The sequence below is a fragment of the Pseudomonas oryzicola genome (assembly GCF_014269185.2).
Classification (GTDB): domain Bacteria; phylum Pseudomonadota; class Gammaproteobacteria; order Pseudomonadales; family Pseudomonadaceae; genus Aquipseudomonas; species Aquipseudomonas oryzicola.
The window spans coordinates 933,892-1,049,234 of sequence record NZ_JABWRZ020000001.1 but is presented as its reverse complement, the minus strand read 5'-3'; the positions used below and the strand labels follow the sequence as shown (position 1 = coordinate 1,049,234).

Annotated in this window: 96 protein-coding genes, 4 tRNA genes, 3 rRNA genes and 1 pseudogene (1 of these 104 running past the window's edge); 41 read left to right on the top strand and 63 right to left on the bottom strand. The window is 62.2% G+C overall.

Features of this window, described 5'->3' with window-relative positions:
* Positions 1–291 precede the first annotated feature (291 nt).
* Entirely contained in the window at positions 292–1,779 is a 1,488-nt protein-coding gene (locus tag HU760_RS04720) for a methylenetetrahydrofolate reductase C-terminal domain-containing protein (protein WP_186675241.1), read from the top strand.
* On the opposite strand, the gene yjiA is transcribed toward HU760_RS04720, so the two are convergent.
* The 3 genes from yjiA to HU760_RS04705 all read right to left on the bottom strand — a co-directional run bounded on the left by yjiA (position 1,739) and on the right by HU760_RS04705 (position 5,140).
* Positions 1,739–2,716 carry a GTPase gene (gene yjiA, locus HU760_RS04715; protein ID WP_186675243.1) on the bottom strand — a complete coding sequence of 326 codons (978 nt, stop codon included), beginning with the start codon at positions 2,714–2,716 and terminating at the stop codon, positions 1,739–1,741. The two genes, HU760_RS04720 and yjiA, sit on opposite strands and share 41 nt — an antisense overlap.
* A 146-nt stretch (positions 2,717–2,862) precedes the next feature.
* Positions 2,863–3,060 carry a YbdD/YjiX family protein gene (locus HU760_RS04710; protein ID WP_085674977.1) on the bottom strand — a complete coding sequence of 66 codons (198 nt, stop codon included), beginning with the start codon at positions 3,058–3,060 and terminating at the stop codon, positions 2,863–2,865.
* Between the two features lie 13 nt (positions 3,061–3,073).
* Positions 3,074–5,140 (bottom strand): carbon starvation CstA family protein, encoded by a 2,067-nt coding sequence (locus tag HU760_RS04705; protein ID WP_170032614.1) that lies wholly within the window; start codon positions 5,138–5,140, stop codon positions 3,074–3,076.
* A 165-nt stretch (positions 5,141–5,305) separates the two neighbouring features.
* On the opposite strand from HU760_RS04705, the gene HU760_RS04700 reads away from it, so the two are divergent.
* Positions 5,306–5,668 carry a PilZ domain-containing protein gene (locus HU760_RS04700; protein WP_186675244.1) on the top strand — a complete coding sequence of 121 codons (363 nt, stop codon included), beginning with the start codon at positions 5,306–5,308 and terminating at the stop codon, positions 5,666–5,668.
* A 263-nt stretch (positions 5,669–5,931) separates the two neighbouring features.
* Positions 5,932–7,449 (top strand): nucleobase:cation symporter-2 family protein, encoded by a 1,518-nt coding sequence (locus HU760_RS04695; protein ID WP_186675247.1) that lies wholly within the window; start codon positions 5,932–5,934, stop codon positions 7,447–7,449.
* A gap of 94 nt (positions 7,450–7,543) precedes the next feature.
* Here HU760_RS04695 and radA read toward each other — a convergent pair whose 3' ends face one another.
* On the bottom strand, positions 7,544–8,914 hold the full coding sequence (gene radA / locus HU760_RS04690; RefSeq protein ID WP_186675249.1) for a DNA repair protein RadA: 1,371 nt from the start codon (positions 8,912–8,914) through the stop codon (positions 7,544–7,546).
* Between the two features lie 176 nt (positions 8,915–9,090).
* On the opposite strand from radA, the gene mscL reads away from it, so the two are divergent.
* Positions 9,091–9,510 (top strand): large-conductance mechanosensitive channel protein MscL, encoded by a 420-nt coding sequence (gene mscL / locus HU760_RS04685; protein WP_186675251.1) that lies wholly within the window; start codon positions 9,091–9,093, stop codon positions 9,508–9,510.
* A gap of 34 nt (positions 9,511–9,544) precedes the next feature.
* Here the strand turns inward: mscL and HU760_RS04680 are convergent, their stop codons facing one another.
* Entirely contained in the window at positions 9,545–10,321 is a 777-nt protein-coding gene (locus HU760_RS04680; protein WP_186675253.1) for a ferredoxin--NADP reductase, read from the bottom strand.
* A gap of 216 nt (positions 10,322–10,537) precedes the next feature.
* On the opposite strand from HU760_RS04680, the gene HU760_RS04675 reads away from it, so the two are divergent.
* Together HU760_RS04675 and HU760_RS04670 are read left to right on the top strand one after the other, a co-directional pair.
* Positions 10,538–11,245, top strand: coding sequence for an autoinducer binding domain-containing protein (locus tag HU760_RS04675; RefSeq protein ID WP_186675255.1), 708 nt, complete (start codon positions 10,538–10,540; stop codon positions 11,243–11,245).
* Positions 11,246–11,340: 95 nt separating this feature from the next.
* A complete protein-coding gene (locus HU760_RS04670; protein ID WP_186675257.1) occupies positions 11,341–12,465 on the top strand; it encodes a methyltransferase in 1,125 nt (374 codons plus the stop codon).
* 114 nt (positions 12,466–12,579) lie between these two features.
* Here the strand turns inward: HU760_RS04670 and HU760_RS04665 are convergent, their stop codons facing one another.
* From HU760_RS04665 to HU760_RS04655, 3 genes are read right to left on the bottom strand one after another with little or no spacing between them, the layout of a single operon-like run.
* Positions 12,580–12,735, bottom strand: coding sequence for a DUF2474 domain-containing protein (locus tag HU760_RS04665; protein ID WP_016713451.1), 156 nt, complete (start codon positions 12,733–12,735; stop codon positions 12,580–12,582).
* Between the two features lie 9 nt (positions 12,736–12,744).
* Positions 12,745–13,752 carry a cytochrome d ubiquinol oxidase subunit II gene (cydB, locus tag HU760_RS04660; RefSeq protein ID WP_186675259.1) on the bottom strand — a complete coding sequence of 336 codons (1,008 nt, stop codon included), beginning with the start codon at positions 13,750–13,752 and terminating at the stop codon, positions 12,745–12,747.
* A 3-nt stretch (positions 13,753–13,755) separates the two neighbouring features.
* A complete protein-coding gene (locus HU760_RS04655) occupies positions 13,756–15,192 on the bottom strand; it encodes a cytochrome ubiquinol oxidase subunit I (protein WP_186675261.1) in 1,437 nt (478 codons plus the stop codon).
* Between the two features lie 356 nt (positions 15,193–15,548).
* On the opposite strand from HU760_RS04655, the gene HU760_RS04650 reads away from it, so the two are divergent.
* The 3 genes from HU760_RS04650 (at position 15,549) to trmA (ending at position 19,328) form a co-directional block, all read left to right on the top strand.
* Entirely contained in the window at positions 15,549–16,769 is a 1,221-nt protein-coding gene (locus HU760_RS04650; protein ID WP_186675263.1) for an MFS transporter, read from the top strand.
* A 181-nt stretch (positions 16,770–16,950) separates the two neighbouring features.
* Entirely contained in the window at positions 16,951–18,246 is a 1,296-nt protein-coding gene (locus HU760_RS04645; RefSeq protein ID WP_186675265.1) for an NCS2 family permease, read from the top strand.
* Positions 18,243–19,328, top strand: a complete 1,086-nt coding sequence (trmA, locus tag HU760_RS04640) for a tRNA (uridine(54)-C5)-methyltransferase TrmA (RefSeq protein WP_186675268.1) — start codon at positions 18,243–18,245, stop codon at positions 19,326–19,328. The genes HU760_RS04645 and trmA overlap by 4 nt, the downstream gene beginning before the upstream one ends.
* Positions 19,329–19,370: 42 nt before the next feature.
* Here trmA and pcaG read toward each other — a convergent pair whose 3' ends face one another.
* Together pcaG and pcaH are read right to left on the bottom strand one after the other, a co-directional pair.
* Positions 19,371–19,976, bottom strand: a complete 606-nt coding sequence (gene pcaG, locus HU760_RS04635) for a protocatechuate 3,4-dioxygenase subunit alpha (protein ID WP_186675270.1) — start codon at positions 19,974–19,976, stop codon at positions 19,371–19,373.
* A gap of 10 nt (positions 19,977–19,986) precedes the next feature.
* Positions 19,987–20,706 (bottom strand): protocatechuate 3,4-dioxygenase subunit beta, encoded by a 720-nt coding sequence (gene pcaH / locus HU760_RS04630; protein ID WP_186675272.1) that lies wholly within the window; start codon positions 20,704–20,706, stop codon positions 19,987–19,989.
* A gap of 202 nt (positions 20,707–20,908) precedes the next feature.
* Between pcaH and ypfJ the strand changes: the two genes are divergently transcribed.
* The 3 genes and pseudogenes from ypfJ (at position 20,909) to HU760_RS24650 (ending at position 23,932) form a co-directional block, all read left to right on the top strand.
* The gene (gene ypfJ / locus HU760_RS04625) at positions 20,909–21,796 is read left to right on the top strand and encodes a KPN_02809 family neutral zinc metallopeptidase (protein ID WP_186675274.1); all 888 of its coding nucleotides are present in this window, start codon (positions 20,909–20,911) and stop codon (positions 21,794–21,796) included.
* A 216-nt stretch (positions 21,797–22,012) separates the two neighbouring features.
* Positions 22,013–23,029: pseudogene (locus tag HU760_RS24655) on the top strand (methyl-accepting chemotaxis protein); the annotation flags it as partial.
* Between the two features lie 39 nt (positions 23,030–23,068).
* Positions 23,069–23,932, top strand: coding sequence for a methyl-accepting chemotaxis protein (locus tag HU760_RS24650; RefSeq protein WP_437179852.1), 864 nt, complete (start codon positions 23,069–23,071; stop codon positions 23,930–23,932).
* A 136-nt stretch (positions 23,933–24,068) separates the two neighbouring features.
* Here HU760_RS24650 and ggt read toward each other — a convergent pair whose 3' ends face one another.
* The 3 genes from ggt to mdaB all read right to left on the bottom strand — a co-directional run bounded on the left by ggt (position 24,069) and on the right by mdaB (position 27,459).
* Positions 24,069–25,736, bottom strand: coding sequence for a gamma-glutamyltransferase (ggt, locus tag HU760_RS04615; RefSeq protein ID WP_186675283.1), 1,668 nt, complete (start codon positions 25,734–25,736; stop codon positions 24,069–24,071).
* Positions 25,737–25,853: 117 nt separating this feature from the next.
* Positions 25,854–26,750, bottom strand: coding sequence for a LysR family transcriptional regulator (locus HU760_RS04610; protein WP_170032648.1), 897 nt, complete (start codon positions 26,748–26,750; stop codon positions 25,854–25,856).
* Between the two features lie 118 nt (positions 26,751–26,868).
* Positions 26,869–27,459, bottom strand: coding sequence for an NADPH:quinone oxidoreductase MdaB (mdaB, locus tag HU760_RS04605; protein WP_186675285.1), 591 nt, complete (start codon positions 27,457–27,459; stop codon positions 26,869–26,871).
* 154 nt (positions 27,460–27,613) lie between these two features.
* On the opposite strand from mdaB, the gene HU760_RS04600 reads away from it, so the two are divergent.
* A complete protein-coding gene (locus HU760_RS04600) occupies positions 27,614–27,928 on the top strand; it encodes a putative quinol monooxygenase (protein WP_186675287.1) in 315 nt (104 codons plus the stop codon).
* Here the strand turns inward: HU760_RS04600 and HU760_RS04595 are convergent.
* Positions 27,918–28,682 carry a sulfite exporter TauE/SafE family protein gene (locus HU760_RS04595; protein ID WP_186675289.1) on the bottom strand — a complete coding sequence of 255 codons (765 nt, stop codon included), beginning with the start codon at positions 28,680–28,682 and terminating at the stop codon, positions 27,918–27,920. The two genes, HU760_RS04600 and HU760_RS04595, sit on opposite strands and share 11 nt — an antisense overlap.
* Positions 28,683–28,759: 77 nt before the next feature.
* Between HU760_RS04595 and HU760_RS04590 the strand changes: the two genes are divergently transcribed.
* Positions 28,760–29,653, top strand: a complete 894-nt coding sequence (locus HU760_RS04590) for a LysR family transcriptional regulator (RefSeq protein WP_186675291.1) — start codon at positions 28,760–28,762, stop codon at positions 29,651–29,653.
* Between the two features lie 28 nt (positions 29,654–29,681).
* Here the strand turns inward: HU760_RS04590 and HU760_RS04585 are convergent, their stop codons facing one another.
* The 3 genes from HU760_RS04585 to HU760_RS04575 form a co-directional block, all read right to left on the bottom strand.
* Positions 29,682–30,083 carry a hypothetical protein gene (locus HU760_RS04585; protein WP_186675293.1) on the bottom strand — a complete coding sequence of 134 codons (402 nt, stop codon included), beginning with the start codon at positions 30,081–30,083 and terminating at the stop codon, positions 29,682–29,684.
* A gap of 138 nt (positions 30,084–30,221) precedes the next feature.
* Positions 30,222–30,623, bottom strand: a complete 402-nt coding sequence (locus HU760_RS04580) for a hypothetical protein (RefSeq protein ID WP_186675295.1) — start codon at positions 30,621–30,623, stop codon at positions 30,222–30,224.
* Positions 30,610–32,016, bottom strand: coding sequence for a PAAR domain-containing protein (locus HU760_RS04575; protein WP_186675297.1), 1,407 nt, complete (start codon positions 32,014–32,016; stop codon positions 30,610–30,612). Before HU760_RS04575 ends, HU760_RS04580 begins: the two co-directional genes overlap by 14 nt.
* 194 nt (positions 32,017–32,210) lie before the next feature.
* On the opposite strand from HU760_RS04575, the gene HU760_RS04570 reads away from it, so the two are divergent.
* The 6 genes from HU760_RS04570 to HU760_RS04545 are packed head-to-tail and all read left to right on the top strand — an operon-like array spanning position 32,211 to position 37,929.
* Positions 32,211–32,816: a CDP-alcohol phosphatidyltransferase family protein gene (locus HU760_RS04570; protein WP_186675350.1), complete on the top strand. Its 606-nt coding sequence runs from the start codon at positions 32,211–32,213 to the stop codon at positions 32,814–32,816.
* A gap of 30 nt (positions 32,817–32,846) precedes the next feature.
* Positions 32,847–34,601 (top strand): bifunctional alpha/beta hydrolase/class I SAM-dependent methyltransferase, encoded by a 1,755-nt coding sequence (locus tag HU760_RS04565; RefSeq protein ID WP_186675299.1) that lies wholly within the window; start codon positions 32,847–32,849, stop codon positions 34,599–34,601.
* On the top strand, positions 34,602–35,933 hold the full coding sequence (locus HU760_RS04560; RefSeq protein WP_186675301.1) for a phosphatase PAP2/dual specificity phosphatase family protein: 1,332 nt from the start codon (positions 34,602–34,604) through the stop codon (positions 35,931–35,933). It abuts the gene before it with no gap.
* A complete protein-coding gene (locus HU760_RS04555; RefSeq protein WP_186675303.1) occupies positions 35,930–36,361 on the top strand; it encodes a hypothetical protein in 432 nt (143 codons plus the stop codon). The genes HU760_RS04560 and HU760_RS04555 overlap by 4 nt, the downstream gene beginning before the upstream one ends.
* A gap of 10 nt (positions 36,362–36,371) precedes the next feature.
* Positions 36,372–36,995 carry a lysophospholipid acyltransferase family protein gene (locus tag HU760_RS04550; RefSeq protein ID WP_186675305.1) on the top strand — a complete coding sequence of 208 codons (624 nt, stop codon included), beginning with the start codon at positions 36,372–36,374 and terminating at the stop codon, positions 36,993–36,995.
* Position 36,996: 1 nt separating this feature from the next.
* Entirely contained in the window at positions 36,997–37,929 is a 933-nt protein-coding gene (locus HU760_RS04545) for a phosphatidate cytidylyltransferase (protein ID WP_186675306.1), read from the top strand.
* A gap of 137 nt (positions 37,930–38,066) precedes the next feature.
* Here HU760_RS04545 and HU760_RS04540 read toward each other — a convergent pair whose 3' ends face one another.
* On the bottom strand, positions 38,067–38,342 hold the full coding sequence (locus tag HU760_RS04540) for a metal/formaldehyde-sensitive transcriptional repressor (RefSeq protein WP_186675308.1): 276 nt from the start codon (positions 38,340–38,342) through the stop codon (positions 38,067–38,069).
* Positions 38,343–38,411: 69 nt separating this feature from the next.
* On the opposite strand from HU760_RS04540, the gene dmeF reads away from it, so the two are divergent.
* On the top strand, positions 38,412–39,353 hold the full coding sequence (dmeF, locus tag HU760_RS04535) for a CDF family Co(II)/Ni(II) efflux transporter DmeF (protein WP_186675315.1): 942 nt from the start codon (positions 38,412–38,414) through the stop codon (positions 39,351–39,353).
* A 96-nt stretch (positions 39,354–39,449) separates the two neighbouring features.
* The gene (locus HU760_RS04530) at positions 39,450–39,794 is read left to right on the top strand and encodes a cupin domain-containing protein (RefSeq protein ID WP_003258412.1); all 345 of its coding nucleotides are present in this window, start codon (positions 39,450–39,452) and stop codon (positions 39,792–39,794) included.
* Positions 39,795–39,919: 125 nt separating this feature from the next.
* Here HU760_RS04530 and mmsB read toward each other — a convergent pair whose 3' ends face one another.
* Both mmsB and HU760_RS04520 read right to left on the bottom strand, forming a co-directional pair.
* The gene (gene mmsB / locus HU760_RS04525; protein ID WP_186675316.1) at positions 39,920–40,807 is read right to left on the bottom strand and encodes a 3-hydroxyisobutyrate dehydrogenase; all 888 of its coding nucleotides are present in this window, start codon (positions 40,805–40,807) and stop codon (positions 39,920–39,922) included.
* A gap of 23 nt (positions 40,808–40,830) precedes the next feature.
* Positions 40,831–42,357: a CoA-acylating methylmalonate-semialdehyde dehydrogenase gene (locus HU760_RS04520; protein ID WP_186675317.1), complete on the bottom strand. Its 1,527-nt coding sequence runs from the start codon at positions 42,355–42,357 to the stop codon at positions 40,831–40,833.
* Positions 42,358–42,489: 132 nt separating this feature from the next.
* On the opposite strand from HU760_RS04520, the gene HU760_RS04515 reads away from it, so the two are divergent.
* Entirely contained in the window at positions 42,490–43,440 is a 951-nt protein-coding gene (locus HU760_RS04515; protein ID WP_186675318.1) for a LysR family transcriptional regulator, read from the top strand.
* A gap of 81 nt (positions 43,441–43,521) precedes the next feature.
* Here the strand turns inward: HU760_RS04515 and yfiB are convergent, their stop codons facing one another.
* The 20 genes from yfiB to mrcB all read right to left on the bottom strand — a co-directional run bounded on the left by yfiB (position 43,522) and on the right by mrcB (position 71,208).
* Positions 43,522–44,013, bottom strand: coding sequence for an outer membrane lipoprotein YfiB (yfiB, locus tag HU760_RS04510; protein WP_186675320.1), 492 nt, complete (start codon positions 44,011–44,013; stop codon positions 43,522–43,524).
* Between the two features lie 4 nt (positions 44,014–44,017).
* On the bottom strand, positions 44,018–45,274 hold the full coding sequence (dgcN, locus tag HU760_RS04505; RefSeq protein ID WP_186675328.1) for a diguanylate cyclase DgcN/YfiN: 1,257 nt from the start codon (positions 45,272–45,274) through the stop codon (positions 44,018–44,020).
* Complete coding sequence (gene yfiR / locus HU760_RS04500; protein ID WP_186675330.1) at positions 45,271–45,837, bottom strand: regulatory sequestration protein YfiR; 567 nt, start codon at positions 45,835–45,837, stop codon at positions 45,271–45,273. Before yfiR ends, dgcN begins: the two co-directional genes overlap by 4 nt.
* A gap of 100 nt (positions 45,838–45,937) precedes the next feature.
* The gene (gene recD, locus HU760_RS04495; protein WP_186675332.1) at positions 45,938–48,013 is read right to left on the bottom strand and encodes an exodeoxyribonuclease V subunit alpha; all 2,076 of its coding nucleotides are present in this window, start codon (positions 48,011–48,013) and stop codon (positions 45,938–45,940) included.
* Complete coding sequence (recB, locus tag HU760_RS04490) at positions 48,010–51,687, bottom strand: exodeoxyribonuclease V subunit beta (RefSeq protein ID WP_186675334.1); 3,678 nt, start codon at positions 51,685–51,687, stop codon at positions 48,010–48,012. Before recB ends, recD begins: the two co-directional genes overlap by 4 nt.
* The gene (gene recC, locus HU760_RS04485) at positions 51,684–55,166 is read right to left on the bottom strand and encodes an exodeoxyribonuclease V subunit gamma (RefSeq protein ID WP_186675336.1); all 3,483 of its coding nucleotides are present in this window, start codon (positions 55,164–55,166) and stop codon (positions 51,684–51,686) included. Before recC ends, recB begins: the two co-directional genes overlap by 4 nt.
* Positions 55,167–55,343: 177 nt before the next feature.
* Positions 55,344–55,459: ribosomal RNA gene (gene rrf / locus HU760_RS04480) — 5S ribosomal RNA — on the bottom strand.
* 134 nt (positions 55,460–55,593) lie between these two features.
* A 23S ribosomal RNA gene (locus HU760_RS04475) occupies positions 55,594–58,485 on the bottom strand.
* Positions 58,486–58,718: 233 nt separating this feature from the next.
* Positions 58,719–58,794 (bottom strand) — tRNA-Ala (locus tag HU760_RS04470).
* A gap of 6 nt (positions 58,795–58,800) precedes the next feature.
* A tRNA-Ile gene (locus tag HU760_RS04465) sits at positions 58,801–58,877 on the bottom strand.
* Positions 58,878–58,954: 77 nt separating this feature from the next.
* Positions 58,955–60,491: ribosomal RNA gene (locus HU760_RS04460) — 16S ribosomal RNA — on the bottom strand.
* Together the 16S, 23S and 5S rRNA genes with 2 tRNA genes alongside form the textbook arrangement of a ribosomal RNA operon.
* Before the next feature lie 840 nt (positions 60,492–61,331).
* Positions 61,332–61,943 (bottom strand): protein-methionine-sulfoxide reductase heme-binding subunit MsrQ, encoded by a 612-nt coding sequence (gene msrQ / locus HU760_RS04455; protein WP_186672943.1) that lies wholly within the window; start codon positions 61,941–61,943, stop codon positions 61,332–61,334.
* Entirely contained in the window at positions 61,943–62,956 is a 1,014-nt protein-coding gene (gene msrP, locus HU760_RS04450; RefSeq protein ID WP_186672940.1) for a protein-methionine-sulfoxide reductase catalytic subunit MsrP, read from the bottom strand. The genes msrQ and msrP overlap by 1 nt, the downstream gene beginning before the upstream one ends.
* A gap of 79 nt (positions 62,957–63,035) precedes the next feature.
* Complete coding sequence (pssA, locus tag HU760_RS04445; RefSeq protein WP_170032690.1) at positions 63,036–63,887, bottom strand: CDP-diacylglycerol--serine O-phosphatidyltransferase; 852 nt, start codon at positions 63,885–63,887, stop codon at positions 63,036–63,038.
* 149 nt (positions 63,888–64,036) lie between these two features.
* A complete protein-coding gene (gene ilvC, locus HU760_RS04440; protein WP_013974255.1) occupies positions 64,037–65,053 on the bottom strand; it encodes a ketol-acid reductoisomerase in 1,017 nt (338 codons plus the stop codon).
* A gap of 56 nt (positions 65,054–65,109) precedes the next feature.
* Complete coding sequence (ilvN, locus tag HU760_RS04435) at positions 65,110–65,601, bottom strand: acetolactate synthase small subunit (RefSeq protein ID WP_003250040.1); 492 nt, start codon at positions 65,599–65,601, stop codon at positions 65,110–65,112.
* 1 nt (position 65,602) lies between these two features.
* Positions 65,603–67,327 (bottom strand): acetolactate synthase 3 large subunit, encoded by a 1,725-nt coding sequence (locus HU760_RS04430; RefSeq protein ID WP_170032692.1) that lies wholly within the window; start codon positions 67,325–67,327, stop codon positions 65,603–65,605.
* Positions 67,328–67,735: 408 nt separating this feature from the next.
* Positions 67,736–68,068, bottom strand: a complete 333-nt coding sequence (locus HU760_RS04425; protein ID WP_186672938.1) for a YqcC family protein — start codon at positions 68,066–68,068, stop codon at positions 67,736–67,738.
* Complete coding sequence (locus HU760_RS04420) at positions 68,068–68,871, bottom strand: tetratricopeptide repeat protein (RefSeq protein ID WP_186672936.1); 804 nt, start codon at positions 68,869–68,871, stop codon at positions 68,068–68,070. Before HU760_RS04420 ends, HU760_RS04425 begins: the two co-directional genes overlap by 1 nt.
* A 15-nt stretch (positions 68,872–68,886) precedes the next feature.
* Complete coding sequence (gene mrcB / locus HU760_RS04415) at positions 68,887–71,208, bottom strand: penicillin-binding protein 1B (RefSeq protein WP_170032698.1); 2,322 nt, start codon at positions 71,206–71,208, stop codon at positions 68,887–68,889.
* 114 nt (positions 71,209–71,322) lie between these two features.
* On the opposite strand from mrcB, the gene HU760_RS04410 reads away from it, so the two are divergent.
* Together HU760_RS04410 and HU760_RS04405 are read left to right on the top strand one after the other, a co-directional pair.
* A complete protein-coding gene (locus HU760_RS04410; protein WP_186672935.1) occupies positions 71,323–72,885 on the top strand; it encodes a bifunctional aminoglycoside phosphotransferase/ATP-binding protein in 1,563 nt (520 codons plus the stop codon).
* A 193-nt stretch (positions 72,886–73,078) separates the two neighbouring features.
* Entirely contained in the window at positions 73,079–73,357 is a 279-nt protein-coding gene (locus HU760_RS04405; RefSeq protein WP_186672933.1) for a TfoX/Sxy family protein, read from the top strand.
* A gap of 182 nt (positions 73,358–73,539) precedes the next feature.
* Here the strand turns inward: HU760_RS04405 and HU760_RS04400 are convergent, their stop codons facing one another.
* Entirely contained in the window at positions 73,540–74,424 is an 885-nt protein-coding gene (locus HU760_RS04400) for a ChaN family lipoprotein (protein ID WP_186672931.1), read from the bottom strand.
* A 229-nt stretch (positions 74,425–74,653) separates the two neighbouring features.
* Here HU760_RS04400 and HU760_RS04395 point away from each other — a divergent pair, with 229 nt between their 5' ends.
* On the top strand, positions 74,654–74,998 hold the full coding sequence (locus HU760_RS04395; protein ID WP_186672929.1) for a Rieske (2Fe-2S) protein: 345 nt from the start codon (positions 74,654–74,656) through the stop codon (positions 74,996–74,998).
* Here HU760_RS04395 and sfsA read toward each other — a convergent pair.
* Together sfsA and HU760_RS04385 are read right to left on the bottom strand one after the other, a co-directional pair.
* A complete protein-coding gene (gene sfsA, locus HU760_RS04390; RefSeq protein ID WP_186672927.1) occupies positions 74,961–75,674 on the bottom strand; it encodes a DNA/RNA nuclease SfsA in 714 nt (237 codons plus the stop codon). The two genes, HU760_RS04395 and sfsA, sit on opposite strands and share 38 nt — an antisense overlap.
* Positions 75,674–76,846 carry a pyridoxal phosphate-dependent aminotransferase gene (locus HU760_RS04385; RefSeq protein ID WP_186672925.1) on the bottom strand — a complete coding sequence of 391 codons (1,173 nt, stop codon included), beginning with the start codon at positions 76,844–76,846 and terminating at the stop codon, positions 75,674–75,676. Before HU760_RS04385 ends, sfsA begins: the two co-directional genes overlap by 1 nt.
* A gap of 210 nt (positions 76,847–77,056) precedes the next feature.
* On the opposite strand from HU760_RS04385, the gene dksA reads away from it, so the two are divergent.
* The 13 genes from dksA to HU760_RS04320 all read left to right on the top strand — a co-directional run bounded on the left by dksA (position 77,057) and on the right by HU760_RS04320 (position 95,693).
* Positions 77,057–77,500, top strand: a complete 444-nt coding sequence (dksA, locus tag HU760_RS04380; protein ID WP_003259209.1) for an RNA polymerase-binding protein DksA — start codon at positions 77,057–77,059, stop codon at positions 77,498–77,500.
* Between the two features lie 64 nt (positions 77,501–77,564).
* The gene (gene gluQRS / locus HU760_RS04375) at positions 77,565–78,452 is read left to right on the top strand and encodes a tRNA glutamyl-Q(34) synthetase GluQRS (protein ID WP_186672922.1); all 888 of its coding nucleotides are present in this window, start codon (positions 77,565–77,567) and stop codon (positions 78,450–78,452) included.
* Between the two features lie 245 nt (positions 78,453–78,697).
* On the top strand, positions 78,698–78,874 hold the full coding sequence (locus tag HU760_RS04370) for a hypothetical protein (protein WP_003250005.1): 177 nt from the start codon (positions 78,698–78,700) through the stop codon (positions 78,872–78,874).
* The gene (locus HU760_RS04365) at positions 78,858–81,833 is read left to right on the top strand and encodes a sensor histidine kinase (RefSeq protein ID WP_170032713.1); all 2,976 of its coding nucleotides are present in this window, start codon (positions 78,858–78,860) and stop codon (positions 81,831–81,833) included. The genes HU760_RS04370 and HU760_RS04365 overlap by 17 nt, the downstream gene beginning before the upstream one ends.
* 4 nt (positions 81,834–81,837) lie before the next feature.
* A complete protein-coding gene (locus tag HU760_RS04360) occupies positions 81,838–83,277 on the top strand; it encodes a sigma-54-dependent transcriptional regulator (RefSeq protein ID WP_186672921.1) in 1,440 nt (479 codons plus the stop codon).
* Positions 83,278–84,054: 777 nt separating this feature from the next.
* Positions 84,055–85,443: a polynucleotide adenylyltransferase PcnB gene (locus tag HU760_RS04355; protein WP_186672919.1), complete on the top strand. Its 1,389-nt coding sequence runs from the start codon at positions 84,055–84,057 to the stop codon at positions 85,441–85,443.
* A complete protein-coding gene (folK, locus tag HU760_RS04350; protein WP_186672917.1) occupies positions 85,440–85,919 on the top strand; it encodes a 2-amino-4-hydroxy-6-hydroxymethyldihydropteridine diphosphokinase in 480 nt (159 codons plus the stop codon). Before HU760_RS04355 ends, folK begins: the two co-directional genes overlap by 4 nt.
* A 259-nt stretch (positions 85,920–86,178) precedes the next feature.
* Positions 86,179–86,979, top strand: a complete 801-nt coding sequence (panB, locus tag HU760_RS04345; RefSeq protein ID WP_186672915.1) for a 3-methyl-2-oxobutanoate hydroxymethyltransferase — start codon at positions 86,179–86,181, stop codon at positions 86,977–86,979.
* A complete protein-coding gene (gene panC / locus HU760_RS04340; RefSeq protein ID WP_186672913.1) occupies positions 86,976–87,839 on the top strand; it encodes a pantoate--beta-alanine ligase in 864 nt (287 codons plus the stop codon). The genes panB and panC overlap by 4 nt, the downstream gene beginning before the upstream one ends.
* 185 nt (positions 87,840–88,024) lie before the next feature.
* Complete coding sequence (gene pgi, locus HU760_RS04335; protein ID WP_186672911.1) at positions 88,025–89,689, top strand: glucose-6-phosphate isomerase; 1,665 nt, start codon at positions 88,025–88,027, stop codon at positions 89,687–89,689.
* 136 nt (positions 89,690–89,825) lie between these two features.
* A complete protein-coding gene (gene acs, locus HU760_RS04330) occupies positions 89,826–91,760 on the top strand; it encodes an acetate--CoA ligase (RefSeq protein ID WP_186672909.1) in 1,935 nt (644 codons plus the stop codon).
* Positions 91,761–91,802: 42 nt separating this feature from the next.
* Positions 91,803–92,672 (top strand): oxygenase MpaB family protein, encoded by an 870-nt coding sequence (locus HU760_RS04325; RefSeq protein ID WP_186672907.1) that lies wholly within the window; start codon positions 91,803–91,805, stop codon positions 92,670–92,672.
* Between the two features lie 78 nt (positions 92,673–92,750).
* Positions 92,751–95,693, top strand: a complete 2,943-nt coding sequence (locus HU760_RS04320; RefSeq protein WP_186672905.1) for a DUF748 domain-containing protein — start codon at positions 92,751–92,753, stop codon at positions 95,691–95,693.
* A 97-nt stretch (positions 95,694–95,790) separates the two neighbouring features.
* On the opposite strand, the gene HU760_RS04315 is transcribed toward HU760_RS04320, so the two are convergent.
* Positions 95,791–96,204, bottom strand: a complete 414-nt coding sequence (locus tag HU760_RS04315; RefSeq protein ID WP_186672903.1) for a VOC family protein — start codon at positions 96,202–96,204, stop codon at positions 95,791–95,793.
* Positions 96,205–96,264: 60 nt separating this feature from the next.
* On the opposite strand from HU760_RS04315, the gene HU760_RS04310 reads away from it, so the two are divergent.
* Positions 96,265–96,567, top strand: a complete 303-nt coding sequence (locus tag HU760_RS04310) for a heme-binding protein (protein WP_186672901.1) — start codon at positions 96,265–96,267, stop codon at positions 96,565–96,567.
* A gap of 70 nt (positions 96,568–96,637) precedes the next feature.
* Here HU760_RS04310 and HU760_RS04305 read toward each other — a convergent pair whose 3' ends face one another.
* From HU760_RS04305 to rlmE, 16 genes are all read right to left on the bottom strand, one after another.
* On the bottom strand, positions 96,638–96,988 hold the full coding sequence (locus HU760_RS04305) for a BON domain-containing protein (RefSeq protein ID WP_170032736.1): 351 nt from the start codon (positions 96,986–96,988) through the stop codon (positions 96,638–96,640).
* 262 nt (positions 96,989–97,250) lie between these two features.
* Positions 97,251–99,356 carry a polyribonucleotide nucleotidyltransferase gene (pnp, locus tag HU760_RS04300; protein ID WP_170032738.1) on the bottom strand — a complete coding sequence of 702 codons (2,106 nt, stop codon included), beginning with the start codon at positions 99,354–99,356 and terminating at the stop codon, positions 97,251–97,253.
* Between the two features lie 250 nt (positions 99,357–99,606).
* Positions 99,607–99,876: a 30S ribosomal protein S15 gene (rpsO, locus tag HU760_RS04295; RefSeq protein ID WP_003249971.1), complete on the bottom strand. Its 270-nt coding sequence runs from the start codon at positions 99,874–99,876 to the stop codon at positions 99,607–99,609.
* Positions 99,877–100,023: 147 nt separating this feature from the next.
* Complete coding sequence (gene truB / locus HU760_RS04290; RefSeq protein WP_170032740.1) at positions 100,024–100,941, bottom strand: tRNA pseudouridine(55) synthase TruB; 918 nt, start codon at positions 100,939–100,941, stop codon at positions 100,024–100,026.
* A 3-nt stretch (positions 100,942–100,944) separates the two neighbouring features.
* The gene (gene rbfA / locus HU760_RS04285) at positions 100,945–101,343 is read right to left on the bottom strand and encodes a 30S ribosome-binding factor RbfA (protein WP_186672899.1); all 399 of its coding nucleotides are present in this window, start codon (positions 101,341–101,343) and stop codon (positions 100,945–100,947) included.
* A gap of 116 nt (positions 101,344–101,459) precedes the next feature.
* The gene (infB, locus tag HU760_RS04280) at positions 101,460–104,000 is read right to left on the bottom strand and encodes a translation initiation factor IF-2 (RefSeq protein WP_170032744.1); all 2,541 of its coding nucleotides are present in this window, start codon (positions 103,998–104,000) and stop codon (positions 101,460–101,462) included.
* 27 nt (positions 104,001–104,027) lie between these two features.
* The gene (gene nusA, locus HU760_RS04275; RefSeq protein ID WP_009685349.1) at positions 104,028–105,509 is read right to left on the bottom strand and encodes a transcription termination factor NusA; all 1,482 of its coding nucleotides are present in this window, start codon (positions 105,507–105,509) and stop codon (positions 104,028–104,030) included.
* A 59-nt stretch (positions 105,510–105,568) separates the two neighbouring features.
* Positions 105,569–106,027, bottom strand: a complete 459-nt coding sequence (gene rimP, locus HU760_RS04270; protein WP_003249960.1) for a ribosome maturation factor RimP — start codon at positions 106,025–106,027, stop codon at positions 105,569–105,571.
* A gap of 130 nt (positions 106,028–106,157) precedes the next feature.
* Positions 106,158–106,234, bottom strand: a tRNA-Met gene (locus HU760_RS04265).
* A gap of 100 nt (positions 106,235–106,334) precedes the next feature.
* Positions 106,335–106,420, bottom strand: a tRNA-Leu gene (locus tag HU760_RS04260).
* A gap of 21 nt (positions 106,421–106,441) precedes the next feature.
* Entirely contained in the window at positions 106,442–106,840 is a 399-nt protein-coding gene (secG, locus tag HU760_RS04255) for a preprotein translocase subunit SecG (RefSeq protein ID WP_170032748.1), read from the bottom strand.
* Between the two features lie 4 nt (positions 106,841–106,844).
* Positions 106,845–107,600, bottom strand: a complete 756-nt coding sequence (gene tpiA / locus HU760_RS04250; RefSeq protein WP_186672897.1) for a triose-phosphate isomerase — start codon at positions 107,598–107,600, stop codon at positions 106,845–106,847.
* 65 nt (positions 107,601–107,665) lie between these two features.
* Positions 107,666–109,006: a phosphoglucosamine mutase gene (glmM, locus tag HU760_RS04245; protein ID WP_186672895.1), complete on the bottom strand. Its 1,341-nt coding sequence runs from the start codon at positions 109,004–109,006 to the stop codon at positions 107,666–107,668.
* Between the two features lie 16 nt (positions 109,007–109,022).
* Entirely contained in the window at positions 109,023–109,874 is an 852-nt protein-coding gene (gene folP, locus HU760_RS04240; RefSeq protein ID WP_186672893.1) for a dihydropteroate synthase, read from the bottom strand.
* A gap of 8 nt (positions 109,875–109,882) precedes the next feature.
* Positions 109,883–111,787, bottom strand: coding sequence for an ATP-dependent zinc metalloprotease FtsH (gene ftsH, locus HU760_RS04235; protein WP_015271861.1), 1,905 nt, complete (start codon positions 111,785–111,787; stop codon positions 109,883–109,885).
* A 203-nt stretch (positions 111,788–111,990) separates the two neighbouring features.
* Complete coding sequence (rlmE, locus tag HU760_RS04230; RefSeq protein WP_025340705.1) at positions 111,991–112,617, bottom strand: 23S rRNA (uridine(2552)-2'-O)-methyltransferase RlmE; 627 nt, start codon at positions 112,615–112,617, stop codon at positions 111,991–111,993.
* A 102-nt stretch (positions 112,618–112,719) separates the two neighbouring features.
* Here rlmE and yhbY point away from each other — a divergent pair, with 102 nt between their 5' ends.
* Positions 112,720–113,028 carry a ribosome assembly RNA-binding protein YhbY gene (gene yhbY, locus HU760_RS04225; RefSeq protein WP_003249945.1) on the top strand — a complete coding sequence of 103 codons (309 nt, stop codon included), beginning with the start codon at positions 112,720–112,722 and terminating at the stop codon, positions 113,026–113,028.
* A gap of 42 nt (positions 113,029–113,070) precedes the next feature.
* Here yhbY and HU760_RS04220 read toward each other — a convergent pair whose 3' ends face one another.
* The 3 genes in view from HU760_RS04220 to carB are tightly spaced (each overlapping or abutting the next) and all read right to left on the bottom strand, a layout consistent with a single transcriptional unit that may run on beyond the window.
* The gene (locus HU760_RS04220; RefSeq protein ID WP_170032758.1) at positions 113,071–113,511 is read right to left on the bottom strand and encodes an MFS transporter; all 441 of its coding nucleotides are present in this window, start codon (positions 113,509–113,511) and stop codon (positions 113,071–113,073) included.
* Positions 113,489–113,971, bottom strand: a complete 483-nt coding sequence (gene greA, locus HU760_RS04215) for a transcription elongation factor GreA (RefSeq protein ID WP_046613135.1) — start codon at positions 113,969–113,971, stop codon at positions 113,489–113,491. Before greA ends, HU760_RS04220 begins: the two co-directional genes overlap by 23 nt.
* Positions 113,968–115,343, bottom strand: partial view of a carbamoyl-phosphate synthase large subunit gene (gene carB / locus HU760_RS04210; protein ID WP_186672891.1) — the final stretch only. The gene runs 1,846 nt beyond the window's last position; the window shows 1,376 of its 3,222 coding nt (coding positions 1,847–3,222); the start codon falls outside the window, past its right edge — the gene reads right to left on this strand; the stop codon is at positions 113,968–113,970. The genes greA and carB overlap by 4 nt, the downstream gene beginning before the upstream one ends.

Here is a 115,343-nt window from a genome sequence, read left to right as displayed (position 1 = left end):
TGAATGAGGGGATTTTCCGGGCACCGGCATCTTGAGACAAACTCATTAAATTTAAGATGAACTCAAGATTTTCTCATGTTTGTGAATTTGTACTGCCTGTACTGGCCCTTTCGCGGCTAAAGCCGCTCCTACAGGTACCGCGCCACCCTGTGGGAGCGGCTTTAGCCGCGAAAGGGCCGGCACAGGCAAACCCGGATGTCTCATTCAGAGCACCACCCTGCGCATCCGGACATGACCGCACCCGCCTTCTGCCGCACAATGCCACCCTGACCAAACCAGGTACCCGGCCCCATGAGCCTGCTGAAAACCGCGCTGCGCGAAAACACCTTCGTCTGCGTCATGGAGTTCGTCCCCAAGCCCTCCACAGAACGCTTCGCCGCCATGGACGCGATCCTGGCCCGCGCGCATCTGTGCGGCTGGCCAATGACCGTGGCCATCGGCGACCGCGTCGGCAGCCCGCTGGACATGTCACCGCTGGACGCTCTCGCCTCCTTCAGCAACCCGGTACCGGCCCTGCCGCATTTCTCCGGCAAGGACCGTGAACGTCATCACCTGCTCGCCCAACTGCAACGCATGGATGCAGCCGGCCTCGACCAGCTGCTGCTGTTGACCGGCGACCGCCTGCCCGGCCATCAGCCTGGGCAACGCCCGGTGCGCTACCTGGAGTCGGTCGCCGCCCTCCAGATTGCCCGCCAGGCCTGCCCGCACTGGCTGCTCGGCGCAGCCCTCAACCCGTTCAAGTACTGCGAGGAGGAAGGCGGCGCCCAGTACTTCAAGGCCGAGAAAAAGCTGGCGGCCGGCGCCGATTTTTTCACCCTGCAACTGGGCTTCGATGCCGGCAAACACCAGGAAGCCATGCACTGGATGAGTCGCCAGGCCACACCGAGGCCGATGCTGGCCTGCCTCATGAGCCTTACCCATGGGCGGGCGGCGATGCTCGACCATGTCGCCGGGGTGACCGTCACGCCGTCCATGCGCGACCTGCTCGAAGCTGAAGCAGGCCAGTCCAAGGCCTTTGCCCAGGCACGCAGCATTGACCGCCTGGCCTTGCAGATCATCGGTGTCAAGCTGATGGGCTATGCCGGTGTGCACCTGTCAGGTATCCACGAACTGAAGCAGTTGCTCGCGCTGGAAGCACGCGTCGAGCACTGGCAAGCGCACATCCAGACGCTGGAACAATGGGCACCGGCCTGGCAAGCCTGTTGGCAGATGCCTGGCCTGCCGGCGGTGAGTTTCCACCCGCCACAGGCAGGCTGGCGCCAGGGCGAATCACGGGTCGATGCCTCGTTCGCGGAAAAGGCGCACTATCACTTGATGCATGGCATGCATGCGCTGCTGTTCAGCCGCCGCAACGGCCTGAGCAAGGCATTTGGCTGGGCCGTGCGTCACCCGGTGTGGGCCACGCGCCTTGGCGCGCAGTTGCTGCACACGGTGGAACGCGCGGTGAAGCGTCCGCTGGTAGGCTGTGACACCTGCGGCCGTTGCCGCCTGGAAGACACCTTGTACATCTGCCCGGAAACCTGCCCCAAGGGCCTGGCCAACGGCCCATGCGGCGGTACCGCGCTGAACCGCTGCGAGTTCGGCGATCGCGAGTGCATACACAGCGTCAAGTACCGCACGGCCAAAGCGGTACGGCAGACGGCGGTGCTGAGCGAGCGCCTGATCCCGTGCATCGAGGCCGGGACACGCCATCGCAGCTCATGGCCGCAATGGTTTCAGGCGCAGACGCCGCGCCAGCTCAGTCCGCAGCCAGCGCCTCGAACCCAGCCCGAATCGTAGCTTCGGGCAGTTCGTCGGCGATAAACACCATCACGCTTTCGCGGGTTTCACCTTCGGCCCATTCGACATCCCAATCGAAGCCGTAGAGCTTGAGCACGCCCTGGAACACCAGCTTGCGCGCCTCACCGGCAATGTTCAGCACGCCCTTGTAGCGCAACAGCTGCTTGCCGTGGGTTTCCAGCAACTCGTTCATGAAGTCGCTGAGGCGGTCGATGTCCAAAGCGGTTTGCGTGCGCAGCACCAACGTCGAGATGCGGTCCGGGGTAGCGGGCTTGAGCAGCGGGCGTAACGCTGGCTTCAGGTTCGTGCCCAGATCGGGGTTGAGGTTGAAGCCACGCACATCCAGCAGTTCCGCCAGGTCGATGCGGCCATGCTCGACCACGCGGATCGCCGCACGGCCATTGATGCGTGCCAGGCGCTCGCCCAGGGCCTCGACCACAGCCGGCTCGACCAGGTCGGTCTTGCTCAGCAGCAGGCGATCGGCAAAGCCGACCTGGGCCTGGGCAATGGCCTGGGTCAGGTGTAGCTCGGCATGGGCGGCATCGACCAGGGTGATGATACCGTCGAGGATATAGCGCTCACGCAGCTCTTCATCGATGAAGAAGGTTTGTGCCACCGGCGCCGGGTCGGCCAGGCCGGTACATTCGATCACCAGGCGGTCGAAGGCGATCTCACCTGCATCCAGGCGTTCGAGCAGCAGGTACAGGGCACGGGTCAGGTCGCCATGGATGCTGCAGCACACGCAGCCGTTGGCCAGCGTCATCACCTGCACCGGCTCGTCGCCGAGCAGCTGGCTGTCGATGCCGGCCTCGCTGAATTCGTTCTCGATCACGGCGATCTTCAGGCCATGCTCGGCCTTGAGCATGAACTTGAGCAGAGTGGTCTTGCCAGCGCCGAGGAAGCCGGTGAGTACGGTTACGGGAATAGGCGTCTGCACGCAGAACATCTCCTGAGCGGAAAAAACAATGGCCCCATCGCCAGCAAACCGGCTCCCACCGCGGCCCACCGGCGCTTGAAGGCGGTGGGGTAGCGGTGGGAGCCGGTTTGCCGGCGATGAGGCCGGGACAGGTCAATGCTTGAGGATCAACAGCACTTGGGCCCGGACTTGCCACCATAACGCGCTTCCTGACGTTCACGGAAGAACGCCTCGTACGTCATGACCGGCTTGTCCGGGTGCTTGGTCTGCATGTGCTCGACATAGTTGTCGTAGTCGGGCATGCCGACCATCAGGCGGGCTGCCTGCCCCAGGTATTTACCCAGTCGACCCAGGTCGTTGAACATCGCAGCAGTCCTCTCAAGCGTCAGGCAGGGCCTGGAACGGGGTTTCCTTGTCGGTACGCTCCTTGCGGCCAAGGGCGGCGAAACCGACCTTGACGGCGAAGAACAGCACACTGAACACCACCACCAGGAACAACACAGTCAGGCCGGCATTGGTGTAGGCGTTGAAGATCACGTGCTGCATCTGCCCGATGTCCTTGGCCGGGGCCAGTACCTGGCCGGCTTCCAGTGCGGTGCTGTACTTCTTGGCCAGGGCCAGGAAGCCCACCGCCGGGTTCGGGTCGAACAGCTTGATCAGGCCTGCAGTGGTGGTACAGATCAGCAGCCACACGGCCGGCAGCAGCGTGACCCAGACATAGCGCTGGCGCTTCATCTTGATCAGCACCACGGTGCCGAGCATCAGGGCGATACCGGCCAGCATCTGGTTGGAGATGCCGAACAGCGGCCACAGCGTGTTGATGCCGCCCAGCGGGTCGATCACGCCCTGGTACAGCAGATAGCCCCACAGGGCCACGCAGCCGGCGGTGCCGATCAGGTTGGCAGTCCACGACTCGGTACGCTTGAGTGCCGGCACGAAGCTGCCCAGCAGGTCCTGCAGCATGAAGCGCCCGGCGCGGGTGCCGGCGTCGACCGCGGTGAGGATGAACAGCGCCTCGAACAGGATCGCGAAGTGGTACCAGAAGGCCATGGTGTTCTCACCCGGCAGCACCTGGTGCAGGATCTGCGCGATGCCCACCGCCAGCGTCGGCGCACCACCGGCACGTGCCAGGACGGTGTGCTCGCCGATGTCGCGGGCCGTGGCCTCGAGCTGTTCCGGGGTGATCAGGAAGCCCCAGCTGCTGACCGTTTGCGCCACCGATGCCACGTCGGCACCGACCACGGCGGCCGGGCTGTTCATGGCAAAGTACACGCCTGGCTCGATCACCGAGGCGGCGACCATGGCCATGATGGCGACGAACGATTCCATCAGCATGCCGCCGTAGCCGATGTAGCGCGCGTTGGTTTCGTTGTCCAGCAGCTTGGGCGTGGTCCCCGAAGAGATCAGCGCGTGGAAGCCGGACACCGCACCGCAGGCGATGGTGATGAACAGGAACGGGAACAGGGTACCCTTCCATACCGGGCCGGTACCGTCGGTGAACTGGGTCAGCGCCGGCATTTTCAGCTCGGGCGCAATGATCAGGATGCCGATGGCCAGGCCGACGATGGTGCCGATCTTGAGGAAGGTCGACAGGTAGTCACGCGGTGCCAGCACCAGCCATACCGGCAGCACTGCGGCGACGAAGCCGTAGCCCACCAGCATCCAGGTGATCTGCACGCCAGTGAAGGTGAACGCCGGGCCCCACACCGGATCTGCGGCAATCTGGCCCCCAAGCCAGATCGAGGCCAGCAGCAGGACCACGCCTACGACCGAGATTTCGCCGATGCGGCCCGGGCGGATGTAGCGCATGTAGACGCCCATGAACATCGCGATCGGGATGGTCGCCATCACCGTGAACATGCCCCATGGGCTTTCGGCCAGGGCCTTGACCACGATCAGCGCCAGCACCGCAAGGATGATGATCATGATCAGGAAGCAGCCGAACAGGGCGATGGTGCCGGGGATGCGGCCCATCTCCTCGCGCACCATGTCACCCAGCGAGCGGCCGTTGCGGCGGGTAGACAGGAACAGGACCATGAAGTCCTGTACCGCACCGGCCAGTACCACGCCGGCGATCAGCCACAGCGTGCCGGGCAGGTAGCCCATCTGCGCGGCGAGTACCGGGCCGACCAATGGGCCTGCACCGGCGATGGCGGCGAAGTGGTGGCCGAAAAGAATGTGTTTGTTGGTCGGGACGTAGTCCAGGCCGTCATTGTTGAGCACCGCCGGGGTGGCGCGGCGCGGGTCGAGTTGCATCACCTTGGTGGCGATGAACAGGCTGTAGTAGCGATAGGCGACCAGGTAGATGGCCACTGCCGCGACCACGATCCACAAGGCATTGATCGCCTCGCCGCGACGCAGGGCAACCACACCCAGCGCGCAGGCTCCTATGACTGCCAGCGCCAGCCACGGAATGTGGCGTAGCAGGCTATTATTGTTGTTCATGGTTTGCTTCCAGCTGGTGGATTGGAAAAGACCGCCCATCGAGTCTAGGGCGTGTCATCGCGCATTGCCACACTTGCTTTGGCCTAGAGCCTCTGCGGCCAGATTGCGGTACCTGATGCACAGATCAAACTAACTATAGTCAGGATGTCATCCGAGGGCCTTCCCATGAGCGATCACGACGAGCGCCGCCGCTTCCGGCGCATCGACTTCGATGCCCCCACCGAACTGCGCCAGGGCGACCGCCGCTGGCCGGTAAAACTGCTGGATGTGTCGCTGAAAGGCCTGCTGGTCAAGCGCCCCGAGCCGTGGGACGCCGACCTGACCCAGGACTTCGATGCGGTCATCCACCTTGACCGCGATGTGCGGGTGCAGATGCAGGTAGAGCTGCGCCATGAGGAACCCTCTCGCCTGGGCTTTATCTGCCTGTACATCGACGTCGAGTCGATGTCCCATTTGCACCGTCTTGTGGAACTGAACCTGGCCGACAGCACCGAAATGATGCGCGAACTGCGTGAATTGATCGAATAATGGGATCTCTTAGCTAGCTAAGAAATTCTTCATTTTGTGTTTCCTGTCTACCCAGACAGCTTTAAGCCTGGGTCGCGGCGGTTTGTACACACCCTTCTAGTCCAGCCTTTTTCAACCTGGTACGCCTCCTGCATTGGGTTCTGGTGCTTCGCGCCAGCACCCTTGTGCGCGCTCGGATCAAAAAATTGTATACAATTCTTGTGGCAATCAATTGTAGGAAATGTCTACAGTAGCGACACAACAATAAACAGAGAGCCTGCTCCATGACTACGTCCCCTAGCACGTCTCCCGCCAAGCGCCCCGAGGACGAAAACCTCGGCCTGGGGGCCAACCTGGCTTATGGTCTGCAGCATGTGCTGACCATGTACGGGGGGATCGTTGCGGTACCCCTGATCCTGGGGCAGGCCGCGGGCCTGAACGGCGCCGAAATCGGCATGCTGATCGCCGCTTCGCTGTTTGCCGGTGGCCTGGCCACCCTGCTGCAGACACTGGGCCTGCCATTCTTCGGTTGCCAGCTACCGCTGGTGCAGGGCGTGTCGTTCGCTGGCGTGGCAACCATGGGGGCGATCCTCAGCAGCGAAGGCGGTGGTGGCCTGCCGGGCGTGCTGGGCGCGGTCATGGCCGCGTCGCTGATCGGCTTTCTCATTACCCCGGTGTTTTCGCGCATTACCAAGTTCTTCCCGCCACTGGTGACCGGTATCGTCATCACCACCATCGGCCTGACCCTGATGCCGGTGGCCGCCCGCTGGGTGATGGGCGGCAACAGCGCCTCGCCAGAGTTCGGCAGTGTGGCCAACATCGGTCTGGCAGCGCTGACCTTCGCCATCGTGCTGCTGCTGAGCAAGCTGGGCAGCGCGACCATCTCGCGCCTGTCGATCCTGCTGGCGATGGTGGTCGGCACCCTGATCGCCTGGGCGCTGGGCATGACCGACTTCAGCAAGGTCAGCGAAGGCCCGATATTCGCCTTCCCCGCGCCGTTCCACTTCGGCATGCCGGAGTTCCACATCGCCGCGATCCTGTCGATGTGCATCGTGATCATGGTGACCCTGGTGGAAACCTCGGCCGACATTCTCGCCGTGGGTGAGATCATCGACACCAAGGTCGACTCCAAGCGCCTGGGCAACGGCTTGCGCGCCGACATGGCGTCGAGCATCCTGGCGCCGATCTTCGGTTCGTTCACCCAGAGCGCGTTCGCCCAGAACGTGGGCCTGGTGGCGGTGACCGGGGTAAAGAGCCGCTACGTGGTAGCCACTGGTGGCGTGATCCTGGTGGTGCTCGGCCTGCTACCGATCATGGGCCGGGTGATTGCTGCAGTGCCGACGCCGGTACTGGGTGGCGCGGGCATCGTGCTGTTCGGCACCGTGGCAGCCAGCGGTATCCGCACCCTGTCCAAGGTCAATTACAAGAACAACGTCAACCTGATCATCGTCGCTGCCTCGCTGGGCTTCGGCATGATCCCGATTGCCGCGCCGACCTTCTACCATCACTTCCCGAACTGGTTCGAGACCATCTTCCACTCGGGCATCAGCTCGGCAGCAATCATGGCCATCCTGCTGAACCTGATCTTCAACCACTTCACCGCTGGCAACTCGGAAAACCAGTCGGTGTTCGCTGCTGCCTACGAGCGCACCATCCAGTACTCGGACATTTCAGCGCTGCGTGATGGCGATTACTTCAAGGATGGCAAGCTGTTCGATGCCGAGGGTAATGAAGTGCCGATGCTGGAGCTGGATGAACATGGCAATGAGACGCTCAGGCGCACGCCGGTCGCCGAACATTGACCACTGACTGAGCGGTGAGGTGGGGGGCCGATGCGCATCGTCGGCCCCTTTTTTGTTTGCCTGAACCGGCGATAAGGCCGGTACAGGCTACGAGTTACTCGAACAGTGCATCCAGTGCCTGCTCCAGCCGGGTAACGGCGATCACCTGCAGCCCCGCCGGGGCCTCTTTCGGCGCGTTGCCTTTGGGAACGATGGCCCGCTTGAAGCCATGCTTGGCCGCTTCCTTCAAGCGCTCCTGGCCACTGGGCACCGGCCGTACCTCGCCCGACAGGCCGATCTCGCCAAACACCAGCAAGCCATGGGCCAGTGGCCGGTTGCGCAGGCTCGACATCACCGCCGCCAGCAATGCCAGGTCCGAAGCGGTTTCCAGTACCTTCACCCCGCCCACCACGTTGAGGAACACGTCCTGGTCATGGGTTGGAATGCCGCCATGCCGGTGCAGCACCGCCAGCAACATGGCCAGGCGGTTCTGGTCCAGGCCCAGGGTTACCCGACGCGGGTTGGCCAGGTGGCTGTCGTCAACCAGCGCCTGTACTTCCACCAGCATCGGCCGGGTGCCCTCCCAGGTCGCCATCACCACGCTACCCGGCACTTCTTCCTGGGCGCGGTTGAGGAAGATCGCCGACGGGTTGGATACTTCTTTCAGGCCGCGGTCGGTCATGCCGAACACGCCCAGTTCGTTGACTGCGCCGAAGCGGTTCTTCACGGCCCTCAGCAGGCGCAGGCGGCCATCGGACTCGCCTTCGAAATACAGTACGGTGTCGACCATGTGCTCAAGAACGCGCGGGCCGGCCAGCGAGCCTTCCTTGGTCACGTGGCCCACCAGGAAGATCGCCGTACCACTCTGCTTGGCATAACGCACCAGCAACGCCGTACTCTCGCGCACCTGGGCCACGCCGCCAGGTGCCGATTGCAGCTGCTCGGTGAAAATGGTCTGGATCGAGTCGATGACCATCACCCGCGGCTTTTCCTGGCGCGCCGTGGCGATGATGGTTTCGATGCAGGTTTCGGTCATCACCTTGAGCTGGTCCTGCGGCAGGCCCAGGCGCCGCGAGCGCATGGCTACCTGCTGCTGCGATTCCTCACCGGTAACGTAGAGGGCCGGCATGCCGACGGCGATGTTGCACAAGGTCTGCAGCAGGATGGTCGACTTGCCGATACCGGGGTCACCACCGATCAGCACCACCGAGCCATCCACCAGGCCCCCGCCCAGCACGCGGTCCAGTTCAGTGCTGCTGGTGGTGAAACGCGGGATTTCCTCGACGCTGACTTCGGCCAGGGTCTTGATCTGCGCCTGCTGCCCGGCCCAGCCGGTGCGGCCGTTGCCGGGCGCGGCGGCAGCGCCGCTTTCGATCATGGTTTCGACCAGGGTGTTCCAGGCCCCGCATTCGCCACACTGGCCGGCCCATTTGGGAAAGGTGGCACCGCATTCGGTGCAGCCATACAAGCGCTTGGCCTTGGCCATGGCTGGGGTCTCCTGGGAAAAACCGCCATGATAGCCGAGCTGGACGTGTCTCGAACGCCTCGAGGTGCGACAAAACTATTCGTTCTAACCGCAGTCGGAAGCCCTGAACATAACGCATGAAGCGTTTAAGTGGCTTACACTGCGTAAACCTTACCTTTTGTTACAAGGAACCAAACATGGGCATGATCAGTGAGTTCAAGGCCTTCGCGGTCAAAGGCAATGTCGTCGACATGGCGGTCGGTATCATCATCGGCGCAGCCTTCGGCAAGATCGTCTCGTCCTTCGTTGGTGACGTGGTCATGCCGCCACTGGGCCTGTTGATCGGTGGTGTCGACTTCAGCGACCTGGCCGTTACCCTGAAGGCCGCCGAAGGTGATGCACCGGCTGTGGTACTGGCCTATGGCAAGTTCATCCAGACCGTGATCGACTTCCTGATTGTGGCGTTTGCCATCTTCATGGGGGTGAAGGCAATCAACCGGCTCAAGCGTGAAGAGGCCGTGGCGCCGACTGCACCACCCGTGCCGAGTGCCGAAGAGACCCTGTTGACCGAAATTCGCGATTTGCTCAAGGCGCAGAACCAGAACCGCCTGCCTTGAGAGCACCAGGGGCTGCCTTGCAGCCCCAATCGCCTTACCAGTAGGCTTCCACCGCCACCTGCCCCGGCCGCTTGCTCAGGCTCAGCTGCAAGTCCCGCGCCTTGAGTACCTTGCGTGTCTCGTCGACCATCTCCGGGTTACCACACAGCATCACCCGCGAATGTTCCGGTGACAGCTCCAGCCCCGCAGCCTTCTCCAACTCGCCATTCTCGATCAGCGTGGTAATGCGCGCACTCAAGGCCCCGGCATGCTGCTCGCGGGTGACCACCGGAATGAACTGCAACTTGCCGGCAAATTCGGCCAGGTAATCGCGCTGCTCCAACCCGGCGATTTCATCCACATAAGCCAGCTCTTTCGCTTCACGCACCGAGTACACCAGCTTGATATTGTCGAAACGCTCCCAGGCCTCGAAGTCCTGCAGAATCGACATGAACGGCGCAATGCCGGTACCGGTTGCCAGCAACCATAAATCGCGGCCACCGACGAAGCGGTCCAGGGTCAGGAAGCCGAAGGCCTGGCGGTCGATCAGCAAGGTATCGCCCACCTCCAGCCGACTCAGCTCGCTGGTGAATTCGCCCCCTGGTACCACGATGGAGAAGAAATCGAGATGCTCGTCATGGGGGGCGCTGACCATCGAATAGGCGCGCCATACCACACTGCCATCAGCCTTGGTCACACCCAGGCGGGCGAACTGGCCGGAACGGAAGCGAAACCCCGCATCGCGCGTGACCCGCAGACTGAAGAGGTTCGGCGTCAGCGGCTGAACATCGAGCAGGGACTGGCGGGTGAACTTTTCGGCGCTAGCGGTCATATCGGGCTCCAGGTTTGGCATGCGCACAGTGTCGCGCAAAGTGGCGCGGATAAAAACCACTGCTTTGTAGGGCCTCACCAACGGTGAACCTGTCTAGGTCGCGAATAATCCTGCTCGCTGTAACAAAAAAATCCCAACGCCTTGGTAGGTCTTTTCCTACAATCAATCGGGTCCCCAAACGGATTGGACTGCTACTGCGTCAGCAAGGAGTGTCAGATGCATCACTGGAAACCCGAATATCTTCATGCGTTCGTCAGTGAGCGTAGCCCCCAAAGACTGTTTGATATCGCAGTGCACCTGGCCCAGGACCTGGACATGGTTTACCTGGGACTGAACGTTCGCATCCAGATCGCGACGCAAACGCCACGGTTGTACCTCTACAGCAATTACCCGAAAGAATGGATCGAGCGTTACCAGCGCGATGAGTTCTACAAGCAGGACGCCGCCGCCAATGCGAGCCACAGCTCGACCATGCCCGTGCTCTGGAATGACGACCTGTATCGTGAAGCCCCGCAGTTTCGTCAAGCAGCCTGCCAGTATGGCCTGCGCCATGGCTGGACACAGTCATTGCACGACTTGCAGCACAATGAAAGCCAGATCAGCGTGGCCAGGCCCACCGGCACCATCGGCATTACCGAACTCTACGACAAGGCCGGCAGTGTGCAGTGGCTGTGCCATACCCTGCATGCGGTGCTTGGTGAATACCACCTGAATGCACTGTGCCCCCCGCAGCCCAAGATGAGCAAACGGGAACTGGAAGTGCTGAAATGGTCAGCCGCTGGCAAGACCGCCGCCGACGTGGCTTGCATCCTGTCACTGTCGCAAAGCACGGTGAATTTCCACATCCGCAGCGTGATGACCAAGACCAATGCCGCCAACAAGGCTGGCGCCATCGCCATTGCTGCCATGCGCGGCTGGATCTGACGGGCAAACCTGCGACCTTGAGCAAAGCCCTGTAGAATCGCCCGGCAAAGCCCGAGGCGAACCGCAACGGGCAGATCGTTCCTGAGCCAGACGCCATGCCCCTGCTGACCACTCCCTACGCCGAACTCGACCTGATCCGCCAGCCGGATCAGGCCAACGACCCCTTGCAGGCTTTCGATGCAGCCGACGAATACCTGCTTGCGCAGTTGCACGAGCAGGCCCCGACGGCCGATTGCCGGGTGCTGGTGCTCAACGACAGCTTCGGCGCCCTGGCTGCCAGCCTGGCCGGCAAGCTGCAAGTGGTCAGTAGTGGCGATTCGCACCTGGCGCACCTGGCTCTGGAAAAAAACCTGGTACGCAATGGCCTGCCGTTCGACAGCGTCCCCTTCGTAGCGGCCAGCGAACATTGGCAAGGCTCGTTCGACCGGGTGCTGCTGCGCGTACCCAAGACCCTGGCTTTGCTCGAAGAGCAGCTGATCCGCCTGCAAGGCCACCTGGCGCCCGGCGCACAAGTGATTGCCGGAGCGATGATCAAGCACCTGCCCCGGGCTGCCGGTGACCTGATGGAGAAATACATCGGCCCGGTGCAGGCCTCGCTGGCGCAGAAAAAGGCCCGCTTGCTGACGGCGACGCTGGCCACGCGGCCGCTCGCCCGGTCGCCCTACCCCAGCCGCTACCGCCTCGACGCGCCAGCGCTGGAGCTGGTCAACCACGCCAACGTGTTCTGCCGCGAAGGCCTGGACATCGGCACCCGCGCCTTCCTGCCGCACCTGCCACGCGACCTGGGGCGCGCCCGGGTGGCGGACTTGGGCTGCGGCAACGGTGTGCTGGCGATTGCCAGCGCCCTGGCCAATCCCGAGGCCGAGTACACCCTGATCGACGAGTCATACATGGCAGTGCAATCGGCGCAGGAAAACTGGCAGGCCGCATTGGCCGAGCGCGCGGCGACGTTCCTTGCGGCAGACGGGCTGGCCGGGGCAGAGAAACAGTCGCTGGACGTGGTGCTGTGCAACCCGCCGTTCCACCAGCAGCAGGTAGTGGGCGATTTCCTCGCCTGGCGCATGTTCCAGCAGGCGCGTGAGGCGCTGGTGGTGGGTGGGGCGCTGTATATCGTGGGTAACCGGCACCTGGGCTATCACAGCAAGCTGGCGCGGTTGTTCCGCGGCGTGGAGCAGGTGGCGGCTACGCCCAAGTTCGTCATCCTGAAAGCCCGTAAATAAGCCTGTACCGGCGCTATCGCCGGCAAGTCAGTTGCCACAGTTACAGCGTAGCCTTCGAGGGCATGACCAAGCTGTGGGAGCTGGCTTGCTGGCGATTGGCCAGAACTGCTTGCTTCAATGGGTGGTCAGACCTGCGGCGCCCATGAACAGACGCATCACCCAGGCCGCCACACCCAGCGCTGCCACGCTCATTGCCCAGATCAGCAACAGCCAGCCCAGCCGCTGCCACAGGGGCTTTTTCTCCTCCAAGCCATGCTTGCCGGTCATCATGCGGCCCTCCTAGTGATAGCCGTCTTCGTGGGTAACCTTGCCGCGGAACACGTAATAACTCCAGAAGGTGTACATGAGGATGAATGGCAGAATGAACAGTGTGCCCACCAGCATGAAGCCCTGGCTCTGCGGTGGCGCCGCGGCATCCCAGATCGAGATCGACGGCGGGATGATGTTCGGCCACAGGCTGATACCCAAGCCGCTGTAGCCGAGGAATATCAGCACCAGGGTGAGCAGGAACGGCGTGTAGTGAGCATTGCGCGCCACTGCCTTGAGCAAGCCGTAGAAGGTGACCAGCACCAGGATCGGCACTGGCATGAACCAGACCAGGTTAGGCATGCTGAACCAGCGGTCAGCGATCTGTGGGTAGGCGATCGGTGTCCACAGGCTGACAATGCCGATCACCACCAGCAACACCAGCGCCAGCGGGCGGGCAATGTCGTGCATCTTCTGCTGCAGCGGCCCCTCGGTCTTCATGATCAGCCAAGTGCAGCCCAACAGGGTGTAGGCAACGATCAGCCCCAGGCCGCAGAACAGGCTGAACGGGGTCAGCCAATCGAGCGTACCACCGGCGAAATGCCGGTCGACCACCTTGAAGCCCTCGAGGAACGCACCCAGGGCCACGCCCTGGAAGAAAGTGGCGACCAGCGAGCCCCCGATGAACGCCTTGTCCCAGATATGGCGCTTGTCGTCCTTGGCCTTGAAGCGGAACTCGAAGGCCACGCCACGGAAGATCAGGCCGATCAGCATCAGGATCAACGGCAGGTACAGCGCCTCCAGCACCACCGAGTAGGCCATCGGGAACGCGCCGAACAGCCCGGCCCCTCCCAGGACCAGCCAGGTTTCGTTACCGTCCCACACGGGAGCGACGGTGTTCATCATCACATCGCGATCACGCTCGCCCTTGACGAACGGGAAGAGCATGCCGATTCCCAGGTCGAAACCATCCATCACCACGTACATCATCACGCCGAAGATGATGATCACGGCCCAGATCAGCGAAAGGTCGATACCCATGGTTCAGTTTTCCTTGCTCAGGCTGGCGGAGTTGGCCTCACGGCCATCATCGGCGGCGGACAGCGGCCGCGCCGGCGTGCGTTTGGTGCCAGGGCCACCGCTGCTGTGCTCGTCGCCTTCGCCGGTCTGCGGGCCTTTGCGCACCAGGCGCATCATGTAGCCAAGGCCAGTACCGAACAGGGCGAAATACACCACCACGAAGGCCACCAGGGTGAAGCCGAGCTGGGCGTAGCTGTGGTTGGACACACCGTCCGCGGTGCGCATCAGGCCGTACACCACCCAGGGCTGGCGGCCGATTTCGGTGGTGAACCACCCGGCCAGCAAGGCGATCAGCCCGGACGGGCCCATCCACAAGGCCAGATGCAGGAACGGGCGTGAGGTATAGAGTGTGCCGCGCTTGCGCAGCCACAGGCTCCACAGGCCGACGAAGATCATCAGCAGCCCCAGCCCGACCATGATCCGGAACGACCAGAAGACGATGGTCGAGTTGGGCCGGTCTTCCGGCGGGAACTCCTTCATCGCCGGCACCTGCTTGTCCAGGCTGTGGGTCAGGATCAGGCTACCGAGCGCCGGGATCTCGAGCTTGAAGCGAGTGGTCTCGGCCTGCATGTCGGGGATGCCGAACAGGATCAGCGGGGTTGGCTCGCCGGGCACGTTCTCCCAGTGGCCTTCGATCGCGGCGATCTTCACCGGCTGGTGCTTGAGCGTGTTGAGGCCGTGGAAGTCACCGATCACAGCCTGGATCGGTGCCACGATCAGCGCCATCCACATGGCCATCGACAGCATCTTGCGCAGCGCTGGGTTGTCACGCCCGCGCAGCAGGTGCCAGGCCGCCGAGGCGCCGACGAAGAATGCCGTGGCCACGAACGCGGCAGTGGCCATGTGCATCAGGCGGTAAGGGAACGACGGGTTGAATACCACTGCCAGCCAGTCCACCGGCACCACCCGGCCATCGATGATCTCGTGGCCTTGCGGGGTCTGCATCCAGCTGTTGGAGGCGAGGATCCAGAAGGTCGAGACCAGCGTGCCGAGCGCTACCATCACCGTGGAAAAGAAATGCAGGCCGCGGCCGACGCGGTTCCAGCCGAACAGCATGACGCCCAGGAAACCTGCTTCGAGGAAGAACGCGGTCAGCACCTCGTAGGTGAGCAACGGGCCGGTGATGGCGCCGGCAAAGTCGGAGAAGCGGCTCCAGTTGGTGCCGAACTGATAAGCCATGACCAGGCCGGAGACCACACCCATGCCGAAGTTGACGGCAAAGATCTTCGACCAGAAGTGATAAAGGTCACGGTAGACCTGGTTGTCGGTCCGCAACCAGAGGCCTTCGAGGACGGCCAGGTAGCTGGCCAGGCCAATGGTGATGGCCGGGAACAGAATGTGGAACGAAACGGTAAAGGCAAACTGCATTCGGGCGAGTTCCAGGGCCTCTATTCCGAACATGGTGCTTCCTCTTCAGATAATCCGGCGTCCGGGCTGCTGGCCCCGTCGCCCACTGCCCCCACGGTAGTCGAGTGTGGCGTGTTGGAATTGTTCTGTTCGATCGCAGGGATTCCGGCCCAGAGGGCCACGTCGTTGGCCAGCCGTTGCAAAAGCAACGATTGATCCAGATCAACGAATGCTAGGAAGCATAGTCCTGAATCGCGCGCCGGGCCGTGCGGTTGATTGCCGCGTGACCAGTTGCCCCACCCTCTTTCAAAAGGCCGGGAAAAGTGCCGATCCGGGCAAACAGCAACCATTTGTTACAAACAGATGATACGCTGCGAGGCCCTCTACCGTGCCGACGCTCCGGGTTTCCGATGTCCGATTCCGCTTCGCAGTTGCTGCGTCATCACCGCCCTTTCCTGGCCTTCTGGCTGGCCCGCGTATTCACCGCCAGCGGTTTCCAGATGCTCACCGTGGCTATTGGCTGGCACCTCTACCAGTTGACTGGCAATGTGCTGGACCTGGGCCTGGTCGGGCTGGTCGAGTTCGCCCCGCGTGTGCTGTTCATGTTGCATACCGGGCATGTCGCCGACCGCTATGACCGGCGCAAGGTCGCCGCATTGTGCCAAACCCTGCAAGGGCTGATTGCCTTGGCACTGGCAGTGGGCAGCGCCACCGACAACGTCACTCGCGAACTGATCTTCGCCCTGGCCTTCCTGCTCGGCGCCACGCGCTCCTTCGAGATGCCGGCGACCCAGGCGCTGCTGCCCAACGTGGTGCCGGCCGGGCTGTTCCCACGGGCAGTGGCGGCGTCGGCGTCGGCCACCCAGGCGGCGACCATCGTGGCGCCGGCGCTGGGCGGCTTCCTGTATGCCTTCGGCAGCCTCTGGGTATACGGCCCGACCGTGGCCCTGTACGCCATCGCCTGTGTACTGACCCTGAGCCTGCAGGCACGCGGCCAGGTGGCCCAGCGTGGGCGCGCCAGCCTCGAATCGCTGCTGGCCGGCATCCGTTTCATCCGCAGCCGGCCCGACATCCTCGGCGCCATCTCGCTGGACCTGTTCGCCGTATTGCTGGGCGGCGCCACCGCGCTGCTGCCGGTGTTCGCCAAGGACATCCTGCTGACCGGGCCGCTGGGCCTCGGCTTGCTGCGCTCGGCGCCGGCAGTGGGGGCGCTGTTGATGTCGCTATGGCTGGCGCGGTTCCCGTTCGAGCGCAACGTGGGGCGGACCATGTTCACGGCGGTCGGCGTGTTCGGTGTGGCGACCATTGCCTTTGGCCTGTCGACCTCGTTCTGGTTCTCGCTTGCGGTACTGGTGGTACTGGGCGCGGCGGACATGATCAGCATGGTCATCCGCGGCGCCTTCGTGCAGCTGGAAACACCGGATGAAATGCGCGGACGGGTCAGCGCGGTGAACGGCCTGTTCATCGGTGCTTCGAACCAGCTCGGCGAGTTCGAATCGGGGGTGACGGCGCACTGGTTTGGCACAGTGCCGGCAGTGGTGTTGGGCGGTGTCGGCACCCTGGTGGTGACCGGGCTGTGGATAAAACTGTTCCCGACGCTGGCCAGACGGGATCGGTTGCATAACGGCTGAATGCAGCCTTGTTCTGGCCACAGAAAAGCCATACCCCAACAGCCATAGGCCCCCGCTGAGCATGCTGGTATGATGCGCGGCTTTTTTCCGCCCCACGCAAAACCACCGCAAGCGGTACGGTCTGTGCTTTGCTGTTGGGGTCGACAGATTGATGGCGCCTGGAGCGCCTCGGGGAGCGGGCATGCTGGAAAGGCTGTTTCAACTGAGAGCACACAACACCAATGTGCGCACCGAGATTCTCGCGGGCGTCACGACCTTCCTGGCCATGGCCTACATCCTGTTCGTCAACCCGAGCATCCTCGGCGAGACCGGCATGGACAAGGGCGCGGTCTTCGTCGCCACCTGCCTGGCTGCGGCCATCGGTTCGGTGACCATGGGCCTGATCGCCAACTACCCGATCGCCCTGGCTCCGGGCATGGGCCTGAACGCATTCTTCACCTACACCGTGGTGCTGCACATGGGCCACACCTGGCAGGTGGCACTGGGCGCGGTATTCCTGTCGGCGGTGATGTTCTTCCTGTTGTCGATCTTCCGCATCCGCGAATGGATCGTGAACAGCATCCCGCTGCCGCTGCGTTCGGCCATTGCCGCCGGTATCGGCTTGTTCCTGGCGCTGATCGCCCTGCATAACGCCGGCATCGTCGTCGATAACCCGGCCACCCTGGTGGGCCTGGGCGACCTCAAGCAGCCGGCACCGCTCCTCGCTACCCTGGGCTTCTTCCTGATTGTCGGCCTGGAGTCGCTGAAAGTGCGCGGCGCGGTGCTGATCGGCATCCTTGCCGTGACCATCGCCTCGATCGTGATGGGCGTGACCCCCTTCGGCGGCATCGTCTCCATGCCACCGTCGCTGGCCCCGACCTTCCTGCAGCTGGACATCGCCGGTGCGCTGGACGTCGGCCTGGTCAGCGTGATCTTCGCCTTCCTGTTCGTCGACTTGTTCGACAACTCCGGCACCCTGATCGGCGTGGCCAAGCGTGCCGGGCTGATGGGCAAGGACGGGCACATGCCAAAGATGGGCCGTGCGCTGATCGCCGACAGTACCGCAGCCATGGCCGGGTCGTTGCTGGGCACCTCGACCACCACCAGCTACATCGAATCCGCTGCAGGCGTGAGCGCCGGTGGCCGCACCGGCCTGACCGCCATCGTGGTCGCTGTGCTGTTCCTGCTGGCGCTGTTCTTCGCTCCGCTGGCCGGTAGCGTGCCGGCCTTCGCCACCGCCCCGGCGCTGCTGTTCGTCGCGGTACTGATGGCTTCGGGCCTGGCGGAAATAAACTGGGACGACGTCACCGAGGCCGCACCGGTGGTGGTGACCGCCCTGGCCATGCCGCTGACCTACTCCATCGCCAACGGCATCGCCTTCGGCTTCATCGCCTGGACCGCCGTCAAGCTGATTTCCGGTCGCCACCGCGACCTGAACCCGGCCCTGGTGATCCTTTCCATCCTGTTCGTCATCAAGCTGGGCTGGTTCAACGCATGAGTGCTGTTTTCGACCCCTCCTCCTATGCCACCCAGCTGGACGCCAAGGTGGCCCGGCTGCGCGAGCTGCTGGCGCCGTTCGGTGCGCCGGAGCCGGCTGTCTTCGATTCGCCGCGAGAGCACTACCGCCTGCGTGCCGAGTTCCGCCTGTGGCGCGAGGATGGTCAGCGTCACTACGCCATGTTCGCTCCGGGCGAGAAGCACAAGGCGATCCTGATCGACGACTTCCCGATTGCCAGCCAGCGAATCAACGAGTTGATGCCGCGCCTGAAGGCGGCCTGGCAGGCCAGCGAAGAACTCGGCAACCGGCTGTTCCAGGTAGAGTTCCTGACTACCCTGGCGGGTGATGCCATGGTCACGATGTGCTATCACCGCCCGCTGGACGAAGCCTGGGAAGTGGCTGCACGACAGCTGGCTGGCGAACTGGGCGTAAGCGTGATAGGCCGTTCCAAGGGCAAACGCCTGGTGATCGGCCGCGACTACGCGGTGGAAAAACTCGACGTGGCTGGCCGCGTGTTCAGCTATCGCCAACCGGAAGGCGCGTTCACCCAACCGAACGGTGCGGTGAACCAGAAAATGCTGAGCTGGGCCTTCGAGGCCATTGGCGAGCGCGAAGACGACCTGCTGGAACTCTATTGCGGCAACGGCAATTTCACCCTGCCGCTGGCCACCCGCGTGCGCCAGGTACTGGCCACCGAAATCAGCAAGACTTCGGTCAATGCCGCGCTGAGCAACCTCGACGAGAACGCGGTGGACAACGTGCAGCTGGTGCGGCTGTCGGCGGAGGAGCTGACCCAGGCACTGAATGAGGTGCGACCGTTCCGTCGCCTGGAAGGCATCGACCTGAAGGGCTATGACTTCGGCACGGTATTCGTCGACCCGCCGCGCGCGGGGATGGACCCGGATACCTGCGAGCTGACCCGGCGTTTCGAGCGGATCCTGTACATCTCGTGCAACCCGGAGACGCTGGCGGCGAACATTGCCCAGTTGCACGACACCCACCGTATCGAGCGCTGTGCGTTGTTTGACCAGTTCCCCTATACCCACCATATGGAAAGTGGGGTTTTGCTGGTTCGGCGCTGACCTTCAGATAGCCGGGGCTGCTTTGCAGCCCCAAGCTCCAACTCAGAAGTCGAAGAAAACCGTCTCCCCTTCCCCCTGAATACGGATATCGAAGCGATACGCCGTCTTCCCGTCCACCTCGCACCGCTTGGCCACCAGGGTCTCGCGCCGCTGCGGCTGCTCGATCAGGTTGAGCACCGGGCACTTGGCATTGGCCTGCGCTTCATCATCGAAATACAGGCGTGTGTGGAGGTGGATGTTGATCCCCCGGGCAAACAGGCTGATGTTGATGTGCGGTGCCATTGGCACACCGGCAGCGTTCTTCACCACGCCTGGCTTCACCGTATGTGCAGTCCACTCGCCCGCATCGAAGGTTGTAGCCGTGCGGCCAAAGCTGTTGAAGGCGTTTTCCAGGTTGTAGGCATCCTGGTATTCACCATTGGCATCGGCTTGCCAGAGCTCCAGGAACGAGTCCCGCACCAGGTGGCCATTGCCGTCATATACATGGCCGATCAGCAGGATATGCTCGCCGGGCGCATCTGGCCTGGCCAGGCGGTTCCAGATTTCCTGGTCGCGGGTCGGGTTGCCGGCCGCTTCCAGGGCCAGGCCGATGTGTACGTAGGGGCCGGCAGTCTGCGAAGGGGTTTCCGGCAGCAGTTCGATTGGCATGGCGGGGTCCTCAGCAGTTTTCGAAGTGGGTCTTGCGCTGGCCGCGCAGCACGATGTCGAAGCGGTAGGCCAGGCAATCCATCGGGTTGGCGTTGCTCATGTCGAGCTTGGCGATCAGTTGCTGCACCGCTTGCGGGTTGGCGATCGACTTGACGATCGGGCACATCGGGATCAGCGGATCACCCTCGAAGTACAACTGGGTGATCAGTTTGGTGGCGATCGAAGGGCCGCTGATGGCGAAATGGATATGCGCCGGACGCCAGTCGTTCGGCCCGTTGCGCCAGGGGTACGGGCCCGGCTTGATGGTGCGGAAGCTGTAGTAGCCGTCACGGTCGGTCAGGCAGCGGCCGACACCACCGAAGTTCGGGTCCAGCGGTGCCAGGTAACGGTCATTCTTGTGACGGTAGCGGCCACCGGCGTTGGCCTGCCACATTTCCACCAAGGTATTCGGCACAGGCTTGCCGTACTGGTCGACGACGCGGCCGGCGACGATGATGCGCTCACCGATCGGCAAGCCACCGTGGTTGAAGTTCAGCAGCAGATCATGGTCGTGGGCGCCGAAACCCAGGTGGGAAAAGTCCGGGCCGGTGGTTTCGCTGATCGACTGCGGAATGCTGACCAGTGCCTGGCGCGGCGAACGGGCAATGGACGTCTTGTAGTCAGGCGTAAGGGCTTTGGGGTGCCAGTTGCGATCACGGATCACGAAGCGGCTGGTGTCCTGGGCGGGCATGCCGGTTTTCCTCTCTTGGAATTATGTGAACGCCTGGGCGTGGCAGGCGGACTTGCAGTTTCGGGCAAGCCGCACGCGATGAATATTGAAATCAGCCACCTCAAACATAACCGAATGGTTATGGCTACATACGTTGGCCTGACACCGGCCGTAGTGGTGAACTAATCTTTGTCTTCTTGTTTCACGCTCCGGGGAGCATTTCATGGAATGGCGAAAAGGCCGACGCAGCGACAACGTGGTCGATGCCCGAGGCGAAGGTGGCGGTGGCGGCATGCGTTTCGGCGGCGGCAAGGGGCTGGGGCTTGGCGCAGTATTGCTGATCGTTGGTATCGGCTGGCTCACCGGGCAGGACCCTCTGCAGATTCTTGGCCAGCTCGCCGGGCAGATGGAGCAGCAGCAACAACAGGCGCCCAGCAGGGTGGGCGGCAAGGCCCCGCCGGCCAACGACCAGCAGGCCGAGTTCGTCGCCTCGATCCTGGGCGACACCGAAGACACCTGGAAAGCCCTGTTTGCCGAGAACGGCAGGCAATACCGCGAACCCAAGCTGGTGCTGTTCAGCGGCCAGGTCAATTCGGCCTGTGGCTTTGCTTCAGCGGCAGTAGGCCCGTTCTACTGCCCCGCCGACCAGCGCGTATACCTGGACATGTCGTTCTTCCGCGAGATGGAAACCCGTTTCGCGGCCGCCGGCGACTTCGCCCAGGCCTACGTGATCGCGCACGAAATCGGCCACCACGTGCAGACCTTGCTTGGCGTGTCGGCCAAGGTAGACGCGGCACGCCGCAGCGGCCAACGCCTGGAAGGCGACAGTGGCCTGCTGGTGCGCCAGGAGCTACAGGCCGACTGCCTGGCCGGAGTGTGGGCCTACCAGGCGCAAAAGCGCCTGAACTGGCTGGAGCCGGGTGACGTCGAGGAAGCCCTGAACGCCGCCAATGCCATTGGCGATGACCGCTTGCAGCAGCAAAGCCGCGGGCGCGTAGTGCCGGACTCGTTCACCCACGGCACCTCGGCACAGCGAGTGCGCTGGTTCAAGGCTGGATTCGCCGAGGGGGAAGTGAATAGTTGCGATACCTTCATTGCTCGTAGCCTCTGACACCTCCCACCAGGCTGGCGCGGTCGTCGCAGGAACGGCTTTAGCCGCGAACGGCCGCAAAGCCGCCTTCAGTTATCTTGTTACAATTTTGCTGAAAAAGCGTTTCAGCTCATCCCATCCCGGCCGATAACCCCTGCACGAATCAGCAGGCATCCAGAACAAAAACGCCTGGCGATCGAAGACAAATCGAGCGAAAACAACTTCTGGAGAGCGTGCATGAACAGCTGGTTCGCCAACATCAGCGTCAACCTCAAACTGGGCCTGGGCTTCGGTCTGGTACTGATTCTCACCGGCCTGCTGGCCCTGACTGGCTGGACCAGCCTGGGCAGCCTGATCGACCGTAGCAACTGGATGGGAGATATCGGCCAGCTGAACAAGGACCTGACCGACCTGCGCATTGCCCGCCTGCAGTACATGATCGCCAACGGTGACGATGCCGCCGCCGCCAACACCCAGGCCAAACTGAACGCCTTCAGCAAGCAGCAGACGTACCTGGCCAGCACGTTCAAGAGTCCCGAGAACGTCAAGTTGCTGAGTGAGCTGGGCGAAACCATCAGCGCCTACAAGGTATCGCTGAACAAGATGCGCCAGGGCTACGACGCTACCCGCACCGCGCGCACGGCCATGGAAGACTCGGCCAGCAAGGCCGACCAGGCCATGGACGCTCTCAGTCAGGAAGTCACCGCCCGCGCCGAAGCCGACAGCGTGCGCCTGGCCCAGTACCAACTGATCAGCAAGGCTCGTCAGCAACTGCTGCAGGTACTCATCGACGTCCGCGGCTACATCGCCGACAACAGCGCTGCCAATGAACAGGCCGCCCTGCGCCAGCTGGATGCCGCCCTGGCCGGCATCGACAGCCTCAAGCGCCAGCTGCCCGGCGAAGACTCGCGCCTGCAACAGTTCGAAGGCTCGGTGCTGGCCTACCGTGACGCTGTGCGCCAGTTCCGCGACGCAGTCGCCAACATCACCACTGCACGCGCCGAAATGACCGTGCAGGGTGCCGACATCGTCAAGCGCAGCGACGCGCTGTACCAGATCCAGCTGGAACGCCGCGACATTGAGAGCAGCCAGGCCCGCAGCCTGCAGGCTATCGCCACCCTGCTGGCGTTGCTGGTCGGCGTGCTGGCGGCCGTGCTGATTACCCGGCAGATCACCCGCCCACTGCGTGACACCCTGATGGCGGTGGAAAAGATTGCCAGCGGCGACCTCACCCAGCAGCTGCACGTTACCCGCCGCGACGAACTGGGCGTGCTGCAGCAGGGCATCGCGCGCATGGGCAGCACCCTGCGCGAACTGATCAGCGGCATCCGCGATGGCGTCACCCAGATCGCCAGCGCCGCCGAGGAGCTGTCGGCGGTGACCGAACAGACCAGCGCCGGGGCCAACAGCCAGAAGGTCGAGACTGACCAGGTGGCCACCGCCATGCATGAAATGGCGGCCACCGTTCAGGAAGTGGCGCGCAACGCCGAACAGGCATCGCATGCCGCCACCGGTGCCGATGACGAGGCCCGTGCCGGCGACCGCGTGGTGGGTGAGGCGATTGGTCAGATCGAGCGCCTGGCCGAAGACATGCACCGCTCTACCGAGGCCATGAACCTGCTGCAGCAGGAAAGCCAGAAGATCGGCAGCGTGATGGACGTGATCAAGTCGGTGGCGGAACAGACCAACCTGCTGGCGCTGAACGCTGCGATCGAAGCGGCGCGTGCCGGCGAGGCCGGGCGTGGCTTTGCCGTGGTCGCCGATGAAGTGCGCGGGCTGGCCCAGCGCACGCAGAAATCCACCGAAGAGATCGAGGAACTGATCGCCAGCCTGCAGCACGGTACCCAGCAAGTGGCCGCGGCCATGCACGGTAGCCGTACCCTGACCGAAAGCAGCGTCGAGCTGGCGCGCAAGGCCGGGACCTCGCTGGAAAGCATCACCAGCACGGTGTCGAGCATCCAGTCGATGAACCAGCAGATTGCCGCGGCAGCGGAGCAGCAAAGTGCGGTGGCGGAGGAGATCAGCCGCAGCATCCTGAATGTGCGCGATGTGTCGGAACAGACGGCGGCGGCCAGTGACGAGACGGCAGCGTCCAGCGTGGAGCTGGCGCGCCTTGGCGGGCAGTTGCAGACATTGGTCAGCCAGTTCCGCGTCTGACCCTGGAATCTGGGGCCGCTTTGCGGCCCATCGCGACACAAGGCCGCTGCCACATTGATCGGCGTACGCAGGTCTTTGTGGGAGCGGCCTTGTGTCGCGATAGGAGGGCAAAGCCCTCCCAGCATTCTGGCAGGTATTACTTGACGATCATCCCTACCCCACGCCCACGCGGATCCGAAGCGGTCTCCAGCTTCGTCCCATCAACCCGGATCGCCTGGATATCCCCCATTTCCCAGCCCTGATCCTCCAGCACATAGCCCATCTTCTTCAGCTCATCAGCTACCGGCCCAGTCAACGGCGCGTAGCTGTCAAAGTAAATGGTGTCCTTGGGCAGCAATTGATGGTGCACACGCTGCGCTGCCACCGCCTTGTCCAGCGGCATGCCGTAGTCATACAGATTGTTCATGACCTGGAAGATCGAGGTGAAAATGCGCGAGCCGCCTGGTGTACCGATGACCAACTCGACCTTGCCATCGCGGGTCATCAGGCTGGGGCTCATCGACGACAGCATGCGCTTGCCCGGTGCGATGGCATTGGCATCCCCGCCAACCACGCCGAACGCATTGGCCGCCCCCGGCTTGGCGCTGAAGTCATCCATCTCGTCGTTCAGCAGGAAGCCCGCACCTTTCACCACCACGCCACTGCCGTAATCAAGGTTCAGGGTGTAGGTATTGCTGACCGCGTTGCCCTGCTTGTCGACGATGGAGAAATGCGTGGTCTGATGCGGCTCCAGGCCCGGCCTGACCTTGTCGGTCGCGGAAATGGCCTTCGGGTTGACCTGTGCGGCACGCTTGGCCAGGTAGTCCTTGGCCACCAGCTGCGCCACCGGAACCTGGGTGAAGGCTGGGTCGCCGAGGTAGTCGGCACGGTCGGCGAACACCCGCTTTTCGATCTCGGCCAGCAGGTGGATGTACTGCGCCGAATTGTGCGCCACACCCTTGAAGTCCGCCGCGCGATCCTCCTTGATGCCCAGCAACTGGGCCAGGGCAACGCCGCCGGAACTTGGCGGAGGCGCGGTATAGACCACATTGCCACGCCAGCTCACAGCCATCGGCTCACGCCATATGGCCTTGTAGTCCTGCAGGTCCTGCTTGGTGATCAGGCCCTTGTCGGCCTGCATCTGCGCCACCAGCAGGTCGGCAGTCTTGCCCTGGTAGAACTCGCTCACGCCCTTGTCGGCGATGCGCTCCAGGGTCTGCGCCATCTCTGGCTGCCTGAACAGCTGACCGACTTTCATGTTGCCGAAATAATCGTTGAAGTTGGTCGCGGTCTTGAACATGCCCTGGGCATCGTTGCGGTACTGGTACTGCTTTTCAGCCACCTTGAAACCGTTTTTCGCATAACCGATGGCCGGGGTCAGCAGTTCGCTCCAGGGCAGCTTGCCGAACTTCTGGTGCGCCTCCCACAAGCCCATTACCGTGCCGGGCACACCTGCAGCGCGCGCCCCGACCAGGCTCAGGTGCTCGATCACCTCACCCTTGTCGTCCAGGTACATGTTGCGCGTGGCGGCCTTGGGGGCGACCTCACGGTAATCGAGGAAATAGGGTTTGCCGTCGACGAACAGGGTCATGAACCCGCCGCCGCCGATGTTGCCCGCCTCGGGGTAAGTCACCGCCAGGGTGAACGCAGTGGCCACTGCCGCATCCACCGCGTTGCCGCCTTTCTTGAGGATATCGGCGGCCACCTGTGCACCATATTGATCGGGCGCGGCCACTGCACCGCCCTCCAGGGTGGCGGCATGAACCGAGGAACAGCTCAGGATCGCGGCGGCGAGAGCCAGGTACTGGAACGGAACCATACGCATGACACTTCCTTGGTGTTGTTTTTGTTGAGCAGTGAGTAAGGCCGAAGCGTTTCCACTGCGCAATCAATCGCTGGAAGTTTCGCCGCCTGTGGACAGAATGTGTCGCGTTCAGGCAACTCAGCAGGCGTACATCGCCAGCTTGCGCTGGATGAAATCGAGAAAGCACTGGATGCGCAGCGCCAGCTGAGTATTGCGGTAGTACACCGCATGGATCGGCTGGCGATAGCCGTTGTTGGCTTCGCTGAGCAACACTTGCAGGCGCCCGCTGCGGATGTCTTCGTGGGTCATGAAGTGCGACAGGCTGACGATGCCCTCGCCCGCCAGGGCCAGCTGGCGCAAGGTCTCGCCGCTGGAAGCGATCAGCGCCGGGCGGATGCTCCAGCGGTCGCCCTGGGCATGGCGCAGTGGCCAGTGGTTGAGCGACTCGGGCTGGCTGAAGCCGAGCAGGCAATGGTTGGCCAGGTCCTCGACCCGCTGCGGCGTACCATGCTGTTCGAGGTACGCCGGGCTGGCCAGCACCTGCACCGGGCTGCACCCCAGGCTGCGCGCGTGCAGGCTGGAGTCGGCCAGTTCGCCGATGCGAATGGCCACATCGGTGCTCTGCTCCAGCAGGTCGATGATCAGGTCGTCGGTGTTGAGTTCCAGTTCGATGCCAGGGTACTGGCGGCGGAACTCGCCGATCCAGGGCAGGATGGCATGCAGCATGAACGGCGCAGCGGCGTTGATGCGCAGACGCCCGGTAGGGGTCTGGCGGTTCATCGACAGGCGCTCTTCCATCTCGTCCATCTGTTCCAGGATCAGGCGCGAGCGTTCGAGAAAAAAGCGGCCCTCTTCGGTCAGGTCCATGCGCCGGGTGGTGCGGTTGACCAAAGTGGTGCCCAGCTTGCCTTCCAGGCGTGACAGGGTGCGGCTGACGGCGGACGGGGTCTGGCCCATCTGCTCGGCAGCAGCGGAAATCGAGCCGCAGTCGATGACGGTGACGAATACCTGGAGTTCTTCAGATCGGGTTTTCACATCGGAGCCTGTGGTTGGTCTCTGCAGGGACTAGATAGCCGCTTGTCGAGGCCAAGTCCAGCGCTGCCTGTACCGCCCTCTTCGCAGGCTGGCCCGCGAAGCGGCGGCACAGCGAAACTCACTGTGCCTTGCCGAATACCTTGTCCAGGTGCTCCGCATAGGCCGCCAGCGCAGCTGGCACATCCGGGCGCTTCATCACATCCACCGCCAGGAAGGTCGGCAAGCCAGTCATGCCAAGGAACTGGTTGGCCTTGTGGAAGGGGAAGTACACCGCATCCACACCCTTGCCCTCGAAGAAATCGCTGGGGTCGTCGAATGCCTGCTGCGGCGCATTCCAGGTCAACGACAGCATGTACTGCTTGCCGTGTACCAGGCCACCGCTGCCATATTTCTGCGAGTGGTCCGAACGGGTACGACCATCGTTGGCATAGAGGCTGCCATGGCCTGCGGTGAACACCTCGTCGATGTATTTCTTCACGGTCCATGGCGCGCCCATCCACCAGCCTGGCATCTGGTAGATCACTACATCGGCCCAGAGGAATTTCTCCACTTCTTCCTGAATGTCATAACCGCCATCGATGAAGGTCTGGCGCACATCGAAACCGGCGCGATCCAGGTGAGCCATGGCCGCTTCGTGCAGGGTGGTGTTGAGACGGCCATCGGAGTGAGCGAACTGTTTACCGCCGTTGAGCAGAAGGATCTTTTTCATGTGAGCCTCGCGAAAAATTCAGGTCGCCAGGTTAGGGGCTCGCGGGCGGGGGATACAGTGGCTCGGGGGCAAAATACAATTGACCACAAGTCACGAATGGCTGGCGCATTATTGCCGTAGAATCGCCTTACCTTCCGTCAACGAGTAGCGACCCATGACCGAGCAGTACGCCTTCATCCTCAAAGCCAAGACCCGTCCGGAAATGGCCGAAGCCTTCGAAACCCTGTTCCGCGCCTACGTCGAGCCAAGCCGTCAGGAACCTGGCTGCATCGAGTACCACATGCTGCGCGACAAGCAGGACCCGAGCCTGTTCGTGTTCTTCGAGGTATGGGCCGACAAGGCCGCGCTGGATGTGCACTCGGCCCTGCCGCACATGACCGCATTCTTCGAAAAGCGCATGGACTACCTGGAGCGCGATTTCGACATCCAGATGATCGACATGCTCAGCGCCTCGTCCGCTAACCGCTGATAAGCAAATGGCCGCCAAGTGCGGCCAGGCCGATGAAGAAGCAGCGTTTGAACAACAGTGCGCTGATGCGCTGGCGCAGCCATTGCCCGGCCAGCATGCCGAGCAAGGCCGGCGCCAGCATCAGCAGGGAGGCCCCCAGTGCCTGGCCACCCAGGGCATCCTGCCCGGCCAGGCCAACGGCCAGGGCCAGGGTCGATACCGTGAACGACAGGCCCAGGGCCTGGACCATCTGCTCACGGTTCAAGGCCAGGCTCTGCAGGTAGGGTACCGCCGGTATCACGAATACCCCCGTCGCTGCGCTGACCACGCCGGTCACCAGGCCGCAGGCCGGCCCCAGCCAACGCTCGCGCCTCGGCGCCAGGCACAGGCCCGCCCCGACCAACCCGTACAGCGCATAGGCCAGCAGGGCCGCGCCCAGTGCATGTTTGGCCCACGGGCCGCTGTTGATCCCCAACCAGGCGCTGCCCAGCAAGGTACCGATGAAGAGCATTGCCAGCATCGGCCCCAGACGTACCAGCAACGCCCGCAGATGCCCGCCACTCGCCAGCTGCCAAAGGTTGGTGAAGGTCGAAGGCACGATCAGCAACGCGGCAGCCTGCGCCGGAGGCATAGCCAGGCCCAACAGGCCCATGGCGATGGTCGGCAAGCCGAGGCCAATCACCCCTTTCACCGTACCGGCCAGCAGAAAGGTCATTACCACCAGCGATGCGAGGGCTGGGCCAAGGTCTTGATAGAAAGCGAGCAAGGTATTCATCAGCCGATGATGGCGCGCGCCGGCCGGGCTGAAAATCTGTCATATACTCAGGCAGACTCTTGCCAGGACAGAGCCAGATGCATTTCGACCTGATCGACCTGAGGCTGTTCCAGCACACCCTGGAGTGCGGCAACATCACCGCCGGCGCCAGCCGCAGCCACCTGTCGCTGCCAGCAGCCAGTGCGCGCATTCGCGCCATGGAAGCTTCGTTGGGCATCCCCCTGCTGGAACGCAATCGCCGTGGCGTGCAGCCGACGCCGGCCGGCCAGGCCCTGCTGCAGCATGCCCGGCTGATAGCGCAGCAGGTCGAACGCCTGCAGTTCGACCTGGGCCAGTACGCGCAAGGGCAGCAAGGCCAGGTGCGCCTGCTGTGCAACACCGCGGCGCTCACCGAATACCTGCCGGAACTGCTGGCCAGCTACCTGGCTGAAAACCCCGGAATCAGCGTCGACGTGCAGGAACTGCCGAGCCTGCGCATCGTGCAAGCGATTACCCAGGGCATGGCCGACCTCGGCATCGTTTCGACCGCAGCCCCATGCGAGCACCTGCAAACCCGCCCCTTTCGCGACGACCCGCTGGTGCTAGTGACGCCGCCCGGCCACCCGCTGGCCAGTGCGCTCGCGCCCAGCTTCAGCGATAGCCTGGCGCACGGCTATGTCGGCCTCGGCGCCAGCAGTGCATTGGCGTTGTACCTTGAAGAGCAAGCCCTGCGCGAGGGGCGACGGATGCAGGTACGCGTGCGGGCCGAAGGGTTTGATGGGGTGATTCGCATGGTCGCCGGCGGTGCCGGCGTGGGGGTGGTGCCACTGGCAGCGGTGCGACGCTGGCAGGGTATGTTGCCCTTGCACTGGGTGGCGCTGGCGGAACCATGGGCCAACCGCCGATTGCTGGTGTGCACGCGGGATTTTGCGGCATTGCCGGGGTATGCGGCGGGTTTGGTAGCTGCGGTGCAGGGTGACAAACGCCTTTAGTCACCCGCAACCTCGCTGCGGGTTGAGTCTATTGGGCTTTGGAAAGCTCGATTATCGCAACCGTTACAGCAATCCCACTACATCCAATGATTGACAGCCACACCGAAATTTTAAGCTTCCGCTTAAGCGTTGAAGGAAATGCCTTCAACTCTTCAACATCGAGCTTGCCGAAACGCAAAGCCAGGCAAGGCAATGTGACAAGACCGCCAATACTGCAGACCAGCATCCATCGCCACTTCAGGCTAGATGTCCCCCAACAAATTTTTAACTGCTCAATGTAGGGATTACTTGTGATCGCGGAGCAAACAACGTGAAAATTCGGTGTTAGCGTGATGTGAAGGCTAATCGAGGCCCCTAGCAAAGCAATAGCAAATGGGACGATTAGAAATGACAATTTAAGAATCACAGACCAGGTTTCAAAACCTATCATTGGAAACCTCACTTATAAACTCCCGACAGCCCCACTAAAACTTCTCCCGCCCCTGCAAAGTTACCTATTATCACAACAACACGACTACAGGAGCCGATGACAACGCTGTCCATTGCAGTCTCGGCCAGTTCCTTACCATTATCGCGCCTCCGAAAGCAGAATAAGGACATATGCAACTACTATCCAAACACAACCGAGCAGTGTCAACCACGCTGCAACGGCCAACTTAATTTTTAGTCTCGAAGGAAAGCGCTTCAACTCATCAGGGTCTAGCATACCTCGCCGCAATGCGAATTTAGGAAAAGTTACCAAGCCGGCAAGCATACAAATGAACATCCAGCGCCCCTTGAAACTTTTCTCGCGCCGAACTTGCTTCATGGATTCAATAAAAGGGTTACTCCGGATGCCCGACCGTGCGACATCGTAATCTTTTCCTAATACAAGAAAGGCAAGTATCAACGGCCCTGGCAATCCAATGATAAATGCACCCATTACCAATATCAGTCTAGCCATAATCGGCCAATCATTAAGGTCGATCATTTGTAGCCTCATAGGCAAGTTCGCCAGCCGACTCGCCGATCTTTGCGCCTACCAGGCTGCCAATTGCGCCTCCAGCTCCGACCAGCGCGATACCACATACAGGCGTGCCGATGCCTAAAGTACCGATAGCGAATCCCGCGCATAGCGTACCCGCCGCCAAGCCAGCACCGGTAGCAACAGCACTTCCCAGACCAACGCCACCAGCAAAACTTGCTGTTTCTGTCATTCGAATCTTTTTACAAGCCTCAGTCTCCCCTGCTCGACACACTTCCTGCACCTTTAAATAAGAAGATATCCCACCCAGCCCAATTGCAGCATACCCGCCATATGCAAGGTACTTACTGAGCCGCGCCACCTTGTCCAGATGCGTCGCGTACCCCGGAATCTGCCCCGGCCCGCCCGCCTTCGACCAATGATGCACAAGGCTTCTGGTCGAAATATTCAAGCTCTTCTTCAGCCGTTCGTAATTGCCCAAATCCAGTTGCTTGTTAAGAAACGCCACTTTCAACTGGCCATCCAGCTGCTGCAGTAACTGTCGCCGTTCAGCGAAAAAGCTCGGGCTGTTCAGATGGCCGTGGCGCATGAACTCCCGCTGGTGCAGTTGTTCGATACTGGTCAAGGTACTGCTGACCTGCTTCAGCCCCTGTTCCAGCATGTCCTTGCCCACGCCCATGGACTGGCTGGCATTACTGAGCAAGCCGGCGATTTCGGCCTGGTGTTCCATCATGAAGTCCGCTTCGGCGAAATCGAGCACTGCCAGCGCACGGCGTGCATGCTCGGCCGCCGCCATCAGCTGGCCTTCCTGGCGGGTGCAGGCATCACCGTTGTCAGGGTCACCGATGACAAAGATTTCCCCTGCCTTGAAACCGTGTTCAAACGTCGGATTGAGCCGCTGCAGGCGGGAGATGGGCAAGGTGGCGTCGTGCTCGGCCAATTGCAGCAGCACCTGCGCAAATGACATGCGCCGTGGCACTACGTAGAACCCGGGCTCCAGCGTACCGGGCAACGCCCCCACTACCGGTTGGGAGAAGTGTTCGGGGTACAAGACGTTTGACGGCTCGGCAAAGTGGGTATTGGCCCGGCCCGCAACAGGCTGCGTAGACGGCGGTGCCTCATGCAACGGTGCGACAACCCGATTACTGCCCGGCGGGCAGCCACAGAGCACCAGCGCACCGTCCACGGCCACCCGCTGGCCGCCGGAAATAAAGTGGTCCACGCCTTCGGCGACAGTGCCCGCCTGCCCACAGAGCGGGCATGGCGTGGTGCGGTCACCTTCGCGAAGCACCATTCGACCCTCGGCGAGATAGCCGGCGTTCGTCGCAATACAGACAGCACCCGTAGTGGTGACATCACCATCGACTGCCTGCCCTCTTCCCTCCAGACTGACGCGCATCCTGAAGCTCCTTGCCCAGATAATCAGGACTGAAAACCTAACACCCAGGGGAAAGCTTTAGATGCCGCAAGCCCTAAATCAGAAGCTTCCCACATTTACATCAGACCAAAACCGGACTATCAGGCGTCCGGCTTTACCCGCAACGCAGACTCACCCAAAATAGCGCCCCAATGCCCAACGAAAAGGACTTCACGGTGGCCTCGATCTACCAGCTCAAACCGCGCTTCCAGGCCCTGCTGCGGCCGTCGGTGCAACGCCTTCATGAGCGCGGTGTCACCGCCAACCAGGTCACGCTCGCAGCTGCCCTGGTGTCAGTGCTGCTGGGCCTGCTGCTGGCCACCCGGCACCATGCCGCCTGGTTGTTCATCCTCCTACCGGTATGGATGCTGCTGCGCATGGCCCTGAACGCCATCGACGGCATGCTCGCCCGGGAATTCGGCCAGCAATCCACCCTCGGCGCCTACCTCAATGAACTCTGCGACGTGATCGCCGACGCCGCCCTGTACCTGCCTTTCGCCCTGCTGCCGGGGGTATCGCCAGTCCTGGTCGTGCTCGTGGTGCTCAGCGCCACCTTCAGCGAGTACGCTGGGGTCATGGGCCCGCTGGCTGGTGCCTCGCGGCGCTACGACGGGCCCATGGGCAAGAGCGACCGGGCCTTTGCCTTCGGCGTACTGGGCACGGGCGTGGCCTTCGGTCTGTTGGGCGGAGCCTGGATCAACGGCTTGTTGCTGGTCATCCTCGCACTCTCGCTCTATACCCTCTACAACCGGGTTCGCCAGGGGCTGGCCGAAACCCGTTGAGCCTACTGCCGTCGTAAAAGGATGTTGACCATGCGCCAAGCGCAAGCACTGCACTTCACTACCCATGACGGCGTCGAGCTGCATTACCGTCACTGGCCCGCCACCCGTAACGAACACCAGCCCCGCCGGGCCGTGGTGATGTTCCACCGCGGCCATGAACATGGCGGGCGCATGGCCCACCTGGCCGATGAGCTGGACATGCCAGGCTACGACTTCTTCGCCTGGGATGCCCGTGGCCACGGCCAGTCGCCGGGGGCACGCGGCGACAGCCCGGGGTTCGCCACCAGCGTGCGCGATGTGCAGACCTTCATCGAGCATATCCAGGCCTGCCACGGTATCGCCGAGCAGGACCTGGTGGTGCTGGCACAGAGTGTCGGTGCCGTGCTCATCGCCACCTGGGCCCACGACTATGCGCCCAAGGTGCGCTGCCTGGTGCTGGCCTCGCCGGCGTTCAAGGTCAAGCTGTATGTACCGTTCGCCCGCACCGGCCTGAAACTGCTCAAGGCCTTGCGCGGCAACTTCTTCGTCAACAGCTACGTCAAGCCACGCCTGCTCACCCACGACCCCGAACGGGTTATGTCGTACGTGGCCGACCCGCTGATCAGCCGGCCGATTTCGGTGACCATGTTGCTAGGCCTCTACGAAGCCGCCGACCGCGTGGTGGCGGACGCCCAGGCCATCCAGGTGCCGACCCAGCTGCTGGTGTCCGGTGCCGACTTCGTGGTCGAGCGCCAGCCGCAGCAACGCTTCTTCGAGCGCCTGGGCAGTGCACGCAAGGAAATGCACATCCTGCCGGGGTTCTTCCACGACACCCTGGGCGAACGTGACCGGGCCCATGCCCTGCGGCGCATCGAGCGGTTTGTCGAGCACTGCTTCGCCAGCCCTGCGGCGCTGCCGTCGCTGCTCGATGCCGACAAGGTCGGCGCCAGTTGCGCCGAAGCCGAAAGCCTGGCCGCGCCGTTGCCGCACAACTCACCGCGAGACCTCTACTGGCGCGCCACCCGTGCCGGGCTGCGCCTGGGCAAGGGGCTTTCGGAAGGCGTGAAGCTAGGGTTCGACACTGGTTTCGACTCGGGCAGCACCCTTGACTATGTGTACCGTGACCAGCCAACCGGCAAGGGCAAGCTGGGCCGCCTGGTCGACCGCAACTATCTCGATGCCATCGGCTGGCGTGGCATTCGCCAACGCAAGCTGCACGTCGAGGAGTTGCTGCGCCTGGCCATCGCCCGCCTGCGCGAACAGCAGCGGCCGGTACACATCGTCGATATCGCGGCCGGCCATGGCCGCTACATCCTCGAGGCCCTGCAGGAGCTGGAGCAATTGCCGGATTCGATCCTGCTGCGCGACTACAGCGAGCTGAACGTGCAGCAAGGCAGCGCGCTGATCGCAGAAAAAGGCCTGGCTGACATCGCCCGCTTCGTCCAGGGCGACGCCTTCGACCGCCAGAGCCTGGCCACGCTGCAACAACCACCAACCTTGGCCGTGGTTTCCGGCCTCTACGAACTGTTCGCCAGCAACCAGCTGGTGGGCAACTCGCTGGCCGGCCTGGCCGACACGGTGGAGGATGGCGGCTACCTGGTCTACACCGGCCAACCGTGGCACCCGCAACTGGAGATGATCGCCCGCGCGCTCACCAGCCACCGCGGCGGCGAGGCCTGGGTTATGCGTCGGCGAAGCCAGGCCGAGATGGACCAGCTGGTGGAGGCAGCAGGCTTCCGCAAGCTGGCCCAGCGCATCGATGAGTGGGGCATTTTCAGTGTCAGCCTGGCACAACGGGTACGCTGAATGAAGCCATCGCGCGAGCCCGGGCTGATCCGCCGGGGCGTATCCTGGCTGTTGCTGCTGGGGCCATTGTTTTTCCTCAGCTATGGGTTGGCCAACAGCCACACAGTCGGGCGCGATGATGTCGGCAGCCTGGTGTTCGGCTGGGAAAGCCATATGCCATTGTGGCCATGGACAATCGTCCCGTACTGGTCGATCGACCTGCTCTACGGGCTGTCCTTCCTGCTGCCGCGCACGCGCCAGGAAATGGACCGCCATGCCCTGGCCCTGCTGAGCGCACAGGTGATCAGCGTCAGTTGCTTCCTGCTCTGGCCGCTGCGCTTCACCTTCGAGCGGCCGGAACTGGGTGGCGTGTACGGCTGGATGTTCGATGTGCTGATGGGGTTCGACAAGCCGTTCAACCAGGCGCCGTCGCTGCATATCGCCCTGCTGGTAATCATCTGGACGATGTTTGCCCGGCATATGCAGCGCCAGCCCTGGCGTTGGCTGATGCATGGCTGGATGGCGCTGATTGGAGTGTCGGTGCTGACCACCTGGCAGCACCATTTCATCGACGTACCGACGGGCGCATTGGCGGGGTTCGTGTGTGTCTGGTTGTGGCCACACCAGGGCCGGCTGCCCTGGCAGCAGGCCCGCCTTGCGCAGGATGCCAAGCGTTGGCGATTGGCGTTGAGTTATGCCGCGGGCGCGCTGTTGTGCGCAGTGCTTGCCATGGGTTTGGGTGGTACCTGGCTGTGGCTGGCCTGGCCGGCCGTGTCATTGGCTTTGGTGGCGTTGAACTACGGCCTGTTCGGCGCTGGCGGGTTTCAGAAAGGTGCCGATGGGCGCTTGTCGAATGCCGCCTGCTGGCTGCTGGCGCCTTACCTGCTGGGGGCATGGGCCAATTCGCGGCTGTGGACCTGGCGGCATCCACAGGCGGATGAAGTGTGTGACGGCGTCTATCTGGGGCGGATTCCACGGCGAGCAACACGGTTCGCCAGGATTGTCGATCTGTGCGCGGAGCTGCCGTGTAATGTCCAGAACAGCGCTCCTGCACAGGCTGCTTCAACTGTTGCCTATGAGTGTTTCCCTGCGCTGGACCTGATAGCCCCGGACAGCACACTGTTGCATCAAGCCGCCGACGCCATCGAGCGCTTGCGCAGCAGTGGCCCGGTGCTGGTCTGCTGTGCCCTGGGTTACTCGCGCAGCGCTAGCGCCGTGGCCGCCTGGCTGGTGCTCAGCGGCCGCTGCAGCGATGTCCGGCAAGCCGAAGCGATGATCGGCAAAGCTCGCCCGGGGGTAGTCTTGCATCGCGCACACCGCCAGGCCCTGCAACGACTGGGAGCACAACCATGAGCCTGCTGGTGGTGGCCAGCCTGCTGGGCCGTGGCAAACAGCTGGAGCGCCTGTCCGACGGCCTCACCTTGCTGGCGCTCGCCTACGGCCTGGCGCCATTGTTGAATGCACCGTTGCAGCCACTGGCCAGCCTGCTGTGCATCGTGCTGGTTGTACTAGGCGTACTTCACAAGTACTGGGCCATCCGCGTGGCGGTAGATGCCGACCTGTTTGCCCACCTGGTCAAGAGCCCCGACCTGTCGGCAGACACCCAGGCCCTGGACCGCGCCTTGTTCGAACTGAAACTCAAACCACAAGCCGCCGATTCCCGCGCCTGGCCTGCCCGCAGCCAGGCTGCACTGGCCCTGCTGCGCCGCCAGGCCGTATGCCTGGGCCTGCAGTTGTCGCTGGCCTTGGCTACCCTGCTGACACTGCTTTTGAAGGGATAACGACAACCCCATGCTCGCCAGCCTGACTGCCTACCTCATTACCTCCGCCGCCCGTCTGATCACAGGCGCTCGCGCCCTGTGGCTGGGCTGCACACCGCTGCCGGTACAGCGCCTGTATTTCGCCAACCACAGCAGCCACGGCGATTTCGTGTTGCTGTGGGCATCGCTGCCAGCACCGCTACGCAAGCGTACCCGCCCGGTGGCCGGCGCCGACTACTGGGCCAGACCAGGTATTCGCGACTTCCTCATCCGCAAGGTGTTCAATGGCGTGCTGATCAACCGGCAACGCAGCGAAGGCCAGGGCAGCCCGCTGCAGCCGATTCTCGAAGCCGTGGCCCAGGGCGACTCGCTGATCTTCTTCCCGGAGGGCACGCGCAACCTTGGCGATGAGCCGCTGATGCCGTTCAGGAGTGGGCTGTACCATTTGGCTGCGGCCAACCCCGACGTCGAGCTGGTACCGGTATGGATCGCCAACCTCAACCGGGTGATGCCCAAGGGCCGCGCCTTGCCTCTGCCGTTGCTGTGCACGCTGAGCTTTGGCGAACCGCTGCACCTGGAGGCTGATGAAAGCAAGCAGGCCTTCCTCGAACGGGCCAGCAAGGCCCTGCTGAACCTGGCCCCCAAGGATGCCTGAGATGGACCACAACACCCTTTCGCTGTTCGCCGGCATCGGCGCCCTGCTGCTGCTCGCCAGCGTGACCGGCCGCCTGCTCAAATGGCGCGCCGGCCCCGCGCCGCACGCGGTGATCGACAACCTCAACGCCCGCATCAACGCCTGGTGGGTGATGGTGCTGGTGATCGGCATCGCCTTCCTGTTCGGCAAGTATGGCGTGATCGTGCTGTTCTACGGCGTGTCGTTCTATGCCCTGCGTGAGTTCATGACCCTCACCCCGACCCGGCGCAGCGACTACCCGGCGCTGGTGGCGGCGTTCTACGTGGCGCTGCCGGTGCAGTACGTATTGATCGCCATGGACTGGTACGGGCTGTTCAGTATCTTCATCCCGGTGTACCTGTTCCTGTTGTTGCCGATCCTGGCCAGCTTCGGTGGCGACACCACCCGCTTCCTCGAACGTGCCTCGAAGGTCCAGTGGGGGCTGATGATCGCAGTCTACTGCGTGTCGTCGGTGCCGGCACTGATGACCCTCGACATCCCCGGCTACGAGGGCCGCAATCTGCTGCTGATCGCCTGGCTGATCCTGGTGGTGCAGATCAGCGACGTGCTGCAGTACGTATGCGGCAAGCTGTTCGGCAAGCACAAGGTGGCGCCCAACCTGTCGCCGTCCAAGACCGTGGAAGGCCTGGCCGGTGGCGTGGCGCTGGCCACCCTGACCGGCGCCCTGCTGTGCTGGATCACCCCGTTCACTTTCTGGCAGGCCGCGCTGATGGCGCTGGCGGTGAACGCCATGGGCTTCTTCGGCGGGCTGGTGATGTCGGCGATCAAGCGCGACCGCGGGGTGAAAGACTGGGGCCACATGATCGAAGGCCACGGTGGCATGCTCGACCGCATGGACTCGGTGTGCTTTGCCGCGCCGGTATTCTTCCACTTTGTGCGGTATTGGTGGGCGTAATCATACCCCCGAGGGGTATACGCAATCTTGTAGGAGCGGATTTATCCGCGATGCAGGCGACACGGTGGATGGCACCGGCTGTGCCGGTGATCGCGGCTGAAGCCGCTCCTGCAAAGGGTCGCGCCACGCCGGCGTAATCACTTCAGGTACGAACGCAGCAGCGCCGCCACCTTGTCCGCCTCGTCCTGCCGCTGCTCGGCATTCAGCCCGTCCGCCACCAGGTGTTCGCGGATATGCCCTTCCATCACTTCGGCCATCAGCCCATTCACCGCGCCGCGCACGGCGGCGATCTGCTGCAGGATCGCCAGGCAATCCTTGTCCTGCTCCAGCGCCGTCTCCAGGGCGGCGGCCTGGCCCTTGATCTTGCGCACCCGGGTCAGCAGTTGCTTCTTGCTCTTCAGGGTATGTGCCATTGGGTTTCACACCATGCTAGGTATACTGGGGTATAGTATTTTTTCGACATTCCGGAAGCATGATAAACCATGGCGACACAAACCTCAGACCGCTGGCAGCACAGCCATCAGTTCCATACCAGTAACCTGGGCGCCGAGCGCAAGACCCGCCTGGCAGTGTGGCTGACCGCCGTGATGATGGTGGCGGAGATTGCCGGCGGCTGGTTCTTCAATTCCATGGCGCTGCTGGCCGACGGCTGGCACATGAGTTCCCATGCGCTGGCCCTGGGCCTGTCGCTGCTGGCCTACGCCGCTGCCCGGCGCTATGCCGGCGATCAGCGCTTTGCCTTTGGCACCTGGAAAATCGAGATTCTCGGCGGCTACTCCAGTGCCCTGTTGCTGCTCGGGGTGGCGGGGCTGATGGCGTTCCAGTCGGTGGAGCGCCTGCTGGCACCGGGGCCGATCCACTATGACCAGGCGATCTTCATCGCCGCCGTAGGCCTGGCGGTCAACCTGATCTGCGCCTGGTTGCTGCGGGACGATCACCATCATCATCATGATCATCACCATGGCCACGATCATCAGCACGACCACGGTCATCATCACCACGACCTGAACCTGCGCTCGGCCTACCTGCATGTGATCACCGACGCCGCCACCTCGGTGCTGGCCATCGTCGCCCTGCTGGCTGGCAAGTTCTGGGGCGCCGGCTGGCTCGACCCGGTCATGGGCCTGGTGGGTGCGCTGCTGGTGGCGCTGTGGGCCCGAGGGCTGCTGCGCGACACCAGTCGGGTACTGCTGGACGCAGAGATGGACGCACCTGTAGTGGCGGAAGTACGTGAAGTGGTGGCACAACTGCCGGTGCCGGCCAGCATCACCGACCTGCACGTTTGGCGTGTCGGCAAGGACCAGTACGCCTGCATCCTTGGCCTGGCCGCTACTTGCGAACTCAGCGCCGACAGCGTGCGCCAGGCCTTGGGCGTGCATGAGGAACTGGCGCATGTCACCGTCGAGGTCAATCGCCTGGCATAGCGCGGCCAGACAGCTGGACGTCGAGCCCAGGCAACTGCAACTCGGCCAATGGCCCTATGGTGATGGGTCATTCAGCCAGTCACCAGGAGTTGTGCCATGTCCGATTTCATCACCGTCCTGCGCGAAACCTGCCCGACACCGGTCGTGGACGCCACCAAGTGGAAGCGCATCGGCGGCGATCCGCACACCGTCAACCTCAATGCCTACCTGTCGGCCGACGGCAGCAAGATCATGGGCACCTGGATCTGCACCCCGGGCAAGTTCGAGGTCAACTACGAGAAGTGGGAGTTCTGCCACTTCCTCGATGGCTACTGCATCATCACCCCGGAAGGCGAAGAGCCGAAGCACCTCAAGGCAGGGGACGTGTTCGTGATCGAACCGGGGATGAAAGGTACCTGGGAAGTGGTCGAAACTGTGCGCAAGTATTTCGTCTTCGCCTGATTTGTAAACGTTGCCGGCGCTAGGGCCGGGACAGGCAAAAAAAATCGCGGATCAGGCGCCCTTCCCTCTGGTGCGCAGTTACAGAGGGAAGGCCACCTGGCCCGCGATGAAGTCCACCTCGCTGGTCAATCTTTCTTGCGGTAACTCTCGACGATGGCCGAGAAATCCTTGCCCCCTTCACCGCGCAGGCTCATGGCCTGGTACAGCTGCTGGGCCACGGCCCCGAGGATCACTGGTTGGTGCACCTGGCGCGCCGCTTCGGTGGCCAGCCCCAGGTCCTTGAGCATCAGCTCGGCGCCAAAACCACCGGTATAGCCCCGCGATGCCGGCGCGGTTTCGATGATGCCGGGCCATGGGTTGTAAGTGTCCGAGCTCCAGCAACGCCCGGTCGAACTGTTGATGATGCCGGCCAGCACCTTGGTGTCGATGCCCAGAGCATTGCCAAGGGCCATGGCTTCGGACACACCGACCATCGAGATGCCCAGCAGCAGGTTGTTGCAGATCTTGGCGATCTGCCCGGTGCCGACTTCACCACAATGCACGATGTTGCGGCCCATCTGGTCCAGTACCGGCTTGAGGGTGGCGAACAGCTCGGCGCTGGCACCGACCATGAAGGTCAGGGTACCTGCCGCCGCACCACCGGTGCCGCCGGAAACCGGCGCATCACCCATGTCCACACCCTTGGCTGCGGCCGCCTTGGATACATCGCGCGCGGTCTGCGGGTCGATGGTGCTGCAGTCCACGGTTGGCGTGCCAGGACGAATACCGGCCAGCACGCCGTCTTCGTTCAGGTAGACGCTGCGTACATGGGCAGCGGCCGGCAGCATGGTGATCACCAGCTCGCTATTGGCCGCCGCGTCCTTGGGCGAAGGGCTGATCTGCCCGCCCAGTTCGGCGAGCTCGGCCAGCACGGCCTTGTTCAGGTCGAACAGGTTCAGTTGGTGCCCGGCCTTGATCAGGTTGCGGGCCATGGGTGCGCCCATGTTGCCGAGGCCGATGAATGCGATACGCATGACTCTCTCCTTAACGCAGGGGCTTAGCGCAGGCTGATAGTGGTATTCACACCGTCGTTGACGCTGTCGTCATCGAACCAGCGGGCGGTGACGGTCTTGGTCTGAGTGTAGAACTGCACCACTTGCTTGCCGTACGGGCCGAGGTCGCCGAGCTTGGAGCCACGGGAGCCGGTGAAGCTGAAGAACGGCACCGGTACCGGGATCGGAATGTTGATACCGACCTGGCCAATGTCGATTTCGCTCTGGAACTTGCGCGCTGCCGCGCCGCTCTGGGTGAACAGGCCGGTGCCGTTGCCGAACGGGTTGGCGTTGACCAGGGCGATGGCCTCGTCAAGCGTGTCGACCTCCAGGGTCACCAGTACCGGGCCGAAGATTTCCTGGGTATAGATCTGCATGTCGGTCTTCACCCCCGAGAACAGGGTCGGGCCGACGAAGTTGCCTTGCTCATAACCCGGCACCTTGACGTCACGGCCGTCGAGTTCCAGCTTGGCACCTTCCTTGATGCCGCTTTCGATCAGGCCCAGCACACGCTCCTTGGCGCGTTTGGAAACCACCGGGCCGACATCGGTGCCTGGCTCGCAACCGGCATTGACCTTGAGCTTGCTGGCCGCCGCCTTGATGTCCGGCAACCATTCGCGTGCCTTGCCTACCAGTACCGCCACCGAGGTGGCCATGCAGCGCTGGCCCGCCGCGCCGAAGGCGGCACCGACCAGGGCGTTGATGGTTTGGGTACGGTTGGCATCGGGCAGCACCACCGCGTGGTTCTTGGCGCCCATCATCGACTGCACACGCTTGCCATGCTGGCTGCCCAGGTTGTACACGTGGGTGCCCACTTCGGTGGAGCCGACGAAGGAAATCGCCTTGATGTCCGGGTGGGTGCAGATGGCATCCACCACTTGCTTGCCGCCGTGCACCACGTTGAGCACGCCAGCCGGCACGCCGGCTTCCAGCGCCAGCTCGACCAGCAGCATGGTCGACAGCGGGTCCTGCTCGGACGGCTTGAGCACAAAGGTGTTGCCGCAGACGATGGCCATCGGGAACATCCACAGCGGGATCATGGCCGGGAAGTTGAACGGGGTGATACCGGCGCATACACCGATGGGCTGGCGCAGGGTATAGGTATCGACGCCACCGGCGACGTTTTCGGCGAATTCGCCCATCTGCAGGGTACCGATCGAGGCAGCATGCTCGACCACCTCCAGGCCGCGGAAGATATCGCCTTCGGCATCGGCCAGGGTCTTGCCTTGTTCGGCACTGAGCACCTGGGCGATACGCTTGGTGTGTTCGCGGATCAGCGCCTGCAGCTTGAGCATGATGCGCATGCGTGCGCCAATCGGGGTATCGCGCCAGGTCTTGAAGGCACGCTGGGCAGCGGCCACGGCTGCGTCCACTTCCTCGGCGGTGGCGAACGGCACGCGCGCCAGCACTTCCTGGGTGGCCGGGTTGACGATATCGCGCCATTCAGAGGTCTTGGACTCGACCCACTGGCCGTCGATCAGCAGCTTGACCTGCTCGATTTTGGTCTGGTTAGGGGATTGCGGTGCGTTCATCTGCGTTCTCCTTGGAATTATTGTCGGGACGAGATCGCCAGCGCCGAGCAAACGCAAGGTGGCGTCCTGAGGCTTGTTTCGAGTATAGATGTGCAAACATCCAACAAGAACGCACAAAAAAACCGGATCATCATGCAAAAAGACCTCACATCCTTGAGCGCGCTCAACTGGGACGACCTGAAGTTCTTCCTCGAAGTGGCCCGCACCCGCAAGGCCAGCAGCGCCGCCAAGCGCCTGAGCGTTGACTACACCACGGTGTCGCGGCGCATCAGTTCGCTGGAGGGGGCGCTGGGCACCCTGCTGTTCGAAAAGTCGCGGACCAACGGCTTTGTCCTCACCGCCGAGGGCCAGCGTCTGCTGGGCTATGCCGAGTCGATCGAGAGCACGCTGCACATGGCCTGCGAACAGGTCTCCGGGTCGGGCGTGGCGTTGTCCGGGCATGTGCGCATGGGCTGCACCGAAGGTTTCGGCAGCTTCTTCGTCACCCCGCAACTCAGCCACTTCGTCGATGCCTACCCGGCTATCTCGGTGGACATACTGCCGCTGCCACACTTCATCAGCCTGTCCAAGCGCGAGGCGGACATCGTCATTGCCCTGGAGCGACCGGAACATGGGCCCTATGTGTGCTGCAAGCTGTGCGACTACCGCCTGCGGCTGTACGCCACCCGGGAATACCTCGATAACCACGCCCCCATCCGCCAGATCGCGGACCTGGCCAGGCACCCTTTCATCAGTTACGTGGACGACCTGGCCTTCAGTTCGGAGCTGCTGTACCTGGCCAACCTGATCCCCAGCGCCAGCGCGCATTTGCGCAGTACCAGCGTGATTGCCCAGTACACGGCGGCGCTGCAAGGGCGAGGGCTGGCGATATTGCCCTGTTTCCTGGCCGCGCAGGATCCACGGCTGGTGACGGTATTGCCGGAAGAAATCGAGGTGACACGGCAATTCTGGATGTACTGCCGGGAGGATTTGCGCAAGTTGAAGCGGATTACCTTGCTGTGGGATTACATCCGAGGGGTGACCGAGGCGAATGCGCCGTTGTTGATGGGCGAGACGCGGGAAATGCGCTTTGCTCAGCAATGATCATGCTTGGGCCCAGCATGGATGATGTGGGAGCGGGCTTGCCCGCTCTCACAAGCAAGTTTGTAACCGATAGGGCTGGAATCAGTAGGAAGCCACCACAATGGATACCCGCCGGTTCTCGGTGCGCCCGGCGCTGGTGCGGTTGTCCGCCACCGGCTGGGTGCTGCCCAGACCACGGCTGTGGATATTCTGCGCCGGCATACCTACCGCGACCAACGCCTTGGCCACGCTTTGCGCACGCCGCTCGGACAGCTGTTGGTTGTACGCCGCCTTGCCCGACGCGTCGGCATGCCCGTCCACCCGCACGCCCTGGATGCCAACGCCAAGCAATGCCTTGCCGATACGTTCGACAATCGCCTGGCTCTGGCTGTTGAGGCTGTCCAGGTCGCTGCCGAACAGCACTTTGCCGGACAAGTCATAGGCCCAACCTTCGTCGGTAGGGGTAAAGCCTTCGCGCTTGAGCACGGCGACCTGTTCGGCGCTCAGGCCTTTGGGCGGCGCGCTCTGGCAACCAGCCAAGGCCAGCATGGCCAGCAACAAGGCCCAAACGGGAAAACGCAACGCCTGCTTCACGGGGTCAACTCCTGTTCTTGATTTCCATCTGCGCTACCTGCCAGTGCCCACGGCGATTGCGCTTGGCCTGGTACATCGCCGCGTCAGCAGCATTCAGAAGACTGGCAGGATCGGTGCCGTCATCCGGGTAATAGGCGATACCGACACTCAACGAGGTGGCGATACTGCGGCCACTGTCCAGTTGCACCGGCAGCTTCATGCTGGCAACGATCTTCTCGGCAACGCGCTCGGCATCCTGACGCGAATGCAAAGGCGTCAGCAGCACGGCGAACTCGTCACCGCCCAGACGCGCCACCAGGTCGTGCTCACGCAGCTGGGCGCGCACACGGTCGGCCACGCTGATCAGCACTTCGTCGCCCACGGCATGGCCAAGGGTATCGTTGATCTGCTTGAAGTGGTCACTGTCGAGAAACAGCAGCGCCAGGTGGTCTTGCTGTCGCTCGGCATTGCGCAGGCTACGGGTCAGGCGCCCCTCGAAAAAGGCTCGGTTGGGCAGGCCGGTCAAACTGTCATGGCTGGCCTGGTGGGCCAGCGTCTGGTTTTCGTTCTGCAGGTGGCTGTGCCATACCTCCAGTTCGTCCAGCAGCGCATTGAAGTCGTTACCCAGTTCATTGAGCTCGGCAATCGGTGCTTCCGGCACGCGCCGATCGAAGCTGCGCTCCCGGCGGGCGGCATGGGCAACACTGGCCAGACCGCGCAGCGGGCGAACGATATCACCGAGCAAACGCCGCGACAGGTGTTGTGCAGCCAAGGCGCTGAGCAGCGTACAGACCAGGATGCCGGCCAGCCCACTGAGCAGGAACAGCAGCAGGCTACGCCCCTGGCCGACCAGTTCGATGCGCCCGACCTGCCGTTGCTGGTGGGTAATCGCCAGGTTGACCGGTTCATCGAGCAAGGCGCTGGCAACCTGCCCTTCCAACCGCGCAAGCAGGCCAGTATCACTGCGCTGCCAATGCGCCAGCTGCTGGCCTTCGTTGTCGAACACCCTGGCTTCGGCCACTTCCTCGGCACTGGCGATCAACGCCAGCGATTCATTGGCCGCAGCACTGTCATCGAACACGACGGCCGCTTCCACGGTGTAACTGATCGAGCGGGCGATCAGATGCAGGTTGTGGTTGGCGTAAACGCGCAGGGCGAGCACGCCCAGCAGGGTCAGGGAAATGCCGGCCAGGCCTACGGCGAGCAAGGCGACGCTCAGGTGGCCACGGCCGAGCGCCGAGCGCAGGGTTGGTCGCGCACCGCGCTTGTCGGCCCCCTTCATGGCTGCACCGCGCGGCGCTGCGACAACTGCAGCACGCTGGGGTGAATGCGCACGCCGGAACGTGCCACCGAGTCGAGGTTGACCTCGAAGGCGACTTGTCGGTCGCTGACCCGCAGGCAGAACAGGCTGCCGACCGTGCATGGGTCGTCCGCTTCGCTGATGCTCAGTACCGGGTGGCCACCGATGCGCTCGAACAGCCGGTCACGCTGGCCCTGGTCGAGCTTGCCGATATAGATGGCATCGCAGGCCTGCGCAACCTGGCTATCGGTCGCTAGCAGGCGCCGCACCTGCAGCGGCTGGCCGGATTCCTGGGCATGGCCTTTGATCAGGTCATCGGCGTATTCGGTCGGGCCAACCAGGCATAGGCGCAAAGGTGAGGGTTCGACGGGCCAGCGGGCATAGCTGAAGATACCCAACACTACTTGGGTAACGGCTTTGGCGCGTTGCTGCGCCTGGGCGACGGTTGCGGCGGTGTCCGCCCGGGCAGTACCTGCTGCAAGGAACAGGGCGGCCAGCAATAGCGAAAGCACACAGCTTGTCACTCGCCTTGCGGCCAGCTTCATGCGGGAAGTCTCTCAAGATCCTATCGGATAACGGCGCAACGATAGCATATGGCCGCCTACCTATAAGAGGGAGCAGCCGTATGCATCGGGTTTGCTGGCCCTACACCTGTTCCAGCATCAACCCGGAAATACGCCGCACCTTGCGTGCCACTGCTTCTTCGAAAATGCCCTGGCGGGGTTCGACCAGGCTGAAGCAGTGCTTGGCACGCGTGATGCCGGTGTATACCAGCTCCTTGGTCAGCACCGGGTTCAACGCATCCGGTAGCACCAGGGCGGTATGACCGAACTCCGAGCCCTGCGACTTGTGCACGGTCATGGCGAATACCGTTTCCACCTCGTTCAACCGGCTGGGCAGGACGAAGCGCACCCCGCCACTGCCGTCGTTACGCGGGAAGGCCACGCGCAGCAGGGGCTCGCCGCGCTCGTCGGGCAGGCGCAGCGCAATACCAATGTCACCGTTCATCAGGCCCAGGCCGTAATCGTTGCGCGTCACCAGCACCGGGCGTCCTTCGTACCAGGGCTGCTGGCTGTCGATCAGCCCGGCATTGTGCAGCACCCGCGCCACCCGCTCGTTTAGGCCTTCGACACCCCAGGCCCCACGGCGTACCGCACACAGCAGCTGGAAGTCCTCGAAGCTGTGCAGCACTTTGCCTGCCCATTGCTCCCATGCCGGGTCATCAAAGGCGGTATCGAGCGCCGGGCGGAAGCGGCCAAGGGTGCGCAGGTAGCTGCGGTAACCCTGCGGGCCATCGCTGCCGCGGTTGAGGCCGTCGAGCAGCAGGCGATCGAAAGCACGGTCCTGCTCCTGCTTCAGGGCCAGGCTGTGCACGTCGGCCGGCGGCATGGCCAGCAGGTTACGCGCCGCGTGCGCCTCCTGGCGGTTGACCAGCCGGGCCAGCTGGCCAATGCCGCTGCCCTCGCCGAAACGCCGCGAGAAGCGCAACATCACCACCTGCTGGGCCAGCGGGTGGCGCTGCTCGTCACCGGTCTTGAGGCCGCTACCGGCCAGCGACTCGCCACCGGCCTGTTCCAGCCATGCCTGGGTCGCCAGCGAGTAACAGCCGTCTTCGGCATCGCGGCACAGGTCACCCAGCACTGCCCCGGCCTCGACCGAGGCCAGTTGGTCCTTGTCGCCCAGCAGCACCAGGCGCGCCCGTGGCGGCAGGGCATCGAGCAGGTTGGCCATCATCTCCAAGTCGATCATCGAGGCTTCGTCGACCACCAGCACGTCCAACGGCAACGGGTTGCCGGCATGGTGGCGGAAGTGTCGCGAGCCTGGCCGGCTGCCCAGCAGGCGGTGCACGGTGCTGACCTCGGTAGGGATCTGCCCGCGCACCTCGGCGCTGACCTGCAGGCGCTCGACTTGCTGGCCGATGGATTCGGTCAGGCGCGCAGCCGCCTTGCCGGTCGGCGCGGCCAGGCGAATGCGCAGTGGCCTGCCCTGCTCCACCGCCGGCGCCTGCAGCAAGGCCAACAGGCGTACCACTGTGGTCGTCTTGCCGGTACCGGGGCCGCCGGTGATGACGCTGAAGCCGGCGCGGGTGGCCAGGGCGCAAGCGAGTTTCTGCCAGTCGACCTGGGCCGCTGGTGCTCCCCCGTCGAACAGCTGCGCCAGGCGGGCCGGCAGGTCGGCCGGTGCTGCTTCGGCCTGGGCCAGGCGCTGGCGCAGGATATGGTCGATGCGCCGCTCGTAACTCCAGTAGCGGCGCAGGTACAGGCGCTCGCCGCTGAGCACCAGTGGCCGCGCTTGCTGCCCCGGTGCATCCCCGGCAGCCACCAGCGCGCTGGCGGCAATCCGTTGGCGCCAGGCATGCAGGTCGAGGTTGGCCAACAACTGCGAGGGCAGCAGCAAGGGACCGGTCAGGGCATCGCCTTCGGGCGGCAACGACAGGGCGAAGTCGGGCTCTGCCAGGGTTTGCTGCAGGTCGAGGCAGACATGGCCGTGGCCCAATTGGTGGCTGGCCAGGGCAGCGGCCAGCAACAGCAAGGGATCGCTGCCGGGGGCGCGCTCTTCCAGGAACGACACGAACGCGCGATCCAGGGCCCGCAACCAGCCGCGCTCCACCCAACGGTCCAGCAGTTGCAGCAGGTCAGCGCTGTCGTGCTGTGGCTTCAGGGCCAGCAAGTGCTCGGCATGCAGCGGGGTGGGCAACAGATCGACGAGGCTTCGGCTCATATCACAGCTCCGGCAAACAGGTCCTGCTGCATGGGCGGGTGCTCGCCGCGGAACAGCGCATCGAGGCTTTCGATCAGTTCACGCGGCGGCTTGGTGTGGTACACGCCGTGGCCGCTGCTGCTGGCACCACGCAGGAAGATGAACAGGGCGCCGCCGACATGGCGATCGTAGTCATAATCGGGCAGACGCGCGCGCAGCTGGCGATGCAGGGCCAGCACGTACAACACGTACTGCAGGTCGTAACGGTGTTCGAGAATGGCCTTTTCCATGGCCAGGCCATCGTAGGCCTGGATATCCGGGCCCAACCAGTTGGACTTGTAATCGGCCACGTAGTAGCGCCCGTCCAGCTCGAACGCCAGATCGATGAAGCCCTTGAACATGCCATTGAGCAAGGTCGGTTGCGCCGCCGGGCGCGCCAGGCCGGGGTGGGTATGGCGAGCCACCAGGCGGTCGAGCTGTTCGGCATCGACCTGACGGCTGGCGAACCAGAACTCCATTTCGACCTGGTAATGGCACAACTGCCCCAGGGTCACGCTCAGGCCTTTGCCCGACAGTGGCAATGCCTCGCCCAGCAGGCGTTGCAGCCATTGGCTGAGGGTGGTGATCCAGCCAGTCCAGTCACGCCGGTTGCAGCGCTGGCCAACGGTTTGCTGGATCAACTGCGGGTTGCCACTCACCTGGCTGAAGCCCTCGCGCCCCGCCCACTCCAGCAAGCCGTGGAGGAAGGTGCCGGGGTTTGGCCCACGCGGGAAGCGGTGGATATCGCCGCTGTCGGCCGGGACTTCGCGCAATACCTGCGCATCGACCCTTTCATCGTCGAACAACTGCTGCGCCTGCGAACTGTCGGCACCGAGCGACTGCTCGCCGATGCGCAGGGCGCTGTACGAGGCGATCCACCAGTGCTCGGCCGCCGCACGGCGCGGCTTGCGTGCCGGCAGCAGCTCCCGCGCAGCATGCGGCATGCGATACAGCTGCTGATCTGCCTGCGGCAGGCCTGGGCAACTGATGTGCGGGCTGGTTGCCGCCAAGGCCTGCAACCAGCCCCCCAGTTGCTCCGAGCCCGGCAAGGCGAGGCCGCCACCGAGCAGGTAGCCGAACGCCGAACGATGCAACTGCGAGCTTTTCTGATTACCGCGCTTGAGGTCGGCAACCCCCAGCCAGCAGGCATGCTGTGCGCGGGTCAGGGCCACGTAGAGCAGGCGCAGGTCCTCGGCCAGGCGCTCGTCATCGGCGCGCTCGATCTGTTCGGGGTCCGGCGTGAGGGTGAGATGGGCGTTACCCAGGCTGTCATGCCAGGCCAGCGGCAGGCGGCTGCCGTCGACCGGCTTGCTGGTGCAGATGAACGGCAGGTAGACCAGCGGGTATTCCAGGCCCTTGGACTTGTGAATGGTTACCACCTTGACCAACTGCTCGTCGCTCTCCAGGCGCAGGATCTGCTCCTCGCCGGCCTGGCCGGAACTGGCCAGATGCTCGGCCAGATGCCGAATCAGCGCCTGTTCGCCGTCCAGTTCGCCAGCGGCCTGCTGCAGCAGCTCGGCCAGGTGCAGCAGGTTGGTCAGCACTCGCTCGCCATCACTGCGGCGGATCAGCATGCGCGGCAGCTGGAAATCATGCAGCAGGTGCCGCAGCATGGGCAGCACGCCCTGGCGCTGCCAGATATCGCGGTAGCGGCGAAAACGCATGACCCAGTCTTCCCAGACGCGCTCGTCCTGGTTCAGCCGGTCCAGCGCCGCCAACGACAAATTGAGGGTCAGGCTGGCCAGGGCGGCCTTGAGCAAGCGCTCCGAGTCGGGTTCGGCACAGGCCTTCAGCCAGGCCAGCAGGTCGTGCGCTTCCTGGGCGGCGAATACCGAGTCCTTGTCGGACAGGTAGACACTGCGCACCTCGCGCGCGGCCAGCTCGGCACGGATCATTTGCGCTTCGTGCCCATCACGGACCAGGATGGCGATGTCGGAGGGCAGGCATGGGCGCAATTCGCCCTCGGCATTGCGGAAGCCTGCGCTGCCCTGCTGGCCGCCATGGAGCAAGGCGACGATATGGCTGGCGCAACTGGCGGCCAGTTGCTGGCGGTAGAGGCTGCCGGAGACCGGCTCCTTGCTTTCCAGCTGCCAGCATTGCAGGGCTGCACAGGGTTCACCGTCGATCAGCAATTGCTCGCCCCGGCCTTTGGCACGAACCTCGACGAACGGCAGCGGGTTGTCATCGGCCTCGCGGAACAGGAACGCCCCGCGCCCGGCTTCACGCGCCTCGGCCTGCAGGAACAGCTGGTTGACCGCCGCAACCATGGCCTTGCTGGAGCGGTAGTTGGTGTCCAGGCTGTGCAGGCGGCCGCTGGTGGCACGGCGCGCAGCAAGGTAGGTGTAGATGTCGGCACCACGGAAGGCGTAGATCGCCTGCTTGGGGTCGCCGATCATGAACAGCCCGGTCTGCTCGCGGTTCTCGCTGATCCGGTAGATACGTTCGAAAATGCCGTACTGGACCGGGTCGGTGTCCTGGAACTCGTCGATCAGGGCGACCGGGAACTGTTCGCGGATCAGCCCGGCCAGGCGCTCGCCGGCCTCGCTGGCCAAGGCGTGTTGCAGGCGCATGAGCATATCGTCGAAGCCCATTTCCGCACGCCGACGTTTTTCAACTTCGAAACGTGCCGATACCCAGCTGGCGGCGTGCTCGAGCAACGGCGCTTCCGGGCTGTCCAGGGCCTGCAATTGTTGCTGCAGGGCCTGCATGGCATCGAGTGCCGGATGATCGGGTGGCTCACCGGACTTCCACGCGTCAGCCATGCCCGCCGGCGTCAGGCGGCTGAAGCCGCTGCCCAGCTCCAGCTCGACCAGTTGTTCGTCCGCAGCCCAGGCGCACAGCTTGTCGCACCAGGGATCAAAATACTGTGCGCGCATCTTGCGGCCATCGACCTGCTTGGCGGCCACCGCAGCATGGCAGAGCTGCCGCAGCTCCTCGGCCCATTGCGCCCACGGCGCCTTGAGCCGGACCAACTGCTCGCCACGCCGCTGCAGCGACGCCTGGATCAACGCCGCCGGTTCCAGCCCTTGCGGTGAGAGGTGCACCCGGCCGAACAGCGGGCGGATGCGCGGCAGCAAGGCGTCGGGGCTGCCCCAGTGGTTGCGCACCCAGGCCAGCGCATCGCCTTGCATGCCATAGCAGAAGCGCCGCCAGTAATCGCGCACCACTTGTGCCAGCAAGTCACTGTGGTCGGTTTCCAGGGTCTGGGTGAACAGGCTGCCGCTGTCGAAGGCATGCTCGCGCAGCATGCGTTGGCACCAGCCGTGGATGGTCGACACGGCGGCCTCGTCCATCCATTGCACGGCGATTTCCAGGCGCCCGGCGCAGCGCGGCCAGGCCTCTTCCGGGTAGTCATCACGCAGTTGATGCAACAGCGGATCAGCGGCGTGCAGTTCACCGCGGAAGAACCGCGCGGCTTCCGCCAGGCGGGCGCGGATGCGCTCGCGCAGCTCTTTGGTCGCGGCGTCAGTGAAGGTCACCACCAGGATCTGCGGGGGCAGCAGTTCGCGATCGAAGCCCTGCGCGCCGCCGTGGCCGAGGATCAGGCGCAGGTACAGCGCCGAAATGGTGAAGGTCTTGCCCGTGCCGGCGCTGGCCTCGATCAGCTGGCTGCCATGCAGGGGAAAACTCAGTGCCAGGGGACGGTCCTGGATCATGCGCCGTTCTCCGGGTTGCCCAGGGTCTGCCAAGGGGCGTCGAACAAGGGGCGGTACAGCGTTTCGCACCAGCCTTCAAAGGTCTCATCAGCCGTGAGCGCAGCAAAGTCGCGGAACTGGCGGGCCAGGGCGACGCTTTCACTGCGCTCGCCGAAGCTGGTACGCCCGTCGCCTTCGTAGGCGCGGGCTGCGGCGGCCAGGGCTTTGTCGCTGTCGTCCTGGGCCAGCCAGGCGAACGCGGTCTTGGCCGCGACCGGCAACGGTGAGTTCATCGCCGCCTGACGGGCTACCAGCAAGTCACCCAGCAGTTGTGCCGCCTGCGCCTGCGGCAATGGCGCAAGCAGCAGGGTCAGGTCACTGGCCACCAGTGCGCTGTGATAGGGATAGCCCGCCGCGCACGCTGCCAAGTGGGTGATCCAGGGCACGATCAGGCGGTGCCACTTGAGGGCATTGCGCCCCGCACTGATGGTGTTGGGCACGGTCGTGATGCTGAGCAGGCTCTGGTCGGCCGCCTGGAACACCCGGCCCAGCCAGCCTTCGAGACGATGCTGGCCATGTTCGAAATGCACCGGCAACGCACCTTCGACCAGTCGCGGCCAGCGTTGCAACAACTGCCGGTGGCGTTGCAGCAGGTCTGGCAGCGGCTCGATCAGCTCGCGCTGTAGCAACTCGCCAAACCCCGCCAGGGGCAGCAGGCCACAGGCCTGCAGGCGTCGGGCCTGTATCTGCAGGGCCTGTTCGGCATTGTCCGGCTCGGCCAACGCTGCACCGAGCAGGCTTTCACTGGCACCGTAGCGCTGCAGGGCGTCCAGAACGAAAGGCTCTTCGTCCGGGGTCGGTGCCTCCAGGGCTTCGAAGTACACCTTCAGGCGCTGGCTGAAGAAGTGCCGCACCGGGTGGCGCAGAAAGTCCCCGAGCTGGGTCAGGCTCAGGGCATCGTCTTGCTGATAGGGTGGCAGGCCGGGGTCGCCCTGCTCGTCATCCTGACCCTGCTGGTGCAGCACCTGCCATTCATGGGCAAAGCTGAACAGCGGGCTGCCTTGCTGGAAGTAGCGCGGGCTGAACGGCTGCAATGGATGTTCCTGGGTAAGCGCATGCAGCAGTTGCTCCCCCGGGTCGGCTGGCTGCCCCTGCTGGGCATCTGCCAGAAGCCAGCCAGCCGCAAGGTGGTCACGCAGTTGGCCGATCAGTACCGAGGCCGGGCGTTCGCTGTTGTCGCGGATGCTACGCCCGACCCAGCTGACATAAAGCTGGTCGCGTGCCGACAATAGCGCCTCCAGCAGCAGGTAGCGGTCATCCTCGCGGCGCGAACGGTCACCCGGGCGGTAGTCACTGGCCATCAGGTCGAAGTCCAGCGGTTGCTGGGCACGGGGGTAGTCGCCATCGTTCATGCCCAGCAGGCAGACCACCCGGAACGGGATGGCGCGCATCGGCATCAGGGTGCAGAAGTTCACGGAGCCGGCAAGGAAGCGCTGGGACAACTTGCCTTGGTCAAGGCCCGACAGCCAGGCTTCGCGTACGACGGTCAACGGCAACGGGTCTTGCAGGCCAACGGCCTCGCAGACTGCAAGCCAGCTGTCGCGCAGATCCTGCAATTGCATCAGCAGAAACTCGTCACGCTCGCCCTCGGCCAGGAAGAATACCTGCAACAAGGCATGCAGGCGCTCACCCCACTGGCTGACCGTGGCAGGTTCGGACAAGGCCTGGCAGGCCACGTCGAGGGCCTCGAGCAAGGCGGCCAGCGGGCCAATCAGTGCCGCATCCAGCCCGCCGATTTCATCGTAGGGTTCGATGCCGTCACAGGCTTCTCCCACACCCACTGCGTAACCCAACAGCATCCGCCGCAGGCCGAACCGCCAGCTGTTCTGTTCCAGGCCTGCAGGCAAACCCAGGCTGGCCCGTTGCTCGGCATCGAGGCCCCAGCGGATGCCGGCGCCCTCGATCCAGCGGTGCAGCGTGGGCAGGTCGCTTTCGCGGATACCGAAACGGGCGCGGACTGCCGGCACGTCCAGCAAGTCGAGCACTTCACTGACCGCAAAGCGGCTGTCCGGCAGCTTGAGCAGGTGTTCGAGCGCAATCAGCAAAGGCTCACGGCCGCGCTGGCCCTGGTCGGTCAGGGTGAACGGGATGTAGCGCGGGTCGTTGCGCTGCAACTGGCCGAATACAGCGCGAATGTGCGGCGCGTAGGTGTCGATGGCCGGCAGCATGACGATGACGTCACGAGGGCGCAGGGTAGGGTCGGCACTGAACCGGGCCAGCAACTGGTCATGGAGTATTTCCACTTCACGTTGCGGGCTGTGGGCAATGTGGAAGCGGATCGAGCGATCCTGCATTGGGTCGACTGCCGGCCACAGTTCGCGGGTTTCGGCGAGCGGGCGCAGTTCGAGGATGTCATCCTGCAACTGGTTGAGCAGCGTGGCGGGCGAGCCGTCGCTGAACAGGTCGATACGGCCATCGCTGAACACGCCTTGGTAACTGGCAGGGTCATCGTAACTGTCGAGCAGGTTGATGTAGTCGCGGCCTTGCTTGCCCCAGGCGGCCAGCAGGGGGTGGGCATGTTGATGCAGCGACTGGTCGTCCAGTTGCAGGGGCATGCCTTGCTTGCGCTGCTGGCGCTTGTACTGATGCCGCAGCAGGTCCTTGTCGGCAACGATATCGGCCCAGTGGTGGCGACATGGATTGTGCACGCACAGCAACACTTGACTGAAGCGTGCCAGGCCGGCCAGTGCTTCCAGGGCCTGGGCCGGCAACGAGGAAATGCCGAACACGATGACCCGGGGCGGCAGCCCTGGCGGTGCCTGTTCCAGGCTGTTGATGCGTTCGATGAAACGCTGATGTACTCCGGCACGGCTCTGTGCCATGCCCTGCTCGCCGACATCTTCCAGCAATGCACGCCATAACTCGGCCTGCCAGCGGTTCCCCGGGGGCAGCGGTTTACGCTCGCCACGGGCAGTGTTGAGGATGTGCTCACCGGCAGCCCAGTCCTTGAGCCAGTCAGCGCGGTAGACCTGGTACTGGTCGAACAGGTCGGCCAGGCGCTCGGCGAGCTGATAGCGCTTGCGCAGGTCGCTGTCGTCGGTCAGGAAGCGCCGCAACGGCTCGAAATGCGGGCGCTCGATCAAGGCCGGAAGCAGGCGCATCAGGCGCCAGGTCAGTGGCGCCTTGTCGAGCAGGGAAACTTCGGGAATTTCGTCACGCCCCAGCACCCGCCGGTACAGCTGCCACATGAAGCTGCCTGGTAGTTGCACATCGATTGCGGCAGCGATGCCGCAGCCGCCAAGGTCATCTTCCAGTGGATCTTCAGCCAGGGCCAGTTTGAGCCATTGGGCGATGCCATTGCTTTGCACCAGGGCGATTTCGTTTTCCAGCGGTGCCAGGGGATAGCGACGCATCCAGCTCACCACCAGGCTGCGCAGGTCATCGAGGCGGTTGCCATGGACGATCATGAAGCCGGGATGAAGGTGGGTGGTGCTGGGCATCGACAGGTCTCTGCAAGGCGCTGGTGGCTGAGGGGGAACGATATCACGCGAACAGTGTAGAACGGCCTTGCGTCGCGATCGGCAGCGCAGCGGGCGCAAACCAGGCGGCGCGAATATTTGCCGGCGCAAAGACAAAACCCCTACCTGCATGCGCAGATAGGGGTTTTGCGAAATGAATCTTGACGATGACCTACTCTCACATGGGGAAGCCCCACACTACCATCGGCGATGCATCGTTTCACTGCTGAGTTCGGGATGGGATCAGGTGGTTCCAATGCTCTATGGTCGTCAAGAAATTCTGTTGCCAGAAGGTCCTGGTAGACACTCCAGCGAATCCGGATATGTGATGTTCGTGGTTCGTTGCGAACTTTCGGTTTGTATCATCTTCACCACCGCAATCTGCGTCAGCAAATTGCTTGGGTGTTATATGGTCAAGCCTCACGGGCAATTAGTATTGGTTAGCTCAACGCCTCACAGCGCTTACACACCCAACCTATCAACGTCGTAGTCTTCGACGGCCCTTCAGGGAACTCAAGGTTCCAGTGAGATCTCATCTTGAGGCAAGTTTCCCGCTTAGATGCTTTCAGCGGTTATCTCTTCCGAACATAGCTACCCGGCAATGCCACTGGCGTGACAACCGGAACACCAGAGGTTCGTCCACTCCGGTCCTCTCGTACTAGGAGCAGCCCCTCTCAAATCTCAAACGTCCACGGCAGATAGGGACCGAACTGTCTCACGACGTTCTAAACCCAGCTCGCGTACCACTTTAAATGGCGAACAGCCATACCCTTGGGACCGGCTTCAGCCCCAGGATGTGATGAGCCGACATCGAGGTGCCAAACACCGCCGTCGATATGAACTCTTGGGCGGTATCAGCCTGTTATCCCCGGAGTACCTTTTATCCGTTGAGCGATGGCCCTTCCATACAGAACCACCGGATCACTAAGACCTACTTTCGTACCTGCTCGACGTGTTTGTCTCGCAGTCAAGCGCGCTTTTGCCTTTATACTCTACGACCGATTTCCGACCGGTCTGAGCGCACCTTCGTACTCCTCCGTTACTCTTTGGGAGGAGACCGCCCCAGTCAAACTACCCACCATACACTGTCCTCGATCCGGATAACGGACCTGAGTTAGAACCTCAAAGTTGCCAGGGTGGTATTTCAAGGATGGCTCCATGAGAACTGGCGTCCCCACTTCAAAGCCTCCCACCTATCCTACACAAGCAAATTCAAAGTCCAGTGCAAAGCTATAGTAAAGGTTCACGGGGTCTTTCCGTCTAGCCGCGGATACACTGCATCTTCACAGCGATTTCAATTTCACTGAGTCTCGGGTGGAGACAGCGCCGCCATCGTTACGCCATTCGTGCAGGTCGGAACTTACCCGACAAGGAATTTCGCTACCTTAGGACCGTTATAGTTACGGCCGCCGTTTACCGGGGCTTCGATCAAGAGCTTCGCTTGCGCTAACCCCATCAATTAACCTTCCGGCACCGGGCAGGCGTCACACCCTATACGTCCACTTTCGTGTTTGCAGAGTGCTGTGTTTTTAATAAACAGTCGCAGCGGCCTGGTATCTTCGACCGGCATGGGCTTACGGAGCAAGTCCTTCACCCTCGCCGGCGCACCTTCTCCCGAAGTTACGGTGCCATTTTGCCTAGTTCCTTCACCCGAGTTCTCTCAAGCGCCTTGGTATTCTCTACCTAACCACCTGTGTCGGTTTGGGGTACGGTTCCCAGTTATCTGAAGCTTAGGAGCTTTTCTTGGAAGCATGGTATCAACCACTTCGTCGCCTGAAGGCAACTCGTCATCAGCTCTCGGCCTTGAAATCCCGGATTTGCCTAAGATTTCAGCCTACCACCTTAAACCTGGACAACCAACGCCAGGCTGGCCTAACCTTCTCCGTCCCTCCATCGCAATAACTGGAAGTACAGGAATATTAACCTGTTTTCCATCGACTACGCTTTTCAGCCTCGCCTTAGGGACCGACTAACCCTGCGTCGATTAACGTTGCGCAGGAAACCTTGGTCTTTCGGCGTGCGAGTTTTTCACTCGCATTGTCGTTACTCATGTCAGCATTCGCACTTCTGATACCTCCAGCAAGCTTCTCAACTCACCTTCACAGGCTTACAGAACGCTCCTCTACCGCGTCATCGAAGATGACACCCGTAGCTTCGGTGCATGGTTTGAGCCCCGTTACATCTTCCGCGCAGGCCGACTCGACTAGTGAGCTATTACGCTTTCTTTAAAGGGTGGCTGCTTCTAAGCCAACCTCCTAGCTGTCTAAGCCTTCCCACATCGTTTCCCACTTAACCATGACTTTGGGACCTTAGCTGACGGTCTGGGTTGTTTCCCTTTTCACGACGGACGTTAGCACCCGCCGTGTGTCTCCCATGCTCGGCACTTCCAGGTATTCGGAGTTTGCATCGGTTTGGTAAGTCGGGATGACCCCCTAGCCGAAACAGTGCTCTACCCCCTGGAGTGATACATGAGGCGCTACCTAAATAGCTTTCGAGGAGAACCAGCTATCTCCGAGCTTGATTAGCCTTTCACTCCGATCCACAGGTCATCCGCTAACTTTTCAACGGTAGTCGGTTCGGTCCTCCAGTCAGTGTTACCTAACCTTCAACCTGCCCATGGATAGATCGCCCGGTTTCGGGTCTATACCCAGCGACTAAACGCCCTATTAAGACTCGCTTTCGCTACGCCTCCCCTATTCGGTTAAGCTCGCCACTGAATATAAGTCGCTGACCCATTATACAAAAGGTACGCAGTCACCTAACAAAGTAGGCTCCCACTGCTTGTACGCATACGGTTTCAGGTTCTATTTCACTCCCCTCTCCGGGGTTCTTTTCGCCTTTCCCTCACGGTACTGGTTCACTATCGGTCAGTCAGTAGTATTTAGCCTTGGAGGATGGTCCCCCCATGTTCAGACAAAGTTTCTCGTGCTCCGTCCTACTCGATTTCATTGACAAGAGATTTTCGTGTACGGGGCTATCACCCACTATGGCCGCACTTTCCAGAGCGTTCCACTAATCTCAAATCAACTTAAGGGCTGGTCCCCGTTCGCTCGCCACTACTAAGGGAATCTCGGTTGATTTCTTTTCCTCAGGGTACTTAGATGTTTCAGTTCCCCTGGTTCGCCTCTTGCACCTATGTATTCAGTGCAAGATACTCAGCTTGTGCTGAGTGGGTTCCCCCATTCAGAGATCTCTGGATCACAGTCTGTTTGCCGACTCCCCAAAGCTTATCGCAGGCTACCACGTCTTTCATCGCCTCTGACTGCCAAGGCATCCACCGTATGCGCTTCTTCACTTGACCATATAACCCCAAGCAATCTGGTTATACTGTGAAGACGACATTCGCCGAAAATTCGCATGTTGCTCTTTCGAGCAGAACTCACAAATTTTACCTTAGCCTGATTAACCAGCAGTGAAACTGGTCATCAGTCTATATCTATCACATATCCGAATTTTTAAAGAACGATCTGACAAAAGTCAGAAATCAACATTCGAGGCGAATGCTCATTTCTGAGTTTGATCAAGTAAAGCAAGTGGTGGAGCCAAGCGGGATCGAACCGCTGACCTCCTGCGTGCAAGGCAGGCGCTCTCCCAGCTGAGCTATGGCCCCGCATATTGGTAGGTCTGGGCAGATTTGAACTGCCGACCTCACCCTTATCAGGGGTGCGCTCTAACCAACTGAGCTACAGACCTATATAGGGTCTTGATCGTCTTCAACCATGAATCAAGCAATTCGTGTGGGAGCTCATCAGCAGGCTGATGTCGTCGATTAAGGAGGTGATCCAGCCGCAGGTTCCCCTACGGCTACCTTGTTACGACTTCACCCCAGTCATGAATCACACCGTGGTAACCGTCCCCCCGAAGGTTAGACTAGCTACTTCTGGTGCAACCCACTCCCATGGTGTGACGGGCGGTGTGTACAAGGCCCGGGAACGTATTCACCGCGACATTCTGATTCGCGATTACTAGCGATTCCGACTTCACGCAGTCGAGTTGCAGACTGCGATCCGGACTACGATCGGTTTTGTGAGATTAGCTCCACCTCGCGGCTTGGCAACCCTCTGTACCGACCATTGTAGCACGTGTGTAGCCCAGGCCGTAAGGGCCATGATGACTTGACGTCATCCCCACCTTCCTCCGGTTTGTCACCGGCAGTCTCCTTAGAGTGCCCACCATGACGTGCTGGTAACTAAGGACAAGGGTTGCGCTCGTTACGGGACTTAACCCAACATCTCACGACACGAGCTGACGACAGCCATGCAGCACCTGTGTCAGAGTTCCCGAAGGCACCAATCCATCTCTGGAAAGTTCTCTGCATGTCAAGGCCTGGTAAGGTTCTTCGCGTTGCTTCGAATTAAACCACATGCTCCACCGCTTGTGCGGGCCCCCGTCAATTCATTTGAGTTTTAACCTTGCGGCCGTACTCCCCAGGCGGTCAACTTAATGCGTTAGCTGCGCCACTAAAATCTCAAGGATTCCAACGGCTAGTTGACATCGTTTACGGCGTGGACTACCAGGGTATCTAATCCTGTTTGCTCCCCACGCTTTCGCACCTCAGTGTCAGTATCAGTCCAGGTGGTCGCCTTCGCCACTGGTGTTCCTTCCTATATCTACGCATTTCACCGCTACACAGGAAATTCCACCACCCTCTACCGTACTCTAGCTCGCCAGTTTTGGATGCAGTTCCCAGGTTGAGCCCGGGGCTTTCACATCCAACTTAACGAACCACCTACGCGCGCTTTACGCCCAGTAATTCCGATTAACGCTTGCACCCTCTGTATTACCGCGGCTGCTGGCACAGAGTTAGCCGGTGCTTATTCTGTCGGTAACGTCAAAACAGCAAGGTATTAGCTTACTGCCCTTCCTCCCAACTTAAAGTGCTTTACAATCCGAAGACCTTCTTCACACACGCGGCATGGCTGGATCAGGCTTTCGCCCATTGTCCAATATTCCCCACTGCTGCCTCCCGTAGGAGTCTGGACCGTGTCTCAGTTCCAGTGTGACTGATCATCCTCTCAGACCAGTTACGGATCGTCGCCTTGGTGAGCCATTACCTCACCAACTAGCTAATCCGACCTAGGCTCATCTGATAGCGTGAGGTCCGAAGATCCCCCACTTTCTCCCGTAGGACGTATGCGGTATTAGCGTTCCTTTCGAAACGTTGTCCCCCACTACCAGGCAGATTCCTAGGCATTACTCACCCGTCCGCCGCTGAATCAAGGAGCAAGCTCCCGTCATCCGCTCGACTTGCATGTGTTAGGCCTGCCGCCAGCGTTCAATCTGAGCCATGATCAAACTCTTCAGTTCAATACTGCTTGGGTTTTTAAGAAACCCTAAACTTGGCTCAGCAATCTCAAATGACTATGTGATTTCTCGCATGGCCACTTGTGATGCTGATAATCTTTGTGACTATCAGTCCGTACTCACAAGCACCCACACGAATTGCTTGATTCGATTTGTTAAAGAGCGTTTGGTTAAGAGCGTTTCGCCTCAACCGAGGCGCGCATTCTACGCTTTCCTCATTTGCTGTCAAGCGTTTATTTTGAAGTTTTTTGCGAGAAACTCGTTTAGCTTCAAACACTTGACTCACTGCGATCTCTCGTAGCGGGAGGCGAATCATACAGCGTTTTGAAACGCTGTCAACCTTCATCTCGACCGCTGCCGATCATTCGATCGTAGCCCTTTCAGCTTCTTCTACACTACTTAACTCATTGATGAACAAGGAGTTTTTCGTTCCGATGTCGCTGGAAGTGGGGCGCATTATAAGGAGATTCGGAGAGGGGTCAAGGGTTAATTTCAAGAAATTGAAATGTACGCGAAAAAGACCGTATCACGGCTGCCAAGTGCTCGCCGCGACGCATTCAGCGCCTGTGAGATCGAGCGCCGCCCGCGCGGCGCATCGCGGATGAAATCCGCTCCTACATTTGTTGCAACGTGCCGAACCTGTGAGGCCATGGTTGCCAGCCCTGGCGCATGACTTGAGCCTTGCAAACCCGCTGACAACCATGGCCTCACAGGCGTGGCCACGTTGCAACAAATGTAGGAGCGGATTTCATCCACGATGCGCCGCGCGGGCGGCGCTCGATTTTGTAGGCGCTGCAAGGGTTGTGGCGGGCACTTCTGAAAACCAACCCAGCTCCCCAATCCTCAAACCGCCCTGCCCTGCCTCCGGACAATCCTGGGCAACACCCGCGAAACCACAGGCACCCGTAACACCATCAACACAACACCAATAAACGCATAGATCGCCCACTCCCGCAGATCCGACCGAACGATCCACAGGAAATGCAGCAACCCCAAGCCAAGCACGCCATACACCAACCTGTGCAGCTTCTTCCACCGCGCACCCATTCGCCGCTGGCTATACCGGTTCGAGGTCACCGCCAGGGCCAGCAACCCGAGGAACCCCAGCGCACCCACGATAATGTAGGGCCGTTTGCGCAACTCCACTGCCAATTGCCCCCAATCCAGCCCGAGGATAAAGAACAGATACGCCAGGATATGCAGCACGATATAGGCAAACACCCACAACCCCAGCTGTCGGCGCACAACGACCCAGCCCGGCCAGCCCGTCAGCTTCTGCAGCGGTGTCATGCTCAAGGTGACCAGGAGGAAGGTCAGCGCCCCAAGCCCGAGGCGGTCCATCATGATCTTGCCAGGGTCCGGCCCCAGCAGATTCTGCGCGGCCTCATACACCCACCACGCCGGGAACAGGCACCCCACGATGAAGATGGCCAGACGAAACCAGGGATAACGCATCAATAGTTCTTCCGCAGATCGAGCCCGGTATACAGCGACGCCACGTCATCGGCATAGCCATTGAACATCTGGGTTTCCCGCACATTGGGGCTGAACAGCCCGCTGGGCAGCCGCCGCTCACGCGCCTGGCTCCAGCGTGGGTGGTCGACCGTCGGGTTCACATTGGCGTAGAAGCCGTACTCGTCCGGCGCCAGGCCTTGCCAGGTAGTACCAGGCTGCTCGGCCACCAGGCTGATGCGCACGATCGACTTGATACTCTTGAAACCGTACTTCCACGGTATTACCAGGCGCAACGGCGCGCCATTCTGGCTGGGCAGTTCGCGGCCATACATGCCGACCGCCAGGATCGCCAGGGGGTGCATCGCCTCATCCAGGCGCAAGCCTTCCCTGTAGGGCCAGTCGATCAAGGCGAAGCCCGAACGCTGCCCGGGCATGTGCTCCGGATCCTTCAAGGTCTCGAAGCGAACATAGCGTGCCCTGGAAGTCGGCTCGACCTGCTTGAGTACCTGCGCCAACGGAAAGCCCAGCCATGGAATGACCATCGACCACGCTTCCACGCAACGCAGCCGGTAGATGCACTCCTCAAGCTGATACGGCTTGACGAAGTCTTCCAGCGCATAACGCCCGGGCTTGGCCACTTCGCCATCGACCACAACGCTCCACGGTTCGGTTTTCAGGCTGTCGCCATTGGCCGCCGGGTCGCCCTTGTCTGGCCCGAACTCATAGAAGTTGTTGTAATGGGTCGCATCCTTGAACGGCGTGATCGCCTCGTCCTTGACCGTTACCGCCTGCCACTGTGTAGCAGCAAGCTTGTCGGCAAACCAGGCGGGCGCACGCCCCGCCTGTACATCGGCATAACGCGAAACCTCGGCCGCGCCTGCCTTGCCTGGCAGCGCCCCCAGGGCCAGAGTCGCCAGGGAACCGCCCAGCAGGGCACGCCGGGAAAGATAGATGCTTTCGGGGGTGATCTCCGATGCCTTGCACTCGGAAGACCTGGATAGCTTGATGAGCATGGGCGGCTCCATAGCACTGGATAGCGGATGTACCAGTAAGACTATGGAGCCGGAGGGTTATTCCAACATTAACGGGCTGTCACGCTTTACGCCGACGCCCCTTCAGCAGGAACTGGATCGGCCCCGAAGCCGCATAGGCGAGGAAGATCAGCAGCAGGATGCGCGGCGGGTCGCTGAACACCACGGCAAACACCAGCACCACGGCCAGGATCGCCACAAACGGTACGCGGCCCTTGAGGTCCAGCTCCTTGAAGCTGTTGTACTTGATGTTGCTGACCATCAGCATGCCGGCGGCAGCCACCAGCAGCGCCACCAGGAACGACAGCTTGGAACCCTGGATGCCGTAGTCGCTGAACGCCCATACGGTACCCGCCACCACGCCCGCAGCGGCCGGGCTGGCCAGGCCGATGAAATAGCGCTTGTCGGCAGTACCCACCTGGGTATTGAAACGTGCCAGGCGCAACGCCGCGCCGGCCACATAGATGAAGGCGACCATCCAGCCGACCTTGCCCATGTCGCCCAGCGCCCAACCGAAGGCAAGCAAAGCCGGGGCCACACCAAAGGCGACCATGTCCGACAGCGAGTCGTACTCGGCACCGAAGGCGCTCTGGGTATTGGTCATGCGCGCGACACGGCCATCAAGGCCATCGAGCACCATGGCCACGAAGATGGCAATGGCAGCGAAGGCAAAGTACTTGCTTGCCTCGCGCGGGTCACCGGCACTCAGGGCGCTCTGTGCGCTCATCGAGCTGATGATGGAATAGAAACCGGCAAACAGGTTGGCGGTGGTAAACAGGTTGGGCAGCAGATAGATGCCACGGTGGCGCACCTTGCGCCCTTCGGCATCATGCCCTTCTTCAACGTGCTCATCGACAGGTAGCAGGCTTTCGGCGTCGGAGGGCTTGTTCGGCTCTTCGGGACGTTCGCTCATGGAGGGTACCTTGCAACAGGATGGAAAATGTTCGACACGGGCCCGCAAGACAGGTTCTAACGGCGGGCCACTGGTCTGCTTTATACCAGAAGCCAGCTGTCAGAACGAAAAAACGCGGCCGAAGCCGCGTTTTTCATCTTTCGACAGACTCAGTTCTTGGTCTTGTCGACGATTTTGTTGGCCGAGATCCACGGCATCATCGAACGCAGCTGCTCGCCGATGATTTCGATGCCGTGAGCGGCGTTGTTGCGGCGCTTGGCGGTCATCGATGGGTAGTTGGTAGCACCTTCGGAGATGAACATCTTCGCGTACTCGCCGTCCTGGATGCGCTTCAGGGCGTTGCGCATGGCCTTGCGGGATTCTTCGTTGATGACTTCCGGACCGGTAACGTACTCACCGTACTCGGCATTGTTGGAGATCGAGTAGTTCATGTTGGCGATGCCGCCTTCGTACATGAGGTCAACGATCAGCTTCAGCTCGTGCAGGCACTCGAAGTAGGCCATTTCCGGGGCGTAGCCAGCTTCGACCAGGGTTTCGAAACCAGCTTTGACCAGCTCGACGGTACCACCGCACAGAACAGCCTGCTCGCCGAACAGGTCGGTTTCGGTCTCGTCCTTGAAGGTGGTTTCGATGATGCCGGTACGGCCGCCACCAACGCCCGAAGCATAGGACAGCGCGACGTTCTTGGCGTTGCCGGAAGCGTCCTGGTAGATAGCGATCAGGTCAGGGATGCCACCGCCTTTGACGAACTCGGAACGAACGGTGTGGCCAGGAGCCTTCGGCGCGATCATGATCACGTCGAGGTCGGCACGCGGAACCACCTGGTTGTAGTGGATCGAGAAGCCGTGGGAGAAGGCCAGGGTAGCGCCCTTCTTGATGTTCGGCTCGATTTCCTGCTTGTACAGCTGGCCCTGGAATTCGTCCGGGGTCAGGATCATGACCAGGTCGGCAGCAGCGACGGCGGAGGCAACGTCGGTCACTTTCAGGCCATGGGCTTCTGCCTTGGCGACGGTGGCCGAACCTTTACGCAGACCGATGGTGACATCTACACCGGAGTCCTTCAGGTTGCACGCCTGAGCGTGGCCCTGGGAACCGTAACCGATGATGGCGACTTTCTTACCCTGGATGATGGAAAGGTCGCAGTCTTTATCGTAGAAAACTTTCATGGAAATACCCCTGGTTATATCTCGGCCCCTGCGGAGCCATCGCTAATTTGTGGAATTCAGATGCTGAGCACTTTGTCGCCACGGGCAATGCCGGTAACGCCGCTGCGCACGGTTTCGAGAATCGATGCAGTGCCGATCGCCTGGATGAAGCTGTCCAGTTTGTCGCTGGTGCCGCTCAGCTGCACGGTGTACACGCTGGCGGTGACGTCGACGATCTGGCCACGGAAGATGTCCGTGGTGCGCTTGATCTCGGCGCGTTGAGCCCCGGTAGCCTTGACCTTGACCAACATCAGTTCACGCTCGATGTGAGCGCTTTCCGACAGGTCGACAAGCTTGACCACTTCGACCAGCTTGTTCAGGTTCTTGGTGATCTGCTCGATCACTTCGTCATGGCCAACGGTAGTCAGCGTCAGACGCGACAGGGTCGGGTCTTCGGTCGGCGCCACGGTCAGGCTTTCAATGTTGTAGTTACGCTGGGAGAACAGGCCGACCACGCGGGACAACGCACCAGGTTCGTTTTCCAGCAGCAGGGAAATGATGTGCCGCATATCAGGTACGCTCCGTCTTGCTCAGCCACATGTCACGCATCGAGCCATCCTTGATCTGCATCGGATAGACGTGCTCGCTGCGGTCAACCGCGATGTCGATGAATACCAGGCGGTCCTTCATCGCAAACGCTTCTTCCAGCTTCGGCTTGAGGTCCTTCAGGCTGGTGATGCGGATACCCACATGGCCATAGGCCTCGGCCAGCTTTATGAAGTCAGGCAGCGACTCGACATACGAGTGCGAGTGACGACCGTTGTAGGACATGTCCTGCCACTGACGGACCATACCCAGCACACCGTTGTTCAGGTTGACGATCTTTACCGGCAGGCCGTACTGCATGCAGGTGGACAACTCCTGGATATTCATCTGGATGCTGCCTTCGCCAGTCACGCAGGCCACGTCCTGGTCCGGGAAGTTGAGCTTGACGCCCATCGCCGCCGGGAAGCCGAAGCCCATGGTGCCCAGGCCACCGGAATTGATCCAGCGGTTCGGCTTGTTGAAACGGTAGTACTGCGCCGCGAACATCTGGTGCTGGCCGACGTCGGAGGTGACGAAGGCGTCGCCATGGGTCACTTCGCACAGGGTCTCGATGACCTTCTGCGGCTTGATGACGTTGCCGTCGCCCTTGTCGTAAGGGAACAGCTCGCCATTGCCACGCCATTCATCGATCTGCTTCCACCAAGCATCCAGCGCCGCCTTGTCAGGCTGCTCGCCGATTTCCTTGAGGATGCCGAGCATCTCGCTGAGGACGCTGTCGACCGGGCCGACGATCGGCACGTCGGCCTTGATCATCTTGGAGATCGACGCCGGGTCGATGTCGATGTGAATGATCTTGGCGTTCGGGCAGAACTTGGCCGGGCCGTTCACCACGCGGTCGTCGAAGCGGGCGCCAACGGCAAAGATGACATCGGCATGATGCATCGCCATGTTGGCAGTGAAGCTGCCGTGCATGCCGAGCATGCCGAGGAACTGGCGATCAGTACCCGGGAAGCCACCGAGGCCCATCAGGGTATTGGTGACCGGCAGGTTCAGCGACTTGGCGATTTCGGTCAGGGCTTCGGAGCCACCACCGAGAATCACGCCGCCGCCGGAGTAAACCACCGGGCGCTTGGCGGCCAGCAGCATCTCCGCTGCCTTGCGGATTTGCCCGGAATGGCCACGAACGGCCGGGCTGTAGGAGCGCAGCTTGACCTTTTTCGGGTAGACGTATTCGAACTTCTCGGCCGGGTTGGTCATATCTTTTGGAATGTCGACCACGACCGGACCTGGGCGACCGGATTGCGCCAGGTAGAATGCTTTTTTCAGAACTTCCGGGATTTCGCTGGCATGTTTGATCATGAAGCTGTGCTTCACGATTGGCCGCGAAATACCGATCATGTCGGTTTCCTGGAAGGCATCGGTACCGACCATGGTGCTGGGCACCTGGCCAGACAGGATGACCATCGGAATCGAGTCCATGTAGGCAGTGGCAATACCGGTAATGGCATTGGTCGCACCAGGCCCGGAAGTCACCAGCACCACACCGGCCTTGCCGGTGGCGCGGGCGTAGCCGTCCGCCATATGGGTAGCTGCCTGCTCATGACGAACCAGGATGTGCTCGACTTCCGGTTCCTTGAACAGTGCGTCGTAAACATGCAGGAGAGCACCACCAGGGTACCCGTAGATGTGCTTAACGCCTTCGTCACGCAAGAAGCGGACGACCATCTCAGCGCCAGATAAAAGCTCCACGTTGTTCACCTCTAAAACGCCAGAATACCGCCCTCAATGGACGGGTCTTAATAGGTTTACTGCCAAGCAGAGCATGAGCGAACGTCAGCACTGACTGAGCAAGTATTGGGAGCGCCCCAGAGTGTTGCGGGGTTTTCCCACCCAGCGCGAGGTAACGCGTTGCGGGGTGTAACAGGTCGGCGCGGGTGTGCGCCTCATGATCTGCTTAGCGGGTCTGCTTCTGGCAGTCCCTCTACAGCGGAGATTGGATTCTTCTGATTCGGCACCAACAAGTCAAGAAAAATTATTGCCAATTTTTCCTCAAGATGAATTCTTGCCACCACTAAAAATCGCTTCAGCAGCAGAATTAATAAGATTTCCATAAAAAAGGGCCACAATCTGTGGCCCTTGAAGGAAAAACTGAAGAAATCAGGCGGAAGGAGCAATCAATTGATCGAAAGCTGCCAACAGGCGGCGAAGCTCGCGGCTTTGTTCCGGCCGATCGGTAAATACGGTTTCGGCCATGACCAGGATGCTCGAAGCATTGGGCAGCGGCTGGCCCAGCTCGATGATGATCTTCATGCGTGGCAGGAAGATCCATTGCAGCCACTGCTCGAAACTGAGGGTATCGACGGCGAACGGCACGGTGCTGGCCAGTGCTTCGTCGCTTGGCGCCTCGGCATCCCACCAGCCCTGCACTTGCAGCTCACGCTCGATCAGCATCAGGTGGTCGGCAATATCCAGAATGCGTTGCTCGACCATCACAGGTTGACCCGAGCCTTTTGCCGGGCCAGGGCAGCACCAGCGCTGTCACCCTGCTTTTCCCGGGCCTGGGCGATGGTGTTCCACAGCTCGGCCTGCAGGCTCGGGCGGCCGTTGGCATAAGTCAGGGCGCGGCGCGCCAGCTGCTCGGCCTGCGGCGCATCACCTTGTGACAGGCGCACCTGGGCCAGGCGATACAGCACTTGCGGCTCGCGCGGGGCAATGCGCTGCGCACGCTCCAGGCTGGAAGCAGCACCATTGAAGTCACCGCTGCCCTGCTGCGACTGCGCAGTAGTCAGCAATGCCAGTACCGGACCGTCCAGCTGTTCATCGGCCGATAGTCCGCCTGCAGCGGCACCGCTACGCGGGATACCGGTCGGGGCGCCGGTGCTCTGCGGAGCGCTGTTCATCGCAGCGATGTCGAAGGGTTCGTCGGCGATCGGGTTAGGATTGGTGGTCATCGGCGCCGAACTGACCGACCCGGTCGTGATCGGCCCCGGCGTGATCGGCGAGGTGCTGATCGGCGCCGGCCCGTTGGCCGCCGGGAATGTCTGGATGCTGGAGGCACCGGCACCCTGCGGGATCATTACGGTGACGCCGGAATCCTCAGGCAGCGTCTGTGCTTGCGCGGTGCCCGCGTTATAGCCACCCGCAGAGCGGTTGGCCGTCACGCGCTCGCTATTGGACACGCGGGTGCTCGAGTCGACCACCGGAATATTGCCGCGCGGGACACTGGCACACCCCTGGAGCACAGCCAGCGCCGTCACGGCAGGAAACAGCCACTTGTTCACGTCACACCTCATCAATGCAGCCTGTGCTTAATTCATCCAGCCTTTGACCCAGTCCATGACCGATTCAACTGGATCCTGCTCGCCGCCACAGGTCGCACCGGCGGGCGGTTCACTCCCGCGAATATACGGCATCTGCACCGCTCCCGGACAGCTGCCATCAGACCCATGGCCACTGTATGGGTCAATCCAGGCCTGTACCACGTTATCCGGTTGCGGCATGTCCAACGGCAGCGGGTCGGCCTTCTTCATGAAGCTGGTCCATACCTGCAGGGCACCGGTCGCGCCGGTGAAAGGCGTTTTGCCGTTGTCGTCCCGGCCCATCCACACCACGGCCAGCAGGTCCTGGCTGAAACCGGAGAACCAGCTGTCACGCGAGTCATTGCTGGTACCGGTCTTGCCCGCCAGGGTCAAGGTGCGCGGCAGGGTGTTGTATACCGAACGGCCGGTACCTTCGCGCATCACCCGCTGCATGGCGTTCTGTACCAGGTAGATAGCCCCCGGGTCGAAAGTCTGCTGGATCTGGAACGGGTAGCGTTTGAGCGGCTCGCCTTCGGCGGTGAGCACGCTGCGAATACCACGCATTGGCGTATTGAAGCCACCGTTGGCGATGGTCTGGTACATGGTCGCAACCTGCATCGGCGACATGCCGCCGGCGCCCAGCAGCATGGCCGGGAAGGCTGGCCAGTCGACATTCACGCCCAGCCGGCCAATGGTCTTGATCACGTTGGGCACGCCGACTTCCAGACCGATCTTGGCGGTCGACAGGTTGTAGGAGTTGGCCAGCCCCTGGTACAGGTAGATGGTGCCGTGCGGGCGGCGGTCGTAGTTCTGCGGCCGCCAGACCTGGCCGTCGGCACCTTTGACCGAGAATGGCTCGTCCTGCACCCAACTGGTCAGTGTGTACTTGGTCGGTTGCTCCAGCGCCGTCAGGTACACCGCCGGCTTGACCAGCGAGCCGATTGGGCGCACGGCATCGATGGCACGGTTGAAGCCAGCGAAGCCGGCCTGACGGCTGCCGATCAGCGCCTGCACTTCACCGGTTTCCGGGTTGGTCACGACCATTGCCGACTCGACATCGTCAGCCCCCTTGCGGCCCGCCAGGCGCTTGAAGGTCTCGCTCATCGAGGCCTCCGCCTTCATCTGCAGGATCGGGTCGAAACTGGTGAAGATGCGCAGGCCTTCTTCGGTCAAGTCTTCATCGCGGTAGTCCTGGCGCAGCTGACGCTTGACCAGGTCGAGGAATGCCGGGAACGAGCTGTCGGCGAGGCTGCCGCGCTTGGTCACACCCAGCGGCATCTTCTTCGCTGCATCCACTTCTGCCTGGCTGGCCACACCCTGTTCGGCCACCAGGTCGAGTACCAGGTTGCGGCGCGCGAGGGCGCGCTCGGGGTAACGTCGCGGGTTGTAGTAGGACGGCCCCTTGACCATACCTACCAGCAAGGCGATCTGGTGCAGTTTCAGCTCCGACAGCGGCTGGCTGAAGAAGAACTGGCTGGCCAGACCGAAACCGTGCACCGCACGCTGACCGTCCTGGCCGACGAACACTTCGTTGAGGTAGGCCTCGAGGATCTCACGCTTGTCGTAATGCAGCTCCAGCAGCACGGCCATCATGGCTTCGGTCAGCTTGCGGCTGAGGCTGCGCTCGCTGGTGAGGTAGAAGTTCTTCACCAGCTGCTGGGTCAGGGTACTGCCGCCCTGACGCATCGAGCCGGCCGACGTGTTGACCCACACGGCGCGTGCGATGGACTTGGGCGACACCCCGAAGTGGCTGTAGAAATCACGGTCTTCGGTAGCCACCAGGGTTTCGAGCAGGTACTTGGGCACCTGGTCGATCTTGATCAGGATGCGGTCTTCGAGGTTTTTCGGGTAGATGCCGCCGATCATCAGCGGCTCCAGACGCACCACATCGAGCGCCTTGCCGTTGGCCCCGGAAAGGCCCGCCACGTAGTCGCCCGAGAAGCGCACCCGCACGAACTGTGCCGGCTCCATGCCCTCGTAGAACTGGAAGCCCCGGGTGTTGAGGTCGACCGTATTGCCATTGACCGATGCCGCGCCGGGGCCGTTGACCGCACTTTCACGCCGATAGCCGAGCGCATCCAGCTCGGTGAGGAAGTCGTCCTTGCTCAGCTTCTGCCCGGTGAACAGCTCCAGCGGCCGTGCATACACCTTGGCCGGGATGGTCCAGCGCTTGCCAGAGAACTTTTCCTGGACGACGGCATCGAGGTAAACCGCGAAGCCGGCAACGATCACCAGGCCGACCAGGCTGAGCTTCAAGGCCCAGCCCAGCCAGGCGCGAGAGCGGCCGGTCGGGCGTTTCTGAGGGGTACGGGGATTTCGGGTTCGAGTCATGGCGGCGGATTATACGCACTTTATAGAGGCTGGGCAGACGGCCCGGCGGTAGGCAGGGGCGGCACCATTGACCATAATGGCGCATTCGAATTCCCTGCCCCGGAAGGATTTCCCGTGAGCCAAGCCCTTATTGCTGCACTGCAGAACCCTGCCCTGTACTCTCACCCCGTGGAGGGGTTCCAGCTCATCGAGACGCATATCTCCTGGGTTCTGCTCACTGGCGAGTATGCCTACAAGATCAAGAAGCCGATGAACTTCGGCTTCCTCGATTTCACCAGCCTGGACCAGCGCCGGCATTTCTGTAACGAAGAATTGCGCCTGAACCAACGCCTTACCGACGGCCTGTACCTGGAAGTGCTGCCGATTACCGGCAGCGTCGAGGCGCCGCAGATCGGTGGTGAAGGCGAAGCCATCGAATACGTGCTGAAGATGCGCCAGTTCCCCCAGGGGCAGATGCTCAACACCTTGCAGGCCAATGGCGAACTGAACGCAGCACACATCGACCAGATGGCCCGGCAGATCGCCGAGTTCCACCTGCAGGCTCCCCGCGTGCCGGTAGAGCATCCTCTGGGCACGCCGGAAAGCGTGATGGCGCCCGTGGAACAGAACTTCGAGCAGATCCGCCCATTCCTCAGCGACAAGGCCGACCTGCAACAGCTCGAGGCCCTCGCAGCCTGGGCTCGCAGCAGCTTCGAGCGCCTGCATGGCCTGCTGGAAAAGCGCAAGGCCAACGGTTTCATCCGCGAATGTCACGGTGACATTCACCTCGGCAATGCCACCCTGATCGATGGCAAGGTGGTGATCTTCGACTGCATCGAGTTCAACGAACCGTTCCGCCTGACCGACGTCTACGCCGACACCGCTTTCCTGGCCATGGACCTGGAAGACCGCGGCCTGAAGTGCCTGGCCCGGCGCTTCATCAGCCAGTACCTGGAACTGACCGGTGACTACGAAGGCCTCGAGCTGCTCAACTTCTACAAAGCCTACCGCGCGCTGGTACGGGCCAAGGTGGCGTTGTTCAGCATGCCGGCCAACGCCGATGGCGTGCAGCGTGCAACCACCCTGCGCACCTACCGCAACTACGCCAACCTGGCAGAAAGCTACAGTGCCATCCCGTCGCGCCTGCTGGCCATTACCCATGGAGTTTCGGCGGTGGGCAAAAGCCACGTCGCCATGCGCATGGTCGAGGCCCTGGGCGCTGTCCGCGTGCGCTCGGACGTCGAGCGCAAGCGCCTGTTTGGCGAGCAGCAGCAGGCCGACGCGGGCCAGCTGAGCAGTGGCATCTATGCCCAGGACGCCAGTACCGCGACGTACCAGCGCCTGCACGAAGTAGCAGCAACCGTGCTGCGCGCCGGCTTCCCGGTAGTGTTGGATGCCACCTACCTCAAACATGAGCAGCGCCAGGCTGCAGCCGATGTCGCCAGCCAGACCGGCGTGCCGTTCCTGATCCTGGACTGTCATGCACCGGACGCGGTCATCGCCAGCTGGCTTGAGCAGCGTCAGGCCGAAAGCAACGATCCATCGGATGCCACCCTGGACGTGATCAAGGCCCAGCAGGCCAGCCGTGAGCCACTGGATGCGCAAGAGATGGCCCAGAGCAAACGCGTCGATACCCAGGATGCCGGCAGCATGGACCAGCTGATCGAACAGGTCCGCCAGCGCTTGCCAGGGCTGTAGGTTCAGCCTTTACCTGTACCGGCCTCTTCGCGGGCGCAGCCGTGAAGAAGTCGGTACAGGCCGCATGCCCCTAGGGCATCTCGTCGCACCCAATGGCAAAAGGCCGCGCATTTCATAACCCCCGCTACACTCCATCTCTGACCTGCTCGCGATTTATCCCCCATGACCCGTTCAGCCATCGCAAGGAGGCTCGATGAACGATGAATTGCAGCATCTGAAGAACCTTGGCAAGACCTCTGCGCAGTGGCTGCATGCAGCGGGCATCCACAGTGCATCGGATCTGCGACGCCTGGGCGCGGTGGGTGCATACCAGGCCGTGAAGACGCGAGGGTTTCGTGCATCCAAGGTGCTGCTGTACGCCATTGAAGGCGCGCTTCTGGACATGCACTGGAACGATTTGCCGCTCGAACGCAAAGAAGCGCTCAACCAGCAGCTGGACGCAAAATGCCCAACGCAAAAAAATCCGAAATAATCGGGAAAAGGGATTGACCTCGAAATGAGAATCGTTATGATTATCACAACTGGTCGCGAGACCGGTTGGATAAGCTAAGAGCCCCTGGTTCGGACTCTCAGATTATCTCCTCATCAGGCTAATCACGGTTTTTGACCCGGCAGTTTGCCGGGTCTTTTTTTGCCAGTGGCTTTTTTCCCGGACTAACGTCGCATCTGCGCGCAGTAGTCCTGCTCCGGCGTCGCCGCCGTATACCACGCATAGTCCGCCTCGGTCGCCTCGACCCGGTCGCCCGCTTCCGCCAGTACCAGCACCATGCTTTCTCCTTGCGCGCCCAGGTCAGCCAGGTGCAACGGCACACCCAGGTCCTTGCGTACGTGATAGGCCCCGGCAAATAGCAGCGCCGGCTGCGGCGCCGCCAGCAAGCGCTCGGCCATGCGCCGGTCACGCTGCTGTTGCACAGCCAGCATCGCGGGCAACTGGCTTTCCGGCAGCATCCCGCAGTGCCCGGCCCGCACATGCTCCAGCAGGGCAGCCTTGACCGCTGGTGCGTTGGAGCGCTCGCCGCGCAACGAAGCCGGCTGCCGATAAGCCTGGCGCATCTCGGCGGTTGAAAGGTTGGCTGCCAGCAAAGGCACGTACTGCTGCAGGGCCTCGGTGATGATCGGCCCATACAACTGCCAATCCCATCCGTCCTGCCAGGCCAGGGCCTCGGGCAGGTCTGCCGGCAGCGGTTGCCCGGCAAGCTTGTCCACCAACGGTTGTTGCTCGGGTTGCAGCATTTCCAGCAGCAGGCTGCCCTGCGCTCGCTGGTCTTGCAGGGCGCGAAGCAGCCATAGTTGCAGTGCGTGGTGGTCGGGGTTGTCGTGTTTTTCACCCACCAGCACCCGTGGGGCGGTATACAGGCGCTGCAGCAGTTGCTCAGGGCTGATCAACTGGCCGCTGGCAAGCTCGACGATGTGCCCCAGTTCGGCATGGCTGCGCCTTTCACTGCTCTGCCAGGCGGGCAGCGGCGGCAGGCTGGCCTGGCAGCCACCCAATGCCAGCATCAGGTACAGCGAGAAACCAGACAGCAGCGGATGACGCATGGGAGTACCTCTTGTTCATGGCATGTGCATGCACCTGCCTTCAGCGCTGTGGGTGCACGGCAGTCTCGGGCAGACCAGCTCTGGTTTCCTTCCACTGGCTGGCCGCGCGCCTTGTAGCCGGCGGCGGAACTGCGCACCATAGGCAACCGGGCGCAACCCATGCGGGCGATTGGAAAATCACTCGCCTTGGTGCGTCAGGCTACCATTGGCTTCACGGGTCATCCCTGCCATGCACTTCCTTTGTAGCTCCCAAGGCCTGGCCGAAGGCCAAAGCCGCGCCTTCAGCGTAGACGGCATCGAACTGTTCGGCGTGCGTCGCCAGGGCCAGGTGCATCTCTACCACAACCGGTGCCCGCACCGTGGCATCCCGCTGAACTGGGCCGAAGATGAATTTCTCGACGACAGCGCCAGCCTGATCCACTGCGCCCATCATGGTGCGCTGTTCCTGATCGAAAGCGGCGAATGCGTGGCCGGGCCCTGTGAGGGCAGGCAATTGCAGGCCCTGGGCTGCCACGAAGACAGCCAGGGCATCTGGCTCAAGGCCCCAGCAGCACGGGCAGACGGCGGTCGATGACGACACCTGCGGCGTCCAGGCGCGTGCCATAGGCGAGCACTTCCACACCGTCCGCCACTGCGCTACGCAGGGCCTGGGTATAGGCTGCGTCGATTTCCTCGGCTGGGCGCACGGCGTCGATGCCGGTCAGGTTCACACAATACAACTGCACGGCCCGCACGCCGTGCCGGGCCAGTTTCGCCAACTCGCGCAGGTGTTTGGCACCGCGCTGGGTTACCGCATCCGGAAACGCCGCGACCAGGCTGCCGGGGTAGCCAAGGGTCACGCTCTTGACCTCGACATAGGCCGGGGCACCGTCGAAATCCAGGCGAAAGTCGATGCGGCTGCCTTCCTCGCCATAGGGCACTTCACGCTTGAGTGCAGTAAAACCGGCCAGTTCGGCGATGACACCGGCACGCAGGGCTTCTTCCACCAGCCCGTTGGCTCGCCCGGTATTCACGCAGGCCAGCCGCCCCTGCGGGGTTTCGCTGATTTCCCAGGTGCCCGGCAGCTTGCGCTTGGGGTCGTTGGAACGGCTGAACCACACCTGCCCGCCTTCATGCATGCAGTTGAGCATGGAGCCAGTGTTCGGGCAGTGGATGGTCAGTTGTTCGCCGCTGGCCAGTTCGATGTCTGCCAGAAAGCGCTTGTAACGGCGCAGCAGGCGGCCCTGTTCGAGTGGAGGAAAGAACTGCATCAGCCTTGCCAGCTCCGCAGGCCACGGGCAATCCGCTGCACAGCCTCTTCCAGACGCGGCAAACTCTGAGTGTAGGCAAAGCGCACATGGTGGCCGGCCAGATGACGTCCGAAGTCCAGGCCCGGCGTGAAGGCCAGGTGTTCGGTCTCCAGGAAGTGCCGGCAGAAGGCGAAGGCGTCACCGCCAAACGCACTGATGTCAGCATACAGGTAGAACGCCCCCTGCGGTTCGACAGCAATGCGGAAGCCCAATTCGCGCAGGGCGGGCAACAGGTAGTCGCGGCGGCGGGCGAACTCGGCGCGGCGCTCCTCGAAAATGGCCAGGGTTGCGGGCTGGAAACACGCCAGCGCGGCATGCTGGGCCATGCTCGGCGCGCTGATGTACAGATTTTGTGCCAGTTTCTCCAGGTCGGCCACCGCACCAGGAGGCGCCACCAGCCAGCCAAGGCGCCAACCGGTCATGCCGAAATACTTGGAAAAACTATTCAGGACGAATGCCGAGTCGTCCACTTCCAGCACGCTGGGAGCGTCCATGCCATAGGTCAGCCCGTGGTAGATCTCGTCCACCACCAGATGGCCATGTCGTTCACGGGTGGCGCGGGACAGGCTGGCCAGCTCGTCACGCCCCAGCACGGTGCCAGTCGGGTTGGCCGGCGAGGCGACCAGGGCACCGACCGTGTCCTTGTCCCAGTAGCGGCCGACAAGGTCGGCGGTCAGCTGGTAATTCACCTCCGGGCCCACCGGCACCAGCTGCGCCCCACCCTCGACCAGGCGCAGGAAGTGGCGGTTGCACGGGTAGCCTGGGTCGGCCAGCAGCCAGTGCTTGCCTGGGTCTACCAGCAAGCTGCTGGCCAGCAGCAGCGCACCGGAGCCCCCCGGGGTGATGAGGATGCGTTCAGGGTCGACACTCAGGCCGTAACGCTGGCCATAGAACCCGGCAATGGCTTCGCGCAGTGCCGGCAGGCCGCGTGCGGCGGTGTAGCGGGTGTGCCCGGCGGCCAATGCTGCCTGGCCGGCGGCAACGATGGGCGCGGCCGTGGTGAAGTCCGGCTCGCCGATTTCCAGGTGGATCACGTCGTGTCCGGCCGCCTGCAGCTCGTTGGCCCGGGCCAGCAGCGCCATGACGTGGAAGGGTTCGATGGCGCGGCTGCGCGCACTGTAGGGGTGGGCCATGACCTTCTCTCAATTGGGTCTAAACTGGAGATTCTACCTCTGCACGCCACCGAACGTGCGGCTCAGGCCGCTGTCAATTACCAGGATCGGGCGGGGTAGCGCACCCCCGATCTATCTGGTAAGTTCGGCGGCTCGCAGTCGCAGGGCCGGCGGGTGCCGGAGATGGAGCAGCCTGCGCATTGGATCAGATGAGTGAGAGGCGGTCTATTCATGTCCACCGTAGAAAAGCAAAAAGCCCAGACCATGTACGGTGTCGAGCCCTACGTAGAATCCAAAGGTGAAGAGTACATGGGCGAGCCCATGAAGAAGCACTTCACCAAGCTTCTCGGCGCCTGGAAGCAAGAGCTGATGACCAGTGTGGACCGCACTGTGGACCACATGAAGGACGAGGCAGCCAACTTCCCCGACCCGGCCGACCGTGCCAGCCAGGAAGAAGAATTCGCCCTGGAGCTGCGCAACCGCGATCGCGAGCGCAAGCTGATCAAGAAAATCGACAAGACCCTCGACAAGATCAAGGCCGACGAGTACGGCTGGTGCGAATCGTGCGGCATCGAGATCGGCCTGCGTCGCCTGGAAGCCCGCCCTACTGCGGACCTGTGCTTCGACTGCAAGGAAATCGCCGAGAAAAAGGAAAAGACGGTCGGCAAAGGCTGATCTTTCTTTCCACCTGAACGGGGCGCATCATGCGCCCCGTTTCATTTATATGCCCAGCCTGACCATGACCCACTCAAGCTACATCGGGCGTTTCGCCCCCACCCCCAGCGGCTTCCTGCACTTCGGCTCGCTGGTCGCCGCCCTCGCCTCCTGGCTCGATGCCCGCGCCGTGAACGGCCGCTGGCTGCTGCGCATGGAAGACACCGACCCGCCTCGGGAAATGCCCGGTGCTCGCGATGCCATCCTGCAGACCCTGGAGCGCTACGGCCTGGAGTGGGACGGCGAAGTAGTGTTCCAGAGCCAGCGGCACGATGCCTATGCCGCGGTGGTCGACCGCCTGTTCAACATGGGCCTGGCCTACGCCTGCACCTGCTCACGCAAGCAGCTTGAGGGTTACAACGGTATCTACCCGGGCCTTTGCCGCAATGCGGGGCATGCCAGGGATGGCGCGGCGATCCGCCTGCGCGTGCCAGAGCTGATCTACCGCTTTACCGACCGCGTACAGGGCGAGTTCCAGCAGCACCTGGGGCGTGAAGTGGGCGATTTCGTCATCCAGCGCCGCGACGGGCTGTATGCCTACCAGCTGGCGGTGGTACTGGACGATGCCTGGCAAGGTGTTACCGACATCGTGCGTGGCGCCGACCTGCTCGACAACACGCCACGCCAGCTGTACCTGCAAGAGTTGCTGGGCTTCTCGCAGCCGCGTTACCTGCATATTCCGCTGATCGTGCAGCCGGACGGGCACAAGCTGGGCAAGTCGTACCGCTCGCCGCCGCTGCAGGCGGACCAGGCGACACCGCTGTTACTGCGGGCGCTGCGGGCGCTGGGGCAGAAAGCCGACCCCGAGTTGTTACTGGCAACGCCGGCGGAGATATTGGCGGTAGCTCGCAAGCAGTGGCGGCCCGAGGCGATTGCACAGCGGACCACGGTGCCAGAGGCTGATTTGCGCTGAGGCATTACCGGCCTCTTCGCGGGCACGCCCGCCCCCACAGGAACTACACCACCTTCAAGATTTGTGGTTTACCTGTGGGAGCGGGCGCGCCCGCGAAGAGGCCCGCACAGGCAACCCACCCTTCAAAAACAAAAGCCCAATAAATTCAACCCCTTGGCGAACCCCATGGATTCCCGCTAGCATCCGCCCAGCCATTTGCGCCAATAATAAGTCCAAGCCCGCAGCGCCCAACCATCGAGGCCAGCATGTACATCTATCGTTTGGTCCTGCTTCTGGTCGTGGGGATCTACCTGTTCTCCCCCGCCATCATGGACTGGTGGATCGAACCGACCGGAGCCTGGTACCGCCCTTACCTGCTCTGGCTGATCCTGATCGTCGTCACCTTCATCCTGCAGAGCCAACGAGATGCCGATGAGCTTTAGCCTGACCCAGATGATCCTGATCAGCGCCGCGTACCTCATGGTGCTGTTCGGCGTGGCCTGGATCAGCGAGCGGGGGTTGATCCCGCGCTCGATCATTCGCCACCCGCTGACCTACACCTTGTCGCTCGGCGTGTATGCCAGTGCCTGGGCCTTCTATGGTTCGGTTGGCCTGGCCTACCAGTACGGCTACGGCTTCCTCGCCTGTTACCTGGGGGTGTCCGGGGCATTCCTGCTGGCACCGGTGCTGCTCTATCCGATCCTCAAGATCACTCGCACCTACCAGCTGTCATCGCTGGCCGACCTGCTGGCATTCCGCTTCCGCAGTACCTGGGCCGGCGCGCTGACCACCATTTTCATGCTGATCGGCGTGCTGCCCTTGCTGGCCCTGCAGATCCAGGCAGTGGCCGATTCGATCAGCATTCTCACGGGCGAACCGGTCAAGGCCCGGGTGGCCTTCGCCTTTTGTACCCTGATCATTCTGTTCACCATCTTCTTTGGTTCGCGGCACATCGCCACGCGCGAGAAACACGAAGGGCTGGTGTTCGCCATCGCCTTCGAGTCGGTGATCAAGCTGCTGGCGCTGGGCGGCATCGGCCTGTATGCCCTGTATGGCGTGTTCGGCGGCCCGCACCAGCTGGAGGTGTGGCTGCTGCAGAACCAGACCGCCCTGGCGGCCTTGCATACCCCGCTGCAGGAGGGGCCATGGCGCACCTTGCTGCTGGTGTTCTTCGCCTCCGCCATCGTCATGCCGCACATGTATCACATGGCCTTCACCGAAAACCTCAACCCGCGCTCGCTGGTCAGTGCCAGCTGGGGCCTGCCGCTGTTCCTGCTGCTGATGAGCCTGGCCGTGCCGCTGGTGCTGTGGGCCGGCCTCCGCCTGGGCGCCAGCACCAACCCCGAGTATTTCACCCTGGGCCTGGGGATTGCCGCCAACAACCAGGCACTGGCGCTGCTGGCCTACATCGGCGGCCTGTCGGCGGCCAGCGGGCTGATCATCGTCACCACGCTGGCGCTGTCCGGCATGGCCCTCAACCACCTGGTGCTGCCGCTGTACCAGCCGCCGGCCGAAGGCAATATCTACCGCTGGCTGAAGTGGACCCGCCGCGCGCTGATCGTCGCCATCATCACCGCCGGCTTCATGTTCTACCTCACTCAGAACAACCACCAGAGCCTGGCCAACCTGGGCATCGTCGCCTTCGTCGCCACCCTGCAGTTCCTGCCGGGTGTGTTGTCGGTGCTGTACTGGCCCACCGCCAATCGCCGCGGCTTCATCGCCGGCCTGCTGGCCGGTACCCTGGTGTGGATGGTGACCATGCTGTTGCCGCTGCTGGGCAACCTGCAGGGCTTCTACATCCCGCTGCTGGACATGATCTACGTGCTGGACGACACCAGCTGGCACATGGCGGCGATCGCCTCGCTGGCGGCCAACGTGCTGCTGTTCACCCTGATCTCGCTGTTCACCAACGCCAGCAATGAAGAGGTCAGTGCAGCCGAAGCCTGTGCAGTGGACAACGTGCGTCGCCCGCAACGGCGCGAGCTGCACGCCGCCTCGCCGCAGGAGTTCGCCACCCAGCTGGCCAAGCCACTGGGCGCCAAGGCCGCACAGAAGGAAGTGGAACAGGCCCTGCGCGACCTCTATCTGCCGTTCGATGAGCGTCGCCCTTATGCCTTGCGCCGCCTGCGCGACCGTATCGAGGCCAACCTGTCCGGCCTGATGGGCCCCAGTGTGGCGCAGGACATGGTCGAGACCTTCCTGCCGTACAAGTCCGGTAACGAAAACTACGTGACCGAGGACATTCACTTCATTGAAAGCCGCCTGGAAGACTACCACTCGCGCCTGACCGGCCTGGCCGCCGAACTCGATGCCCTGCGCCGCTACCACCGCCAGACCCTGCAAGAGCTGCCAATGGGCGTCTGCTCGTTGGCCAAGGACCAGGAAATCCTGATGTGGAACAAGGCCATGGAAGAGCTCACCGGTATCGCCGCCAAACACGTGGTCGGCTCGCGCCTGGTTACCATCGACGAACCCTGGCGCGGCCTGCTGCAAGGGTTCATCAACGTGCCCGACGAGCACCTGCACAAGCAGCGCCTGGCGCTGGATGGCCAGCCGCGCTGGCTGAACCTGCACAAGGCAGCGATCGACGAGCCGCTGGCGCCGGGCAACAGCGGCCTGGTGCTGCTGGTGGAAGACCTCACCGAAACCCAGGCGCTGGAGGACAAGCTGGTGCACTCCGAACGCCTGGCCAGCATCGGCCGCCTGGCGGCCGGCGTGGCCCACGAGATTGGCAACCCGATCACCGGCATCGCCTGCCTGGCGCAGAACCTGCGCGAGGAACGCGAGGGCGATGGTGAAATCATCGAGCTGTCCAGCCAGATCCTGGAACAGACAAAACGGGTATCGCGCATCGTCCAGTCGCTGATGAGCTTCGCTCATGCCGGCGGCAGCCACCAGAACAGCGAAGAGCCGGTGTGCCTGGCCGAAGTGGCGCAGGACGCCATTGGTCTGCTGGCGTTGAACCGGCGTAATTTCGAAGTACAGTTCTTCAACCTCTGCGACCCGGACCACTGGGTCGAAGGGGACCCGCAGCGCCTGGCCCAGGTGCTGATCAACCTGCTATCCAACGCCCGCGACGCCTCGCCGCCCGGCAGTGCCGTGCGCGTGCGCAGCGAGGTCAACGAGCACACCGTCGACCTGATCGTCGAGGACGAAGGCAGCGGGATCCCGAAGAACATCATGGACCGCCTGTTCGAACCCTTCTTCACCACCAAGGACCCGGGCGAAGGAACCGGACTGGGGCTCGCTCTGGTCTATTCCATCGTGGAAGAGCATTATGGGCAAATCACCATCGACAGCCCGGCCGATATCGAACGGCAACGTGGCACCCGGATCCGCGTGACCCTGCCCCGGCATGTCGTAGCGACGTCCCCTGAAATTCGCGACCGTCGAGAGAATTGAATCAATGCCGCACATTCTGATCGTCGAAGACGAAACCATCATCCGCTCGGCCTTGCGTCGCCTGCTCGAACGGAACCAGTACCAGGTCAGCGAAGCCGGCTCGGTGCAGGAAGCCCAGGAACGCTTCAGCATTGCCACCTTCGACCTGATCGTCAGCGACCTGCGCCTGCCTGGTGCACCCGGTACCGAACTGATCAAGCTCGGCCAAGGTACCCCGGTACTGATCATGACCAGCTATGCCAGCCTGCGCTCGGCAGTCGACTCGATGAAAATGGGCGCGGTGGACTACATCGCCAAGCCCTTTGACCATGACGAGATGCTGCAGGCCGTGGCGCGTATCCTGCGCGACCGGCAGAATGCCCCTGCCGTCGCTGCGGTTGCCGAGCCACGCGCCAGCAATGGCAAGGCTGCCCCGGCCGACAAGGGCAGCGCCCCGGCCAATGGCGAGATCGGCATCATCGGCTCGTGCCCACCGATGCAGGACATGTACAGCAAGATCCGCAAGGTCGCGCCCACCGACTCCAACGTGCTGATCCAGGGCGAGTCGGGTACCGGCAAGGAGCTGGTGGCCCGCGCCCTGCACAACCTGTCGCGCCGGGCCAAGGCCCCGATGATCTCGGTGAACTGCGCAGCCATCCCCGAAACGCTGATCGAGTCCGAACTGTTCGGCCATGAAAAAGGCGCGTTCACCGGCGCCAGTGCCGGGCGGGCGGGCCTGGTGGAAGCTGCCGACGGTGGTACCCTGTTCCTCGATGAAATTGGCGAACTGCCGCTGGAGGCCCAGGCCCGCCTGTTGCGTGTGTTGCAGGAAGGCGAAATCCGCCGGGTCGGGTCGGTGCAGTCGCAAAAGGTCGATGTGCGCCTGATCGCCGCTACCCACCGCGACCTGAAGAACCTGGCCAAGATCGGCCAGTTCCGTGAAGACTTGTATTACCGCCTGCACGTGATCGCCCTGAAACTGCCGGCCCTGCGCGAGCGCGGCAATGACGTCAACGAGATCGCCAGGGCCTTCCTTGCCCGCCAGAGCGCGCGCATCGGCCGCGACGACCTGCACTTCTCGGCCGAAGCCGAACAGGCCATTCGTCATTACAGCTGGCCGGGTAACGTACGAGAGCTGGAAAACGCCGTTGAGCGGGCAGTAATCCTCAGCGAGAGTGCAGAAATTTCCGCTGACCTGCTGGGCATCGATATCGAGCTGAGCGACCTGGAGGAGGACGAGATCCTCGACAACGCCCTGGCTGTGTCCACTGCGGCCAACGCCAGCCACGAACCGACCGAGGACCTGTCGCTGGAAGACTACTTCCAGCACTTCGTGCTCGAACACCAGGATCACATGACCGAAACCGAGCTGGCCCGCAAGCTCGGGGTCAGCCGCAAATGCCTGTGGGAGCGCCGCCAGCGCCTGGGCATTCCGCGGCGCAAGAGCAACGCCACCAGCGAATAACCGACCTGCCTGGGCAGGACGATCCTCCTGCCCCTTCGCTATCAGCCTCACCGGTCTGTTCGCGGGCACGCCCGCGAATGGGCCGGCATGGCCAACCCACCTCTCAGGTAACACTCCAGCTTCAGCAAAAATCTGTTACCCAAGCTTCCGCCGTAACAGTTCACGAGGCGTACGGTAACGAAATTTCCACATTTTCAGCCTGTGAAATTTCCCACAAACGCCTCAACCCATTGATTTTACTGGGTTCTGAAAAGTTGGCACGGCACCTGCTATATGTCTGGTACAAGAACAATAACAAGCACTGCAACTCAGAATAAGAACAAGACGAAACGGCTCACGCACAATAAAAACAAGACGGCGGAGGCGCAGCTAACTGATTCTTTTGGAGAGGATGCGTGTTTGGGGCTTGCCCCACAACCAGGCTGAGAACAACAAAAACTGCACTGAAAAGCAGCGCCTGAACTGGTTGGATCGACCGATCAACATGACAATCAGCGACCAAAGCAATCCGTTTGCTCTTACCCCTGGCTTGGGGGTCGTCCACAAGCTTCGAGATTTGTGGGCAGGGCACTCAACAAAAACAAGAAGCCCAGCAGAAAAACAATAAGAGCACGCAACGACTTCTTGGGGAGCTTAGGCTCCCCTTGTCGTTTCTACCCTTCCGGCAGGCATCCTGCTACCCGCCTACACCATTCCTTGAGTAAATGCTAGAATCCCCGCCCATCATGCGGCCATTCTCCTATTCTTGGCCGAACATTCCTTCAAACAGTGCATCCCATGCTGAAGAAGCTGTTCCAGTCGTTCCGCCCGCCCGTACCGGGCCCGCATCACAGGCGTACCACACCTGAGGTGATCAACAAGAGCCAGCATTCGCTGCAGCGCCACCAGTTCAGCCGCCATGCGGTGAACATCGTGGAACGCCTGCAGAGCGCCGGCTACCAGGCTTACCTGGTCGGTGGCTGTGTCCGCGACCTGATGCTTGGCATCACCCCCAAAGACTTCGACGTCGCCACCAGCGCCACCCCCGAACAGGTCCGTGCCGAATTCCGCAACGCGCGCATCATCGGTCGCCGCTTCAAGCTGGTCCACGTGCATTTCGGCCGTGAGATCATTGAAGTCGCCACTTTCCGCGCCCACCATTCGGAAGACGATCAGGGTGACAGCCACCGCTCGTCGCACAATGCCAGCGGCCGCATCCTGCGTGACAATGTGTACGGCACCCTGGAAGAAGACGCGCAACGCCGCGACTTCACCATCAACGCCCTTTACTACGACCCGGTCAGCGAACGCATTCTCGACTATGCCAATGGCGTGCACGATATCCGTAATCGCCTGCTGCGCCTGATCGGTGACCCGACCCACCGCTATCAGGAAGACCCGGTGCGCATGCTGCGCGCGGTGCGCTTTGCCGCCAAACTCGACTTCGGTATCGAAAAGCACACTGTGCAGCCGGTGCGCGAACTGGCACCGCTGCTGCGCGAGATTCCGCCAGCGCGCCTGTTCGAGGAGAGCCTCAAGCTGTTCCTCTCGGGCCAGGGCGCCATCGCCTTCGAGATGCTGGTCGACCTGCAGCTGTTCGAACCGCTGTTCCCGGCCAGTGCACATGCCCTGGACGAGCGCCCGACCTACACCCATACCCTGATCAGCCAGGCACTGCACAACACCGACCTGCGCGTGAAACAAGGCAAACCGGTGACTCCGGCGTTCCTCTTCGCCGCGCTGCTGTGGCCAGCCCTGCCGGCCCGCGTACTGCACCTGCAAGCCCAGGGCGTGCCGCCCATCCCGGCCATGAACGGTGCGGCCCACGACCTGATTGCCGAGCAATGCGCGCGCATCGCCATCCCCAGGCGCTTCACCCTGCCGATCCGCGAGATCTGGGACATGCAGGAGCGTCTGCCACGGCGCAGCGGCAAGCGCGCCGATGTATTGCTGGACAACCCGCGTTTCCGCGCCGGTTACGACTTCCTGCTGCTGCGCGAAAGCGCTGGGGAAGAAACCGACGAGCTCGGCCAGTGGTGGACCGACTACCAGGATGCCAACGACAGCGAGCGCCGCGAGATGATCCGCGAGCTGGGCAGCCGTGACGAAGGCAGCAGCGCTGGCCCACGTAAACGCAAGCGCAGCGGCGGCAAGCGCAAGCGCGGCGGCGACGAGGCATTCGAGTGACCACCCGCGCGTATATTGGCCTGGGCAGCAACCTGGACGCACCTGCCGAGCAGCTGCGCAATGCCCTGCAGGCGCTCGACCAGCTAGAGGACACGCGCCTGGTAGCGGCTTCGGCCCTGTACACCAGTGACTCGCTGCTGCCAGGGCAACCGCGCTACACCAATGCCGTCGCCGCCCTGGACACCGCCCTGCCACCGTTGGCCCTGCTCGATGCGTTGCAGGCCATCGAAAATGATCAGGGGCGCGTGCGCCTGGAGCGCTGGGGCCCGCGCACACTGGACCTGGACATTCTGCTGTTCGGCGACCAGGTGCTTGATGAGCCACGCCTGAAAGTGCCGCATTACCACATGCATGCTCGGCCTTTCGTGCTGTATCCGCTGGCCGAACTGGTACCGGGCGATTTCCGTCTGGCCGATGGCCGCGTCCTCGCGCAATTGCTCGAAGAATGCCCGTTCGTCGGCCTCGAACGCCTGTAAACCGGGCGTTCCAGCCTTGCACAGCGGCGCGGTAACGCCAGTAACACCCTGAACGTAACAATGCGGTAACAGGGTGATTGACTTCCCCCACCTCGCTCACGACTATAGGCGTCCCGTGTGGCACCGAAGTGCCGCTACCCGTATTTAGGCCCGGACGGACCTGTGCCCGAACATCACGCGCGATGATGTGCCGCTCCGGAAGATGACTACGCGTTGAATGCAGTCGTTTTTTAAAGCGCCTGAACGAGGAATTTCCTACATGCCTGAAGTAACCCTGACCACCCTCAATGGCCTCAAGGCCAAGGGTGAAAAAATCACCATGCTGACCTGCTACGACGCGACCTTCGCCAAGGCCGCCAGCCAGGCCGGTGTCGAAGTGTTGCTGGTGGGTGACTCGCTGGGGATGGTCCTGCAAGGCCACGACAGCACACTACCAGTAACGACCGCGGACATGGCCTACCACACCGCCAGCGTCAAACGTGGCAACGACGGCGCGCTGATCCTCACCGACCTGCCGTTCATGGCGCACGCCACCCCAGAACAGGCCTTTGCCAACAGTGCCACGCTGATGCAGGCCGGCGCCCACATGGTCAAGATCGAAGGCGCAGCCTGGCTGGCCGAGACCATCCGCTTGCTGGCCGAGCGTGGCGTACCGGTATGCGCGCACATGGGCCTGACCCCGCAAACCGTCAACGTGCTGGGCGGCTACAAGGTCCAGGGCCGCCAGGAGGCCCAGGCCCGGCAGATGCGTGCCGACGCCATCGCCCTGGAGCAGGCTGGTGCGGCCATGCTGCTGCTCGAATGCGTGCCCAGCGAGCTGGCGGCGGAAATCACCAGTGCCGTAGGTATTCCGGTGATCGGCATTGGCGCCGGCAGCGGCACCGATGGCCAGGTGCTGGTCCTGCACGACATGCTCGGCCTGTCGCTGAGCGGTCGCATGCCGAAGTTCGTGAAGAACTTCATGCAAGGCCAGCCGGATATCCACAGCGCCCTCGTCGCTTACGTCGAGGCAGTCAAGCAGGTCAGCTTCCCTGGCAGCGAACACGGGTTCAGCGCATGAATACAGTCAAGACCGTCCGCGAATTGCGTGCCGCCGTTGCGCGCGCCCGTAGTGAAGGCAAGCGCATCGGCTTCGTGCCGACCATGGGCAACCTGCACAGCGGCCACGCGGCCCTGGTGACCAAGGCCGCACAGCGTGCTGATTTCGTGGTCGCCAGTATCTTCGTCAACCCGCTGCAATTCGGCGCCAACGAAGACCTCGACAAATACCCGCGCACCCTGGCCGCCGATCAGGAGCGCCTGTTGCAGGCCGGCTGCAACCTGTTGTTTGCGCCTACCGTCGAAGAAATGTACCCCGACGGCATGAGCGTGCAAACCCGCGTCAGCGTTCCCCAGCTTTCCGAAGGCCTGTGCGGCGCCAGCCGGCCCGGGCATTTCGAAGGCGTGGCTACCGTGGTCACCAAGTTGTTCAACATGGTCCAGCCCGACCTTGCCGTGTTTGGCGAAAAGGACTTCCAGCAACTGGCGGTGATACGCGCCATGGTGCGCGACCTGAACATGCCGATCCAGGTCATCGGCGAGCCCACCGTGCGCGCCGAAGATGGCCTGGCGCTGTCGTCGCGCAACGGTTACCTGACACCTGAGCAGCGGGCTACGGCACCGGCGTTGTACCGCACCTTGCAGCACATCGCTGCGGCCATTGGCCGGGGCCAGCGCGATTTCGCCGCGCTGGTTGCCGAAGGTCAGGCGCAACTGACTGCCGCTGGTTTCCGCCCGGACTACCTGGAAGTGCGCCATGCCGTGAGCCTGCGTCCGGCAATGATCGATGACCGCGACCTGGTGGTAATTGCGGCAGCTTATCTGGGTAACACGCGGTTGATCGACAACCTTTACCTGCATGTGGAAGAGAAGACGGCGTAACGGCCTGGGGCTGCCTTGCAGCCCATCCGCAGGCAAGCCAGCTCCTGCAGGGGCGCAAAGCGCCCCAAATTCCCTCTGCCATACCCATTCCCTGCCAGTGGCCTTTGCCTATAATGATGCCAGCCTGAACCCGGCAATGACTGCCGTGTCCAAGGCATCACCACGCACCAAGGGAACCCCGCGCAATGGCGTATTACCGTACACCCCACGATGTGACGGCCCTGCCCGCCTGGCAGGCGCTCCAGCAACACCGCGACGCCATGCAAGGCTTCAGCATGCGCGAAGCCTTCGCCGCCGATGCCAAACGCTTCGACCAGTTCTCCCTGAGCTCCTGCGGCCTGTTTCTTGACTACTCGAAGAACCTGATCACCGAACAGACCCGTGACCTGCTGGTGAACCTGGCCGACCAGGTCGGCCTGCAAGATGCCATCAAGTCGATGTTCAGCGGCGAAATCGTCAACGCCTCCGAAGGCCGCCCGGTGCTGCACACTGCCCTGCGCCGTCCGGTGGGCGACAAGCTCAGCGTCAACGGCGTGAACGTCATGCCGGAAGTGCACAAGGTACTCAACCAGATCACCGAACTGGTCGGCCGCATCCATGACGGGCTGTGGCGCGGCTACAGCGAGAAGCCGATCACCGACGTGGTCAACATCGGCATCGGCGGTTCGTTCCTCGGCCCCGAACTGGTCTCCGAGGCGCTGCTGCCCTATGCCCAACGCGGCGTGCGCTGCCACTACCTGGCGAACATCGACGGCAGTGAGTTCCACGAGCTGTCGGCCAACCTGCGCGCTGAAACCACCCTGTTCATCGTCTCGTCGAAGTCGTTCAATACCCTCGAGACCCTGAAGAATGCCATGGCCGCTCGCACCTGGTACCTGGCCCAGGGCGGCTCGGAAGCCGAGCTGTATCGCCACTTCATCGCCGTGTCCAGCAACAAGGCCGCTGCCGTGGCCTTTGGCATCCGCGAAGAGAATATCTTCCCGATGTGGGACTGGGTGGGCGGGCGCTACTCGCTGTGGTCGGCCATCGGCCTGCCGATTGCCCTGGCCATCGGCATGGCCAACTTCAAGGAACTGCTGTCCGGTGCCTACACCATGGACCAGCACTTCCAGACCGCACCGTTCGAAAAGAACATGCCGGTGCTGCTGGCCCTGCTGGGCGTCTGGTACGGCAACTTCTGGGGCGCTAACAGCCACGCGATCCTGCCGTACGACCATTACCTGCGCAACATCACCAAGCACCTGCAGCAGCTGGACATGGAGTCCAACGGCAAGAGCGTGCTGCAGGATGGCACCCCGGTGAAGACCGATACCGGCCCGGTGATCTGGGGCGGCGTCGGCTGCAACGGCCAGCACGCCTACCACCAGCTGCTGCACCAGGGCACCCAGCTGATTCCGGCCGACTTCATCGTGCCGGTAGTGAGCTTCAACCCGGTCGCCGACCATCATCAGTGGCTGTACGCCAACTGCCTGTCGCAGAGCCAGGCGCTGATGCTGGGCAAGACCCGCGAAGAGGCCGAAGCCGAGCTGCGCGCCAAGGGCCTGAATGAAGCGGACATCGAGAAGCTGGCCCCACACAAGGTGATCCCGGGTAACCGCCCGAGCAACACCCTGGTGGTGGAGCGCATCAGCCCACGCCGTCTGGGCGCCCTGGTGGCGATGTACGAACACAAGGTGTTCGTGCAAAGCGTGATCTGGGGTATCAACGCTTTCGACCAGTGGGGTGTGGAACTGGGCAAGGAGCTGGGCAAGGGCGTTTACCAGCGCTTGGTCGGCAGCCTGGAAGACAGCGCCGAAGACGGCTCCACCCAGGGCCTGATCAACTACTTCCGCGGCCGTCACCGCGGTTGATCCGAAACCTGCACCGGCCTCTTCGCGGGCGTTCCTGCGAAGAGGCTGGTGCAGGCGGAACACCTCTCCCAGCTACACTGTCCTATCGAATAGCCGTTGCAGTCCATCGCCCCTTACAAGAGCAGGACCACCCGCCATGTTCGATATCCGTAACTACCCACAGGCCCTGGCCGTCAGCCAGTCCGCCGCACTCTCCCCGGACGACTACCGTCGCCTCTACCGCCAATCGGTCGATGACCCCGACGCTTTCTGGGCCGAACAAGCCCGGCGCCTGGACTGGATCAAGCCCTGGTCGAGCGTGCAGCAATGCGACCTGAAGACCGGCCAGGCGCGCTGGTTCGATGGCGGCCAGCTCAATGTCAGCTACAACTGCATCGACCGCCACCTGACCCGGCGCGGTGATCAGACCGCGTTGCTGTGGGAAGGTGACGACCCCAAGGACGCCAAGGCCATCACCTACCGCGAACTGCACCGCCAGGTCTGCCGCCTGGCCAATGCCCTGAAAGCGCGTGGGGTGAAGAAAGGCGACCGGGTGTGCATCTACATGCCGATGATCCCCGAAGCCGCCTTTGCCATGCTCGCCTGCACCCGCATCGGCGCCATCCACTCGGTGGTGTTCGGCGGCTTCTCGCCCGATGCCCTGCGCGACCGCATTCTCGATGCCGACTGCCGCACCGTGATCACCGCCGATGAGGGCGTGCGCGGCGGCAAGCGCATCCCGCTGAAACACAACGTCGACAAGGCCCTGGCCAGTTGCCCCGCAGTCAGCAGCGTGTTCGTGGTGCGCCGTACTGGCGCTGACGTCGCCTGGGCCGACGGCCGCGACCTCTGGTACCACGAGGCAACGGAAAAGGCCGGCGACGATTGCCCGGTCGAGCCGATGGAGGCCGAAGACCCGCTGTTCATCCTGTATACCTCCGGCAGCACCGGCAAACCCAAGGGCGTGCTGCATACCACCGGCGGCTACCTGCTGCAGGCCACCCTTACCTTCAAGGTGGTGTTCGACTACCGTGACGGCGAGGTGTTCTGGTGCACTGCGGACGTCGGCTGGGTCACCGGCCACAGCTACATCGTCTATGGCCCGCTGGCCAATGGCGCGATCTCGCTGATGTTCGAAGGTGTGCCCAACTACCCCGACAGCTCGCGCTTCTGGCAGGTCGTGGACAAGCACAAGGTGAACATCTTCTACACCGCCCCGACCGCCTTGCGCGCCCTGATGCGTGAAGGCGACGGGCCGCTGCAGGGCACCTCACGCCAGAGCCTGCGCCTGCTCGGCAGCGTCGGCGAGCCGATCAACCCTGAAGCCTGGGAATGGTACTTCGAGGCCGTCGGACAGAAGCGCTGCCCCATCGTCGATACCTGGTGGCAAACCGAAACCGGCGGCATCATGATCACTCCCCTGCCCGGCTCGCAGGTGCTCAAGCCCGGCTGCGCCAGCCAGCCCATGTTCGGCGTGCAACCGCTGCTGCTGGATGACAAGGGCAAGCTGATCGAAGGCCCGGGGGCCGGCCTGCTGGTCATCAAGGCCAGCTGGCCAGGGCAGATCCGTAGCGTCTATGGCGACCACCAGCGCATGGTCGACACCTACTTCAAGCCCATGCCTGGCTATTACTTCACCGGCGACGGCGCTCGCCGCGATGCCGATGGCGACTACTGGATCACCGGGCGCATCGACGACGTGATCAATGTTTCCGGGCACCGCATTGGTACCGCCGAGGTGGAAAGCGCTTTGGTGCTGCATGACAGCGTTGCCGAAGCGGCCGTGGTCGGTTATCCCCATGATCTCAAGGGCCAAGGGGTGTACGCCTTTGTCACGACGATGAACGGGGTAACACCGGACGACGCGCTCAAGGCCGAGCTACTGGCCTTGGTCAGCAAGGAAATCGGCAGTTTCGCCAAACCCGAGCTGATCCAGTGGGCCCCGGCACTGCCCAAGACACGCTCTGGCAAGATCATGCGGCGTATACTGCGCAAGATCGCCTGCAACGAACTGGACAACCTGGGCGATACCTCGACCCTGGCCGACCCCAGCGTGGTGCAGGGCCTGATCGACAAACGCCTCAACCAGTAACCGGCGGCCGCTGTACATGGCCGCCCTGCATCGCAGGTCGCCATGGAAGCCCTTCGCCGTCGCATCGAAACCCAGGTCATGAGCCTCACCGGGCTGGCCCTCGGCCAGCTCGACCTGGAGTCGCCCAAGGGCGACCCCGGCCTGTTCGGCCCGCACAGCATCAGCTGGCGGGTGCATGGCGACTTCCCGAGCATGCTGGCGGGCGGCATCAGCGCCCTGATGCTGCAGCTCCTGCACCCGCTGGCCCTGGCCGGGGTGTGGGACCATTCCAATTTCCGTGAAGACCTGCTCGGGCGCCTGCGCCGGACCAGCCAGTTCATTTCCGGCACCACCTTCGGCGCCACCGGCGATGCCGAATGGCTGATCGACAAGGTCCGCACCATCCACCTGCAGGTAACCGGTACCGCACCGGACGGCCGCCCTTATGCAGCCAGCGACCCGGACTTGCTGACCTGGGTGCATGTGGCCGAAGTCAGCAGCTTCCTGGGCGCCCACCTGCGTTACTGCAACCCACACCTTGCCGTTGCCGAACAGGACGCCTATTACGCAGAGATCGCGTTGATCGCCGAGCGCCTGGGTGCGCGCAACGTGCCGCGCTCACGCCAACAGGTCGAGGAGTACCTGCAGCACATGCGCCCGCAGTTGCTTTGCGATGCCCGCAGCCACCAGGTGCTCGATATCCTGCTCGACGCCCCCGCTCCCAGCCGCCTGGCACAGCCGGTGGGCAAGCTGATGCTGCACGCTGGCCTCGACCTGCTACCTGGTTGGGCCCAGGCCATGCTCGGCCTGCAGCACAGTCCGCTGCAGCGGCGCATGATCCGCCTCGGCCTGCGACACACCGCACCGCTACTGCGCTGGGCAATGCGCAACGGCTCGGCGCAGCGGGCGAAACGGCGCATGGGCATCGAATAAGGACAAATGGTCGCCTCAGCGGAACTGATTTAACGTGCCATACTCCAAGCTCTCCTGCTTAGACAGACGAAGCGACACATGTACAAAGGATTGACTCGCGCCGCAGGCGCACTGCTGGCCCTGGTAGCCCTCTACAGCCTTCTTGGCTTTCTCGTCCTTCCCGGTGTCGCGCTGCGCATCGCCAACCAGCAGTTGGCCCAGTACGCGACCGTACCTGCCCACCTCGAACGGATCGAGCTCAACCCCTTCAGCCTCGAACTGAAACTGTGGGGCCTGCAGATCGGCGAGCCTGGCAAGGAGCAGGTCGGCTTCGACCGGCTGTATGCCAACCTCTCGCTCGACAGCCTGTGGACCGGCGCACTGCATCTGCAGGCGGTGGAACTGGTCAAGCCGCGCAACGAAGTGCTGTTCGCCAAGGACGGTACGCTCAACCTGACTCGCCTGTTCAAGTTACCCGCCAGCCAGGCCAAGCCCGACGCACCGCCCAGCGACCCGTTCCCGCTGCGCATTGGCAGCATCAAGCTCAGCGAGGGCTACCTGCACTTCGAGGACTTGCGCCCGAGCGAGCCGATTGAATTCCTCTACGACAACATGAACCTGGAGCTGAAAAACCTCAGCACCTTGCCGAACGACAACGCCGACATGACCCTGGTGGCGAATGGCCCGAATGGCGGGCGCATCGACTGGAAAGGCACACTGAGCCTGGCGCCGATCGCCTCCGAGGGTACGCTGAAAATCACCGAAGGCAAGATGAAGGCGTTCTGGCCCTATGTACGTGATGCCGTGCCACTGGTGCTGGAAGAGGGTGTGGTCAGCCTCGATACCCATTACAAGCTCAACCTCGCCAAGCAGACCGAACTGCTGCTGGATAACGCCTCGCTGCGCATCGCACCGTTCGCCATCAAGGCGCCGGATGGCCGCCCGCTGGCCCGCCTGGCCAGCCTGGAGGTGAGCGAAACCTCGGTCGACCTGGTCAAGCAGCTGGTCACCGTGGGCAAGATCCGCAGCGAAAAACTGGAAACCTGGGCCGCGCTGGAAAAGGACGGCCAGCTCGACTGGCAGAAGCTGTTCGCCAGCCAGCCGGCCAGGGCCACGCCGAAGGAAAAGACCGAACCGGCCGCCGCCGAGCCCACCCCAAAGGAGCAGGCGGCAAAAGAGCCGAGCAAGCCCTGGCAGGTGCTGCTCAAGGACGTACAACTGCGTAACTACCTGGTGCACCTGGCAGATCGTACACAGAAGGAGGCGGTGGCCCTCGACGTGGGCCCGCTCAACGCCGACCTGCAAGGTTTCGACAGCCTCAACCAGTCACCCTTCAGCCTCAAGCTCGACACTGGCGTGGGAAGACAAGGCAAACTGCAGGCAACCGGCCAGGTCAACCTGGCACCCATCTGGGCCAAGCTGGACGTCAGCACCCGCGACATCGACCTGCGCGTGGCCCAGGCCTATATCAGCCCGTTCATCCTGCTGGAACTGCGCAGCGGCATGCTCTCCAGTGACCTCAATGTCGACCTGAAGAACACCGCACCGCTGGCCTTCAGCATCACCGGCAAGGCACAGGTGAGCCAGCTGCATACCCTCGACACCATCAAGAGCCGCGATTTCGTCAAATGGCAGCAGGTGAATGTCGACGGCCTGTCGTACGTGCACGGCGACGCGCTGTCGATCGACAAGGTGACCCTGCTGCAGCCCTATGCGCGCTTCATCATCAACGAAGACCGCACCACCAACATCAATGACCTGCTGATCCCGCAGCCGGCCGGCGCCCCGGGTTCAGCCCCGGCCCAGAGCAAGCCGGCAGCTGCCAGCAGCGACAAGCCGTTGGGCATTCACATCGGCCAGATCGACATCAACGACGGTTCGGCCAACTTCGCCGACCTGTCCCTCACACCCAACTTCGCCACGGCCATCCAGCAACTCAATGGCCGGATCGGTACCATCGACAACCGCAAACCGGTACCGGCCAAGGTCGACGTCAAGGGCAAGGTCGACCGCTACGCACCGGTCATAATCAAAGGCGCACTCAACCCGTTCAACCCGTTGGCCAGCCTGGACATCGCCACCAGCTTCAGGCGCGTCGAGCTGACCACCCTGACGCCTTACTCTGGCAAGTTCGCCGGTTTCCGCATTCGCAAGGGCCGGCTCAACCTCGACCTGCATTACCTGATAACCAATGGCCAGCTCAAGGCCGAGAACAAGGTGGTGGTGGAACAACTGCAGTTGGGCGAGAAGGTCGACAGCCCGGACGCAGTGGACCTGCCAATCCGTCTGGCGGTGGCGCTGCTGAAGGATACCGAGGGCAAGATCTCGATCGAGTTGCCGGTGTCCGGCGACCTCAACAACCCGCAGTTCAGCATAATGCCGATCGTCTGGCAGACCCTGCGCAACCTGGTGCTGCGTGCAGCACAGGCGCCATTCAAGTTCATTGGCGGGCTGGTGAGCGGCGGTGGCTCGGAAGACCTGGGCAGCGTGGCCTTCGCCCCGGGCTCCAGCGAGCTTGGCCAGGACGCCCAGGCCTCGCTGGACAAGCTGGCTTCGGCGCTGAAGGAGCGCCCGGAGCTGCGCCTGGAAATCGAAGGCACCAGCGCCCAGGCCAGCGATGGCCCGCTGATCGCCCAGCAGCGGCTGGAACGGGAATACCAGGCCACCTGGTACAAGATCCTGCAACGCCGGGGTGACAAGGTGCCGGCCAATGCGTCCATGCTGGTGGTCGATGACAGTGACAAACCGGCGATGCTCGAAGGCATCTACCGCAACCGCCTGAAGCAGCAACCACCTGCCGAATGGGAGCAATTGAGCCGCGAAGAGCGCACTGCCAAGTTGCGCGAGGCCGTGATCAAGTCCTGGGCCGAGAGCACTGCGCTGCTGCGCACCCTGGGCCAGGAACGGGCCAGCAGCATCAAGGATTACCTGGTGGACAAAGGTAAGCTCGAAGATGACCGGGTTTATTTCATCGATACCAACCTGGGGCAGGCTGAGGGTGATGGGCGGGTGATTACCCCGATGCATCTGGATGCTGAATAAACGGTGTCAGCAGGGCTGGCCCTTCGCGGCTAAAGCCGCTACAGGCCTGTGCGGCTCTCTGTAGGAGCAGCTTTAGCCGCGCAGGGCCGGTACAGGCTTATACCAGCTGCTGCCCCGACACCGCCGGGTGATACAGCGGCTGCACCTTGTTCCCAGCCGGGTCCAGCAGGTGGAAGCTGCGCGCGCCGTCGCCATGGTTGAACGGCTTGTCGAGCAAGGTCACGCCACGCGCCTTGAAGTACTGGTACCAAGCCTCGAGCTCCTCCACGCTGTCGACGATGAACCCGTAGTGGTCGAGGGTCTGTAACCCGTTGGCCGCCCCTGCCCCACGCCCCAGCGACAGGTTGTCGTTACCACAGGTCAGGTACACCAGGTCCTCGTTGGCGCGATTCAGCACTTCCATGCCCAGCACATCGACGTAGAAGCGCTCACACTCCTCCAGGTTGGGTACCAGCAAGGCAATGTGGCGCAGGCCGTTCAGACGACCAGGACGGGCAGGCAATTCGGACATTGGCAGGGCTCCTTTTTTGTATACAATTCGATTACGAATGTAAAACAAAAGGAAAGCCTTGTGTATAGCCTGTTCATCAAGACCCGCGTGAAACGCGGTTGTGTGGAGAAATTTCTAGCCGCGATCAAAGCCAATGCCGAGGCTTCCGTAGCCACCGAGCCCGGCTGCCTGGTCTTCGATGTGGCACAGGATCGGGTCGACCCAGAGGTGATCTACCTGTACGAGATCTACCGTGACGACGCTGCCTATGAGGCGCATACCCGGACGGCGCATTTTCGCGACAGCCGCCCGTTGGTGGAGCCGTTGATCATGGAGCAGCAATGCTTCGAAAGCGATGTGCTGGCGCGCAACCCGATGTTGTAATTGAAAAGGGACCGCACAGCGGCCCCTTCCGGAATAGGTGGCCAATTCCCTTTGGCCGACGGGACATTCCTTATTCGGCTTTCAGACCATCAGCCGAAACAGCCTGTACGCCTTTGATCTTCTTGGCGATGGAAATCGCCATCTCTTTCTGTGCAGAGGTCACCGGCGTGTCAGAGGAAAGCGACACGACGCCTTTGTTGGTTTCGACCTTGATATCGCTTCCAGGCACACCTTTCTCGGTCATCAGGTCGGCTTTCACCTTGGTGGTGATCCAGGTATCGGAGGCCGCTTCCTTGGTTTTGGTCACCTCACCGGCCGCCAGCGTCATCGGGGCCTGGGTGGATTGCTGGGCAAATGCCGCGTTAGCCATGGTCAGGGTCAGAGCGGTAGCAGTAGCGGCAGCAATGGCGAACTTCTTCATGTGGGTCACTCCTGTTTTTCGAAAGGTCTGCGCCGTATGTCCTGGCGACAGGTACAAGAGTAGTTGCATGCGCTATGCCAGCTTTATCGTTTCGCTTGTTCCCTTATAAATCAATGAGTTACAGACATCGGAAAGCAGCCGGGGTCGTGCATTTTGCAATCTGCACGGTAAACCTGCATGCAAGATGCAAGTCCGCAAAAGGTTCCCTTGCAGCCATGAAAAAAGGGCCCCGAAGGGCCCTTTTCCATTGCTTGGCAGTCGCTTAGACGCCCGAGGCCTTGGCCGCGGCAACGTCCTTGATCGACAGCTTGATACGGCCGCGGTTATCCACGTCCAGTACCAGTACTTCGACTTCCTGGCCTTCCTTGAGCACGTCGGTGACTTTCTCGACACGAGCATCGCTCAGCATGGAGATGTGCACCAGGCCGTCCTTGCCAGGCAGGATGTTGACGAAGGCGCCGAAGTCGACGATGCGCTCGACCTTGCCGACGTAGATCTTGCCGATCTCGGCCTCGGCGGTGATGCCCAGGATGCGCTGCTTGGCAGCATCCGCCGCTTCCTTGGTTTCGCCGAAGATCTTGATCGAGCCGTCGTCTTCGATATCGATCGAAGCCTTGGTCTCTTCGCAGATGGCGCGGATGGTGGCGCCGCCCTTGCCGATGACGTCACGAATCTTGTCGGTGTCGATCTTCATCGCGATCATGGTCGGGGCGTTGGCCGACAGCTCGCTGCGCGACTGGGCGATGATCTGGTTCATCTGGCCGAGGATGTTCAGGCGCGCTTCCAGGGCCTGGCCCAGGGCGATTTCCATGATCTCTTCGGTGATGCCATTGATCTTGATGTCCATCTGCAGCGCGGTGACGCCTTTGGCGGTACCGGCTACCTTGAAGTCCATGTCGCCCAGGTGGTCTTCATCACCCAGGATGTCGGTCAGGACGGCGAACTTGTCACCTTCCTTGACCAGGCCCATGGCGATACCGGCAACCGGCGCCTTCATCGGCACGCCGGCGTCCATCAGGGCCAGGGAAGCACCACACACCGAAGCCATGGAGCTGGAACCGTTGGACTCGGTGATTTCCGAAACCACGCGGATGGTGTACGGGAACTCGCTGTCGCTCGGCAGCATGGCCTGCACGCCACGACGGGCCAGGCGGCCGTGGCCGATTTCACGACGGCCAGCGCCGCCCATGCGGCCGCACTCACCTACCGAGAACGGTGGGAAGTTGTAGTGCAGCATGAAGGCGTCTTTCTTCTCGCCTTCCAGGGTGTCCAGCAACTGCGCGTCACGGGCGGTACCCAGGGTCGCGACGACCAGGGCCTGGGTCTCGCCACGGGTGAACAGTGCCGAACCGTGGGTTTTCGGCAGAACGCCAACTTCGATGTTCAGCGGGCGCACGGTGCGAGTGTCACGGCCGTCGATACGCGGCTTGCCGTTGACGATGTTTTCGCGGACGGTGCGGTACTCCAGCTCACCGAAGATCTCTTTGATGGCACCGGCGGACGGGCCGGTCTCTTCGTTGCTCAGACGGGCAACGGCCTCGTCACGCAGCTGGCCCAGGCGGTTGTAGCGGTCGGCCTTCTGGGTGATGGTGTAGGCCTGCGAAACGGCTTCACCGAACTCGGCGCGCACCAGGTTCATCAGCTCGGTGTTGGCTGGGGCTGGCTGCCAGTCCCAGGTCGGTTTGCCGGCTTCGGCGGCCAGTTCCTTGACGGCCTGGATCACGGCCTGGAATTCATCGTGGGCGAACAGCACGGCGCCCAGCATCTGGTCTTCGGTCAGCTCCTTGGCTTCCGATTCAACCATCAGTACAGCCGATTCGGTACCGGCAACGACCATGTCCAGGCTCGAGGCAGCCAGTTGCTCGTAGGTCGGGTTCAGCAGGTAGCCGGTGCTTTCGTGGAAGGCAACGCGGGCGGCGCCGATCGGGCCTTCGAACGGAATGCCGGAAATGGCCAGGGCAGCCGAGGTACCGATCATCGCGGCGATGTCCGGGTCGGTCTTCTTGCTGGTGGAGACCACGGTGCAGACGACCTGCACTTCGTTCATGAAACCTTCAGGGAACAGCGGGCGGATCGGACGGTCGATCAGGCGCGAGGTCAGCGTCTCTTTCTCGGAAGGACGGCCTTCACGCTTGAAGAAGCCACCTGGGATCTTGCCGGCGGCGTAGGTCTTTTCCTGGTAGTGGACCGACAGCGGGAAGAAGCCCTTGCCTGGATCGGCCTGTTTGGCACCGACCACGGTCACCAGCACGGTGACGTCGTTGTCGACGGTAACCAGCACGGCGCCGGTTGCCTGACGGGCAATACGGCCCGTTTCGAGAGTAACGGTCGATTGACCGAACTGGAATTTCTTGATTACCGGGTTCACGGTTTCCTACCTTTTTTCAGTGGCTCTGGGGGAACTGGTTTCTTGCGAATTCTTGGGCAGAACGGGGAATCGGCCCCATTGACCGTCCAGATACAACACGAGGCTGGGAGCCTGGCACCAAGCGGTAGAACCGCTCAGCATTGCCAGGCTGCCAACCTCGGAGATACGCGTGGCGTGTCCAACGGCAGCACTGCAAAACAGCCCTGCCGAAGCCTGCGACACGCCATGCACACCACTGGCCAGGCCGCTATTAGCGACGCAGACCCAGGCGACCGATCAGGGCGCTGTAACGAGTGGTGTCTTTGCCCTTCAGGTAATCCAGCAGCTTACGACGCTGGTTGACCATACGGATCAGACCACGACGGGAGTGGTGGTCTTTGTCGTTGGCCTTGAAGTGGCCTTGCAGCTTGTTGATGTTGGCGGTCAGCAGAGCAACCTGCACTTCCGGGCTACCGGTATCGCCGGCGGCTTGCTGGTATTCGGCAACGATCTGAGCTTTTTCTTCAACGCTGAGGGCCATGTGGCTTCTCCTGATAACGGATCCCGCACGCGGGGTCCAATAGGCCAGGGACAAATCCCTGTATTAATAAAAAAGGAGTGACCGTGCCTACTGACAGCCACCCTTGATGCCGTGGGGTTTGGCGGTTGCCTGGCCCTACGGTTTCGGTCATTCCGACCGAATCAGCCGACGCGGCGCAATGCGCCCGTCTTCGCTCACTTCACCGATACCGATGAAGCGCGCATTGTGATCCTGTACCCGGACCATGCCAAATTGCGGTGCGTCCGGCGCGCGTACTGCCTGGCCATGCAACCAGTAGAACGCACTGTGCTCGGACAGACACACCAGTGGCCAGTCCTGCAGGCCGCTGTCCGAAGGCATCAGGAAGCGGTCGAGCGCTTCGTTACCACCTTCGGCGTGGGCCTGTTCGAGTTCCTCGAGGGTCACCGTCTGTGCCAGCACGAAGGGCCCGGCCTGGGTCCTGCGCAGCTCGGCGACATAGGCGCCGCAGCCAAGGGCTTCGCCGATATCCTCCACCAGGGTGCGGATATAGGTGCCTTTGCTGCATCCTACGCTCAACCGTGCACGGGTGCCTTCGCACTCGAGCAACTCCAAGCGGCCAATAGTAACAGAACGCGCCTCGCGCTCCACTACCTCTCCTGCACGTGCCAGCTTGTACAGCGGCTGGCCGTCACGCTTGAGCGCCGAGTACATCGGCGGTATCTGGCTGATCTGGCCACGAAAACGCGGTAGCAGTGCCTCGATGTCGGCACGACCAACGGTCACTTCGCGGGTCTGCAGCACTTCACCTTCGGCATCGCCGGTGTTGGTCGTCTGCCCCATCTGCATGACCGTTTCGTAGCCCTTGTCCGAATCGAGCAAGTATTGCGAAAACTTGGTCGCTTCACCAAAGCACAGCGGCAGCACGCCGGTGGCCAATGGGTCGAGGCTGCCGGTGTGGCCGGCCTTTTCCGCATTGAGCAGCCAGCGCACCTTTTGCAGCGCCGCGTTGGAAGTGAAGCCCAGCGGCTTGTCGAGCAGGATGATGCCGCTGACGTTGCGGCGGATACGTTTGACCTGGGCCACCGCTTACTCCTCGGCGTCCGGCTTGTCGGCATCCTTGTGCTGACGGTCTTCGGCGACCGCGCGCTCGATCAGTGCCGACAGGTGGGCACCACGGCTGACGCTTTCGTCGAAGTGGAAATGCAGTTGCGGCACGCTGCGCAGTTGCATCACCCGGCCCAGGTGCAGGCGCAGGAAGCTCGCGGCGCTGGTCAGGGCCTTGAGGGTCTGCGGTACGGCATCGGTACCGTCCGCGCCCATCACGGTGATGAACACCTTGGCGTGGCCAAGGTCGCGGCTGACGTCGACGGCAGTGATGGTCACCAGGCCGACGCGCGGGTCTTTGACTTCACGGCGGATCAGCTCCGACAGCTCGCGCTGCATCTGATCGCCGATGCGTTGGGTACGGCTATATTCTTTTGCCATTCTTGCTACCTGTAACTTAAAGCGGCAAACGCCCGGTCAAGCTGAAGCCTGACCGGGCGCTACCTTCAGAGGTGCTGCCAGCCGCCCTGGGGCGGGGCCTGCACCACGCTCGCCCCTTACAGGGTACGAGCCACCTGGACTTTCTCGAAGACTTCGATCTTGTCGCCGACCTTGACGTCGTTGTAGCTCTTCACGCCAATACCGCACTCCATGCCCGAACGCACCTCGGAGGCGTCATCCTTGAAGCGACGCAGCGATTCCAGCTCGCCTTCGAAGATCACAACGTCTTCGCGCAGGACGCGGATCGGACGGTTGCGGTACACGGTACCCTCGATGACCATACAGCCAGCAATGGCGCCGAACTTCGGCGAACGGAACACATCACGCACTTCGGCGACACCCAGGATGTTCTCGCGAACATCGCTGCCGAGCATGCCGGTCAGGGCCTTCTTGACGTCTTCGATGATGTCGTAGATCACGTTGTAGTAACGCATATCCAGACCTTCCTGCTCGACGATCTTGCGCGCGCCGGCATCGGCACGCACGTTGAAGCCGAACAGTACTGCATTCGAAGCCAGCGCCAGGTTGGCATCGCTTTCGGTGATACCACCGACGCCGCCACCGATCACGCGTACCTGAACTTCGTCGTTGCCCAGGCCAGACAGCGAGCCCTGCAGTGCTTCCAGGGAACCACGCACGTCAGTCTTGAGGACGATGTTGAGGGTCTTCTTCTCTTCCTGACCCATGGTCTCGAAGATGTTTTCCAGCTTGCCGGCGTGAGCACGGGCCAGCTTGACCTCGCGGTACTTGCCTTGACGGAACAGCGCCACTTCACGGGCTTTCTTCTCGTCGGCCACCACGGACAGCTCGTCACCGGCTTCCGGGGTGCCATCCAGGCCGAGAATCTCGACCGGGATCGACGGGCCGGCTTCCTTCACAGGTTTGCCGTTCTCGTCGAGCATGGCGCGCACGCGGCCATAGTTGGAGCCGCACAGGACCATGTCGCCCTGACGCAGGGTACCGTCCTGAACCAGGATGGTCGCCACCGGGCCACGGCCCTTGTCCAGACGCGATTCGACAACCACGCCACGACCTGGAGCGGTCGGGGTAGCGGTCAGTTCGAGGATCTCGGCCTGCAGCAGTACGGCTTCGAGCAGCTCGTCGACGCCAGTACCCATCTTCGCCGAAACCTTGACGAACGGAGTGTCACCACCCCAGTCCTCGGAGGTCACGCCTTCGACGGCCAGCTCGTTGCGGATGCGGTCGATGTCGGCACCCGGCTTGTCGATCTTGTTCACCGCGACCACCAGCGGAACGCCAGCTGCCTTGGCATGCTGAACGGCTTCGCGAGTCTGCGGCATTACGCCGTCGTCCGCAGCCACCACCAGGATGACGATGTCGGTAGCCTTGGCACCACGAGCACGCATTGCGGTGAACGCAGCGTGGCCCGGGGTATCGAGGAAGGTGACCATGCCGCGGTCGGTTTCCACGTGGTAGGCACCGATGTGCTGGGTAATACCACCGGCTTCGCCTGCGGCAACCTTGGCACGACGGATGTAGTCGAGCAGCGAGGTCTTACCGTGGTCAACGTGACCCATGACGGTAACGACCGGTGCACGCGATTCGACTTCGCCTTCGAACTTCAGCGATTCGGCCAGCGAGTCTTCCAGGGCGGTATCGCTGACCAGGGTCACTTTGTGGCCCAGTTCTTCGGCAACCAGCTGAGCGGTTTCCTGGTCGAGCACCTGGTTGATGGTGACCGGGGTACCCAGCTTGAACATGAACTTGACCACTTCAGCGGCCTTGACCGACATCTGCTGGGCCAGTTCCGAGACGGTGATGGTCTCGCCGATGGTCACGTCACGAATGACCGGACCGGTCGGGTTCTGGAAGCCGTGCTGATTGCGTTTCTTCAGCTTGCTCTTACCACCGCGGCCACGGCGTACGCCATCGCTCTCTTCATCGGTGGTGCGCGGCGCGGCACGAGGCGTCGGAGCCTTTTCCTTCTCCTTGACCTTGACCTTGATCGACACGCGCGGGGCCTCGCCACGACGCTCGCCACCACGACGGTCTTCGTCACGGGTGCGACCTTCGTTGCGACGGGCTTCGTCCTTCTTGCGCTCGGCAGCACGGGCTGCAGCGTCTTCGGAGGCCGGGGCGTCGGCAACTACCGGAGCCGGGGCAGCGGCAGGTGCCGGCTCTGGCTTGGCGGCGGGCGCAGGGGCGGCAGCAGCGGTTTCGGCGGCCTGACGGCGAGCCTGCTCTTCGTTGCGCTGGCGAACTTCGGCCTCGACCTTTTCGCGAGCGGCGTTCTCGGCCGCGCGGCGCTCTTCCAGCTCACGCTTCTGCTCAGCCTGGATTTCTTCCGGGCTGCGCTGCACGAATACTTTCTTCTTGCGTACTTCTACGCTGATGCTCTTGCTACCGGCGACACGCAGGGTGCTGGTGGTTTTGCGCTGCAAGGTAATCTTGCGCGGCTCTTCCGCCTTGCTCTTGTGGCTGCTCTTCAAATGAGTCAGCAGGGTCTGCTTCTCATTGTCGGTCACTACCTGACCGGCGTCGGTGTGCGGCAGACCTGCCTCACGCATCTGCTGCAGCAGGCGCTCTACCGGTGCCTCGACCTCTTGGGCCAGTTCTTTCACCGTGACTTGCGTCATGCACTTCTCTCCTCAGGCCGCGCCTAATTACTCGAACCAGTGGGCTCGGGCGGCCATGATCAACTTGCCGGCACGCTCTTCGTCGATGCCGTCGATGTCGAGCAGATCGTCGATCGACTGCTCGGCCAGGTCTTCGCGGTTAACCACGCCGCGCACCGCCAGTTCCGCCGCCAGATCCTTGTCCATGCCCTCGAGGGAGAGCAGGTCTTCGGCCGGGTGGGCGTCTGCCAGTTTTTCTTCGGTAGCGATGGCCTTGGTCAACAAACGGTCCTTGGCTCGAGCGCGGAGCTCATTGACGATATCTTCGTCAAAGCCATCGATGTTGAGCATTTCTTCCAACGGTACGTAGGCAATTTCTTCGAGGCTGGTGAAGCCTTCGTCGACCAGCACTTGGGCCAGCTCCTCGTCGACTTCCAGTTCATCGATGAAATTGCGCAGGATGTCACCGGTTTCGGCCTGCTGCTTGGCCTGGATGTCCTTCTCGGTCATCACGTTCAGGGTCCAGCCGGTCAGCTGACTGGCCAGGCGAACGTTCTGACCGCCACGACCAATGGCCTGGGCCAGGTTGTCCTCGGCGACGGCGATGTCCATGGCATGGGCATCTTCATCAACGATGATCGCCGCGACTTCAGCCGGCGACATGGCGTTGATGACGAACTGCGCCGGGTTATCGTCCCACAGGACGATATCCACACGCTCACCACCCAGCTCCCCGGATACGGCCTGGACGCGCGAACCACGCATGCCGATACAGGCACCTTGCGGGTCGATGCGCTTGTCCTTGGAGCGGACGGCGATCTTGGCTCGCGAACCCGGATCACGGGAGGCAGCCATGACTTCGATGAGGCCCTCGGCAATTTCCGGCACTTCAATGCGGAAAAGCTCGATCAGCATCTGCGGCGCGGTGCGCGACAGGATCAGCTGTGGGCCACGGTTCTCGGTGCGGATTTCCTTGAGCAGCGCACGCAGGCGCACGCCAACACGGAAGGTCTCGCGCGGAATGATGTCTTCGCGGGCCAGCAGGGCCTCGGCGTTGTTGCCCAGGTCAACGATGACGTTGTCGCGGGTAACCTTCTTGACGGTACCGGAGATGATCTCGCCAACGCGTTCGCGGTAGGCATCCACCACCTGGGCACGCTCGGCCTCACGGACCTTCTGCACGATGACCTGCTTGGCGGTCTGGGCGGCGATACGACCGAACTCGATCGACTCGATCTTCTCTTCGATCACGTCACCGACCTTGGCTTCAGGGTGGGTGTCCTTGATCTTGTCCAGCCAGGTCTCGATCGCCGGATCATCCAGATCGGCTTCGTCGACCACGGTCCAGCGACGGAAGGTCTCGTAGCTACCGGTGTGGCGGTTGATTTCCACACGCAGGTCGACTTCGTCTTCAAAACGTTTTTTGGTTGCAGTGGCCAGGGCCACTTCCAGCGCTTCGAAAATGACGCCGGGCGGTACACCTTTTTCGTTGGATACCGATTCAACAACCAGCAGTACTTCTTTGCTCATCGTACGCCTCGCCTTGCGCAAGCCATTGGGCCCGGATAGTCCGCCGGGCCCGGCACGTCTCAGTCAAAACTGGGAATAATATTGGCCTTGTCGATCGAGTCGATCGGCAACAGGAATTCTTGATTGTCCACCTGGACCACCACGTCCTGCTCCTCCACACCACGGAGAAGGCCCTGGAAGTTACGACGACCCTCGAAGGGTGAGCGCAGCTTGATCTTCACTTGTTCGCCGGCATGCGAGGCAAACTGTTCCAGAGTGAACAGTGGGCGATCCATGCCTGGAGAAGACACCTCGAGGGTGTACTCACTGCTGATCGGATCTTCTACGTCGAGGATTGCGCTGGCCTGACGGCTGACCGCTTCGCAGTCGTCCACCAGGATACCGCCTTCCTTGTCGATGTAGATGCGCAGTACCGAATGCTTACCCTGGGAAACGTATTCGATCCCCCAGCATTGATAGCCCAGACCCTCGACAACCGGGGCCAACAAGGCCTGCAACTGTTCTAGCTTGCTCGACACCTGAACCCCCTCGTGCATGCTGTGCAAATAAAAAATGGGCGAAGCGCCCATCCCTGAAAGCGCCGTTGGACAACGACGCCGAAAACTGTTCGGTTAGCAAAAAGCCCCTGAAAAGGGGCTCCGCTGAAGCTGGTTGCGGGGGCTGGATTTGAACCAACGACCTTCGGGTTATGAGCCCGACGAGCTACCAAGCTGCTCCACCCCGCGACAAAGCTGGGGCAAAAGTATAAGACCGAACCCTCTCAAGGGTCAAATCCGAACCTTCACCTGCAAGAAAGCCCGCTAAAGCGGGCTCTCAAGCTTTAATTGGTACCGAGAAGGGGACTCGAACCCCTACACCCTATGGGCACAACCACCTCAAGGTTGCGTGTCTACCAATTCCACCACCTCGGCAATACTACTACTTGAAACCCGTTACTTCTGCTCTTGTGCCGGAGGAGGTACGTCACCAGTGTTAGTGGTGGTTTCGCTCTTCTGCTGCTGGAGCACCGGTACATCATCATTAACTGCCGGTTTCTGCGGCTCTTTCACTTCTAGCACTGCTGGATCTGGAAGACCTGCCTGGCTAAGCTGGTGAGCTTGTTGCTTCGCGAAGTATCCTAACCCAAGTGCTGTCAAAAAGAAAGTGGCAGCGAGTACAGCAGTTAATTTACTCAGGAACGTTGCAGAACCCTGGCTTCCGAACACGGTATTTGAAGCACCCGCGCCGAAAGATGCACCTGCTTCCGCACCCTTACCCTGTTGCAACAGAACCAGCACTACAAGCGACAGCGCTGCCAACAGATGAAAAACAACGATGACTGTTTCCAGCATTTGTTCAGTTTCCTGCGGCGCGACAAATTGCACCGAATTCGTCTGCGTTCAGGGAAGCCCCACCAATGAGCCCCCCATCGATATCCGGCATGCCGAACAGTTCGGCCGCATTGGCCGCCTTCACGCTGCCGCCGTAGAGCAGCTGCACCTTCGCAGCCACTTCAGCATCTTCTGCCGCCAACTGGCTGCGGATGGCTGCGTGCACATCCTGAGCCTGCTGTGGCGTGGCCGTAAGGCCGGTACCGATGGCCCATACAGGCTCATAGGCAATTACTGCATTGGCAAAAGCCTTAACACCGAATGTTTCGATGATACTGCTTAGTTGACGCCCGACAACTTCGAGCGTCTTGCCGGCCTCGCGCTCTTCCAGGGTTTCCCCGATGCAAAGCACTGGCTTCAAACCTTTGGCCTGGGCAGCTGCAAACTTGCGATTGAGCACTTCGTCGGTCTCACCAATAATCTGGCGACGCTCCGAATGACCAATCAGGACCAACTTGCAACCTGCTTCAACCAGCTGTTCCGGAGCAACTTCTCCGGTCAGCGCACCCTGCTCGGGTTGTACTGCGGAATTCTGTGCGCCGACGATGATTCCCTTATCTGCCAAACCATCGATCACTTGATTGATGAACAAGGCCGGTGGGAACACCGCGACTTCCACTCCGCTCGGCAAGGCCAGATTTCTCAAGCCTTCGGTCAGCTCAGCGACGCTAGCGCGGGTACCGTGCATCTTCCAGTTACCAGCTACCATGGGGCGACGCATGCTTTACCTCGTCGGTCAAAGTGGGCGCAGATAGTACCCAACCCTATCTGCGCTGGCAAGCGCCTTCAGATACAAACTTCGCCGACCAGTTTGGCCAGCGCTTCGGCATGGGCACGCACCTGGCTTTCGTCCTCACCCTCGACCATGACCCGCACCAGAGGCTCGGTACCGGATTTACGCAGCAGCACGCGACCACGGCCAGCCAACGCCTCGGTTACCTTGGCACTGGCTTCCTTGACCGACGGGTGCTGCAGCGGGTCGACCTTGCTGGCGCCATAGCGCACGTTGATCAACACCTGCGGGCATTTACGCAGGGCCTGACGAGCCTGGGCCAGGGTTTCGCCACGACGCTTGAGCGCCATCAGCACTTGCAGCGCAGCGATGATCGCGTCACCTGTGGTGGTGTGGTTGCAGCACACGACGTGCCCGGAGTTTTCGCCACCGACCAGCCACTCACGCTCCAGCAACTCTGCCATGACGTAACGGTCACCGACCTTGGCCCGTACGAACGGGATATCCAGGTCCTTCAGCGCCAGCTCCAGGCCCAGGTTGCTCATCAGCGTACCCACCACTCCGCCCTGCAGCTTGCCACGCTCCTGCAGGTCGCGAGCGATGATGAACAGTAGTTCGTCACCATCGACGATGGCACCGGTGTGGTCGACCATCAGCACGCGATCGCCATCACCGTCAAAGGCGATGCCCAGGTCGGCATGGCCGACCAGCACGGCAGCCTGCAGCGATTCGATGTGAGTCGAGCCACAGCCTTCGTTGATGTTCAGGCCGTCCGGCTGGGCATGCAGCACGGTCACCTCGGCGCCCAGCTCGCGGAATACGCTTGGTGCAACCTTGTAGGTGGCGCCATGGGCGCAGTCGACCACCAGCTTGAGGCCATCGAAGCTGGTGCTGCTGGGCACGCTGCTCTTGCAGAACTCGATGTAGCGACCAGCAGCATCGTTGATGCGCGAAACCTTGCCCAGCTTGCTCGACTCGACAACGGTCATGGGCTGGTCGAGCAGCTCTTCGATCATTAGCTCGACTTCGTCCGGCAGCTTGGTCCCCTGGCCCGAGAAGAACTTGATGCCGTTGTCATCGTGCGGGTTGTGCGAGGCGCTGATGACAATACCGGCTTCGGCGTGGAAGGTACGCGTGAGGTAGGCGATGGCCGGCGTCGGCATCGGCCCGAGCAGCATCACGTCGGCACCCGCCGCAGACAGGCCGGCTTCGAGTGCGGACTCGAACATGTAGCCGGAGATACGCGTGTCCTTGCCCACCAGCACCCGGCAGTGCCCCTGCTTGCGGAAAGCCATGCCGGCTGCCCAGCCGAGCTTCAGCATGAAGTCAGGCGTGATCGGGTATTCGCCGACACGGCCACGGATGCCGTCGGTACCAAAGTATTTTCTGCTCATAGGGACTCCAATATTCTTATTCGGCGTTCTGCACCGCAGCGATCATGCGCACCACATCAACGGTCTCGGCCACGTCATGGACACGAAGGATGCTCGCCCCCTTGGTCATGGCCAACGCCGCCAGCGCAAGGCTGCCGTACAACCGCTCGCCGACCGGACGTTCCAGCGTCAGGCCGATCATGCTCTTGCGCGAAACACCCACCAGCAGCGGGCGCCCGAGGCGATAGAGCGCTTCCATATGCTTGAACAGGCTCAGGTTGTGCGCCAGTGTCTTGGCGAAACCAAAGCCCGGATCAAGGATGATTCTGTTCGCGTCGATGCCCGCCGCAGCACAGGCGGCCATCCGCTGCTCAAGGTAACGCGCAACGTCGGCGGTCACATCTTCGTACTGGGGATCGTCCTGCATGTTACCCGGCTCGCCGCGCATGTGCATGAGGCATACCGGCAGGCCGGTATCTGCAGCGGCGTCCAGGGCACCATCACGCTCCAGGGCACGCACGTCGTTGATCAGCCCCGCACCGAGGCGCGCCGCTTCACGCATGACTGCGGGCGTGGAGGTGTCGACCGAAATGACCACGTCGAGGCGGCTGTTGATGGCCTCGACCATGGGTGCCACCCGCTCCAGCTCCTCGGTCACCGATACCGCGCGCGCGCCTGGCCGCGTGGACTCTCCGCCGATGTCGATCAGCGTGGCACCAGCGGCAACCATCGCTTCGGCATGGCGCAACGCTTCGTCGCGCTGGTTGAAGCGCCCACCATCGGAGAAGGAATCGGGAGTGACGTTGAGAATACCCATGACATGGGTACGCGACAAATCAAGAACCCGGTTGCCGCAAGGCAACCGGGTCGGGTACTGCACTGAGCTCATAGATGCCCTTAGTGTTGAGCCGCTGGACCGCCGATCGGCGATTCCGGGCGATCGCCCTGGGCAGCAGGCTTGCCCGAAGCAGAGTCATCATCCCAATCACGCGGCTCGCGAGGGGTACGGCCGGCCATGATATCGTCAATCTGCTCGGCGTCGATGGTCTCGTACTTCATCAGCGCTTCGGCCATGGCGTCGAGCTTGTCGCGGTTGTCGGTGAGCAACTGCTTGGCCGTGGCGTAGCACTGGTCGATGATGCTGCGGACTTCCGAGTCGATCAGCTTGGCGGTTTCGCCGGAAACGCTGGCGTGCTGGCTGGCAGCACTACGGCCCAGGAACACCTCGCCTTCTTCTTCGGCGTACATCAGCGGGCCGAGTTTTTCGGACAGGCCCCACTTGGTCACCATGTTACGGGCGATCTGGCTGGCACGCATGATGTCGTTGGACGCGCCGGTAGTGACACCGTCGAAGCCCAAGGTCATTTCCTCGGCGATACGGCCGCCGTACAACGAGCAGATCTGGCTGATCAATGCGCGCTTGGACAGGCTGTAGCGATCTTCTTCCGGCAGGAACATGGTCACGCCCAAGGCACGGCCACGCGGAATGATCGAAACCTTGTAGACCGGATCGTGTTCAGGGACCAGGCGGCCGACGATGGCATGGCCAGCTTCGTGATAGGCGGTGTTCTGCTTCTCTTTCTCGGACATGACCATGGTCTTGCGCTCGGCGCCCATCATGATCTTGTCCTTGGCCAGTTCGAACTCTTTCATTTCGACCAGGCGCTTGTTGGCACGTGCGGCAAACAGCGAAGCCTCGTTGACCAGGTTGGCCAGGTCGGCACCGGAGAAGCCCGGAGTGCCACGAGCAATGACCGCCGGGTTGACGTTCTCGCCTACTGGCACCTTGCGCATGTGCACCTTGAGGATCTGTTCACGGCCGCGGATGTCCGGCAGGCCGACCACCACCTGGCGATCGAAGCGGCCCGGACGCAGCAGCGCCGGGTCGAGCACGTCCGGCCGGTTGGTGGCAGCAATGACGATGATGCCATCGTTCATTTCGAAGCCGTCCATCTCCACCAGCAACTGGTTGAGGGTTTGCTCACGCTCGTCGTGACCGCCCCCCATGCCGGCGCCACGATGGCGACCAACGGCGTCGATTTCGTCGATGAAGATGATGCACGGAGCGTGCTTCTTGGCCTGCTCGAACATGTCGCGCACACGGCTGGCACCGACACCCACGAACATTTCCACGAAGTCGGAACCGGAAATGGTGAAGAACGGCACCTTCGCCTCGCCAGCGATAGCCTTGGCCAGCAGGGTCTTACCGGTACCGGGCGGGCCAACCATCAGCACACCACGAGGGATGCGGCCACCCAGACGCTGGAACTTGCCCGGGTCGCGCAGGAACTCGACCAGTTCACCAACCTCTTCCTTGGCTTCGTCACACCCTGCAACGTCGGCCAGCGTGGTCTTGACCTGGTCTTCGGACAGCAGGCGCGCCTTGCTCTTGCCGAAGCTCATCGGCCCGCCCTTGCCGCCCGCACCGCCCTGCATCTGGCGCATGAAGAACATGAACACGGCGATGATCACCAGGATCGGGAAGCTGGCCACCAGCAGCTGGGTCCAGATGCTCTGCTGCTCGGGCTGCTTGCCTTCGATGATTACGTGGTTGTCCACCAGGTCACCGATCAGGCCGTTGTCGGTAATGGCCGGGCGCACGGTCTTGAAGTTGTCGCCGTCGGCGCGCTTGCCGGTAATGATGTAGCCGTCGACGGTCACGCGCTCGACCTTGCCATCCTTGACCTGCTGGATGAAGTCGGAATAGTTGAGGGTCTGCGGCTCGTTAGGGCTGGAGAAGTTGTTCATCACTGTCACCAGGACAGCTGCGATGATCAACCACAGGATCAGATTCTTTGCCATGTCGTTCAATTCGCTACCCTCTGAGGTCGGCGCACGACGCAGCCGTTCCTCGCATGATATTCATCGCCCTAACTTACTACATTACCTACGCAGACGCAGGCACCGTCTGTAACCCTTTGTGAAAGCTAGACTACACGAAGTTCGGACGATCCTGACGCAGCGGCCGATTGGAAATAACTATCGGCCACCCCGCTTGAGACCTTTCATGCCCCTTTGAAACCCCTGCCCAGCAGGTACTGCTCACGGGAACGATCCCGCGACGACGACGGCTTGCGCATCTGCACCTTGTCGAACTTGCTGCGTACGTCCTTGAGATATACGTCAAAGCCTTCGCCCTGGAAGATCTTGATCAGGAAGTCGCCGCCGGGCTTCAACACGCGGGTTGCCAGATCGAGGGCCAGCTCGCAGAGGAACATCGCCCGCGGCATGTCCACCGCGGGCGTACCACTCATATTGGGGGCCATGTCGGAAATCACAAGGTCTACGTGCGAATCGCCGACAGCCTCGAGGATGCGCTGCAGCACTTCATCGTGGGTGAAATCGCCCTGGATGAAGGTCACGTCAGGGATCGAATCCATCTCCAGGATGTCGGAAGCGATCAGTCGACCCTGGCCACCAATCAGACGACTGGTCACCTGCGACCAGCCACCAGGGGCCGCGCCGAGGTCGATCACGCTCATGCCTGGGCGGATCAGCCGGTCCTTTTCCTGGATCTCCAGCAGTTTGTAGCTCGCGCGCGAGCGGTAGCCGTCCTTTTGCGCCTGCTTCACAAAAGGATCGTTGAAATGCTCTCGCAGCCAGTTGGCGCTGCTTTTGGAACGTTGTACCACGGGGCACCTCGATGATATGCGTCGTGATTGACTGGGCGGAGCCGGTGGCCCTCGGGTAAAATGCCGGTCAATTTTACAGAATCAGACGGAAAGGGTCAGATTATGCCGCTCAATAACGAGCAGAAGAAGCAATACAAGTCCATTGGTCATGACCTGAAGCCGGTCCTGATCGTTGCTGGCAACGGTTTGAATGAAGGCGTCATCGCCGAACTGGAGCGCGCCCTGGTAGACCACGAGCTGATCAAGGTCGAGATTCGTTCGGAAGACCGCGAAGAACGCGCCGAGACCATTGCCGAACTGTGCAAGGCCGGCCGCGCCGAGCTGGTGCAGACCATCGGCAAGAAAGCCCTGATCTACCGCAAGAACCCGCAGCCGAACAAGCAGCTGTCCAACATCCACCGTTACAAGTAACGGCAAAGGGGCTGCTACGCAGCCCCAGCGATCTCGAACCGCTTAGCGGCGCACCTTGACCGGCACCGGCTGGGCCACCAGCACGATGCCGGAAAAGCCCAGCACCAGGAAACAGAACATCTGCCAGCGCTCGCCAACAGATATGCCGTAGCGCAAGGTGTAATACCCCACGCAGGCGCCAAGGCCGAGCAACAGCATCTGGCCCCGGAACTGCCGCCACCAGGCCGCCAGGCCGTCCACTCTGGCCAGCACGGCCAACTGGATCAGCAAGCCAAGCATCGCCACACCGATCAACCAGCGGTCGATCTGCCCGGCGATGTCCTGTACCAGCAGCGGTGCCAGGCCACTGACCTTGAGCGCGGGCACCAGCCCCACATGGAACACCCACAAGCCACCGACCCAGAAGACCTGGGCGAGCTGCCAGAGGATGCCCTCGAGGGACGGCGCCCGCAGGCGCCGGTCAGATGTGCTTGACTTCGACAATCTCGTACTCGACCGTACCGTTTGGCGTCTTCACGACAACGGTATCCCCTTCTTCCTTGCCAATGATGGCACGGGCGATCGGGGCGCTGTTCGACAGTTTGCCTTTCTTCACGTCGGCTTCATCCTCGCCAACGATCTGGTAGGTCACTTCATCATCGGTTTCGGTGTTGGCCAGCACCACGGTCGTGCCAAAAATCACCTTACCGGTGTGAGCGATCGTGGTTACGTCGATTACCACCGAGTTCTGCAGGCGACCCTCGATATCGCGGATACGCGCCTCGACCATGCCCTGCTCTTCACGAGCGGCGTGGTATTCGGCATTTTCCTTCAGGTCACCCAGCTCGCGCGCTTCGCCAATGGCTTGGCTCAGGCGCGGGCGTTCGGTCTTGCTCAGGAACAGCAGCTCCTCTTCCAGGGCGCGAGCGCCCTGGACGGTCATCGGGTACTTGGTAATGCTCATGCTTTCAATCCTGCGTGCAGATCCTGCAGGCGGCGAACGGTCTTTTCCGGACCGAATTTCAGCGCCTCGCAGATGGCTTCACCGGCCGCAATGGTGGTGGTGCAGTAAATCTTGTGCTGCAGCGCATTGCGACGAATCGAGTAGGAATCGGCGATCGACTGGCGGCCTTCGGTGGTGTTGATGATCAGCGACACCTCGTCGTTCTTGATCATGTCGACCACGTGCGGGCGACCTTCGGTCACCTTGTTCACACGGCGCACCTTCAGGCCAGCCGCCTCGATAACCTTGGCGGTGCCGGCAGTAGCGACCACTTCGAAGCCAAGGGCGATCAGGTCGCGGGCAACGCCAGCCACTTGCGGCTTGTCGTCGTCGCGCACGCTGATGAACGCGGTACCGCCGGTCGGCAGCACTTCGCTGGCACCCATCTGGGCCTTGGCGAAGGCTTCGCCGAAGCTGTCACCGACACCCATGACTTCACCGGTCGATTTCATCTCAGGGCCGAGGATCGGGTCAACCCCTGGGAACTTGGCGAACGGGAAGACGGCTTCCTTGACGCTGTAGAAGTTGGGGATGATTTCCTGGGTGAAGCCCAGCTCTTTCAGGGTTTTGCCGGCCATGACGCGGGCCGCGATCATCGCCAGGGAGGTGCCAATGCACTTGGACACGAACGGCACGGTACGCGAGGCGCGCGGGTTGACTTCGATCACGTAGATCTTGTCGCCCTGCAGGGCCAGCTGCACGTTCATCAGGCCGACCACGCCCAGCTCCAGGGCCATTTTCTTGACCTGTACGCGGACTTCGTCCTGCACTTCCTTGCTCAGCGAGTACGGTGGCAGGGAGCATGCCGAGTCGCCGGAGTGAACGCCGGCCTGCTCGATGTGCTGCATGATGGCGCCGATCACCACATCGGTACCGTCGCAGACCGCATCCACGTCCATCTCGATGGCGCAGTTGAGGAAGTGGTCGAGCAGCACCGGGCTGTCGTTCGACACCTGTACGGCTTCACGCAGGTAGCGCTTGAGCTCGTCCAGTTCGTAGACGATTTCCATGGCGCGGCCACCCAGCACGTAGGACGGGCGCACTACCAGCGGATAGCCGATACCGCCAGCAGCGCTGATGGCTTCTTCTTCGCTGCGCACGGTAGCGTTTGGCGGCTGCAGCAGGTTCAGGCGCTGCACCATCTGCTGGAAGCGCTCACGGTCTTCGGCACGGTCGATGGCATCCGGGCTGGTGCCGATGATCGGTACACCGGCCTCTTCCAGGGCGCGGGCCAGCTTCAGCGGAGTCTGGCCGCCGTAGTGGACGATCACGCCTTTCGGCTTCTCGACACGGCACACTTCCAGCACGTCTTCCAGGGTCAGCGGCTCGAAGT

What these genes read in the sequence shown, in the direction of transcription:
- recB (WP_186675334.1), bottom strand. Translation starts at nt 51,687, where the DNA reads ATGATCCAGGACCGTCCCCTGGCACTGAGTTTTCCCCTGCATGGCAGC.
- recC (WP_186675336.1), bottom strand. Translation starts at nt 55,166, where the DNA reads ATGCCCAGCACCACCCACCTTCATCCCGGCTTCATGATCGTCCATGGC.
- dmeF (WP_186675315.1), top strand. Translation starts at nt 38,412, where the DNA reads ATGGCGACACAAACCTCAGACCGCTGGCAGCACAGCCATCAGTTCCAT.
- infB (WP_170032744.1), bottom strand. Translation starts at nt 104,000, where the DNA reads ATGACGCAAGTCACGGTGAAAGAACTGGCCCAAGAGGTCGAGGCACCG.
- panC (WP_186672913.1), top strand. Translation starts at nt 86,976, where the DNA reads ATGAATACAGTCAAGACCGTCCGCGAATTGCGTGCCGCCGTTGCGCGC.
- mrcB (WP_170032698.1), bottom strand. Translation starts at nt 71,208, where the DNA reads ATGACTCGAACCCGAAATCCCCGTACCCCTCAGAAACGCCCGACCGGC.
- ggt (WP_186675283.1), bottom strand. Translation starts at nt 25,736, where the DNA reads ATGCGTATGGTTCCGTTCCAGTACCTGGCTCTCGCCGCCGCGATCCTG.
- radA (WP_186675249.1), bottom strand. Translation starts at nt 8,914, where the DNA reads ATGGCCAAGGCCAAGCGCTTGTATGGCTGCACCGAATGCGGTGCCACC.
- mdaB (WP_186675285.1), bottom strand. Translation starts at nt 27,459, where the DNA reads ATGAAAAAGATCCTTCTGCTCAACGGCGGTAAACAGTTCGCTCACTCC.
- cydB (WP_186675259.1), bottom strand. Translation starts at nt 13,752, where the DNA reads ATGGGTATCGACCTTTCGCTGATCTGGGCCGTGATCATCATCTTCGGC.
- sfsA (WP_186672927.1), bottom strand. Translation starts at nt 75,674, where the DNA reads ATGCAGTTCTTTCCTCCACTCGAACAGGGCCGCCTGCTGCGCCGTTAC.
- rbfA (WP_186672899.1), bottom strand. Translation starts at nt 101,343, where the DNA reads ATGGCAAAAGAATATAGCCGTACCCAACGCATCGGCGATCAGATGCAG.
- recD (WP_186675332.1), bottom strand. Translation starts at nt 48,013, where the DNA reads ATGAGCCGAAGCCTCGTCGATCTGTTGCCCACCCCGCTGCATGCCGAG.
- HU760_RS04680 (WP_186675253.1), bottom strand. Translation starts at nt 10,321, where the DNA reads ATGACCGCTAGCGCCGAAAAGTTCACCCGCCAGTCCCTGCTCGATGTT.
- HU760_RS04365 (WP_170032713.1), top strand. Translation starts at nt 78,858, where the DNA reads ATGCCGATGAGCTTTAGCCTGACCCAGATGATCCTGATCAGCGCCGCG.
- mscL (WP_186675251.1), top strand. Translation starts at nt 9,091, where the DNA reads ATGGGCATGATCAGTGAGTTCAAGGCCTTCGCGGTCAAAGGCAATGTC.
- ypfJ (WP_186675274.1), top strand. Translation starts at nt 20,909, where the DNA reads ATGGAATGGCGAAAAGGCCGACGCAGCGACAACGTGGTCGATGCCCGA.
- HU760_RS04385 (WP_186672925.1), bottom strand. Translation starts at nt 76,846, where the DNA reads ATGGCCCACCCCTACAGTGCGCGCAGCCGCGCCATCGAACCCTTCCAC.
- glmM (WP_186672895.1), bottom strand. Translation starts at nt 109,006, where the DNA reads ATGAGCAGAAAATACTTTGGTACCGACGGCATCCGTGGCCGTGTCGGC.
- tpiA (WP_186672897.1), bottom strand. Translation starts at nt 107,600, where the DNA reads ATGCGTCGCCCCATGGTAGCTGGTAACTGGAAGATGCACGGTACCCGC.
- HU760_RS04695 (WP_186675247.1), top strand. Translation starts at nt 5,932, where the DNA reads ATGACTACGTCCCCTAGCACGTCTCCCGCCAAGCGCCCCGAGGACGAA.
- HU760_RS04400 (WP_186672931.1), bottom strand. Translation starts at nt 74,424, where the DNA reads ATGCGTCATCCGCTGCTGTCTGGTTTCTCGCTGTACCTGATGCTGGCA.
- HU760_RS04590 (WP_186675291.1), top strand. Translation starts at nt 28,760, where the DNA reads ATGCATTTCGACCTGATCGACCTGAGGCTGTTCCAGCACACCCTGGAG.
- HU760_RS04320 (WP_186672905.1), top strand. Translation starts at nt 92,751, where the DNA reads ATGTACAAAGGATTGACTCGCGCCGCAGGCGCACTGCTGGCCCTGGTA.
- HU760_RS04545 (WP_186675306.1), top strand. Translation starts at nt 36,997, where the DNA reads ATGGACCACAACACCCTTTCGCTGTTCGCCGGCATCGGCGCCCTGCTG.
- panB (WP_186672915.1), top strand. Translation starts at nt 86,179, where the DNA reads ATGCCTGAAGTAACCCTGACCACCCTCAATGGCCTCAAGGCCAAGGGT.
- secG (WP_170032748.1), bottom strand. Translation starts at nt 106,840, where the DNA reads ATGCTGGAAACAGTCATCGTTGTTTTTCATCTGTTGGCAGCGCTGTCG.
- pgi (WP_186672911.1), top strand. Translation starts at nt 88,025, where the DNA reads ATGGCGTATTACCGTACACCCCACGATGTGACGGCCCTGCCCGCCTGG.
- folP (WP_186672893.1), bottom strand. Translation starts at nt 109,874, where the DNA reads ATGAGCTCAGTGCAGTACCCGACCCGGTTGCCTTGCGGCAACCGGGTT.
- pssA (WP_170032690.1), bottom strand. Translation starts at nt 63,887, where the DNA reads ATGAGCGAACGTCCCGAAGAGCCGAACAAGCCCTCCGACGCCGAAAGC.
- pcaH (WP_186675272.1), bottom strand. Translation starts at nt 20,706, where the DNA reads ATGCCCGCCCAGGACACCAGCCGCTTCGTGATCCGTGATCGCAACTGG.
- HU760_RS04700 (WP_186675244.1), top strand. Translation starts at nt 5,306, where the DNA reads ATGAGCGATCACGACGAGCGCCGCCGCTTCCGGCGCATCGACTTCGAT.
- yfiR (WP_186675330.1), bottom strand. Translation starts at nt 45,837, where the DNA reads ATGAAGCTGGCCGCAAGGCGAGTGACAAGCTGTGTGCTTTCGCTATTG.
- ftsH (WP_015271861.1), bottom strand. Translation starts at nt 111,787, where the DNA reads ATGGCAAAGAATCTGATCCTGTGGTTGATCATCGCAGCTGTCCTGGTG.
- gluQRS (WP_186672922.1), top strand. Translation starts at nt 77,565, where the DNA reads ATGACCCACTCAAGCTACATCGGGCGTTTCGCCCCCACCCCCAGCGGC.
- HU760_RS04675 (WP_186675255.1), top strand. Translation starts at nt 10,538, where the DNA reads ATGCATCACTGGAAACCCGAATATCTTCATGCGTTCGTCAGTGAGCGT.
- mmsB (WP_186675316.1), bottom strand. Translation starts at nt 40,807, where the DNA reads ATGCGTATCGCATTCATCGGCCTCGGCAACATGGGCGCACCCATGGCC.
- HU760_RS04670 (WP_186675257.1), top strand. Translation starts at nt 11,341, where the DNA reads ATGCCCCTGCTGACCACTCCCTACGCCGAACTCGACCTGATCCGCCAG.
- pcaG (WP_186675270.1), bottom strand. Translation starts at nt 19,976, where the DNA reads ATGCCAATCGAACTGCTGCCGGAAACCCCTTCGCAGACTGCCGGCCCC.
- HU760_RS04600 (WP_186675287.1), top strand. Translation starts at nt 27,614, where the DNA reads ATGACCGAGCAGTACGCCTTCATCCTCAAAGCCAAGACCCGTCCGGAA.
- HU760_RS04360 (WP_186672921.1), top strand. Translation starts at nt 81,838, where the DNA reads ATGCCGCACATTCTGATCGTCGAAGACGAAACCATCATCCGCTCGGCC.
- trmA (WP_186675268.1), top strand. Translation starts at nt 18,243, where the DNA reads ATGAGTGCTGTTTTCGACCCCTCCTCCTATGCCACCCAGCTGGACGCC.
- msrQ (WP_186672943.1), bottom strand. Translation starts at nt 61,943, where the DNA reads ATGCGTTATCCCTGGTTTCGTCTGGCCATCTTCATCGTGGGGTGCCTG.
- ilvN (WP_003250040.1), bottom strand. Translation starts at nt 65,601, where the DNA reads ATGCGGCACATCATTTCCCTGCTGCTGGAAAACGAACCTGGTGCGTTG.
- HU760_RS04580 (WP_186675295.1), bottom strand. Translation starts at nt 30,623, where the DNA reads ATGATCGACCTTAATGATTGGCCGATTATGGCTAGACTGATATTGGTA.
- nusA (WP_009685349.1), bottom strand. Translation starts at nt 105,509, where the DNA reads ATGAGCAAAGAAGTACTGCTGGTTGTTGAATCGGTATCCAACGAAAAA.
- HU760_RS04520 (WP_186675317.1), bottom strand. Translation starts at nt 42,357, where the DNA reads ATGAACGCACCGCAATCCCCTAACCAGACCAAAATCGAGCAGGTCAAG.
- HU760_RS04515 (WP_186675318.1), top strand. Translation starts at nt 42,490, where the DNA reads ATGCAAAAAGACCTCACATCCTTGAGCGCGCTCAACTGGGACGACCTG.
- HU760_RS04705 (WP_170032614.1), bottom strand. Translation starts at nt 5,140, where the DNA reads ATGAACAACAATAATAGCCTGCTACGCCACATTCCGTGGCTGGCGCTG.
- HU760_RS04710 (WP_085674977.1), bottom strand. Translation starts at nt 3,060, where the DNA reads ATGTTCAACGACCTGGGTCGACTGGGTAAATACCTGGGGCAGGCAGCC.
- dgcN (WP_186675328.1), bottom strand. Translation starts at nt 45,274, where the DNA reads ATGAAGGGGGCCGACAAGCGCGGTGCGCGACCAACCCTGCGCTCGGCG.
- HU760_RS04560 (WP_186675301.1), top strand. Translation starts at nt 34,602, where the DNA reads ATGAAGCCATCGCGCGAGCCCGGGCTGATCCGCCGGGGCGTATCCTGG.
- acs (WP_186672909.1), top strand. Translation starts at nt 89,826, where the DNA reads ATGTTCGATATCCGTAACTACCCACAGGCCCTGGCCGTCAGCCAGTCC.
- HU760_RS04355 (WP_186672919.1), top strand. Translation starts at nt 84,055, where the DNA reads ATGCTGAAGAAGCTGTTCCAGTCGTTCCGCCCGCCCGTACCGGGCCCG.
- HU760_RS04420 (WP_186672936.1), bottom strand. Translation starts at nt 68,871, where the DNA reads ATGAGGTGTGACGTGAACAAGTGGCTGTTTCCTGCCGTGACGGCGCTG.
- HU760_RS04405 (WP_186672933.1), top strand. Translation starts at nt 73,079, where the DNA reads ATGAACGATGAATTGCAGCATCTGAAGAACCTTGGCAAGACCTCTGCG.
- HU760_RS04550 (WP_186675305.1), top strand. Translation starts at nt 36,372, where the DNA reads ATGCTCGCCAGCCTGACTGCCTACCTCATTACCTCCGCCGCCCGTCTG.
- msrP (WP_186672940.1), bottom strand. Translation starts at nt 62,956, where the DNA reads ATGCTCATCAAGCTATCCAGGTCTTCCGAGTGCAAGGCATCGGAGATC.
- HU760_RS04425 (WP_186672938.1), bottom strand. Translation starts at nt 68,068, where the DNA reads ATGGTCGAGCAACGCATTCTGGATATTGCCGACCACCTGATGCTGATC.
- HU760_RS04655 (WP_186675261.1), bottom strand. Translation starts at nt 15,192, where the DNA reads ATGTTCGGAATAGAGGCCCTGGAACTCGCCCGAATGCAGTTTGCCTTT.
- HU760_RS04645 (WP_186675265.1), top strand. Translation starts at nt 16,951, where the DNA reads ATGCTGGAAAGGCTGTTTCAACTGAGAGCACACAACACCAATGTGCGC.
- HU760_RS24650 (WP_437179852.1), top strand. Translation starts at nt 23,069, where the DNA reads ATGGGCAGCACCCTGCGCGAACTGATCAGCGGCATCCGCGATGGCGTC.
- HU760_RS04575 (WP_186675297.1), bottom strand. Translation starts at nt 32,016, where the DNA reads ATGCGCGTCAGTCTGGAGGGAAGAGGGCAGGCAGTCGATGGTGATGTC.
- yhbY (WP_003249945.1), top strand. Translation starts at nt 112,720, where the DNA reads ATGCCGCTCAATAACGAGCAGAAGAAGCAATACAAGTCCATTGGTCAT.
- HU760_RS04315 (WP_186672903.1), bottom strand. Translation starts at nt 96,204, where the DNA reads ATGTCCGAATTGCCTGCCCGTCCTGGTCGTCTGAACGGCCTGCGCCAC.
- HU760_RS04305 (WP_170032736.1), bottom strand. Translation starts at nt 96,988, where the DNA reads ATGAAGAAGTTCGCCATTGCTGCCGCTACTGCTACCGCTCTGACCCTG.
- HU760_RS04595 (WP_186675289.1), bottom strand. Translation starts at nt 28,682, where the DNA reads ATGAATACCTTGCTCGCTTTCTATCAAGACCTTGGCCCAGCCCTCGCA.
- HU760_RS04555 (WP_186675303.1), top strand. Translation starts at nt 35,930, where the DNA reads ATGAGCCTGCTGGTGGTGGCCAGCCTGCTGGGCCGTGGCAAACAGCTG.
- greA (WP_046613135.1), bottom strand. Translation starts at nt 113,971, where the DNA reads ATGAGCATTACCAAGTACCCGATGACCGTCCAGGGCGCTCGCGCCCTG.
- HU760_RS04720 (WP_186675241.1), top strand. Translation starts at nt 292, where the DNA reads ATGAGCCTGCTGAAAACCGCGCTGCGCGAAAACACCTTCGTCTGCGTC.
- HU760_RS04395 (WP_186672929.1), top strand. Translation starts at nt 74,654, where the DNA reads ATGCACTTCCTTTGTAGCTCCCAAGGCCTGGCCGAAGGCCAAAGCCGC.
- HU760_RS04325 (WP_186672907.1), top strand. Translation starts at nt 91,803, where the DNA reads ATGGAAGCCCTTCGCCGTCGCATCGAAACCCAGGTCATGAGCCTCACC.
- HU760_RS04585 (WP_186675293.1), bottom strand. Translation starts at nt 30,083, where the DNA reads ATGATAGGTTTTGAAACCTGGTCTGTGATTCTTAAATTGTCATTTCTA.
- HU760_RS04565 (WP_186675299.1), top strand. Translation starts at nt 32,847, where the DNA reads ATGCGCCAAGCGCAAGCACTGCACTTCACTACCCATGACGGCGTCGAG.
- ilvC (WP_013974255.1), bottom strand. Translation starts at nt 65,053, where the DNA reads ATGAAAGTTTTCTACGATAAAGACTGCGACCTTTCCATCATCCAGGGT.
- HU760_RS04530 (WP_003258412.1), top strand. Translation starts at nt 39,450, where the DNA reads ATGTCCGATTTCATCACCGTCCTGCGCGAAACCTGCCCGACACCGGTC.
- HU760_RS04665 (WP_016713451.1), bottom strand. Translation starts at nt 12,735, where the DNA reads ATGATGACCGGCAAGCATGGCTTGGAGGAGAAAAAGCCCCTGTGGCAG.
- HU760_RS04540 (WP_186675308.1), bottom strand. Translation starts at nt 38,342, where the DNA reads ATGGCACATACCCTGAAGAGCAAGAAGCAACTGCTGACCCGGGTGCGC.
- HU760_RS04650 (WP_186675263.1), top strand. Translation starts at nt 15,549, where the DNA reads ATGTCCGATTCCGCTTCGCAGTTGCTGCGTCATCACCGCCCTTTCCTG.
- dksA (WP_003259209.1), top strand. Translation starts at nt 77,057, where the DNA reads ATGTCCACCGTAGAAAAGCAAAAAGCCCAGACCATGTACGGTGTCGAG.
- HU760_RS04370 (WP_003250005.1), top strand. Translation starts at nt 78,698, where the DNA reads ATGTACATCTATCGTTTGGTCCTGCTTCTGGTCGTGGGGATCTACCTG.
- rpsO (WP_003249971.1), bottom strand. Translation starts at nt 99,876, where the DNA reads ATGGCCCTCAGCGTTGAAGAAAAAGCTCAGATCGTTGCCGAATACCAG.